Here is a 115,343-nt window from a genome sequence, read left to right on the forward strand (position 1 = left end):
GAGCACGCCGTCGTCGGCGGCCGTGCGCTCGGCGCGCACGCGCACCCTGCCGTCGGGCGGGGAGTGGCGGGACGCGTTGTCCAGGAGGTTCGCGATGACCTGGCGGATGCGGGCGGCGTCGGCCGCGGCGGTGAGGTCGGCGGGGTCGACCTCGACGACCCAGCGCAGCTCGCGACCGCGGGCCCGGGCGCCCAGGTCCGCGGCGTCGACCGCCTCGTGGAGGAACGGGGTGAGGGCGACCTGCTCGACGTCGATGTCGATCACGCCGGCGTCGATCCGCGAGAGGTCCAGGAGGTCGTCGACGAGGTCGGAGAGGCGCTCGGTCTCCCCGAGCGCGACCTCGAGCGCGGCCGGATCGGGGTCGGTGACGCCGTCCACGATGTTCTCGAGCTGGGCGCGCAGCCCCGCCACGGGAGTGCGGAGCTCGTGCGAGACGTTCGCCACGAGGTCGCGCCGGACCTTGTCGGTGACCTGCAGCTCGGTGGCCATGCGGGTGAAGGCCTCGGCGAGCTGGCCCACCTCGTCGCGGCTCGAGGCCTCGATGCGCTGGGAGTAGTCCCCACGGGCCATGGCGCGCGCGGCGCGGGTCATCTGGCGCAGCGGGGAGGTCATGCCGCGCGCGAGGACCTGGGTGACCGCGAGCGCCGCGAGCACCACGAGCGGCAGGGTGAGCAGGGGATGCAGGTTCGCGGCGAGGCTCAGCCAGGTGAGCACCACCGCCACGGTGACGCTCACGGCGACCAGCACGCCGAGCTTGACCTTGAACGAGCGCAGCTGGTCCAGCGGCCGCACCTCGAGGTTCTCGAGCGACTCCTGGACCGCCGCGCGGCTCGGGCGCCTCAGGAGGACCGCCCCGACTCGTGGACCCCGTGCCCGTCGGACCCGAGCCCGTCGGGCTCCGGCTCGTCCTCGTCATCGGGCAGCTCGAGCGCGTAGCCGACGCCGTGGACGGTGCGCACGAGGTCCGCGCCGAGCTTGCGGCGCAGCGCCTTGACATGGGAGTCGACCGTGCGGGTGCCCGTCGCATCCACCCAGTCCCAGACGTCCGCGAGCAGCTGCTCGCGCGTGAGCACGGTGCCGGGCGCGTTCGCCAGGCACAGCAGCAGGTCGAACTCGGTGGGGGTGAGGTGTGCGGGCGCGCCGGCGCGGGTGACGCGGTGCGCGGCCCGGTCGATGACCAGGTCGCCCAGCTGCAGCACGGCGGGCGCGTCGCCGACGCCCCCGGTCCCGACCTCGGGGGCCGCCGTGGCCCGGCGCACCCGTCGCAGCAGCGCCTTCAGGCGCGCGACGAGCTCGCGCATCGAGAACGGCTTGGTCATGTAGTCGTCGGCCCCGACGCCGAGGCCCACGAGCATGTCGGTCTCGTCGTCGCGCGCGGTGAGCATGAGCACCGGGACCGGGTCCTCCGCCTGGATCCGACGGCACACCTCGAGGCCGTCGAAGCCCGGGAGCATCACGTCCAGGACCACGACGTCGGGCGTGGCCTCGCGCACGGCGGCGACGCCCGAGGGGCCGTCGAGCGCGGTCGAGACCTCCCAGCCCTCGGCGGTCAGGCGGTCGGCGATCGCGCGGGTGATGGTGGGCTCGTCCTCGACGACGACCACGCGGGTCGGGCGGCTCGCGCTCTCGGTCTCGGCAGGCTTCGACATGGCGTCACTGTAACCGCGCGGCCCTGCACACGACCCCGTCGGACCCTGGACGCTCCCTGCGCCCGCGCGCACGCGCTCCTATACACTCGGTGCCACTATGAGCGATTCGCCCGTGCCGAGTACCGGTGCGCGCACCCGGACGGACACTGTGCCGCGGATGCGCGCCCTCCCCGCCCGTGGGGAGATCACCCGATGACCTGGATCCTGCTCGCAGCAGGGATCGTCCTCACGCTGGGCACGGCGGTGTTCGTCGCCTCCGAGTTCTCGCTCGTGGCCCTCGACCGCCACACGGTCGAGAAGGCCCGCGACGGCGGGGACAAGCGCGCCGGCGGCGTGCTCCACGCCCTCACGCACCTCTCCACGAACCTCTCCGGCGCCCAGCTGGGCATCACCATCACCACCCTGCTGTTCGGCTTCGCCGTCCAGGACCCGCTGGCCGGGCTGCTCACCCCCCTCGCCCGGGCCGCGGGCCTCGGCGAGGACGTCGCGGTCCCCGTCTCGGTGGTCGTCGCGATGGTCATCGCCTACGCCTTCTCGATGATCTTCGGGGAGCTCGTGCCCAAGAACCTCGCGATCGCCACGCCGATGGGCACCGCGCGCATCGTCGCCCCGATCCAGCACGGCTTCACGATGGTCTTCAAGCCGCTGATCGCCGTGTTCAACGCGACCGCGAACGCCGTGCTGCGCCTGGTGAACATCGAGCCCCAGGAGGAGCTCTCGGCCGCCCGCTCTCCCGCGGAGCTCGAGTCCCTCGTGCGCCACTCGGCGCGCGCCGGCACCCTCGACGAGGGCACCGCGGTGCTGCTCTCCCGCACCCTCCAGCTCGGCGACCGCGAGGCGGGCGACGTGCTCACCCACCGCGGCGCCATGGTGAGCGTCGCGGCGGACACCAGCGCCCAGGAGGTGCTCGAGCTCTCCCGCACCACGGGCCACTCGCGCTTCCCCGTCACCGATGGCGGCGAGGACGACATCGTGGGCGTCGTCCAGGTGCGCCAGGCCGTCGCGGTCCCGCGACCCGAGCGCTCGCGCACCCCCGCGAGCGAGCTCATGGCCGAGATCCCGCGGGTGCCGGAGACGGTGCCGCTGGACGACCTGCTGATCGACCTGAGGGACGTCGGCGCGCAGCTGGCCGTCGTCGTCGACGAGTACGGAGGCACCTCCGGCATCGTCACCCTCGAGGACGTCATCGAGGAGATCGTCGGCGAGGTGAGCGACGAGCACGACGACGACGAGCCCGAGCGGTTCCTGCCCGACGGCGAGGACGGCTGGAGCGTCAGCGGCCTCATGCGGCCCGACGAGATCCGCCGCGAGCTCGGCGTGCGCGTGCCCGAGTCCGCCGACTACGACACCCTGGGCGGCCTCGTCATGGACAACCTCCACCGGGTCCCCGCGGCGGGTGACGTCGTGGACGTCGCCGGCCTGCGCCTCGAGGTTCTCGAGATGGACGGACGGCGCGTGGACCAGGTGCGGCTGCGCGCCACCGACCCCGCGGCGCTCGTGCGCCGCGAGGAGGAGAACGAGGACGAGAGCGCCGACGAGCGGAAGGCGGACCACCGATGAGCGACACCGCCGCCCTGGTCCTGGGCCTGGCCATGCTGCTCGGCAACGCCTTCTTCGTGGGTGCCGAGTTCGCCGTGATGAGCGCGCGCCGTAGCCAGCTCGAGCCCCTCGTCGAGGCCGGTCGCCCGGGCGCGAAGACCGCGCTCTGGGCCGTCGAGCACGTCTCCGTGATGCTCGCCGCCGCCCAGTTCGGCGTGACCGTCTGCTCGGTCACCCTGGGCGCCGTCGCCGAGCCCGCGATCGCGCACTTCCTCGAGCCGCTGCTCGAGCACCTCTCGGTGCCCGCCGTGCTCACCCACCCGATCGCCTTCGTGGTGGCCCTGCTGATCGCCTCGTACCTGCACGTGGTCTTCGGCGAGATGGTCCCCAAGAACATCTCGATCGCGGTGCCCGTGGGCGCGGTGCTGGTGCTCGCCACCCCGCTCGCGCTCGTGGCGCGCGTGTTCACGCCGGTGATCTGGGTGCTCAACCACACCGCGAACATGATCCTGCGCCTCCTGGGCGTCCAGCCCAAGGACGAGGTCGAGTCGCGCTTCACCGCCGAGGAGATCTCCGCGATCGTGGACGAGTCCCGCCGCGAGGGCCTCCTCGAGGACGAGCAGGGACTCCTGCAGGGCGCCATCCAGTTCTCCGACCGCACCGCCGGGGACGTCATGGTCCCCATGGCCGACGTCGTCACCGTCACCTACGACGTCACGCCGGGCCAGATCGAGCAGATCGTCGCGACCACGGGATTCAGCCGCATCGGGGTGCGCAACGACGCGGGCGATCTGGTGGGCTACGTCCACCTCAAGGACGTGCTGCTGCCGGCGGACGCCCCCGAGGAGGACTACGACCGGCCGATCCACCCCGGGATCGTGCGCGCCGTGGTCTCCGTGGCCGACGACGACGAGATCGAGGAGGCCCTGCGCGCCATGCAGTACAACGGCGCGCACCTGGCCCGCGTCGACGCCCCGACCTCGCGCAGCGTGGGCGCCGTGTTCCTCGAGGACGTCCTGGAGGAGCTTGTGGGAGAGGTCAAGGACGTCATGCAGCGCAGCCGGGCCTGACGTCCGGCCTGACCGCCCGACCTGACGCCCGGTCCGGCGCCCGTGCGCCGAGGTGACCGACACGACACGCGGCCTGCGAGGCGGGTCAAGGGTCTTTACCCGCCCGTGGGGCGGGGCAAAGGTTCGGTAATGAGGTCGCTTCCCGTGACGTCGGACCTCTCTGACCTGGGTACCTTGGAGCGCGTTGTTCGGCGACGCGTCCTTCCCCGTCCGGCGTCGCACCCCGGGCACTCACCAGGACTCTGCGTCTCCGACCCCCCTCCAGGAGCTCCATCGTGGCGAATCATCGCGCCCTCGGCCGGGCACACGTCCGGACGCTGCGCACAGGCAGCGCCTCCCATCGTGACTCGGCAGTGCAGGCCGGTGTGCTGAAGGTCGGCGTGCTCGGCGCGCTCGCGACCGCCACCATCGCCTTCCCCCTCGCGTCCGCGAGCGCGGGCGGCCAGTCCGCTCCGCTGCCCACCATCAACGGCGGCCAGTCCGCCGCGCAGGCGAAGGCCGCGAGCACCCAGCTCGCCCCGGTCTCCATCGCCACGGCCACCGCGGGCTCCGACGCGAAGGGCGCCGACGGCGCGTCGAGCGCGTCGTCCTCCCAGGAGACCACCGGTGACCTCTCCGTGGAGACCTCGCCCAATGCGGAGGCCATCGAGGCCCTCGGCGGCGAGTCCGACGAGGGCTTCATCCACCCGGTCAACGCCCGGATCACCTCCCCGTACGGCGAGCGCGTCCACCCGGTGCTGCACACGCGGATCATGCACGACGGCGTCGACTTCGGCGCGGCCTGCGGCACCGACGTGCGCGCCGCCGCCGCCGGAACCGTGGTCGCCGTCGAGCACAACTCGGCCTCCGGCAACCGCGTGAAGATCGACCACGGCGACGGCGTCATCACCGGCTACTACCACCTCTCCTCGTTCAAGACGAGCGTGGGCGCGAAGGTCGAGCAGGGCGACGTCATCGGGGAGGTCGGCTCGACCGGCCGCTCCACCGGCTGCCACCTGCACTTCGCGAAGATGGACGAGTCCGGCACCTACTCGAACCCGATGTCGCTGTTCAAGTGACCTCGATGCGCGCGGCAGCCCCCGCGACCTCCGACGGGAGGGTCCTGTGAGCACCGTCCCCGTCGTCCTGGGCGTCGAGTCCTCGTGCGACGAGACCGGCTTCGGGATCGTCAGCGACGGGGTCCTGCTCGGCCAGGGCCTCGCCTCGAGCGCCTCCCAGCACGCCGAGTTCGGGGGAGTGGTCCCCGAGATCGCGGCCCGCGCCCATCTCGAGGCGGCCGTCCCCACCCTGCGCATCGCCCTGCACGACGCGGGCGTCGAGCTGCGCGACATCACGCACGTCGCCGCGACCTCCGGTCCCGGTCTTGCGACCGCGGTGCACGTGGGACTGGCCGCCGCGAAGTCCGTCGCCTGGTCCCTCGGGGTCCCGCTGTACGGGGTGCACCACCTCGCCGGACATGCCGCGGCCGACACCCTCGAGCACGGCCCGCTGCCCGCGCAGTCGATCATCCTCATCGTCTCCGGCGGGCACACCTCGATCCTCCACGTGAAGGACCTGGTCGCCGACCCCATCGAGCACCTCGGCGACACCCTCGACGACGCCGCCGGCGAGGCCTTCGACAAGGTCTCGCGCCTGCTCGGCCTCGGCTACCCGGGCGGCCCCGCGATCTCGAAGGCGGCCGTCGGCGGGGACCCGGAGGCCTTCTCCTTCCCCCGCGCCATGCTGCGCCCGGGCGATCAGCCGTACGACTTCTCCTTCTCCGGGCTGAAGACGGCCGTGGCGCGCACCGTCGAGTCCCTCGAGCGAGTGGGCGAGCCGGTGCCTGTCGCGGACATCGCCGCCTCCTTCGAGCAGGCCGTCGTGGACGTCCTGGTCACCAAGGCGCTGCGCGCCGTCGAGGAGAAGGGACTCGACACCCTGGTCATCGTCGGGGGAGTCGCCGCCAACCAGCGGCTGCGCGCCGTCGCCCAGGAGCGCTGCGACGCCGCGGGCGTCGAGCTGCGCATCCCGCCGATCCGACTGTGCACCGACAACGGCGCGATGATCGCAGCGGTCGGCGACCTGCTGGTGCGCGGCGGCGCCTCGCCCAGCGGCCTGCAGATCGCCGCCGATCCCTCGGCCGTGCTCCACGGCGCGCAGCTGCCGCTGCCCGCGGGCTTCGCCATCTGAGCGGCCGGCGCCCTCCGGCGCCGCTGAGACCTGTGCCTCACTCGCGCCGCGCGCCCCGGCTCGGGGCGCGGACGACGGGGTCCTCGCGCTAGACTGTCACGGTCCGCCCGCGTAGCTCAGTGGATAGAGCGTCTGCCTCCGGAGCAGAAGGTCGTAGGTTCGAATCCTGTCGCGGGCACCGACGGAATCCCCGGTCGGAGACCTCTCGAGGTCACCTACCGGGGATTCCTGCATGCGAGGGAGTCGCGGCCCCGGGCTCACGCCTCGCCGGCGCGCAGCTCCAGCAGGCGTTCGAGGAGCTCGGCGACCGCGTCGGTGCCCTCGATGCGGAAGGCGGCGGCCGTGTCGCCGTCGCCCACCTTCACGCCCAGATCGCCGTCCTCGAGGATCGCGAAGACGTTCTCGTCGGTCACGTCGTCCCCGAGGTAGAGGATCGCGTCGGCCGCGGCGGCCCGGCCGAGCGCGCGCACGGCGGTGCCCTTGTGGGAGTCGACCACGGAGAACTCGACGACCTCCTTGCCCGGCGTGACGGTGACGTCGGGCAGCCCGCGCGCGAACTCGAGCGCGGCCTCGGTGGCGTTGCCCGCACCGCGGCCCTTCGCATTGCGTGTGTGCAGCACGGCGGAGGCGGGCTTGACCTCGACCTCCGCCCCGGGGTGCTGGTCGGCGATGTGCTGGAGGCGGCGCGCGATGGAGTCGCGCAGGTTCTGCCGGGTCTCGTCCATGGTCATCGTTCCCGCGTCCATGACGTCGGCGTGGAGGTCCGAGGGCAGGGCCCCGACCTCGGCGCCGTGCGAGCCGACGAGCGCGACGGAGCTGGGCATGCCCGCGTGGTGCTGGAGGTCCTCGAGCGCCCGCCCGGAGACGAGCGCGACGTTCACCCCGGACAGCTCGGTGAGCCCGCGGAGCGCGCCGATCGAGCGCGGGTTCGCCTGCACCGCGTCGCGGTCGGCGACGATCGGTGCGAGCACGCCGTCGAAGTCCGAGGCGACGAGGATGCGCGGGGTGTCGGCGAACGCCTCGAGCGCCGCGTCGAGCTGCGCGGCATCCGGGGACTCGGTCCCGGACAGCCGAATGATCGGGGCCGACGGGGGAGCGGGCTCGCCGACGGCCTCGAGCTCGTCGAGGAAGTGCTTCGCCCAGGACTGCACGTCGTGGTCGAGCACCTGCCGGCGCAGCGAGGTCATCATCTCCTCCTGCTCCTCCTCCGGCATGCTGAGCGCACGCAGCGCCGCGGACTTCAGCTCGTCGATGTCGTGCGGGTTCACCAGCAGGGCGGCGCGCAGCTCGTCGGCCGCGCCGGCGAACTCGGAGAGCACCAGCACGCCGCGCAGGTCGGGGCGCGAGGCGACGTACTCCTTGGCCACGAGGTTCATGCCGTCGCGCAGGGCGGTCACCAGCACCACGTCGGCCGCCATGTACAGCGCCGTCATGTCCCGGCGGTTGAAGGAGCGGTGCAGGTAGGAGATGGCCGGGCGGCCGATGGGGGCGTGGTCGCCGTTGATGCGGCCGACGGTCAGCTCGACCTCGTCGCGCAGCTGCCGGTAGGCGTCGACCCTCTCGCGCGAGGGCGTCGCGACCTGCACGAGGACGGTCTCGCGCGGGTCGATCGAGCCGTCGTTCAGCAGCTCGCCCCAGGCCTTGAGACGGTGGCGGATGCCCTTGGTGTAGTCGAGACGGTCCACGCCCAGCACGACCTTCTCGGGATCCCCGAGGTCGTGGCGCAGCTGGCGGGCGCGCTCCTGGATCTCGGGGTCGTCGGTCAGCGCGGTGACGGCTTGGGTGTCGAGAGAGATCGGGAAGGTCCCGGCGATCACGTCGCGCGGCTCGACCGCGCCGATCCCGGGCACCGTGACGGTGCGCTGGTCGACCTGGTAGCCCAGCAGGTGGCGCACCGAGGCGAGGAAGTTCAGGGTGTCGCTCTCGCGCTGGAAGCCCACGAGGTCCGCGCCCAGCAGTCCGCGCAGCACCTGGTTGCGCTTGGGCAGCTGGCTGAACAGCTCGACGGGCGGGAAGGGGATGTGGTTGAAGAAGCCGATGCGGACGTCGGGCCGCTCGGAGCGGATCATCTCGGGCACGAGCTGGAGCTGGTAGTCGTGCACCCAGATCGTGCCGCCGGGCGCGGTGACGGCGGCCGCGGCCTTCGCGAAGCGGCGGTTCGCGCTCACATAGGTGTCCCACCAGGTGCGGTGGTAGGCAGGGTCGACGATCACGTCGTGGTAGAGCGGCCAGAGCGTCCCGTTGGAGAAGCCCTCGTAGTACTTCTCGATGTCCGTCGCATCCAGGCTCACCGGGTACAGGTCCATGCCGTCGGCGCGGAACGGCTCGGGCGCCTCGCCCGGGGAGCCGGCCCAGCCCACCCAGGCGGCCGAGTCGACGTTCCGCATCACGCTCTCCATCGCGGTCACCAGACCGCCGGGGCTCGTCACCCATTCCGTGGCGCCGTCGGGAAGGGTCTTCGCGTCGACCGGGAGACGGTTGGCGACGACCACCAGATCGTGCAGTTCTTGCGATGCCACAGGGGCCTCCTGACGTGTGGGACGACACCGCCAGGCTATCAAGTGAGAGGGGTCACGAAGACCGCGCGACCTCGCGTCCGAAGCCTCGCCGAGGGCCCTGGCCGTGAGTGCGCCGGGTCGTCGCCGCCTCGGTCGCCACCAGGGGAGATGCCGGAGACGGCGCGAGCACGGGCGCGCGCCTCCTCACTGCGTGGACACGGCCAGCGAGCGCCCGTCCGCGCCGCATAGTGTTCGTCCTCGGGACCGCGTCCGCTCCGCGCGGACGCGCGGCCCCGGGAGCCCGGCCGGAGCCGCCGATCGCCATGTGCGGCGGGTCGTCGCATGCATCCGGCCGCCCTGCACGTCCGATCCCGAAGACCGATTCCGAAGACCGAGCCCGACGCTCGACGCCCGACGCCCGACGCCCGACGCCCGACCCAGGAGGCCACGCGCAATGCGAGCCCATGAAGCAGGAGCCCTGCACGGCAACGATGCCGCGCCCACCTGGCTGCCCTATCCCACCGATGTCAACACCCTGATCCCGGGCCTCTGGTCGAGCACCTGCGGGCGCGACGCGGACGGAGCCCTCGAGGTCGGCGGCGTGAGCGTCACGACGCTCGCCGAGGAGGTGGGCACCCCCGCCTTCGTGCTGGACGAGGACGACTTCCGTGATCGAGCCCGCGCCTTCCGCGACGCCTTCACCTCGGCCTTCGCTCCCCACGCCGGGGCCGACGTCTACTACGCCGGCAAGGCGTTCCTGTGCGGGGCCGTCGCCCGCTGGGTCGACGAGGACGGCCTGGGACTGGACGTCTGCACCGGCGGGGAGCTGGCCGTCGCGCTGCGCGCCGGATTCCCGACCGAGCGCATGGCCCTGCACGGCAACAACAAGTCCGATCGCGAGATCGCCCGGGCGCTCGAAGCGGGCGTGGGCCGCATCGTCATCGACTCCCTCGCCGAGGTCCGGCAGGCCGCGCGCGTGGCGTCCGAGCTGGGCGTGAGCGCGCACGTCATGCTGCGCGTGACCACCGGCGTCGAGGCGCACACCCATGAGTTCATCGCGACCGCCCACGAGGACCAGAAGTTCGGCCTCTCGATCACCTCCGGCGACGCCATGACGGCCGTGCGGGAGGTGCTCGCGAGCCCCGAGCTGGATCTCGTGGGCCTGCACTCCCACATCGGCTCCCAGATCTTCGACGTCGGCGGCTTCGAGGTCGCCGCCCGCCGCGTCCTCGACCTCGTCGCCCAGGTCCGCGAGGAGCTCGGGCACACCATCGAGCACCTCGACCTCGGCGGCGGCTTCGGCGTCATGTACAACACGCAGCACACGCCCTCGACGCCCGAGGACCTCGCGAGCGGCATCGCCGGGATCATCGAGAAGGAGTGCCACGAGCTCGAGCTCGAGGTCCCGCACGTGGCGTTCGAGCCCGGACGCGCGATCGCCGGGCCCTCGACCCAGACCCTGTACACGGTGGGCACCGTGAAGGACGTGCGCCTGGGCGGCCCGCACCACCGCGTGTACGTCTCGGTCGACGGCGGCATGAGCGACAACGTCCGCACGGCCCTGTACGACGCCGACTACTCGTGCCTGCTCGCCGGACGCGTCTCCGACGCCCAGCCCGAGGTGGTGCGCGTGGTCGGCAAGCACTGCGAGAGCGGCGACATCGTGGTCAAGGACGAGTACCTGCCCGCCGACGTGCAGCGCGGGGACCTCGTCTCGGTGCCCGTGACCGGCGCCTACTGCTACTCGCTGGCCTCGAACTACAACCACGTGCCGCGGCCCCCGGTGGTCGCGGTCAAGGACGGCCGATGGCGCACCCTCGTGCGACGCGAGAGCGAGGAGGACCTGCTCGCCCTCGACGTCGGCTGAGGGAGGCGGCGCCACCACGGCCGCCCCGCGCTCGACGCATACGGACACATGGCGACGCGTTCGCGACTCGGAGTTGGATACAGTTTCCTGAGCCCGCGGGCCCTCAAGGCCGCTGGCCACGCTGGAATCGCCCGTCGTCGCCCGGATTCTGCGGAAGGACCACTGATGACTGATCCCCTGCCCGACCACGCCCCGCTGCGGGTCGCCGTGCTCGGCGCCGGCACCGTCGGAGCCGACGTGCTGCGCGTCATCGGCACCAGCGGAGACGAGCTCGCGCACCGCATCGGCGCGCCGCTCGAGGTCACGGGAATCGCCGTGACGGACCTCGGCAAGGACCGCGGGGAGCACGTGGACCGCGCGCTGCTCACCGATGATCCGGCATCCGCGATCGCCGGCGCGGACATCGTCGTCGAGCTGATGGGCGGCATCGAGCCCGCCCGCACCCTGCTGCTCGAGGCCATGGCGCACGGCGCGAGCGTCGTGACCGCGAACAAGGCCCTGCTCGCGCAGGACGGCGTCGCCCTCTACGAGGCGGCCGACGCGAACGGCGTCGACCTGCACTTCGAGGCGGCCGTCGCCGGCGCGATCCCGCTGGTGCGGCCGATCCGCGAATCGCTCGCGGGCGACCGGATCGAGAAGGTGCTCGGCATCGTCAACGGCACCACGAACTACGTCCTCGACGCGATGGCCCGCACCGGCGCCTCCTTCGACGACGCCCTGGCCAACGCCCAGGAGCTCGGCTACGCCGAGGCGGACCCGACGGCCGACGTCGAGGGCCACGACGCCGCCGCGAAGGCCTCGATCCTCGCCTCCCTCGCCTTCCACACCCGCGTGGGCATGCAGGACGTGCACTGCGAGGGCATCACGTCGGTGACCGCCGCCGACATCGCCGCCGCCTCCCGCATGGGGCGCACGATCAAGCTGCTCTCGATCGTCGAGCGGGTCGAGGAGGAGGGCGAGGAGCGCGTCTCCGCGCGGGTCTACCCGGCGATGCTCCCCGACAGCCACCCGCTCGCCTCGGTGTCCGAGGCGTACAACGCGGTGTTCGTCGAGGCCGAGGCCGCCGGCTCCCTCATGTTCTACGGGCAGGGCGCGGGCGGCGCGCCCACGGCCTCCGCGGTCCTGGGCGACCTCGTGACCGTCGCCCGCCAGCGCGTGCACGGCGGCGTCGGCCCGCGCGAGTCGCGCTACGCGGACCTCGGGATCATCCCGGTCGACGCGCTGCGCAACGCCTTCTACGTCTCCCTCACCGTGCAGGACAAGCCCGGCGTGCTCGCCGAGGTCGCCGGCACCCTGTCCTCCCACGGCATCTCGATCTCGACGATCCATCAGGAGACGGAGCCGGCCGAGGAGGGCGAGCACGAGCGCGCGCGCATCGGCATCGCCACCTACCGGGCGCTCGAGTCCGCGATGGACTCCGCCCTGGACGACCTGGACAGCTCCGGCGCCGTCCTCACGATCGATTCCGTGATCCGCCTCGAAGGAGAATGACCCGATGGCACACCAGTGGCGCGGCGTGCTCGCCGAGTACCGCGAGCACCTCCCGTTCTCCGACGAGGACACCCTGCTGACCCTCGGCGAGGGCGGCACGCCCCTCGTCCACTCGCCGACCCTCTCCCGCACGGTCGGGGCCGACGTCCACGTCAAGGTCGAGGGCATGAACCCCACGGGCTCCTTCAAGGACCGCGGCATGGTCTCCGCCATGTCCCGCGCCGTGTCCGATGGGGCGAAGTCCGTGGTCTGCGCCTCGACGGGCAACACCAGCGCCTCGGCCGCCGCCTACGCGACGCGCGCCGGGATCACCTGCGCCGTGCTGCTGCCGCAGGGCAAGATCGCCGCCGGCAAGCTCGCCCAGGCCGTCGTCCACGGGGCGAAGCTCATCCAGGTCGAGGGCAACTTCGACGACTGCCTCGAGATCGCCCGCAAGCTCGACGCCGCCCACCCCGTGGAGCTCGTGAACTCCGTGAACCCCTTCCGGCTCCAGGGCCAGAAGACCGGCGCCTTCGAGGTCTGCGACGCGCTCGGCAAGGCGCCGGACATCCACATCCTTCCCGTGGGCAACGCGGGGAACATCTCCGCCTACTGGATGGGGTACACCGAGTACCGCGACAAGGGCATCACCGGCTCCGCCCCCGCCATGTGGGGCTTCCAGGCCGAGGGCGCCGCGCCCTTCAAGGCCGGCCGCCCCATCACCGATCCCGAGACGGTCGCCACCGCGATCCGCATCGGCGCCCCCGCCTCCTGGAGCCTCGCCGTCGCGGCGCGCGACGACTCGGGCGGGCTCATCGACGCCGTCTCCGACGACCAGATCCTCGATGCGCAGGCGCTGCTCGCGGGCGAGGTCGGCATCTTCGTCGAGCCCGCCTCGGCCGCGGGCGTCGCCGGGCTCCTCCAGCAGGCCGAGAAGGGGCTCGTGCCCCGCGGTGCGACCATCGCGATCACCGTCACCGGCAACGGGCTCAAGGACATCGACACCGCGCTGACCCGCCAGGACCTGACCCCGACCGTCATCCCGGTCGACGTCGAGGCCGCGGCCGACGCGATGGGGCTGTGAGCCGCCCGGCATGAGGATCACCACCGAGCGCGTCGGCGTGCGCGTGCCCGCCACCAGCGCGAACCTGGGGCCGGGCTTCGACGCGCTGGGCCTCGCCCTGCACCTCGTCGACGACCTCGAGCTCGAGGCCACCACCGGCCGGGTCGAGGTCACCGTCGAGGGGGAGGGCGCGGGCGACGTCCCGGCGGGGGAGGACCACCTCGTGGTGCGTGCCCTGCGACGGGGCCTCGACCACGCGGGCGCCCCCCAGGCCGGGGTGCGCCTGCACTGCCGCAACCGGATCCCGCACGGTCGCGGCCTGGGCTCGAGCGCGGCGGCGACCGTCGCCGGCCTCATGCTCGCGCGCCTCCTGGTCTCCGAGCCGGAGGCCCTGGACGACCAGGTGCTCCTGGACCTGGCGACCGAGATGGAGGGCCACCCGGACAACGCCGCCCCGGCTCTGCTGGGCGGCGTCGTCCTCTCCTGGACGGACCGCGTCGGCGCCCGCGCGGAGCGCCTCGATCTCGCGGCGCCCGGCGACCGGGCGCAGCGCGGGAACGGGGCCGGACAGAGCGGGAGCGGGACCGCGCAGGAGCCCGCGATCCGCCCCGTCGTGCTGCTGCCGACGGCCCGGCTCGCCACGAGCGCGGCCCGCTCGCTGCTGCCCGAGACGGTGCCCCACGCCGACGCAGCGTTCAACGCGGCACGGGCCGCTCTGCTCGTGCACGCGCTCACGAGCGACCCCTCGCTGCTGCTGCCCGCGACCGAGGACCGCCTGCACCAGGAGTACCGCGCCCCGGGCATGCCGCAGAGCGTCGAGCTCGTGCGCGTGCTGCGCAGCGAGGGATACCCCGCCGTGATCTCCGGCGCGGGCCCGTCCGTGCTGGTCATCGACGGCGCGGGACCCGAGCTCGCGCCGCTCGTGCGACGCGTGGTCGACGACCCCCGGGCATGGCGCATCGCCCGTGTCGGACTCTCATCGACCGGTGCGGAGCCTGTGGTACCTTGAACCCGCGTCCGACGACGTGATCGGCCCGGCCCAGTGCCGGCGATCACGGCCCGGAGACTTCCGCACAGTGGGTGCAGAGAGGTCCCGGGTGAGGACGTACCCCAGAGAATCCCCGGCGACGCCGCGTTCGCGTGCTTCCGTGCGCTGTGCGCCACGGCCGCCCTCGGGGAGAGGACTGCCGCGAACCCCGCCGTCCACCGGCCCGGTCGCCGCGCAGCTCATGCACTCATCACGGACGCGCGCCGCGCGATCCACAGGAAGGAACCTGGGTGAACGACACCACCGCACCGCAGGGCGACAGCACGTCGCTCGCGGCGAAGAAGCTTCCCGAGCTGCAGCAGATCGCTGCCGGGCTCGGCATCAAGGGGGCGCGTCGCCTCCGCAAGGGCGATCTCATCGACGCGATCAACGGGGGCGGCTCCTCCGCCCCGAAGACCACGGCCCCGAAGAGCACCGCTCCGACCGAAAGCGCGCCGGAGGCCACCGCGTCGACGTCCGCGGCAGCGGGCGAGACCGCCCCGCAGAAGGCGGCGACGACGAGCGGAGCCTCCGAGGGCTCGGCGTCGTCGGCCGACGTCCTGGACCTGGGCCTGGATCTGTCCACGCAGGACGAGCGCGGCACGGGTGGGCGCCAGGAGCGCCGCGGCCGCGAGGACCGTCAGGGTCGCAACGAGCGCAACGAGCGCAACGAGCGCAACGAGCGCGCGGAGCGGAGCGATCGCTCCGAGCGCCAGGAGCGCGGCGACCAGGGCGAGGGCCGCCAGCGCGGCGACCGACAGGATCGCGGCGACCGTCAGGACCGCGGCGACCGACAGGATCGCCAGGACCGCGGCGACCGTGCGGGCCGCGAGAACCGCAAGGACCGGGACAACCGCAAGGACAGCAACGACCGCAACGACCACGGCGATCAGGGCGGACGCGGGTCGCGTCCCCGTCTCGAGGACATCGAGCTGCCTGATCGCACGGGTGAGGACTCCGACATGAGCCGCAACGACCAGGGCGGCCGGGGCGGCCGCGGAGACTCCGAGGACGGTCGCAACCGCCGCTCCCGCAACCGCTCGCGCGATCGCAAGCGCCGCGGCCGCAACGGCGGCGACAACCCGCAGCAGGACGGCGGCGGCAGCGAGGACGAGCAGCAGGTCCGCGAGGGCGAGGAGCTCGTGAGCGTCGCCGGCATCCTCGACGTGCGCGACAACAACGCCTACGTGCGCACCACCGGCTACCTGCCCGGCGCGAGCGACGTCTACGTCTCCATGAACATGGTCCGCAAGAGCGGACTGCGCAAGGGCGACGCGATCACGGGCCTCGTGCGGGCGCCCAAGGACGGCGAGGAGCAGCGCCAGGAGCAGCCGCAGCAGGGCGGCGGGCGCAACCGCCGCAACCGCGGCGGCAACCAGCAGGGCAAGTACGCCCCGCTGCTGCAGGTCGACACCGTCAACGGGCTCACCCCCGATCGCGCCCGTCAGCGCGTGGACTTCGGCAAGCTCACCCCGCTCTACCCGGACGAGCGCCTGCGCCTGGAGACCGCCCCCAACGCCGTCGCGCCGCGCATCATCGACCTCGTCTCGCCGATCGGCAAGGGCCAGCGCGGCCTCATCGTCGCGCCCCCGAAGGCCGGCAAGACGATCATCATGCAGCAGATCGCGAACGCGATCACCACGAACAACCCCGAGGCCCACCTCATGGTCGTGCTCGTCGACGAGCGACCCGAGGAGGTCACCGACATGCAGCGCACGGTGAAGGGCGAGGTCATCGCCTCGACCTTCGACCGGCCCGCCTCGGACCACACGATCGTGGCCGAGCTCGCGATCGAACGCGCCAAGCGCCTCGTGGAGATGGGCAAGGACGTGGTGGTGCTGCTGGATTCGCTCACCCGTCTCTCGCGCGCCTACAACCTGGCCGCCCCGGCCTCGGGTCGCATCCTCTCCGGCGGTGTCGACGCCTCGGCGCTCTACCCGCCCAAGCGCTTCTTCGGCGCCGCACGCAACATCGAGAACGGCGGCTCGCTCACGATCCTCGCCTCGGCCCTGGTGGAGACCGGTTCCAAGATGGACGAGGTCATCTTCGAGGAGTTCAAGGGCACCGGCAACATGGAGCTGCGCCTCTCGCGGAACCTCGCGGACAAGCGCATCTTCCCGGCGGTGGACGTCAACGCCTCGAGCACCCGCCGCGAGGAGGAGCTCATGGGCAAGGAGGAGCTGGCCATCATGTGGAAGCTCCGCCGCGTCCTCGGCGCCCTCGATCAGCAGCAGGCGCTCGAGCTGCTCCTGGAGCGCGTGAAGAAGACCCAGTCGAACACCGAGTTCCTGATGACGGTCTCCAAGAACACCCCCAGCGTGGGCGGCCGCTCCGGCGACTGACCTCTCGCGGGAGTGGGCTGTCGGGACCGGTCTCCTGATTCCGACGACGGCGGGGCGGGCACTTCGGTGCCCGCCCCGCCGTCGTCATCCCCGCTCCGTCATCCCTTGATCGCGCCCGCCGCGATGTTCGCGATGAAGTGGCGCGAGCCGATGATGAACACGCCGATCAGAGGCAGCACGCTGACCAGCGCGCCCGCCATGACCATCCCGTAGTCGGTGAGGTAGAGCGAGTTCAGGTTCTGCAGGGCGGTCTGCAGGGTCTGGCGCTTCGGGTCGACCAGCACGATCAGCGGCCACACGTAGTCGTTCCATGCGGTGATGAACGTGAAGATGCCCAGGAACGCGAGGCCGCCGCGCATCATCGGCACGCCGATCCTGCGATAGATGGTGAAGAAGCCTGCGCCGTCGATCCGGGCGGACTCCACGAGCTCGTCGGGGATCGATGAGCTCGCCATCTGCCGCAGCAGGAAGATGCCGAAGGCGTTCGCGGCGCCCGGGACGATGAGCGCCTGCAGCGTCCCCACCCAGCCGATCTTCGACATGAGGATGAAGCTCGGCACCAGCGAGAGGCTCCCGGGGATCAGGAACGTCGCGATCATCAGGACGAACAGCGCGTTCTTGCCCGGGAAGTCGTACTTCGCGAAGGCGAAGGCGGCGAGGGAGTCGAAGAACATCACCAGCACGGCGCACAGGGCGGACACGATGATGGTGTTCACGAGGGCGGAGAGGATGTCCACGCTCGAGAAGAGATTCCTGAGGTTCTCCGCGAGGCTCGTGCCGAAGGTGAGGCGCGGCGGGTACCCGAAGATCTGCGCGGTCGTCGACGTCGACATCACCGCGAGCCAGTAGAACGGGAAGACCGACAGCACGACGCCGACGAGGATCAGCAGGTGCGTGATCACCTTCTCGAGGCGGTCGCGCGCGATCGCGGCGCGGTCGCCCGCTGTGCGCAGCCCCGGCCGGGTGCTCCCGCGCGGGGCTGCGCCGCCTCCGGGGGCCGGCGGTCCTGAGGTGCGGGTGGGGTCGGCGGTGGTCATGAGCGTGCCTTCCTGCCGGTCCGACGGGGCGTGTCCCTGCGCTCGCTGAGCAGACGCCAGTTGATGATCGCGAACACGGAGGCGAGGACGAACAGGGCCCAGGCGATCGCCGAGCCGTACCCGAAGTCGAACTGCGTGAACGCCTGGTTGTACTGGTAGAGCACGATCGTCATGCCGGCCTCGCCGTTGCCGCCGGCGTCGCCGAGCAGCACCTGCGGCTCGGTGAACAGGCTCAGCCCGCCGACGGTCGAGGTGATGACGGTGAACAGGATGATCGGACGCAGCATCGGGATCGTCACGCGGGTGAAGATCTGCCATGTGGAGGCGCCGTCGGTCTTCGCGGCGTCGTACAGGTCCGTCGGGATCGACTGGAGCCCGGCGAGGTAGATGATCGCGTTGTAGCCGGTGAACCGCCAGATCACCATCACGGCGATGGTGACCTTGATGCCCAGGCTGCTCGAGAGCCAGGGGACGGAGTCGAGGTGCAATGCGGTCAGCGCCGAGTTCACGAGGCCGAAGGAGTCGGAGAAGACCGAGCCGAAGACGATCGCCATCGCGACCATGCTGGTGACGTTCGGCAGGAAGAAGGCCACCCGGTAGAACCCGCGGAAGCGGATGTTCTGGTGCAGCAGGAACGCGATGACGAGCGCCAGGAAGAGCATCGGGATCGTGGAGAGGAACCAGATGATGAACGTGTTCCCGACGGCGTTCCAGAAGCGGGAGTCCTGCACGAGGTAGATGTATTGGGAGAGCCCGGCGAAGCGGATCTCGCCCATGCCGTCCCAGTCGGTGAAGGAGAGCACGATCGAGAACACGATCGGGAACAGTCCGAACACCAGGAAGAGCACGTAGAACGGGGCGATCGCGACGTACTGCGGCCAGTGGGAGAGCACTCCTCTCCAGCCGAGGGCCCGGGTGCGCGGGACGGCCGCGGTGGAGGGCCTGGCCGCGTCGACGGGCGGGGGAGTGGTCATGACGCTCATCGCTGGACTCCTCGTTTGCGCAGGGCCTTCTCGGCGGCGGCGATCGCATCGGCCCATGCGCGGTCCGGGTCCTTGCCGGCGGTCTCGACGTTGGTGATCTCGAGGGTGAAGCTGCCGGAGACGACGCTCTCCCACGTGCTGATGAACGATTCCGGCACCTGCTCGGCGGCGTGCGAGAAGAAGGCGAGCGGATCCTGGTCCCCGAAGAAGTCGCCGGCGTACTTCATGGTGCCGCTCTCGTAGGAGGCTGGTGCTGAGGGGAAGAGCTGGACGTCGTTGTAGGCCTCTGCCTGATGGTCCGGGGTGTTGATCCAGCGGATGAAGGCGAAGGCGGCTTCCGGGTCCTTGCAGGTGTGGGGGATGGCGGCGAAGGAGCCTCCTGAGTTCCCCGGGCGCACGGGCTGGTCGGCCAGGCGCCAGAGGCCCGCGGAGTCGGGCGCGGACTCCTGGATGATCTGGGACCACCACGAGGCGTTCACGTGGCCGGCGGTCTTCCCGCTGGACCACGCGGCGTTCTGGTCCGTGCCGCGGGCGTCCGGGATCCCCGCCGTGATGTGCGCCTCGATCGCGGCGACGGCCGTGTCCCAGGCCTCGCGCACCGCCGAGCCCTCGGCCGTGTACAGGGGCGTGTCCTCGGCGTCGAGGTAGCGCTCGGGACTCGCGTTGAGGAACTGCTCGTAGATGGACTGCGCGGTGTTGACGAGCGCGGAGCCGGTCGCTTTCCGCAGTTCGGCCCCGAGTGCGATCCACTCCTTCCACGTCGAGACCGCTGCGGACACCTCGTCCGGTTCCGTCGGCAGCCCCGCCTTCTCGAACACGTCCTGGCGGTAGTAGAAGCCGGTGGGGCCGATGTCGAGAGGGAAGAAGCAGAAGCGCTCCTCGGGCGTGATCCCGAGCTTCCACTTCCACTCGTAGTAGTCGTCCGCGTGCTGGGCGGCCCCCAGGTCGTTCATGTCCAGGAACTGGTGCTCGTTGCGGAAGTAGAGGGCGTTGTTCGAGTTGATGTACGTGATGTCCGGGATGTAGGCGCCGCCCGCGAGGCTCGTGCGCAGCTTGGTGTCGAAGGTGGTGCCGATGACGTCGGCGCGCACGTGCCGATCGGTGCCGGGGACGTTCTTCGCGGCCTGCTCGAGGAGTTTCGGGCTGGCGGACCGGTTCCAGTACCACATGACCAGCTCGTCGGGGTCGTCGGAGATCGTGGGGGAGGAGCCGCAGGCGGCCAGTCCTCCCGCGGCCAGCCCCGCCAGGCCGAGGCCTCGCAGGACGTGTCGTCGCGTGGGTGGGTGCATGGGCTCTCCTCGTCATCGAGCAGGCGATCGGGGCCGTGAACGTTCACAGCTGGCCAGGACTATGGCATCCGCCCCCGAGGGTGTCAAGGGTCACAAGCATCCGTGGACCTCGCGGCGCCGACCGGACACGGGGCGGCTCTTCTCTGCATCGCTGCGCGGCCGGCCCGGAGCCCTTCAAGGGGTCTTCGCACCCGGGTGGAGATCCGCGAGGCATGGCGCCGCGCTCGACGGACGTGTAGCGTGATCCCTGTCGTGAACGTTCACGCATCACCGACGGGTCGCGGCGGTCCCGGTGCGGCCCTCGTCCGGCATCCGCCCGCAGCATCCGCCTTCCGCAGCTCCCCACCCTTCGACAGCGAGGTCGCATCCATGAGCACCGACAGCAGCGCACCCAAGCACGACGCCAGCAGCACGGAGCGCCCGGCGCCTGCCGCGCCCGGCGACACCGCCCGCCTGCGCTGGGCCGTGCTCGGGCCCGGCTCGATCGCCCGTCGCTTCGCGGGCCAGCTGCCGCACAGCGAGTTCGGCGTGCTCGTGGGCGCGGGCAGCCGCGACCCGGAGCGGGCCCGCGAGTTCGCGCGCGAGTTCGGCTTCGCCGAGGACCCGGGCGCCGTGATCGGCACCTACGAGGAGGTGCTGGCCTCCGACGCGGTCGACGCCGTGTACGTCTCCACGGTGCACACCGAGCACGCGCGCCTGAGCATCGCCGCCCTCGAGGCCGGCAAGCATGTGCTGTGCGAGAAGCCGCTGGCGGCGAACCACGGCACCGCGATGGCCGTCGCGGACGTCGCGCGTCGCACCGGGCGCGTCCTGCTCGAGGCCTTCATGTACCGCTTCCATCCGCAGACCCTCCAGGTGCTGGACCTCGTGCGCGAGGGCGCGATCGGCGAGCTCGCGCACGTCGACGCCTCGTTCTCCTTCGACACCGGGGCGCGCGAGGGTCGTCTGTTCGATCCGCAGATCGCCGGCGGCGGGATCCTCGACGTCGGCTGCTACCCGCTGTCCTTCGCGCGCCTGGTCGCCGGGGCCGCCGCCGGGCGCACCGCCGTCGAGCCCGCCTCGCTCTCCGCCGCAGGCACCGTCGGCCCGACGGGCGTCGACGAGTGGGCGAGCGCGGAGCTCACCTTCCCCGGCGGCGCCACCGCGAGCCTGCGCACCGGTGTGCGCCTGGCGGACCCGCAGTCCGCGACCATCACCGGCAGCCGGGGCGTGATCCGTCTCGAGGATCCGTGGACGCTCGGGGAGGACACCGTGATCCACCTCGACGTGGTGGGGGAGGAGCCGCGCGAGATCCGTGTGGAGCACGCCCACCCCTACGCACTGGAAGCGGATGCTCTCGCCAGCGCCGTCTCCGCGGGACGGTCCGAGGTGCCCGAGCTCGACCTCGAGGTGAGCCTCGGCCAGGCCCGCGCGCTCGACGACTGGCGCGAGCAGATCGGCCTGCGCTATCCGTTCGAGCGCGAGGACTCCGCGATCCCCACCGTCTCCGGCGCCCCGCTGCGCGTGCGGGAGGACGGCGAGCACCCCGCCATGCCCTACGGCGAGATCCCGGGGGTCGGCAAGAGGATCTCTCGCCTGGTCATGGGCTGCGACAACCAGCCGAACCTCGCCCATGCCTCCGCCCTGTTCGACGCCTTCGTCGAGGCCGGCGGCACCACCTTCGACTCCGCATACATCTACGGCGGCGGTCACCACGAGCTGCAGCTCGGCCAGTGGATCACGAATCGCGGCATCCGCGAGGACGTCGTGGTGATCACCAAGGGTGCGCACACCCCGCACTGCGACCCCGCGTCCCTGAGCCGCCAGCTGCTGGAGTCGCTCGAGCGCCAGCAGACCGACTACGCGGATCTCTACATGATGCACAGGGACAACCTCGACATCCCCGTCGGCGAGTTCGTCGACGTGCTCAACGAGCACCTCGAGGCAGGTCGGATCCGTGCGTTCGGCGGGTCGAACTGGACGCCCGCGCGCGTCGACGAGGCGAACGCGTACGCCGCGGCCCACGGCAAGCAGGGCTTCAGCCTGCTGAGCAACCACTTCGGCCTCGCCGAGGCGCTCGACGTCCCCTGGGCCGGCTGCGTGCACGCGACCGACCCGGACTCGAAGGCCTGGCTCGAGGAGCGGAAGATCCCGCTCTTCCCCTGGTCCTCGCAGGCGCGGGGCTTCTTCACCGGCCGCGCCGCGCCCGAGGACCGCTCGGACGCCGAGCTCGTGCGCTGCTACTACTCCGACGGCAACTTCGAGCGCCTCGAGCGCGCCCGCACCCTCGCCCGCGAGTTCGGCGTGCCGCCCACCGCGATCGCGCTCGCCTACGTGCTCGCCCAGCCGTTCCCCACGTTCCCGCTGTTCGGCCCCCGCTCCATCGCGGAGATGCGATCCTCTATGGAAGGCCTCTCGGTGCAGCTGACCCCCGAGCAGGTCGCGTGGCTGGATCTTCGGGAGGACGTTGCGTGAGCAGAAGCCGTGAGAGCGCCGGTGCGCGGACGGACCGGACGACGGGCGCCCGGCGCGCCACCATCGTCGACGTCGCCACGCGCGCCGGCGTCTCGCGGCAGACGGTCACCCGGGCCATGAACGACATGCCCGGCATCAGCCCCGACACCCGCGAGCGCGTGCTCGCAGCGGCCGAGGAGCTGAACTACCGGCCCTCGCGCTTCGGGCGCGGTCTCGTCTCCCAGGGGCCGCCCACCCTGGGCCTGCTGGTCAACGAGCTCACCAACACGTTCTTCCCGGAGATCGCCGCCACCGTGATCCGCGAGAGCGCACGGCGCGGCTGGAACGTCGTCGTCGCCGAGACCGAGAACGGAGCGGAGGCCGAGGCGATCGCGACCGAGCTCGTGCGCCGGGCCGACGCCCTGCTGGGCTACAGCCTCCCGGCCGACGCCGACGAGATCGTCCCCGCGCGCATGCCGCTCGTGCGCCTCGACCTCCAGGAGGCCGACGGTGCGGGCGTGCGCTTCGCGGAGGAGGACGCGATGTCCGAGCTCGCCGCACACCTGAAGAGGTCCGGCGCCGCGCGCGTCGCCGTGCTCGACAGCGCCCAGGACGGGGAGAGCCGCCGCGCGCACCAGATGCGGGAGGCCGTCGGCCGGCAGATCGATGCGGTGGACCTCGTCCCGGCGTCGGCGGACGGCATCCCGGCGCAGGTCGAGGCCGCTCTCGATGCCGGCGCGGACACCCTCATGGCCTGGAACGACGTGCACGCCCTGCAGGTGCTCAAGGCACTGCGCACCCGAGGCCTGAACGTGCCCGAGGACGTGCGCGTCACGGGCGTCGACGGGCTCGCGCTGGGGGAGCTGGTCTCTCCCGAGCTCACGACCATCGGCGTCGACCTCGAGGCCGTGGCCCGCGAAGCGGTCGACCTCGTGGACGGGCTGTTCACCGGACGGCTGAGCGCGGCAGACGGCGGGGCCGCGCGCACCGTGCCCTACCGGCTCGTGGTCCGCGAGTCCGCCTGAGAGCGGGACGGGCCGGGCGCCCCGTGGGGAGTTCGTCACCCCCGCGCGCCGAGGGGTGTGCCCGCTCGCGCGCACGTGGCACAATCGGGCGTCGGTTCTGGTTCACGGCGCCCGTCGGGCACCGACCCAGCGACCTCACGAAGGAGAGATCATGAAGGCGAACATCCACCCGGATTATCACGTGACCCAGGTGACCTGCACCTGCGGCAACACGTTCACCACCCGCAGCACCAAGGGCGACGGCGAGATCCGCGCCGAGGTCTGCTCCGCCTGCCACCCGTTCTACACGGGCAAGCAGAAGATCCTGGACACCGGCGGTCGCGTGGCCCGCTTCGAGGCCCGCTACGGCAAGAAGTCCAAGTAACAGCGCTTCCGACACCGGCGGTTCCCCCTGGGGAGCCGCCGGTGTCGTGTCATCCGGCCTCCCGGCCCGGCGATGACAAGATCCTGCCGGTGTACTGATCCGAGGAGAGGCCGTGGCGCATCCCGCTGATGACCTCGACGGCCTCCCGCTCGAGCGGCTGAGCGCCCTCGAGGCCGAGCACGCCGAGCTGCAGCGGCGCATGGCGGACCCCGCCCTGCACGCCGACGCCTCCCGCGCCCGCCGCGTGGGGCGCCGCTACGCCGAGGTCGACCAGATCGTCACTGCGCTGCGCGACCTGCGCGGCGCGGCCGAGGACCGCGACGCCGCGCGCGAGCTCGCCGCAGAGGACCCCGAGTTCGCGGCCGAGGCCGAGCGGGACGCCGAGCGCGTCGCGACCTTCCGCGAGCACCTGCGAGAGCTTCTCGCCCCGCGCGACGAGGACGACTCCCGGGACGTGCTCATGGAGATCAAAGCGGGCGCCGGCGGCGAGGAATCCGCCCTGTTCGCCGCGGAGATGCTGCGCATGTACCGGCAGTACGCGCTCTCCCGGGGCTGGACGCTCGAGGTCATCGACTCCACCGACTCCGACCTGGGCGGCATCAAGGACGCGACCCTCTCGATCCGGGCGGGCTCGTCCGCCGTCGGCGGCGGGGTCGGGACCGGTGGCGCGACAGGCGGTGCCGGCGGGGGAGCGGCCGTCGGCGTCTGGGCGCACCTCAAGCACGAGGGCGGCGTCCACCGGGTCCAGCGCGTGCCGGTCACCGAGTCCGCCGGTCGCATCCACACCTCCGCCGTCGGCGTCCTGGTGATGCCCGAGGCCGACGAGACCGACGAGGCGGAGCTGCTCGCCGAGCAGATGGCCTCGGCGAACCTGCGCATCGACGTCTTCCGCTCCTCCGGGCCGGGCGGGCAGAGCGTGAACACGACGGACTCCGCCGTGCGCATCACCCACCTGCCCACCGGCATCGTCGTCTCCTGCCAGAACGAGAAGAGCCAGCTGCAGAACCGCGAGCAGGCGATGCGGATCCTGCGCTCGCGCCTGCTCGAGGCGCGCCGCGCCGCGCAGGATGCCGAGGCCTCCGCGAGCCGCCGCTCCCAGGTGCGCACCGTCGACCGCTCCGAGCGGATCCGCACGTACAACTTCCCCGAGTCGCGGGTGACCGACCACCGCACCGGCTTCAAGGCCGGCAACCTCGAGGCCGTCCTCGCGGGCGACCTCGACGCCCTCATCGACTCCTCCCGCCGCGCCGAGGCCGAGCAGCGCCTGCGCGACGCCGCCGAGGGGGAGCTGTGAGCGACGACGTGCGGATGCGCCTGCGCAGCGCGCTGTCGCGCACGACCGCCCGTCTGGGCGAGGCCGGCATCGTGTCCTCGAGCGCCGAGTCCCGCACGCTCATCGAGGCCGCTGCGCGCGCCGACGGGCCGCTGGTCATGCTCGATGCGCTCCCGGAGGACTTCGACGCGCGCCTCGAGGAGCTCGTGGCCCGCCGCGAGCGCAGAGAGCCCCTGCAGCTGATCCTCGGCCGCGCCCCGTTCCGCCGCCTCCAGCTCGCCACCGCTCCCGGCGTGTTCATCCCGCGCCCGGAGACCGAGCTCGCGATCGATCTGCTCCTCGAGCACGCGCGGTCGCACGACGTGCGCACGGTCGTGGACCTCTGCACCGGGAGCGGCGCCCTCGCCGCCGCCGTCCTCGACGAGATGCCCGCAGCGCGCGTCCTCGCCCTCGAGATCGACCCCGCCGCCCGGGACCTGGCCGAGCAGAACCTCGCGGCCGTGGACCCGGAGCGGGGAGCAGTCCGCGCGGGCGACGTGGAGGACGCGCGTCTGCTCGCGGACCCCGAGGCCGCCCTCGGCGCCCTCGCCGGCGGCGTCGACGCGGTGCTCGCGAACCCGCCCTACATCCCCGCCGATGCGATCCCCCGTGATCAGGAGGTGCGCGAGCACGATCCGGCCCGCGCGCTGTTCGGCGGGGGAGAGGACGGACTCGACGTGCCCCGCTCCGTGGTCGCGCTCGCCGCGCGCCTGCTGCGCCCCGGCGGTCTGCTCGTGATGGAGCACGCCGACGTGCAGGGCTCCTCGACGCGAGCCCTCGCCCATGGCACGGGCTCGTTCACCGACATCCGCACGGTCCGCGACCTCACCGACCGCGACCGCTTCCTGGTCGCCCTCCGCGCCGACCCGTCCACCCCCAGCACGAGATGAGAGACTGAGCGCCGTGAGCGTGTACGACACCACGAACGAAGCCACCCGCGACGAGGGCCTCCAGGCCGCCCAGGACGCCCTCTCCGACGGCGGCCTGATCGTGCTCCCCACCGACACCGTCTACGGCATCGGCGCGGACGCCTTCACCCCGGACGCCGTGCAGGCGCTCCTGGACGCCAAGGACCGCGGGCGCGACGCCCCGCCGCCGGTGCTCGTCGGTGACCCCGCCGTGCTGCTGGGACTCGCGGTCGACGTCCCCGAGTACGCCGAGCGCCTCACCGAGGCCTTTTGGCCCGGCGCGCTCACCCTGATCCTCACCGCGCAGCCCTCGCTGAACTGGGACCTCGGGGAGACCCGGGGCACCGTCGCCCTGCGCATGCCCGACGACGAGGTCACCCTCGAGCTGCTGCGCCGCACCGGCCCCCTCGCCGTCTCGAGCGCGAACCGCCACGGCAAGCCCGCGGCGCTCAGCATCATGGACGCCGCCACCCAGCTCGGCGACCGCGTCGACGTCTACCTCGACGGGGGCCCCGCGCGCCTGGGCACCGCCTCCACGATCATCGACACCACGGTCGAACCCGCCGAGATCGTCCGCGAGGGCGCGCTCACCCGCGAGCAGATCATCGAGGCCGTCGGCGACATCTTCACCGCGCCCGAGCCCGAGGAGCCCGAGGCCGGATCCGCAGCCGAGACGGAGGCCGATGGCGGCGAGGTCGACTCCGACGCCGACGAGACCGCGACCGACGCCAACGAGGCGACGGCGGAGGATGCACCGGCCGAGGGGGCGACGGACGCGGAGACCGCGGCCGACGAGTCCGCCGCGACGGCGGGCGAGGAGAACGTCGAGGACATCGGCGCCGACGCCTTCGCCGCCGCCGGCTCCACCCCGCTGGTCGCGCCCGGCGAGTCCGGGACGGCCGCCGCGGACGTCGACGTCGACGTCGACGTCGTGGACGCTTCCGCCGCCGATCCCGACTCCTCCGCAGAGCCCGATGCCTCCGCCGACGGACCCGGGGAGACCGGGAGCGGGAGCCGCCCCGCGTGAGGATCTACCTGTTCGTCCTGCTCCTCGCGGCGGCGGTGACCTTCCTGGTCACACCCGCGGTGCGCCTCATGGCGCGCAGGATCGGGGCGATGACGGCGGTCCGCTCGCGCGACGTCCACACGGTCGTGACCCCGCGTCTCGGGGGACTGGGGATCCTGGTGGGGGTCGCCGCGGCGATGCTCATCGCCAGCCGCATCCCGTTCCTCCACGGCCTGTTCCACGAGAGCAGCCAGCCCTGGGCGATCCTCGCCGCCGCCGGGATCGTCGCCCTCCTGGGCGCCGCCGACGACAAATGGGACCTCGACTGGGTCACCAAGCTCGCGGGCCAGGTGCTCGCCGCCGTCCTGCTGGCCGCCGAGGGCGTGCGCCTGGTGTCCCTGCCCATCGGCGGCGTCACCCTGCTGTCCTCGCGCAGCGCCATCATCCTCACGGTGCTCGTCGTGGTGGTCTCGATGAACGCCGTGAACTTCGTGGACGGTCTGGACGGCCTGGCCGCAGGAGTCATGGCTATCGGCGGCACGGCGTTCTTTGCCTACGCCTACATGCTCACCCGCAGCGCCTCGACCACGGACTACTCCTCGCTCGCGGCCCTGATCACGGCCGCGATGGTGGGCGCCTGTCTGGGGTTCCTGCCGCACAACCTGCCGCGCGCGAAGATCTTCATGGGCGATTCGGGCTCGATGCTCCTGGGACTGCTCCTCGCCGCGAGCACCATCACGGTGACCGGCCAGATCGACACCGCGCAGCTGTCCGACGCGAAGGTGATCGGTCAGTTCCTGCCGATCCTGCTGCCCATCGGCGTCATGTTCATCCCGTTCCTCGACTTCGTGCTCGCCGTCGTCCGCCGCATCGGCTCGGGCCACTCGCCCTTCCACGCCGACAAGCTCCACCTGCACCATCGCCTCCTCGCGATCGGCCACTCGCAGCTCGGCGCGGTCCTGATCATGTACATGTGGGCGATCGTGATCTCGGTGGGGATGCTGCTTCCGGCCCTCGTGGACATGCGCACCGTCGTGATCTTCTGGGGGATCGGGCTGCTCGTCGCCTTCGTGGTGACGATCGATCCGGTCGCCCGACTGCGCCGCCGCTCCGCCCGGCGCCGCCCCGCCCACGAGCGCGAGGCCGGCTGACCCCGTCGGCCGCAGCCCCAGACCAGCCCCGACCCGACCCGACCCGACCCGAGACCCCCGAGGAATCCGAGACGCCGATGCCCGCCGCCGACCGACCCGATCCCGCCGCTGCGAGCGACGAGGGGATCGCGCGCGCCCGCCGCCACAACGACCGTCTGCTGATGCGGGCCCTGCTGCTCGCGATCCTCGCGGGGATCGTCGTCGACGCGGTCGTCATCCTCCTCGCCGCGCTGCTCGGCGGCGCGGGCGCGGTGCCCGGCGCACTGGTCGGGAGTGGCCTCGCTCTCGTGGTGACCCTGCCCACAGTGGTGAGCGCCCGGATCGCCCGTCCGCTGCCCGGCACCTCGTACGCCATGGTGCTCATGGGAAGCTGGCTCGTGAAGATGTTCGTGCTGGTCATCGCGCTCCTGCTGCTCGGCGACGCGAGCTGGCTCTCGCGGCCCTGGCTCGGCGTCGCCCTGCTCGCGGGGGCGGTCGTGGCGGCTGTCACCGAGGCGGTCGGGATGGTGCGCTCACGTGCGCGTCTGGAGGTCGCGGAACCCCCTCGGGAGCAATGACGCTCTGATATGCTTGGGGAGTCTTCGCGTGGCCTGGAACGGCCCCCGTGACACTCCACCACACCGCCCCTCCGGGGTGAGCCGTGGGTTCGGCGGGTCCCGGATCGTTCCGACGCCGCCTCCCCGACCTCGGCTCGTCCGCGGCCCGGCGGCACCGTCTCGCGGCATCCCCGACCCCGGTGGGGGATCAGAGGACATGCACGACCATCCAGACTGCTGACGCCAGCGACGGCCGAGGCCCCAGGGCCTCGTCACCCGTACGCCGGAATCGGCGGGGCGGATGCCGACACGACGACCACGGGAGATCGCGCTGAACACCGCCGACGCCACTCCGAACCTCCTCGCCGAGGGCTTCGAGTTCCACACGCCGAGCATCTCCGAGTTCTTCCCGGACGCCATCCTCTTCGGCGGCACGTGGTTCGAGTTCAACCGCGTCCAGCTCGTGCGGCTCATCATCCTCGTCGTCGTGCTCACGGTGATGGCGGTCATCGCCTCCCGCGCCAAGCTCGTGCCCGGTCGCGCGCAGAGCATCGTCGAGATGATCATCGAGTTCGTCGACCACTCGATCATCGAGAACACCCTGGGCATGCGCGAGGGCAAGAAGTACGCCCCCATGCTCGTGACGATGTTCTTCTTCATCCTCACTATGAACCTCGCGGGCGTGATCCCCGGGCTGAACCTCGCCGGCACCTCGGTGATCGGCCTGCCGCTGCTCGCGGCGCTGTGGACGTTCATCGTCTACATCTCCTTCGGCATCAAGAAGCACGGCCTGGGCGGCTACCTCAAGCACGAGACGATGCCCCCCGGCGTGCCGAAGCCGATCTACATCCTGCTGATCCCGATCGAGTTCCTCCAGCTCGCCGTGATCCGCTGGGCCTCGCTGACGATCCGACTGCTCGCCAACATGGTCGCCGGGCACATCATGCTCGTGGTCTTCATCGGGCTGACCCAGGGCCTGCTGTTCTCGGGCTCCGCGCTCATCGCCGTCGCGCCCTTCTCCGGGGCCCTCGCGATCGGCATCTACGGCTTCGAGATCTTCGTGGCCGCCCTGCAGGCCTTCATCTTCACCATCCTGACCGCCGTGTACATCAACATGGCGACGTCGGACGAGCACTGACCCGCTCCGTCGTCACCTCCCCAGAACGCGCCGTCCACCCGGTCGGCACAACGAAAGGAAACCCTGTGGACGCCACCACTCTCGCAGAGCTCTCCGGCAACGTCGCCTCGATCGGCTACGGCCTCGCGGCGATCGGCCCCGGCATCGGCATCGGCATCATCGTGGGCAAGACCGCCGAGGCGACCGCCCGCCAGCCTGAGCTGCGCGGCGCCCTGCAGTCGACCATGTTCATCGGTATCGCCTTCACCGAGATCCTGACGCTGCTGGCGATCGTCACCGGCTTCCTCTTCAACAGCTGAGGACCCCCACCATGATTCTTGCCGAAGGCACCTCGGAAGAGGTCGAGGGCTGGAAGATCCTGGTGCCCGAGCCCCAGGAGATCGTCTGGTCGCTGATCTTCCTGGTCATCTTCGCCGTCGTCTTCATCAAGTTCATCCTGCCGCGGCTGAACGCCGTGCTCGATGAGCGCAGCGAGAAGATCGAAGGCGGTCTGAAGAAGGCCGAGGAGGTCCAGCAGCAGGCGGACCAGCTGAAGGACGAGCAGGAGCAGGAGCTCGCGGCGGCGCGCCAGGAGGCCGCCTCCATCCGCGAGAAGGCCCGTGCGGACGGCGCCGCGATCGTCGAGGAGGCCAAGGCGCGCGCCGAGGCCGAGAACGACCGCATCCTCACCGCCGGCCGTCAGCAGCTCTCGGCCGAGCGCACCACCGCCGCGGCCCAGCTCAAGGGAGAGGTCGGCACGCTCGCGAGCGACCTCGCCTCCAAGATCGTCGGGGAGTCCCTCACCGACGACGAGCGCTCCCGCCGCGTGATCGACCGGTTCCTGGACGACCTCGAGTCGTCCCAGACCGCGACCCGATAAGGACACCAGATGCGAGGAACCTCCTCCACCTCCCTGCGTGAGGTGACCCAGCGGTCCCAGGACCTCCTGCGCGGCGACGACACGTCGCTGGCGCAGGTCGCCGAGGACCTCTTCGGGGCCGCCGACGCGATCGACTCCAGCAACCAGCTGGTGCGGATGCTGAGCGACGGCGGGCGACCCGCCGAGGTCAAGCAGGCCGTGGCGCGCTCGCTCTTCGAGGGGCGCGTCAGCCCCGGAGCGCTCTCCGTGATCCTCGAGATCGTCGGTCGCCGCTGGTCAGAGCAGGAGGACGTCCTGGACGCCCTCGAGCAGCTCGGCGTCGAGGCCCTCCTCGAGCAGGCGGCCCGCGAGAGCATGCTCGAGCAGGTCGAGGAGGAGCTCTTCCAGATCTCCCGCGTGATCGACGAGAGCGGCGAGCTCACGGGCGCCCTGGACGACGCCCGCGAGCACCCGGAGCAGCGGGCGGGGATCGTCTCGCGGCTGCTCGAGGGCCGCGTGCACCCGCTGACCCTCGCGCTCGCCCGCCGTGCGGTGGGCCGGCGCACGGACGTCAAGCCCGCTCGCCGCCTCCTGGGCTTCGCCGAGTTCGCCTCGGCGCGCCGCCGCCGTCTGCTGGCGATCGTGCGCAGCGCGCGACAGCTCACCCCCGAGCAGCAGTCGCGCCTGTCCTCGATCCTGACCCGGATCTACGGCCGCGAGGTCCAGACCAACTTCGAGCTGGACGAGGACGTCGTCGGCGGCCTGCGCGTCCAGGTCGGGGACGACCTCTACGACGCGACAGTCCTCGCGCGCCTGGCCCAGGCGCGCACCCGCCTGGTGGCCTGACGGCCGCGCGGCGAGATCCACCGGAGATCCCCCGGGACCTCCCATCTGACGACCACAGCTGGTACGACCACCGCCCCGCCCGCGGGGCAGAGAAGGAAGCGAAGCACCGCGATGGCTGAGCTCACGATCCGCCCGGAGGACATCCGGAACGCCCTGGACACCGCAGTGTCCACCTACCAGGCCGGCACGCCCGAGCGTGAGGAGATCGGCCGCGTCACCGAGTCGGCCGACGGCATCGCCCGCGTCGAGGGACTCCCCGGCGTCATGGCCAACGAGCTGGTCCGCTTCGAGGACGGCACGCTCGGCCTGGCGCTGAACCTCGAGCTGCGCGAGGTCGGCGTCGTCGTCCTCGGCGAGTTCTCCGGCATCGAGGAGGGCCAGGAGGTGCGCCGCACCGGCGAGGTGCTCTCCGTGCCCGTCGGCGACGACTTCCTCGGCCGCGTGGTCGACCCCACCGGCGCCCCCATCGACGGCCTCGGCGAGATCGCCAGCACCGAGCGCCGCGCGCTCGAGCTGCAGGCCCCCACGGTCATGCAGCGCAAGAGCGTCAAGGAGCCGATGCAGACCGGCATCAAGGCCATCGACTCGATGACCCCGATCGGTCGCGGCCAGCGCCAGCTCATCATCGGCGACCGCCAGACCGGCAAGACCACCATCGCCCTGGACACGATCCTGAACCAGAAGGCGAACTGGGAGTCCGGCGACCCGAGCCAGCAGGTGCGCTGCATCTACGTGGCCGTGGGCCAGAAGGGCTCGACCATCGCGTCGGTCCGCGCGACCCTTGAGGAGGCCGGCGCCCTCGAGTACACGACGATCGTGGCGGCCCCCGCCTCGGATCCCGCGGGCTTCAAGTACATCGCCCCCTACGCGGGCTCGGCCATCGGCCAGCACTGGATGTACGAGGGCAAGCACGTCCTCATCGTCTTCGACGACCTGACCAAGCAGGCCGAGGCCTACCGCGCCGTGTCGCTGCTGCTGCGCCGCCCGCCGGGCCGCGAGGCCTACCCCGGCGACGTGTTCTACCTGCACTCCCGCCTCCTCGAGCGCTGCGCGAAGCTCAGCGACGAGATGGGCGGCGGCTCGATGACCGGCCTGCCGATCATCGAGACCAAGGCCAACGACGTCTCGGCGTACATCCCGACCAACGTCATCTCGATCACCGACGGCCAGGTCTTCCTGCAGTCCGACCTGTTCAACGCCGATCAGCGCCCCGCTGTCGACGTCGGCATCTCGGTGTCCCGCGTCGGCGGCTCCGCCCAGATCAAGGCGATGAAGGGCGTCTCCGGCACGCTGAAGATCTCGCTCGCGCAGTACCGCGACCTCGAGTCCTTCGCCATGTTCGCCTCGGACCTCGACGCGGCCTCCAAGCAGCAGCTGAACCGCGGCGCGCGCCTCATGGAGCTGCTCAAGCAGCCCCAGTCCTCGCCCTTCCCGGTCGAGGAGGAGGTCATCTCGATCTGGGGCGGCACCACCGGCAAGTTCGACGACATCGAGGTCGAGGACGTCCGCGAGTTCGAGTCCCTGCTGCTCGAGCACCTGCGCCACAACGGCACGGTGCTCGAGGACATCCGCACCTCGAAGAAGTTCTCCGAGGAGACCGAGCAGCAGGCCACCGAGCTGCTCGAGCAGGTCAAGCGCGACTTCCTGGCCGGCAAGGGCCAGGGCGAGGCCCGCACCGACGTGCACGAGAGCGCGGAGGACGAGGACATCGACCAGGAGCGCATCGTCCGCGGATGATCCGGTGCGCCGCCCGACCGGGGCAGGGGTGACCCTGCAGGGAGGGCGGCGCCGGGACCAGCCGGAGCATCCCGCGAAGGAGAGACATGGGAGCACAGCAGAGGGAGTACAAGAAGCGGATCACCTCCGCTCAGGGCATGAAGAAGATCTTCAAGGCCAAGGAGATGGTCGCGGCCTCGCGCATCGCCAAGGCCCACGCCCGGGTGCTCGCGACCACGCCGTACGCCGAGGCGATCACTCGGGCGATCGGCGCCGTCGCGACCCATTCGACCGACGTCGAGCATCCGTTCCTCGACCAGGAGCGCAGCGAGACCGGCCGCGCCGGCATCCTGCTCATCACGGCCGACCGCGGGATGACGGGCTCGTACTCGCACAACGCGATCCGCGCCGCGGAGGAGCTCGCCAACCACCTGATCGACGAGGGCAAGACGCCCGTGCTGTACATCGTCGGGCGCAAGGGCGAGACCTACTACACGTTCCGCAACCGGCCGCCGGTCACGGCCTGGACCCCGTTCCAGGAGAACGAGATCCCGGCGCTCGGCCACGAGATCGCGCAGCGGCTCACCGGCGACCTTCTCAGCGAGGATCCGGAGGTGCACCTCGACGAGGCGTACCTCGTGGGCACCCGCTTCCTCAGCCGCTTCCGGCAGGTGGCCCGGGCGACCCGCCTGGTCCCGCTCGAGGTCGTGGACGCCGAGGCGGGCGCGGAGGCGCCCTCGTACCCGCTGTACGAGTTCGCGCCCGACGCCGAGACGGTCATGGACGAGCTGATCCCGCGCTACCTCGAGTCGCGCATCGTTAACCTGCTCATGCAGTCGATGGCCTCCGAGCACGCGGCGACGCAGCGCGCGATGAAGACGGCCACGGACAACGCCGAACAGCAGATCCGCAAGTTCACCCGGCTGGCCAACTCGGCGCGCCAGGCGGAGATCACCCAGGAGATCTCGGAGATCGTCGGCGGCGCCGACGCGCTCTCGGGATCCGGTCGCACCGAACGCTGAGCCGCCGCGAGCGCTCCGCGCGCCGGCCTGACCCATTGGAGAGAAACGTATGAGCACCCCAGTCACCACCGACGCCCCGGCTGCCTCCGCGCAGCAGGGCACCGGCCGCATCGCCCGTGTCACGGGCGCGGTCGTCGACATCGAGTTCCCCCCGGGCAACATCCCCGATCTCTACAACGCTCTGACCACGGAGATCAGCGCCGAGGGCGCGGGCCTCGAGCCCTCCGTCCTCACGCTCGAGACGGCCCAGCACCTCGGCGACGGCATGGTCCGCGCGATCGCGCTCAAGCCGACGGACGGTCTCGTGCGCGGCCAGTCCGTGACCGACACCGGCGCCCCGATCTCCGTGCCGGTCGGCGACGTCACCCTCGGCACCGTCTTCGACGTGGTCGGCAACCCGCTGAACATCGAGGAGGGCCAGACCTTCGAGGTCTCCGAGCGCTGGCCCATCCACCGCACGGCCCCCAGCTTCGACCAGCTCGAGTCCAAGACCGAGATGTTCGAGACCGGCATCAAGTCGATCGACCTCCTCACCCCGTACGTGCAGGGCGGCAAGATCGGCCTGTTCGGCGGCGCGGGCGTCGGCAAGACCGTCCTCATCCAGGAGATGATCTACCGCGTGGCCAACAACCACGACGGCGTCTCCGTGTTCGCCGGCGTGGGCGAGCGCACCCGTGAGGGCTGGGACCTCATCGAGGAGATGACCGAGTCCGGCGTCATCGAGAAGACCGCCCTGGTCTTCGGCCAGATGGACGAGCCGCCGGGCACGCGTCTGCGCGTGGCCCTCTCGGCGCTGACCATGGCGGAGTACTTCCGCGATGTGCAGAGCCAGGACGTGCTGCTGTTCATCGACAACATCTTCCGCTTCACGCAGGCGGGCTCCGAGGTCTCCACGCTGCTGGGCCGCATGCCCTCGGCCGTGGGGTACCAGCCGAACCTGGCCGACGAGATGGGGCAGCTCCAGGAGCGCATCACCTCGACCCGCGGCCACTCGATCACCTCGATGCAGGCGATCTACGTCCCGGCCGACGACTACACCGACCCGGCCCCGGCGACGACCTTCGCCCACCTGGACGCGACCACCGAGCTCTCCCGCGAGATCGCCTCGCGCGGTCTGTACCCGGCGATCGACCCGCTGACCTCGACCTCGCGCATCCTCGACCCGCGCTACGTGGGCCAGGAGCACTACGACGTCGCCAACCGCGTGAAGCAGATCCTCCAGCGCAACAAGGAGCTGCAGGACATCATCGCGATGCTCGGCGTCGACGAGCTGTCCGAGGAGGACAAGGTCATCGTCGGCCGCGCCCGCCGCATCCAGCAGTTCCTCTCGCAGAACACGCACCTGGCCAAGCAGTTCACCGGTGTGGACGGCTCGGACGTGCCGCTCAAGGACACCATCGAGTCCTTCAAGGGCATCTGCGACGGCGAGTTCGACCACATCCCCGAGCAGGCGTTCTTCAACGTCGGCGGGATCGACATGGTCATGGAGAACTGGCACCGGATCCAGAAGGAGCTCGGAGAGTGAGCACCCTCGAGGTCACCTTCGTCTCCGCGGACCGGACGGTCTGGAGCGGCTCCGCCGCCCAGGTCGTGGTCCCCGCCGCCGACGGCTCGATGGGCATCCTGCCGCGCATGCAGCCCACGCTCGCGATCCTCGAGCGCGGCGCGGTGCGGATCATCGGCGAGGACGGTGAGGTCACCGAGCGAGCGGTCGACGGGGGCTTCGTCTCCATGGATCGCGACGTGGTGACGATCGCCGTCGATCATGCCGATCGCGCCACGGCCGCCCGCTGAGGCGAACGCGCACCGATGATGCACGTCAACGTCCCGATCACCCTCGTGGTGATCGGGACGTTGGTCGTTCTGCTGGCGCTCGCTGTGCTGGTCCGCTCCGTGGTGATCGCGCGCCGCGGCGGCGCGCTCGACTGCTTCCTGTGGCGACCCCGGGCCCGAGGAGGACGCGGCGCCTGGCGCGGCGGGCGCCTGCGCTTCACCTCCCAGGGTCTGCTCTGGCACCGCACCGATGCTCTGCTCCCCGGCGGTGAGGTGCTGCTGCGCCGCAGCGAGATCCTCGACGTCCAGCGGCAGAACGTCGTCGGTCGTGGGGGAGCGGGCGACGGTGCGGAGGGCGTCGTCGGGGCGAGTGACGCCGGCGCGGTGACTGACGCCGGCGGGACGAGCGGCCCCGGAGGGACGCGCATCGTCCTGGACACCGAGATCGAGTTCGTCCGCCGGGAGGGCGAGCCGCTGTGGCTCATGTTGCCCTTCACGACCTCCTCGGCCGTCATCGCCTGGTACGAGGCGGCGCCGACGGGCGCGGTGCGCGGGGACGCCGACTGAGCAGTGCGCGAGGTGCCCGCCGGGTGCTGCGAGCTCAGTCCGCCTGGGCGGTGCCGACGAGCTCGCCCCGACGGATGACCTGCACGGGACGCAGGTCGGAGTCGACCAGCAGCACGTCGGCCGCGAGTCCCTCGCGCAGCGCACCGATCTCGTCCTCGCGTCCGAGGACGCGCGCCGGGACCGCGGTGGCCGCGCGCACGGCGACGGCCAGATCCACGCCGGCCTCGCGCACGGCGAAGCGCACGACGTCGATGAGATGCGCGGTCCCTCCCGCGATCGAGCCGCCGTCGGCGAGGGTCGCGACGCCGTCCTGCACGTCCACGTCCAGCGCACCGAGCCGGTAGCTGCCATCCGCCATGCCCGCGGCGGCCATGGCATCGGTGATGAGCACGACGCAGCCGTCGGCCGCGAGGGAGAAGACGTGGGCGACGGTCTCCGCCGCGAGGTGGACCCCGTCGGCGATGACCTCGACGACGATGTCCCCGCGGCCGGCCGCGTCGAGCGCGGAGAGTGCCGGGCCCGGATCGCGGTGGTGGATGGGCCGCATGCCGTTGAACAGGTGCGTCGCGGTGGGCAGCGCGGAGCGGCCGTGATGACGGCGCAGGGCATCGCGGGAGGCGATGATCGCCGCGTCCATCTGGGCGCTGTCGCAGTCGGTGTGGCCGAGCGAGGGGACGGCACCGCCGGCGGCGAGGGCGTCGATGACCGCGGTGGCCGACGCCGTCTCCGGGGCCATGGTCATCGTCGCGACCGCGCCGCGGCCCGCCGCGCACAGCTCGCCGACGAGAGCGGCGTCGCCGCCGGTGATGTGGGCGGGGTTCTGGGCGCCCTTGCGCGCCTCGGAGATGAAGGGGCCCTCGAGATGGATCGCCTCGACCTCGCCGTCCTCGACGAGCCCGGCGAGCATGCCCACGCGCCGGCCGAGCTCGTCGGCCGAGGCGGTCACGAGCGAGGCGACGAGGGACGTGGTGCCGTGGCGACGGTGCTCGCGCACGGCGACCATCGCCTCCTGGGCGTCGGCGCAGTCGGGGAAGGAGGCGCCGCCGCCGCCGTGGCAGTGCAGGTCCACGAGACCGGGGAGGATCAGCCCCGGATGCTCGAGAGTCCGCTCGGCCCGGTGCGCCGGCGCCTGCTCCTCGGGCCCCGCCCACAGGATGCGGTCGCCCACGAGGAGCAGCAGCGCACTCGGGAGCACGCCCCGATCGAGCACGGCCGTGCCGCGGACGGCGAGATCGGCATGCAGGGTCTCTGCGTGCTGCGGATCGACGGGGACGTCGGTGGAGGGCATCGATGCTCCTGGTGCGTGCGGTGACGGGATGCGTGCGGGAACGGAGTCAGAAGAGGCGGCTCTCGGCGTCGTCGATGCCGCGCAGGGCGTCGTAGTCCAGCGTCACGCAGTCGATGCCGCGGTCGTGGGCGAGCACCTTGGCCTGGGGCTTGATGGCCTGGGCGGCGAACATGCCGCGCACCGGCGCGAGCAGCGGGTCGCGGTTGAGCAGATCGAGATAGCGGGTGAGCTGCTCGACGCCGTCGATCTCGCCGCGCCGCTTGATCTCGATGGCGACGGTGGCGCCGTCGGCGTCGCGGGCCAGGATGTCGACCGGTCCGATGGCCGTCGGGTACTCGCGGCGCACGAGCGACCAGTCCGTCCCGAGGGTCTCGATGTTCTGGGCGAGCAGCGCCTGCAGATGCGCCTCGACGCCGTCCTTCTGCAGGCCCGGGTCGATGCCGAGCTCGACGCTCGTGTCCTCGAGGATCTCGTGCAGGCGCACGCGCAGGCGGTCACCTGTCTTCGCATGGACCACGTCCCACTGCTGCACCCAGTCCTCCTCGGGGAGGGGAGCGTGGTCGCCGGTCGGGTCGTCGGACGTGTCCTCGACGTCGGCCCGGTCCACGACCTTCAGCTGGCAGGGCGGGCTCATCCAGTTCAGCGGCTTGTAGCTGCCGCCGTCGGAATGGACGAGCACGCTGCCGTCGGCCTTGACGATGAGCAGACGGGTGGCCAGGGGCAGATGGGCGGTGAGCCGACCGGTGTAGTCGACCGAGCACTGAGCAACGACGAGACGCACCCGGCCAGGGTACGGCAGGACGGCCGACCCCTGGGCCGCACGCCGCCGTGTGCCCGCCCGCGCACGGGCGAGGCGAGGCATGCGCCACGCGTGCGGCCTCTCACGCTCGCGCGCGAAGGGGATGTGCTCGTCGTTCGATTCTCGTATCGTGGCAGGGATTCGGTGCGAACGAGGAGATCGTCATCATCTACAAGATCATTGCAGCCGTCCTGGTGGTGCTGGGACTGGTGGGGCTCCTCATCGGGCGCCTGGGGGAGACCACGTGGGCTCCCGAGACCGAGCGCACCGCGACCGTGGACCTGTCCGACCCCGGCCCGGCCGTCGTCATCGACCCGGGCGTGCTGTACGTGGGCGGCACCCAGGGGGACGTGAAGATCACCGCGGACTCCGACGTCTCCGTGATCACGGCCTCCAACGACGACATCGACGCGTACCTCGACGGCGTGAAGCACACGCAGGTCACGGGACTGAGCGACTGGAGCACGCTGAAGACCGAGACGGTCGACGGCGACGACGACTCGATCTCCGATCCCACGTCCTCGGACCTGTGGCGCAGCGTCAAGACCTCGAAGAACCCGACGACGATCGACATCGCCGACTTCTACGCCGAGGAGACCTCGACGGATCCGCAGCCCTACCGCGCGATCCTGCTCGTCACCGACGGCAGCAAGCCCGGCGCCGACAGCATCTCGATCACCTGGCCCGTCGACGAGAAGAACGAGTGGGTCCCCTTCGCATACGCGGCGGGCGCGACCCTCATCATCGTGGGCCTCGTGATGCTCGTGGTCTCCTTCGGCTCCTCGCGCCGCGAGCGCGAGCGGGTGGGTGCCGGGGATGACTCCGAGGAGCTCGGGGCGGACGACGCTCCCGCATCGGATCTCGACCCCGCATCGGCATCCGCGTCCGCACTTGCTTCGTCCTCTGCGGGCGCGGCGCATCTCGCCGGCGACGCCGAGGAGACCCCCGAGGACGACGGCCCCCCCGCGGTCGACGAGACTCTCGCAGCCGACTGGGCACCCGTAGCCGACGAGGCCCCGACGCACGAGCACGAGAGCGTCGACGCCTGGCAGGTCGGCGAGGAGCAGGCGCAGGCCGCGCCGTCGGCCGAGCCTTCGACGGACGCGCTCGATCGGGTCGACGAGGAGCCCGGCACCGCCGATGCGGGCCCGGCCGAGCAGGAGCCCGTCGGCCCGGAAGCACCCGCGGCCGACGAGTCCGCGACCACCGAGCTCGAACCCGCCGAGCCTGCGACCACCGAGCTCGAACCCGCCGAGCCCTCGACCGACGAGCCCCCGACGGAGCAGCTGTCCGCGCAGGGCGAGCAGCGCCCCGTGACCGCGCCGATCCCCGTCGGCGGCGCCGACGGAACGGGCGCCGGCCATGACGACGCCGAGGGATCCGAGGACCCCACGGAGGTCATCGACCGGATCGAGGAGCCGATCGCGGGACCGGGCGAGGACGCGTCGGCCGCTCTGCCGCGGCGCTCGCACCGCCACCGCGCCGCGACCCCGGAGCCGGAGCACGGCGGGGGATCCCAGGAGGACGCACAGCACACGGGCCCCGAGCACGGGTCCGACACCGAGGAGGAGCAGCGATGAGCGCGTGGAACAGGCGCGGGTTCCTGGGCGGCATCGGCGTGCTCGCCGTCGGCGGTCTGCTGGCGGCCTGCGGATCCGATGACTCGACCCCGCCCGCGGTGCCCACGGGCCCCGAGGCCGAGGGGCCGACCCCCGCGGTGACCAGTGATCAGATGGCCGCCTACCTCAAGGCGGTCCACTCCGCAGTGGAGAAGGCGGACGACGACCTCGACGCGAAGGCCCTCGCGCCCCGCGTGATCGGTTCGGCCGCCTCCTTCCGCAAGGACACCTACTCGATCCTCACCAAGAACAAGGACTGGATCGCGAAGAACGCCGAGGACTTCCGCACCAGCGCCCTCGACAGGCCCGGCGAGAAGGCCGTCGTCCCGATCACCTCGACCACCTCGGACTTCCCGCGCACCGCGATCGCGCTCGTCGAGGCCGACGGTGACGACGACGCCGCCCCGTACTTCATGATCCTGCAGCAGAAGGACGCGCACTCCCCGTACGCGACCTGGGGCTGGGCGCAGCAGGCCGTCGGCGTGGACATGCCGACCGTTCCCTCGGCGAAGGTGGGCAGCGAGGCGGTCGACGGCAAGGCCGACGACCTGCTGATGACCCCTGCCGACGCCATGACCCTCTACTCCGAGGTGCTCGCCTGGGGCGGCGGCAAGGACTCCAAGAAGCAGCTCGCGAGCGATCCCTTCACCACCCGGACCCACAAGGACATCCAGGAGGAGCGCAAGCAGCTCAACAAGGGCGTCGAGAAGGACGAGGTGGGCACGATCCGCGAGATCTACACGCCCGTGAAGGACGAGATCGCCGGCCTGCGCACGGAGGACGGCGGCGCGATCGTGCTGGGCACCATGACCTCGAAGCGCACCCTGAAGGTCACCGATGGCTCGAAGGTCAGCTACGGCGAGGACAACATCTTCACCACGATCATCGGCAGCCGCACCTTCACCAAGGAGTACGTGCGCGAGTACGGCACGACCGTCGCCCTCTACATCCCGCCGAAGGGCTCCGACGCGAAGGTCCAGCCCATCGGGGCGACGCGCGCCGTGATCGGCGCCAGCGGCGAGTGACCGGCCGGGCCGACCGGCCCGGGCGACCCCGCCCCTGAGATTCCCAGCAGTCCCGCAACGCGAAGGAGCATCCCATGACCGATCCCTACGGCGTCATCGACCTCGCATCGCTCAAGAAGCCCGAGGGCTCCGAGAACGCGGGGCCCGTCGGCGAGCACGAGGTGTCCGTCGACGAGGCGAACCTCGAGCAGATGATCCAGGACTCCGCGCGGGTCGCGACGCTCCTGCTCGTCACGAGCTCGCGCGTCCCGGGCATCGACGAGCTGCTGGGCGCGCTGCGCTCCGGCGTCGACGCGAAGGGCGGCGCGCTGCGTCTCGCCGTCGTCGACGCGGACACCCAGCCCCGCGTGGCGGGCGCCCTGCGCGTGCAGCAGCTGCCCACCCTCATGCTGCTCCTGCAGGGGCAGCTCCAGCCGATCGCCGAGTCCATGGTCCCCGCCGACCAGATCCCCGGGCTGCTCGACCAGATCGTGCAGGTCGCCCAGCAGACCGGTCTCGACGTCAGCGGTGCGGCCGACGGGCAGGGGGCCGACGGCTCCGGCGCGGAGGACGCGGACGGCGCGGCCCCCGCACAGCCCGAGCTGCCGCCCCTCCTGCAGACCGCCTACGACGCGATCGAGGCGGGCGACCTCCCCGGCGCGCAGACCGCCTTCGAGGAGCACCTGAACCAGAACCCGGCCGACGCCGAGGCCAAGGCCGGCCTGGCGACCGTGCATCTCATGGACCGCACCCGGGACGCCCAGCTCGACGCCGCCCGCAAGGCCGCGGCCGACGCGCCGCAGGACCTCGACGCGCAGCTGCTCGTCGCCGACCTCGACATGCTCGGCGGCCACGTCGACGATGCCTTCGGCCGACTGCTCGACCTGCTGCGCGGCGCCGACCAGGACACCAAGGACCGCGTGCGCGCGCGCCTGCTCGACCTCTTCGAGGTCGCCGGACCCGAGGATCCGCGCGTCGCCCCCGCCCGCAAGCGTCTGGCGAACCTGCTCTTCTGACCTGCGCCGGCCGGGCCGGGCGGGTCACCCCGCGCCGCGCCCGGCGCAGGTCGCGCCCGGTCAGCCGCGGCCGTCGGGGCGGAGCACCAGGGCCCCGAGCGGCGGCACCGAGAGGCGCACGGAGTGGGAGCGCCCGCCGGCGGGGACCTGCTCGACGTCCACGCGGCCCAGGTTCCCGACCCCGCTGCCGCCGTAGACCGGCGCGTCGGAGTTCAGGACCTCGCTCCACGAGCCGCCCGAGGGCATGGGGATGCGGTGCTCGTGCCAGGGCTCGGGCGAGAAGTTCAGGACCACCACGAGCTCGCGGCCGGCGCGGTCGCGGCGCAGGAACGCGATGGTGTCGTGCGAGGCGTCGTCGGCCAGCAGCCATTCGAAGCCGTCGGGGTCCTGGTCGAGCTCGGAGAGCGCCGGGTGCTCGCGCAGCAGGGCGTTGAGGTCCCTGACGAAGCGCTGGATGCCCTGGTGCATGTCGAACTCGAGCAGCCACCAGTCGAGGCCCGTCGACTCGTTCCACTCCGAGGACTGCCCGAACTCGCTGCCCATGAACAGCAGCTGCTTGCCCGGATGGGTCCACTGCAGGGCGAGGTAGGCGCGCAGTGTCGCGGCCTGCTGCCAGTCGTCGCCCGGCGCCTTGCGCAGCAGGGGCTTCTTGCCGTGGACGACCTCGTCGTGGGAGATCGGCAGCACGAAGTTCTCCGAGTACTGGTAGACCATCGAGAACGTCAGCTCGCCGTGGTGGTACTGGCGGTTGATCGGGTCCTCGCCGATGTACTCGAGGGTGTCGTGCATCCACCCCATGTTCCATTTGAAGCCGAAGCCCAGGCCGCCCGCGTCCGTGGGACGGGTGACGCCGGGGAAGGACGTGGACTCCTCGGCGATCATGACGACGCCGGGCGCGCGCTTGTAGGCGGTGGCGTTCGCCTCCTGGAGGAAGGCGATGGACTCGAGGTCCTCCCGGCCGCCCTCGCGATTGGGCACCCATTCGCCGTCGTCCCGGGAGTAGTCGAGGTAGAGCATCGAGGCGACGGCGTCCACGCGCAGGCCGTCGACGTGGAACTCCTCGAGCCAGTAGCAGGCGTTGGCGACCAGGAAGTTGCGCACCTCGCTGCGGCCGGTGTCGAAGATCAGCGTGCCCCAGTCGGGGTGCTCGCCGCGGCGCGGGTCCGCGTGCTCGTACAGCGGGGTGCCGTCGAAGCGCGCGAGCGCCCACTCGTCCTTGGGGAAGTGGGCGGGCACCCAGTCCATGATCACGCCGATGCCGGCGGCGTGCAGGGCGTCGATCAGCGCACGCAGGTCGTCGGGCGTTCCCCAGCGCGAGGTCGGCGCGTAGTAGCCGGTGACCTGGTAGCCCCAGGAGCCGCCGAAGGGATGCTCTGCCACGGGCATGAACTCGACGTGCGTGAATCCCATGGCCTGCACGTACTCGACGAGCTCGGTGGCGAGCTCGCGGTAGCCGAGCCCCGGCTTCCAGCTGCCCAGGTGGACCTCGTAGACCGACATCGGGCCGGCGAGCGCGTCGTGCTGGGCGCGCGCGGCGAGCCAGGCGTCGTCGGACCACTCGTAATCGCTCGTGGTGACGATCGAGCCGGTCGCCGGCGGGACCTCGGCGCGCCGCGCCATCGGGTCGGCCTTGTCGCGCCACTGCGAGGTCGCATCCAGGATGCGGAATTTGTACACCGCCCCGTCGCCGACCCCGGGCACGAAGATCTCCCACACCCCTGCGGATCCCAGGGAGCGCAGGGCGTGCCCGCGGCCGTCCCAGCCGTTGAAGTCGCCGACGACCTGGACGGCCCGGGCGTTCGGCGCCCAGACGGCGAAGGAGGTGCCCGGCACGCCGTCGACCTCGCGCACGTGCGCGCCGAGCACCTGCCACAGCTCCTCGTGGCGCCCCTCGCGGATGAGGTGGAGGTCGAGCTCGCCGAGCGTGGGGAGGAAGCGGTAGGGCTCCTCGAGCTCGACGCTCCCGCCCTCGGGCGCCCACTGCACGCGGATGCGGTACGCATCCAGGTGCGCGCGGGGGACCGCGACCACCCAGATGCCGTCGTACTCGTGGCGCATGGGATGCACGGTGCCGTCGGGCAGGACGAGGGAGACCTCGTGCGCGAGGGGCTTGAGCGTGCGCACGGTGACGCCGCCGTCGTAGGAGTGCACGCCCAGCACCGAGTGCGGGTCGTGGTAGCTGCCGGTCGCCGCCGACCCCAGCTCGTGGGTGCCCACGGGCATCACGCGCGGGGCCGGGGTGCCGCCGGTGGACGCGGTGGGGGCCGACGACGCGGGAGCAGATGCGGCCGGGGTCGCCGGGGGCAGGGACGACGGGGTCCGGGACGACCGTCCGCTCGGGTCCGCGCCGGATCCGGTGCTCGTGATGTTCTCGTCCATGGTGCTCACTCCTCGCTGCGGACCACGCGCAGCACGTGCGCGGGGCGGTCGGTGGGCGAGAGGATCACGAAGGGGCTCTCGTCCCATGTGAAGCGCTCGCCGGTCAGCAGGTCCTCGACCTCGAAGCTCCCCTCGACGTCGAGGGCCCCGGTGTCCAGGTGGATGGTGGAGCCCGTGCCCTGGTCGTACCGGGTCAGGGACACCACGATGACGGTGTCGGCGCGGCCGGAGTCGGTCTGCGAGCCCGGCAGGTGCTTGGAGAAGACGACCACCTGGGGGTCGTCGGCCTCGTGGAAGACGATCTCGGTGAGGGTCTGCAGCGCGGGGTGCTCGCGCCGAATGAGGTTGAGCTGCGTGAGCAGCGGCTCGAGGCTCTGGCCGCGCTGCAGCGCGCCCGCGAAGTCGCGGGGCCGGTACTCGTACTTCTCGTTGTCGATCTGCTCCTCGGCGCCGGGGCGCGGCACGTCCTCGACGAGCTCGTACCCCGAATAGACGCCCCAGGTGGGCACGAGGGTCGCGGCGAGGATCGCGCGCAGCCGGAACGCGGGGCGGCCGCCCTGGGACATGAAGGGCGTGAGGATGTCGTGGGTCGTCGGCCAGAAGCTCGGCGTCATGTATGGCGCCGAGTCCACGAGCTCGAGCAGGTACTCCTCGAGCTCCTCCGGGGTGTGGCGCCACGTGAAGTACGTGTAGGACTGGTGGAATCCGACCTTGCCGAGCGCGTGCATCATCGTGGGCCGGGTGAATGCCTCGGCGAGGAAGATGACCTCGGGATGCTTCTCGTCGAACTCGGCGAGCAGCTCCTGCCAGAAGCGCACGGGCTTGGTGTGCGGGTTGTCGATGCGGAACAGCGTGACCCCGCGCTCGACCCAGCCCTCGAGGACGTCGCGGATCGCCGCGTAGAGCCCCTCGTAGTCGGTGTCGAAGCTCAGCGGGTAGATGTCCTGGTACTTCTTGGGCGGGTTCTCCGCATAGGCGATGGTGCCGTCGGGCCGCACCACGAACCACTCGGGATGCTCCCGCACCCACGGGTGGTCGGGGGAGCACTGCAGCGCCACGTCGAGGGCGACCTCGAGACCGAGCTCGTGGGCGCGGCCCACGAACGCCTCGAAGTCCTCCATGGTGCCCAGGTCGGGGTGGATCGCGTCGTGCCCGCCCTCGGCCCCGCCGATCGCGTAGGGCGAACCGGGGTCGCCGGGCCGGGTCTCGAGCGTGTTGTTGCGGCCCTTGCGGAAGGTCTCGCCGATCGGGTGGATCGGGGTCAGGTAGGCGACGTCGAAGCCCATCGCGGCCACCCGGTCCAGCTCCCCGGCCGCGCTGCGCAGGGTGCCGCTCCTCCAGCCGCCCTCCTCGGCGCTGAAGCGCGCGCCGATAGAGCGGGGGAAGAACTCGTACCAGGAGCCGAACAGCGCGAGGCGCCGGTGGACGATGAGCTCGTGCGGCCCGTCGGGCGTGACGCCCTCGCGCAGCGGCCGCGCGGCGAGGATCGCCCGCAGGTCGGCGGCGAGCGCCGGGGTGACCCGGGCCGACGGGGAGAGGGAATGGTTGCGCAGGGCGTCGATCGCGGCGCGGACGACGGGCCCGTCGGAGGCGGGGCGCTCGTCGTCCTCGATCTCGGCGAGCACGCGGCCCAGCACCTCGGCGCCCTCGGCGATGACGAGGTCGACGTCGATCTCGGCGGGGATCTTCACCTCGGCGACGTGCGCCCACGTCGCGTAGACGTCGCCGAAGGCCTCGATCGTGAACTGCCAGTGCCCGGTCGCGCGGGGGCGGATCCGGGTCTCCCAGAGGTCGAGCCCGGGGTTCGTGCTCGCGAGGGACTGCCGGGTCTCGTTCCCCTCGGGGTCGCGGAGGACCACCTGCACGCCCATCGCGTCGTGCCCCTCGCGGAAGGCGTTCGCGGTGATGCGGACGCTCTCGCCCTCGGCGCACGAGGCGGGGAAGCGGCCCGCGTCCACCACGGGCCCAGCGGCCATCACCGGGATCCGGCCGATGCCCGCGTCGAGGCCCGTCGGCTGCGAGGCGGCGGAGGACGGGGGGAGGGAAGCCATGGACGCTCCTGATCGCTCGGTCGTGCACGGGGTCTCGCGAGGTGACGACGGTCTCACAGGGCCGCCGGTGGACTCACGATAGCCGCTCGTCGGGATGCCCGTCTCCCGCGATCGCGAGGACGAGGACGGAGGCCCCGCGCACGTGCGTGCGGCCCTCGCGCACCCGTCCCTTCTCACCGCCTGCGAGCAGCGCGGCGGGGTCCTCGACCGCGCTGTCGAACAGCACGCGGACATCGCCGTCCAGCCACGGCTCACGGGGCAGGGCGACCTCGAGATCGGCCTCGTCGGCGGAGAGGATCACGAGCAGATGATCGGCGCGAGCGGTCCCGTCGGCCCGATGGGCCCCGTCGCCCGCGTCGATCCCGCCGGTCCCGCCCGCGTCGTCCGTCCCGCCCGGGAGCAGCATCTGCAGCACGTGCCGGCCGGGATCCTGCCAGGGCTCGTGGTCCATGCCCTCGCCGTGCTCGTCGTACCAGCCGGCCTGCCCGGGTCCCGGACGGCGGGGGTCGAGCGGGCGCAGGTAGCGGGCCGCGCGCAGCTGCGGGAAGCGGGCGCGGATCGCGAGGAGAGCGCGGACCGCCTCGATCCGCCCCGGGCGCTGCGCGACCAGGGACCAGTCGACCCAGGAGATCTCGTTGTCCTGGCAGTAGGCGTTGTTGTTGCCGCGCTGGGTGCGTCCGAACTCGTCGCCCGCGGTGAGCATGGGCGTGCCCGCGGCCAGCAGCAGGCTCGCGAGCAGCGCGCGCGCACTGCGCTCGCGACGCGCCTCGAGGGCCGCGGCGCCGGGGTCGTCGGCGGGCGGCGGTCCCTCGTGGCCGTGGTTCCACGAGCGGTTGTCGGCGGTGCCGTCGCGTCCGGCCTCGCCGTTGGCCTCGTTGTGCCTCTCGTCGTAGCTCACGAGGTCCTGGAGGGTGAAGCCGTCGTGCGCGGTCACGAAGTTGACCGAGGCCCAGGGAGCGCGCAGGCTGCGGCCCGCGGGCAGATCGGCGGGGTCCCGGGCGGCCATCACGTCGCGGGAGCCGGCCAGGCGGCTGGCGAGATCGCGCACGCCGCTGCCCCCGGCCTCGCCCTCGCGCTCGCGCGCCGCCCTGTCCGTGAGCCAGAAGGACCGCAGGTCGTCGCGGAAGGCGTCGTTCCATTCGGCGAAGGGGGCGGGGAAGGCGCCTGTCTGCCATCCGCCTCCTCCCACGTCCCAGGGCTCGGCGATGAGCTTGGTGCCGCGCAGCACGGGATCCAGGGTGATCGCCCGCAGCAGGGCGTGGTCGGGTCGGAAACCGGAGGAGTCGCGCCCCAGCGTCGCCGCGAGGTCGAAGCGGAAGCCGTCGACCCCCATGTCGAGGACCCAGTGCCGGAGGGACTCGAGCACGAGGTCCACGACGGCGGGGGAGCGCGGGTCGAGGGTCGCCCCGGTGCCGGTGACGTCCACGAAGTCGCCGCCGTCCATCCAGTAGTGCTCGCTCGCATCGAGCCCGCGCAGGCTCAGGGAGGGCCCGCCGAAGCCGCCCTCGGCGGTGTGGTTGAAGACGACGTCGAGGATGACCTCGAGGCCCGCGGCGTGGAGGGCGCGGACCATCGCGCGCACCTCCTCGAGCACGGCGAGCGGCCCCTGGTGACGGGCGGCGGCGCTCGCGTACGCGGGATTCGGCGCGAGATAGGAGAGCGTCGAGTAGCCCCAGTAGTTCGTGAGGCCGCGCCGCGTCAGGTGCGGCTCGTCCATGGCCGCGTGGATCGGCAGCAGCTCCACCGCGGTGACGCCCAGCCCGCTGAGGTACGAGGTGACGGCGGGATGCGCGAGACCCGCGTAGGTGCCGCGCAGCTCGGGCGGGACGTCGGGGTGCAGCTGGGTGAACCCTTTGACGTGCAGCTCGCAGACCACAGTGTCCGACCAGGGGGTGCGGGGCGGCGCGGCTGAGGGGTCGGAACCCGCCGACGGGGCGGAACCTGCCCACGGGTCGGAACCGGCCGATGGGCGGGGGCCGTCGGCGGCCCTCTGCTCCGGGCTGCCCGCGACGACGGACCACACGCCCACGTCGGCGTCGTCGCTCTCGCTGCGGCGCAGGGGCGAGATCGGGTCGAGCATCGCGTCGACCTCGTGGGGGAACATCCCGGAGGCGAGCGGGGAGGCGTGCGAGACGGCGCGGGCGCGCGGATCCAGGAGCAGCTTCGCGGGATTGAACCAGGCGCCGCGCTCGGGATCCCACGGTCCGTGCGCGCGCAGGCCGTAGAGGGTGCCGGGCACCATGGCCTCGACCTCGTCCCAGTGCAGTCCGCCGTCGACGTGGCGCAGCGTCGTGCGCTCCTCGCGGAAGCGTCCGCCGCCGAGGTCTCGGCGCACGCACAGCTCGACCCTCTCGGCGCGCGGCGCGACCACGGCGAAGGTCCCGTGCCCTCCGGCATCGACCTGGAGGCCGGGCCGCGTGGGCGGGGACGGGGCGCGGCGCGGCGCGCGATCGGCGCCGGGACCGCCGGGACCGGTGAGCGGGGGATGGGGCATCGTCGCATTCTTCCACCGAGGGCACACCGCCCCGAGCACGACACGAGCGGCCTGCGCACCCGTCCGGGGCGCCCCGCGAACAGGACCGGGGCGCGGGGCCCGGAGAGGTTAGGATCGTCGGGGCGCCGGGCACGGCCCGTCGTCCCCAGGCAGCACCAGCAGCGCGTCGGCCGCACCGGGCGTGCCGGCTGCCGCACGATCCGCACGCAGCACCACGCGACGGGAGCACCCCCGCAGATGACCCAGCAGCCTCAGGAATCCCCCGGGCGTCCCGCCCCCGGCCGCTCAGGCGCCGCCTTCGCCCCTGCGCAGCCCGCGATCCCTCCGGCGAGCATGGAGCGTGCGGGGAGCATCGTCCGCAGCATCACCCAGGTCTTCCAGTCCCGCGTGGTGGGCCAGGAGAACCTGCGCCGCACCCTGCTGGCGGCGCTCGCCGCGGGCGGCCACGTGCTGCTCGAGTCCGTGCCGGGCCTCGCGAAGACGACCGCGGCCTCCGCGCTCGCCTCCGGCATCTCGGGCTCCTTCTCCCGCATCCAGTGCACGCCGGACCTGATGCCCAACGACATCATCGGCACCCAGATCTTCAACTACGGATCGGGCACCTTCACCACCCAGCTGGGCCCGGTCCACGCGAACGTGGTCCTGCTGGACGAGATCAACCGCTCGAGCGCCAAGACCCAGTCGGCGATGCTCGAGGCGATGCAGGAGCGGCAGACCTCCATCGGCGGCGAGGTCTATCCGCTGCCCGAGCCGTTCATGGTGCTCGCGACCCAGAACCCAATCGAGGAGGAGGGCACCTACGTCCTCCCCGAGGCGCAGATGGACCGCTTCCTCATGAAGGAGGTCCTCACCTACCCGCGCCCCGCCGAGGAGCACGAGATCCTCGACCGCTCCACGAGCGGCACCCTCACCGCGCCCCGCCAGGCGGCGCAGACCGTCGGCCTCGAGGACATCCGATTCCTCCAGGAGATGGTCGACCGGGTGTACGTCGACCAGAGCGTCAAGCGCTACATCATCGACCTCGTCTTCACGACCCGCGGCTCCGGCCCGCGCCCGGTCGCGAACCTCACCCAGAGCGTGCGGGTGGGGGCGAGCCCCCGCGGCTCCCTCGCGCTGATGCGCGTCGCCCAGGCGAACGCCCTCCTCCACGGGCGCGATTACGTCACCCCGGACGACGTGCGCGCCATGCGCTACGCGGTGCTGCGGCACCGCCTCGTGCTCACCTTCGACGCCCTCGCGGGCGGCGTGACCCCCGAGCAGATCATCGACGCGGTCTTCCACGCCGTGCCGATGCCCTGAGCGGGATCCGCTGATGGCGACCTCCCTGCTCACCCGCGTCAAGGCGCGCGTGGACCTGCACACCGGACGCCGCGCCCGCGGCATCGTCCAGGGGCGCGGCCGCTCGGTGTTCAAGGGCAGCGGCGAGGACTTCGACGACCTGAAGTACTACCAGCCGGGCGACCGCATCTCCGACATCGACTGGAAGGCGACGGCGCGCTCGGGAGAGCCGCTGATCCGCCAGTTCAACGAGGAGCGGGTGCGGCACCTCTCGATCGTCGCCGACACCTCCTCGGCGATGGCGACTCTCGCGGCCGACGGCACCTCCAAGCGCGACGCCATGGTCACCGCCGCGGGCCTCGTGTGCTTCCTCGCCCAGAACAACGGCGACCTCGTGGGCCTCGTCGGCGGCTCCGAGTCCCGGCCGGTGCAGCTGCCCTCGCGCTCGAGCGACGGGCACCTCGAGCTGCTCCTGCGCACCGTCCAGCAGTCCACGACCGCCGGATCCCGCCCGTCGGACGTCTCCTGGCTGCTTGAGCGGGCCTTCCGCGTCACCCGCCGCTCGACCCTGATGACGATCATCACCGACGAGGCGCACCCCGGCCCCGAGGACCACTCCCTGCTGCGGCGCCTGTCCACCCGGCACGACGTCATGGTCATCCGCATCGGCGACGCCGACCCGCTGCAGGCGGGCGACCTCGACCACGAGGTTGTCGACGTCGAATCGCCGCGGGAGATCTCCGAGCTCGCCCGCGTCTCCACGAAGGTGGCCCGGGACGTCGAGAACTACCGCCGCGCCCGCCGCGAGGCGACCACCGAGATGCTCGACAGCCTGCACCTCACCCACCTGCTCACGGCCGGCGACAGCACCGTCGTGGACGACATGATCGCCATGCTGCGGGAGAGGGAGTACCGCCATGCCCGCGCATGACCTCACGGTGCTCGCCGATCCCACGCCGAGCCCGTCGCCCGCGACGATCATCGATCCGCCCCAGTACTCGATCGCCTGGCTGATCCTCGCCGTGCTGTGCGTGATCGTCATCGTCGCGATCATCGTGGGCGTGCTGCGGATCTCCCGCGCCGTCGTCTCCCGCCGCGCCTACCGCCGGCGGCCCGACGAGCCCGAATCGCTCAAGGCCGAGTTCCTGCGCTCCGTCAACGACATCGCGGCGCGCCACGAGGATGGCGCGATCGACGAGCGCACCGGCCACCTCGAGCTCACCGCCGTGATGCGCCGCTTCGTGCGCCGCACCACCGGGCACGACGTCACCAGCCAGGACGTCGCCACCCTCATCGCCGACCCCCGGACACGGGACGTCGGCGAGCTCATCGCCCGCCTCTACGAGCCGGACTTCGCGCCGGCGAGCGACGTCGACCTCGAGGGGTCCGTGCACCGCGCCCGGGAGGTGATCCGCCGATGGTCATGACGCTGTGGTGGGTGGCCTGCCTGCTCCTGGTCGCCGGGATCGTGGTCTGGGCGATCACCTTCTGGAACCGCCGCTCGATGCACCGGGCGCCCGTGCTCGTCGCGAACTCCTCGTTCCTCGAGCGGATCCCGAGCTTCGTGCGCAGCCAGCGCCTCGCGCGCGTGCTGCGCGTGGTGCAGGTGGGCGTCGCCGTGCTGGGTCTGCTCGCCGCCGCCCTGCTCTCCGGCCGGATCGCCACCGAGCGCGTGCAGACCCCCGAGTTCGCCGATCGCGACATCGTGCTGTGCCTGGACGTCTCCGGCTCGATGTACGAGTACGACACGGAGATCCTGCAGACCTTCGCCTCGATGGTCGACGACTTCCACGGCGAGCGCATCGCGCTGTCGATCTTCAACTCGACGTCCCGCACCGTCTTCCCGCTCACCGACGACTACGACCTCGTCGAGCGCGAGCTCAGCGAGGGGGCCGAGGCGATCGACTTCGACGAGTTCGGCTACCGCCTGGGCAGCCGCGACTACCCGCAGGACAAGGTCGAGAAGTACGCGGACTTCGTCGAGGGCACGCGCGGCCTGGACGACCAGGCCTCGATCGTGCCCGACGGCCTCGCCTCCTGCGGTCAGCTGTTCGACCATGCCGAGACGGACCGCAGCCGCTCGATCATCTTCGCGACCGACAACGAGGTCAACGGCGACCCGATCTACTCCCTCGACGAGGCCGCCAAGACCATCGAGGACCGCGACATCGATCTGTACACGTTCTACCCGGGCGCCTACGAGTGCTCCGAGGAGTGCTTCGACGAGCTCCAGAAGGTCACCGAGGACCACGGCGGCACGCTCTACCAGTCCTCGGACCCGAATGCGATCCCCTCGATCATCCGGGAGATCCAGCAGACCCAGGCCCAGAAGATGGGAGCCGAGCCCACCCTCATCCGCACCGATCATCCGCTGTTCGCCTTCGTGCTCACGCTCATCGCCCTCGCCGGGGTGCTGATCGTGGGCTGGCGCAACCGCTGAGAGACGGAGGAGAGCATGCATCTGGAGCATCTGATCCCGCTGTGGGCCACGATCCCCGTCTTCGTCCCGCTGCTCGCGCTCGCGGTCGTGATGATGGTGCGCCGCCCGCGACAGCGCTGGGCGTGGCTGCGGCGCGCGCTGATGGTCGCACTGCTCGCGGTGGTCGCCCTGCGCCCCGCGACCTATACGGAGGCCGAGCAGACCCAGCGCATGAACGCGAACGTGTTCTTCGTCGTGGACCGCACCGGCTCCATGAACGCCGAGGACTACGCGGAGGGCCAGCCCCGTCTCGACGGCGTCAAGCACGACATGGAGCAGATCATGTCCGAGACCCAGGGGTCCCGCTACTCGATCATCTCCTTCGACTCGACCGCCGCCTCCCAGCTGCCGCTGACCACCGATGCGGGCGCCGCGAAGGCCTGGATCAACACGCTCGCCACCGAGTCCACCGCCCAGTCCAAGGGCTCGAACGTGGACCGCCCGCTCGCGACCCTCACGAAGGCCCTCTCCGACGCGCAGACCGACGACCCGGACTCGTACTCCCTCGTCTACTTCCTCAGCGACGGCGAGAACACCGATGACCGCGACGCGGAGCCCTTCGACCAGCTGAAGCCGATGATCGACGGCGGCGCGGTGCTCGGCTACGGCACCAGCGAGGGCGGGCCGATGAAGGCCTCGGGCGCCGGCACGCACGGCGAGTACATCACCGACTCCTCGGGCGCGAAGGGCATCTCCCGCATCGACGAGGACCAGCTGAAGACCATCGCGCAGCAGATGGGCGTCCCGTACCTGCACCGCACCGATCCCGAGGCCCCGATCGAGGGCACGATGGAGGGCATCACCCTCAAGCCCATCCCCATCGAGTCCCGCCGTGACGTGGCGAGCTTCCGCGACTGGTACTGGGTGGCGGCGATACCGCTGGCGGCCCTGTTCATCTGGGAGCTGGGGGAGATGACGTATCGTCTGCCGCGTCGGCGCGATCGCAGTGAGCTGCTCGCCGCGACCGGTGCGGGATCCGCCGGTCCGGGCGATCCCCCGGGAGAAGGAGGCAGGTCATGAGCTCGACCCTCACCCCTCCTCCGCCCGCGCCGCCTGGCCCCTCCGGTCCTTCGGGCCCCTCGGGCCCGTCGGCCGCGAGCCCGTCCCCGCAGGACGGGGCGGCCGATGACGGCGCGCGGCCGCTCGCCGAGGCCGAGCCCCGTCGGCCCCAGGACTTCGGGCTCGACGTGCGGCTGCTGCGCCGGATCCGGCTCATCGCCTTCGCGATCCTCGGCATCCCGCTGCTGATCCTCGCCCTGCTTGCAGTCCGTTTCGTCTCCATGCCCCTCACCCAGGCATGGCACGACGGCGCCTACGGCGACGGGTCCTACGCCCGGGCGAGCGAGCGGCTGTGGCCCGTGCAGAAGGCCAACTGGTTCGAGCCCTACCTCCCGCACCTCACCAAGGGCACGGACCTGCTCCAGCAGGACAAGAACGCCGAGGCCGAGACGGAGCTGCGCCTCGCGCTGAAGGACTGGCAGGCGGGCAAGGACCTCAACCAGCCGCCCCACGCCCAGTGCAAGATCCTCAACAACCTCGCGATCTCCATCGAGCGCCAGGCGAACGAGATCGACGACGCCGGCGACCGCGCCGACCGCCTGTACGAGGCCGAGCAGCTGCTCGCCCCCTGCGCCGGCGGCGGAGGAGGCGGCGACGGCGAGGGCCAGGGCGGCGGAGGCCAGGGCGAGGACCAGCAGGGCGAGGGCGAGGGCTCGGGCAACGAGGACAAGGGCACCACCGGCGACAACGGCAAGCGCATCGAGGAGGAGCGCCGCTCGTCCGACAAGGAGGCGGGCAACGACCCGGACGCCCGCGACAAGGGCCAGGAGGGTGACGACCAGGGCCAGGGCGAGGACCAGGGCGATCAGGACGGCGAGGGCAGTGCGCCCAAGGACCCGGGTGACCCCAAGAAGGAGGACCCGAAGGGCGACGGGCCCGACGAGGAGGCACCCACGCAGGGCGACGCGGAGGACCAGAAGAAGGCCGAGGACCTCGAGAAGCGCAACGGAGACGCGAACTCGGGCGACGGCGAGGACTCGGACGACGGAGCGAGCAGTGACCCCAGCCAGCCCTGGTGAGCACGGCGCCCCGCCGCGCGTCTACATCGACCACGCGGCCACGGCGCCCCTCCGGCCCGAGGCCCGCGACGCCTTCCTCGCCGCCTCCGCCCTGCCGGGGAACCCGACCTCGCGCCACGGCTCCGGACGCCACGCCCGCGGCGTCCTCGACGACGCCCTCGACTCCCTCGCGACCTCGCTCGATGTCCCGGTGTCCTGGCTGACCCTGACCTCCGGCGGGACCGAGGCCGACAACCTCGCCGTGCGCGGCGCGGCCCTCGCCGCCCAGGCGGCCGACCCGTCCCGCCGGGCCGTCGCGGTCTGCGCGACCGACCATCCGGCGGTGCTCGAGACCGCCCGCTCCCTGGCCCCCGGCATCGAGTCCCGTGAGATCCCCGTGGACCGCGAGGGTCTGCTGGACCTCGAGGCGCTGCGGGAAGCCCTCGCCCCGGGCGACGTGAGCGTGGTGAGCGTCGCCCTCGTGAACAACGAGACCGGCGTGGTCCAGGATCTCGCGGCGGTCACCGAGATCGCCCACGCCGCCGGTGCCCTCGTCCACACCGACGCCGTGCAGGCCACGAGCCATGTCGAGCTGCCCGTGCGCATGGTGGACATGCTGAGCCTGACCGGCCACAAGATCGGCGCCCCCGTGGGCGTGGGCCTGCTGGTGGTGCGCCCCGACATCCCCTTCGTCGCGGGCCTCACCGGCGGCGGGCAGCAGCGCGGCGTGCGCCCGGGCACGCTCGACGCCCCGCACACCGCATCGCTCGCCGCCGCCCTCGCACGCACCCTCGCGGACCGGGAGGCGGAGTCGGCGCGACTGGGGGAGATGGCGCAGCGCCTGCGCGCGGGCATCCGGGAGATCGCTCCGGACGCCGTGCTCACCGCCGAGGCCGCCCCGCGCAGCCCGCAGGTGGTGCACGTGCTGCTGCCCGGCTGCGACCAGGACGCCCTGCTGCTCATGCTCGACCAGCAGGGGATCGACGCCTCGGCGGGCTCCGCGTGCTCGGCGGGCGTCACCCAGGCCAGCCACGTGCTGACCGCGATGGGCATCGAGCCCGGTCTCGCGCGCGGCGCCCTGCGGCTCTCGCTGGGCTGGTCGAGCCGCGAGGACGACGTGGACCGCGTGCTCGCCGCCCTGCCCGAGGCCATCGAGCGGGCTCGGGCCGTCGGCGCGCTCGTGCGGTGAGCCGGTCGCGACGAGGAAGCCGGTGAGCAAGCGCTCGTCGGGCGGGCCCCTGTCCGCATCCGGCGCTTCGTAGACTGGTGCGGCCGCGCGTCCCGGATCCGCGCGGCATCCGAGCAGGAGGCGAGGTCCCCATGAAGGTGCTGGCAGCGATGAGCGGCGGCGTCGATTCCGCCGTCGCGGCCGCGCGCGCCCACGAGGCGGGCCACGACGTGGTCGGCGTCCACATGGCGCTGTCCAAGAACCGGGCCGAGACCCGCACCGGATCGCGCGGATGCTGCACCGTGGAGGACGCGGCCGACGCCCGCCGCGCCGCCGAGCGCATCGGCATCCCCTTCTACGTCTGGGACCTCTCCGACGACTTCCACGACCTGGTCGTCTCGGACTTCCTGGCCGAGTACGCGGCCGGTCGCACCCCGAACCCGTGCGTGCGCTGCAACGAGCACATCAAGTTCGCGACCCTCATGGAGCGCGCCCGCGCCCTCGGCTTCGACGCCGTGTGCACCGGCCACTACGCGGACGTGCGCGCCGAGGGCCCGGACGGCGCCCCCTCGCTGCACCGCGCCCGCAACCTCCCCAAGGACCAGTCCTACGTGCTCGCCGTGATGGGCCCCGAGGCCGTCTCCCGCGCCGTGTTCCCCCTCGGAGCGTTCGAGGACAAGGAGGCCGTCCGCGCCGAGGCCCGCGAGCGCCGACTGGGCGTCTCCACGAAGCCCGACAGCTACGACATCTGCTTCATCGCCGACGGCGACACCCGCGGATTCCTCGAGCGCAGCCTGGGCGAGGCCCCGGGCGAGGTGGTCGACGCCGACGGCACCGTGCTGGGCACCCACCGCGGCACCTTCGGCTTCACCGTGGGCCAGCGCAAGGGCCTGGGCCTGGACCGCCCCGCGGCCGACGGCGCCCCGCGCTACGTCCTCGACGTGAAGCCCGAGACCCGGCAGGTCGTCGTCGGCGCGGCCGAGCTGCTCTCGACCACCCTGCTCGAGGCCTCCGCGCCGATCCCCTTCGAGCCGCTCGCGCCCGGCCGCGAGGTGAGCGCCCAGATCCGCGCCCACGGCGAGGCCCTGCCCGGCATCATCGAGCGGGCCGACGACGTGCTCAGCGTGCGCCTCAGCTCCCCGGTGCGCGGCGTCGCCCCCGGGCAGACCCTCGTGCTGTACGACGGGGACCGCGTGATCGCCTCGGCGACCCTCGAGCGCCGCGCCGCATGACGGTGGGCGGAATGAGTGAGGGCCGCATGACGGAGGGCCGCATGACGGAACAGCGCGCGGCGGGCGACGGCACCACGGGCGACGATCCGCTTGTGAGGATCACGGGCGACGGGACGTGGCAGGTGCCGACCGGGCAGGAGACGACCGGGCAGATGCTGACCGGGCACGTGCCGATCGGGGCGACCGGCGGCCGGGACGCCCGCACGACCGGCGGCGCCTCTGATCTCACGGACGCCGACGCGGACCGTCTGCTCGCCCTCACCCGCCTGCGTGGCCTGCTCGGCGACGACCTCGAGCAGCAGATCGCCACGCGCCTGTTCCTGCCCGCGGCGCTCGGCACCGAGGGCGCCGACCAGCTGCTCCCGCAGTCGCTCACCCTGCTCGCCGGCACCACGGGCGACCTCGCGAGTTACGGATGGCGGATCGGACCGGGCAGCTCGCGCACGTGGCGCCGCGCCCAGGAGCTGCGCGAGCGCCTCCTCGAGGCCGCCCGCATCGCCCTGCACGGGTACGAGGGCGACCTCGTCGCCACCACGCTCGGCCCGCTCACCCTCGCCGCCGCGACCTTCCTCGGCTCCGGCGAGCGCACCCTCGCCGACCGCGGTGCCCTGCGCGACCTCCCGCACCTGCTCGCCGAGGGCATCGCCGAGCACCTCGACGCGGTGCGCAGCCACGTGCCCGGCGCCCGGCCGCGCCTGCTGATCCGCGACGGCGCCGCCCTCGCGCTGGCACACGGCGCGATCCCCACGCCCTCGGAGTACCGCCGCTACCCGGCGCTGCCCGTTCCCGACATCGGCGAGGTCTGGCGCACCCTGCTCGAGGACCTCCGGTCCGGAGCGGGCCTCGACGTCCAGGACGTGACCCTCGCGCCGAGCAGCGACACGGCGCTGCTGCGCGCCGCCCGCACCGCCGGCGCCACCCGGCTCGCGCTCTCCCCGGCGGGCTTCTGCGCCTGGGAGCTGCTCGCCGAGCTGCGCGAGGCCGGGGTCGGCATCGAGCTCGTCGTGGACCCTGCCGGCCCGCAGCGCCTCGAGGCGCAGCTCGGGTCCGTCGCCCGCAGCTGGCGGGAGCTCGGCTTCCGTCCGCGCGACCTCGCCGGCTTCACGTGGCTCGCCCATCGACCGGATCGGGCCGTCGGCCCCGCCCTTCCCGGCGGCGGCACAGACCCGTCGGCCGAGCCCTCCCGCGCGTCCCTCCTGGACGAGAGCGATCTGCAGACCCTGCTGCGCGCGGCGCCGGCCTGGGCCGAGCGCGTCGAGGGCTGAGCGCATCGAGAACCGAGCGTGAAGGACGCGCCACCGGCCGCCCCGAGGAGCGCGACTCAGACGTGGAGCTTCTTCGCGAGCTCGTCCCGGACGTCCGCCGCGCGCTCGAGCTGCAGCAGCGCGAGTGAGAGCAGCGCGAGCACCACGCAGATCGCCGACGGCACGGGCGTGGTCACCCAGCCCAGCAGCAGGAAGAGGATCGGCACGATCCCCAGCAGCACGGTGAGCGCGCTGTAGAGGGCGTGCTCGCCGACCTCGAGGCGCATGACGTGCTCGAGGATCACCAGCGCGATGATCGCGCAGCCGCACATGATGGGCACCGCGAAGGTCAGGGACCAGCGATGCCAGCCGGTCAGATAGTCCCAGTACGTGCACACGAGCGCAGCCAGGACCAGCAGCGTCAGGGTGGACCGGGCGAGGTCGCGTCGGCCGCGCAGCGCCATCAGCGCGACCAGCCACATGGTGCACACGCCCAGCCACACCGAGCGGACCGCCCCGAACTCGGCCGGTCGATGCCCCAGCCACAGCTGGACGACGAACGAGATCGCGACCAGCACGAGCGAGATCACCGTGAGGATCCGCAGCAGGCGACGGCGGGAGAAGCGCAGGGGCACACTCGGCAGCGGATCGGGGGAGGGATGGCCCACCAGGTGCGATCCGCACAGCGGGCAGCGCGACCAGTTGCCCTCGATCCGCACCGCGCACTCGGTGCACCGCCTCATGGCGCGACCTCCGCGAGCTCGGCCTCGGTGACCCGGGCGGCCGTCACGGACACGTCGATCCCGCGCGCGCTCAGCGAGCGGGCGAAGGCGCGCACGTGCCCGGTCTGCATGAACGGCGAGGTGAAGGTGACGGTCATCTGCTCGCCGTGGGAGATCGCGCAGAACTGCGGGCGCGCGGCCGAGACCTGGAAGAGCACCCGGCCCACGTGCGAGGCCGCCGGCTCCGGCAGGCGAAGCCGCCCCAGGTTCGAGACCGCGAGGCTCAGGTGCCGGTTCGAGGCGGCGTTCAGCCAGCCCAGGATGAGGTCCTTGAGGGGACGCGGCACGATCCGCAGCAGCGGGGAGCGCTCCACGCGGATGAACCGCGCGACCTTCGGCGCGAGCGCCGCGGCCGATGCCTGCGGGCGGAACTCGGCCTCCAGGGCGCGGGCGACCGCCTCGGGGGAGTCGGGGCCGTCTGGGCCGACTGAGCCATCACGGCCGTCGCTGCCGTCGGGGGAGAAGGTGTGCTCGACGCGGATGGTCGCGAAGAAGTTGCGGGCGCTCGTGGAGGGGAAGAACTGCCGCAGGTTCACGGGCACCGAGGCGCTCAGCGTGCGGGCCCTGCCCAGGCCGCCCGAGGACTCGCGCACCGCGTCCATGAACAGCGCCGTGAGATACATGGTCGGGCTCGCTCCGGCGGCCTTCGAGAGGGCGAGCAGCTGGGCGGTCGGCATCGTCAGCTCGACGGCGCGGGTGCGGTCGTCCGGCGTGCGGGTGCCGCGGACGCGGTGGATGCGGGTGCGTCGCGCAGGCCCGGCGGGGACGGCGTCGGACGGGGCGGGGGAGGCGCTCGTCGGGATGCCGCCGGTGGAGCCTGCCGCGCGCACGGTCTTCTCGGCGAGGGTCAGCGCGGCGGGAGCGGCGGCCTCGGCGAACGCCTCCTCGAAGGCGGTGGGGCGGCGGCGTCGGAAGTAGTGGGCGAAGCTGTCGGTCTCCAGCGCGTGGGAGGACGGGGAGTCTCCCGCCGCGGCCGCAGCCGGCGCGCGCGGCGTCTCCGCGCCGTCCGTCGTCCCCGGCGCGCCCGCTGCGCCCGCCGCATCCGCGGGGTAGCGCCTCCGCGCGTACTCGACGAGCAGGTCGGTGAGGAACCACATCGCCCCGGTCCCGTCGGAGAGTGCGTGGAAGACCTCCAGGGAGATCCGCCGGCGATGGTGGATCACCCGGAACAGCAGGGTGCGCCTGCCGTCCTGGTAGATCGGCGCGCAGCTGGGGCGACGCTCGGGCTCGACCACGGGGCGCAGGTCGCTGTCTTGCAGGTAGTACCAGAACACGCCGCGGCGCAGCACCGCGCGGTAGAGGGGATAGAGCTCGAAGACCGCGTCGAGGGCCTCCTGGAGCACGCCCGGATCCACCTCGGCATCCATCTCGGCGCTCAGCCGGAACACCTTGGTGTCCGACTCGGTGCGCGCGGCGAGGAAGATGTTCGAGGCGTTGTCGAGCCGCACCCAGGTCCGGCGGCTCATGTGGGCGAGGTCCGCTCGAGGAACGCGTCGATGTGCTGGTAGGCCTCGCGCAGCGGGCGCGCGAAGCGGGGCAGGGTGATGAAGCCGTGCAGGGCGCCGTCGACCCTGTGCACCTCCGCGTCGTTCCCCGCGTCTGCGAGGGCGGCGCCATAGGCCTCGCCCTCGTCGCACAGCAGATCCAGTTCGGCCGTGATCAGCAGCGTCTCGGGCTGGGCGCTCAGATCCGTCGCCATCAGCGGCGCCACCAGCGGGTCCTGCCGGCGCCCCCGGTCCGGGACGTAGAGCTCCATGTAGTCCTGGACCTCGGTGTCGGTGAGGCGGTAGTCGCTGCCGTGCCGACGCACCGAGGCGAACGGCGAGGTCTCGGGGTCGTGGTCCCAGTGCGTCACCGGGTACAGCAGGATCTGGCGCGAGGGTACGGGCCCGCCCTCGTCCCTCAGCATCAGCGAGAGCACGGCGGCGAGGTTCCCGCCCGCCGAGTCGCCCACCAGCACGATGCGCCGCGGGTCGCTGATGCCCGCGCGCTGCGGATCCTCGAGCAGCAGCCGCGCGACGCGCGCACAGTCCTCGAGCCCCGCCGGGAAGGGATGCTCCGGCGCGAGGCGGTAGTCGACCGAGGCGACGACGCAGCCGGTGAGGTCCGCCATCGTCGCGCACGCCGGGGTGTAGCTCTCGATGTCGCCCGTGACCCAGCCGCCGCCGTGGAAGAACAGCAGCACGTCCTCGCGCCGACGCTCCTTGGGCGAGAACACGCGCACGGGGATCTGGTGCCCGCCGTCGGCGGACATGATCTGCCGATCCAGCGAGCGGAACCGGGGGATCGGCCGCGCGGCCAGCTGTCGCTGCAGCCGGCGCACCTTCGCATAGTCCTGGCGCATGTCGATGCGCGGCGCGGCGAACAGACGCAGCACTGCCCGCAGCAGCGGGTTCACGGGCGCGTGCCCTCGCGGCGAGTCGGATCCTTCATGGAGTCAGGGTATGCGGGATGGCTGGGCGGGATCACCAGGCAGGACGACCGAGCGGGAGGGCCGGACCGTCCGGGGCAGCCGGCTCAGGCGGCCAGGAGCGCCCCGCCGAGACCGACGGCCGCGACCACGAGCGTGACCAGCGCGGCCTGCACCACAGGACGTCCGCCGACCTGCCTCAGCAGACGCACGCGCACCCCGGTCCCGAGCGCGAACATCGCCGCTGCCAGGCACAGCGCCTGCACGGGCTTCGAGACGTCGACGACCGCCTCGGGCAGCAGACCGGTCGAACGGATGCACACCGCGACGATGAACGCGAGCACGAAGAACGGGACCAGGGGCGGGCGCTTGGCGGCGGGCGCGGGGGCGCCGGCGGGGGAGTCGACGGACGTCCGGTCGGTCTCCGCCGCTCGACGCTCCACGGCGGTGAGGATCGCGATCACCGGAGCGAGCATCAGCACCCGGCCCAGCTTCACGAGCACGGCGATGCCGAGCGCCCCGCCGCCCAGGATGCTGCCGGCGGCGACGACCTGCGCGACCTCGTGGATCGACGCCCCGGCCCAGGTCCCGGATGCGTCCGTGCCCAGGCCCAGGGCGCGGGCCACGAGCGGCAGCAGCGGGATCATCAGCGTCCCGAACACGACGACGAGTGCGACGGCCGTCGCGATCTGCGTCTCCAGGCGCTCGGTCGCCTCCTCGGCGCTCTCGCCCTCGCGACGCCGCGGCGTGATCGCCCCGCCGGCCGCCGCCACGGCGGCGGCGCCGCAGATCGAGAACCCGCAGGCGATGAGCAGCGCCTGCGTGGGCGGGAGGTGCAGAGCCCGGCCGATGAGCAGACCGCTCGCCATCCCGATGCCGACGATCGCCACGATCACCACGATGGTCAGCGGTCCGAGGGCGATCACGTCGCCGATCGCGAGCTGCAGACCGAGCAGCACGATCCCGATCCTCAGCACGGGCTTCGCGGCCAGGTCCAGTCCGGGCTTCAGCGCCGGCGGCAGCAGTCCCAGGTTCGCCGCGAGCGCGCCGACGAGAATCGCCGCGAGCGCCGGGGATGCCACGGGGACGAGCATGCCCAGGCCGTAGGCGAGCCCGGCGACGGCGAACGACAGCAGCAGCCCGGGCAGGACGCGGAGCAGCGGGGAACCCGGGGCGGGGTCGGACGGTGTCGTCGGACCGGTCGACGGTGTGGGCGTCGTCGCCGTCGAGGTCGAGGTGCGCGAGGAAGTGTCTGAGAGGGGTTCGGGCATGGGATCCAGCCTCACGGCTGAGGGCGGCCCCCGGTAGTGGTCGATCTGATCGGGCGCATATCATCGGGGATATGCCGTTGCATGATGCGTCGAGGCCCGACCTGGCCTCCCTCGAGCTGCTGGTCGCCGTGGTCGACCTGGGCAGCGTCTCCGCCGCAGCCTCGGCCCTGGGTCTCGCCCAGCCCAATGCCTCGCGACAGCTCTCCCGTCTCGAGCGACGCCTGGGAGCTCGCCTCGTGGATCGGGGTGCGCGGGGCTCCGAGCCGACGGCCGCGGGCCGGGTCGCGGTGGAGCACGCCCGGCGCGTGCTCGACGCGGCCGACGGGCTCGTCGAGCAGGTGCGCTCGGCCGCGGGCGCCGGACGAATCCGCATCCTGGCCTCGCAGACGATCGCCGAGCACCTGATGCCCACGTTCCTCGCCGCCCTCGCCGCGGACCAGCCGGGTGTGCCGGTCTCCTTCGAGGTCGAGAACACGGCCGGGGTGATCGCCGCGCTCCGCCGCGGGCGCGGGGATCTCGGGTTCGTGGAGGGCCTCGAGGTGCCGCACGAGCTCACCACGCTCGAGGTCGCGCGGGACCGGCTGGTCGCTGTGGTCGCTCCGAGGCATCCGTGGGCGCTGGATCGGGACGTGCGCGAGCACGGGATCGACGCGGACCTGCTCGCGCGCACACCGCTGGTGGTGCGCGAGGAGGGTTCGGGGACGCGAGACGTGCTCACCCGGGCGCTCGCGCCGCGCGAGGTCGCGGCGCCCGCGCTCGAGCTGCACTCGAACGCCGCGGTGCGCACGGCCGTGGCGGGCGGTGCGGGCTGCGCCCTGCTGAGCCGGCTCGTGGTCGCGGGGGATCTGCGCGAGGGGCGTCTTGTGGAGGTGCCGGTGCGGGGCGTCGCGTTGGAGCGCTCGCTGCGAGCCGTGTGGTCGGGCGTGAGGCCGGGACGGCTCGAGGGCGCGCTCCAGGCACTGATAGCCGACGGGGCTGAGCGCGAGTGACGCGCGTCGAGCGTGGATGGCATGGGACGTGCGTGCAACTCGTGAACCGAGCGTGTGAGGTGCAGGCCGAGGACACACGTACCTCGGGCACGACTCGTACCCGGCGCGCATGCCCTCGCCGACGAAACAGCGGGTGCAGCGCGACCGGGTGCGGTCGGTGAGATGCCGGTGGTGCGGTGACCGGATGATGGGATGCAGCCGGTCGGATGAGGGGCTGTGCCTCAGGTGCCGTCGGATCAGAACGGTGGAGGCGGCGAGGGGGCCCGTGGTGCCGCGGGCGGTGAGCCCGCTGGTGGCGGTGAGCCGGACCCGGTGGACGGGTCCGCACCTGGCGGGTGATCGGTGAGCGACGGGAGCCCGTCGCGTGCCCGCCGATGCTTGGCGCGGGCGTCGCGGAGCTGGCCCCAGGCCTCTTCGAGATCGGCGACGGTCTCGGCCGTCGCCATGTCCGCGTTGTCCTCGAGGAAGACGCGGAACCTGTCCGCCACGTCCCAGAGCGTGCCCCGTCGGCCGCTGGGGGAGTCCTCGGGCTCGATGCGCACGGGGTCGATGAGTCCCTCGGTCTTCATCGCGTGGTGCTGCCAGCACAGCATGTGCAGGTTGTCGACCGCGGTCGCGCCGCCGCTCGCGGGATCCTCGTGGTCGTACTCGACGATGTGGTCGGCCTCGGTGGCCGTGGTCGCCGGGCGCGTGCACCCGGGCAGGCCGCACGTGGTCATGCGATCGCACAGGTGCTCGAGCATGGCCTGCGTGGGGCGGTAGCGGTCTGCGGGCAGCGGGAGGAACTCGCTGCTGCTGGGATCGGTGAGGATCCGCACCCAGTCCTCCTGGCCGGCGGCGATGTCACGGGCCATGTCCGCCGGGATGGGGATGCGCCCGTCGAGCATGCCGGGGGCGTCGTCCTGGCCGAGCATCGTCATCATCGGCACCAGCACGCCGAGCCGGAAGCGCTCCGCAGGCACATGCACACCCTGGGTGTCGGGCGTGGTGAGGGTGGTGAGGAGATAGCGGATATGACCGAGCGAGAGGGGCATGCCGGTGGCGAGGACCTCGCCCTCGGGATCCCACGGGATCGGGGATCCGTCCTCGAGGGCGTGGCGCTGGGCCTGCTGGACCGCGCGGGCGCTCGCGTCCAGGCGGCGAGCGAAGGAGACGACTTCGTGCGCCGGCCCCTGCACTTCGATGCGGGCGATCCCTGGGATGTCGTCCGGGAGGAGTTCGACGCGCCGACGGTCCTCGGGTGCGAGATGCGGTGGCAGCTCGCGGCGGGAGAGCAGCCGTGCGATCACCGAGCTCAGGCTGCGCGTGAACTGCTCGGGCGCGATGCCGACGTCCCAGAAGCGCACGGTGAGGTCGACGACCGCCATCTCGTCGTCCGTGAGGCCGCTGGTGCGGGAGAGGAGCTCGGTGAACCAGGACGCCGGGAAGGCGCCCGTCTCGAGGAGGACGTGCACGTGGGGGAGGAGATCAACGGCGCGGTGGGCGTCGCGGATGCGGCGCTGTGCCACATCGATGGTGCAGCGCAGAGCGGTCGCGACCGCGAGGTCGGCGACACGGACCCTGTCGCGATCCGCGTCCGGGAGATGACGGGCCTCCCACTTCGGTGCGAGGAGGAGCAGGGAGCGCGCCAGCTCTCGTGCTTCGTGGACCCCCTGGTCCCACGTCGTGTGCACCAGTTCGTCGACCTCGAGGGTGGGGCTGACCTGCACGTGGCGGGAGGCGTTCTCCCGGTTCACCGGGGTCCTGGTCCGCGCAGGCAGCAGGGGCTCGAGCACGACGACGTCGCCCTCGGGGACGGGCTCGAAGAAACCATAGCCACCCAGAACGCCCTGGTGGATGCCGGGGTCCATCATCGTCATCGTGCTCACCTCCTCGTGATCGCGAGCGTTGCAGCGGGGTGCCCGAGAGAGCTCGGGTCGGAATTGTGTTCGATATGTCCAGTTTAGGCGACGCCTCCTTCGAAAACCAGTACGAATCCGGCGCTGTGGAGAACTCTTCGGTGCGGATGCAGCGCAGTGCGGGAGGTGCTCGGTCCGTCCGTCGCCCAGGCTCGACGCGCCGGGGCCGCGTGCATGCGCGGCCCGGTTAGGCTCCGATCCTGTGCGCACCGCCTTCCTCTCCGTCACCTTCGCAGTCGCAGCCCTGATGTTCGGAGCGGCAACCGTGGTCGCCGTAGCGATCTACTCCGGGAACGGCGCGGCTGATCCAGTGGAAGTCCATGCCACCGCGACGCAGGTGACCCATTTCAGGAGAGGAACGGTCGTCGTCTTCCGCACGGACCAGGGGGTCGAGGACACGGTCTCCGGAGGATCCGCGGACGTCGGCGAACACATCAAGATCTACCGCTATGGGTCAGGGGAGTACGGATGGAAGCCCCACCCGTCGTCGGCGCCCCTGTGGTCCGCGTGCGGGGCGGCCGCGCTGTGCGTGTCGATGGTGCTCATCGGCACGGACCAGGTGCGCAGGAGCATGCGCGCGTCGCGGATGAAGCCGCGGGGCCGACGTCCCGCACCATGAGGACCCGTCGTCCATGCCTTCCGAGCCCCGCCCCGCGCTCGGTCTCGACAAGGCCTCGCTGGAAGGCCGTGTCGAAGTCTCCACCACCGACCGTCGGGTCGACGACGCGGAACCCGCAGCGGGCGTAGAAGGGCGCGTTCCAGGGCACCTCGGCATAGGTGCGCAGGGTGATCCGCATGTGGCCCCGCCCCGCGGCCCATGTGTACGACGCCTCCACGAGCGCCCGGCCGATGCCGCGGCGGCCGAAGGCGGGCAGCACCGCCAGCTGCTCGAGATGCGCCTCCGCCCTGTCCCCGCGAGCGGTGGCACCGTCGATCTCGAGCACGTGGGCGAAGCCCGCGACCCGCTCGTCGGCCGCTGCTCCCACCACGGCGACCAGCACGATCCCCGGCTCCGCCGCCCGCGCCTCCCCGCTCTCGGCGGAGTCCGGGCCGAAAGGCTCCGGACCGAAGAGACCGGCGAACATGGCATCGCCCTCGGCCCCGATCGCCTCGAGGGTCGCGAGGTCCTCCCGCCTCGCCTCGCGGATCCGCACCGTCTCGTCCATGCCCGCACGATAGGCAACGAGCTCAGAGGACAGCACGACATTTCCGGTGCCGTCCACCTGCCCTCTGCACCCGCCCCTCCACCCGCGCCCTCGTCCCGCCGCCCCGCCATCCGTGCCCCGCCCGGCCGCCGCCCCGTCGGACCCATGGGGGAGAATGGACGGGTGAGTGGACACGACACCCCCGCACCCCGGAACCCAGGCACGGACTCCTCGACCGAGGGAGCTTCGGATCCGCGCAGCGCGCAGGAGCGCATCGCGGAGCTGACCGCGCAGATCGAGCAGGCGATCGAGGACTACTACGTCCACGACGCGCCCACGATGGCCGATGCGCAGTACGACGAGCTCGAGCGAGAGCTCAAGGAGCTCGAGGCGAAGAACCCGCAGCTGGCGAAGGCGGACTCGCCCACCCAGACCGTGCACGGCGACGTCGCGGCGGGCTTCGCGCCCGTCGAGCACCTCGAGCGGATGCTGAGCCTGGACAACGCGTTCAGCCTCGAGGAGGTCGACGCCTGGGCGGTCCGTGCCGGCGAGGGTCTGGGGTCCGGCGCCGACGTCCAGTACCTGTGCGAGCTGAAGATCGACGGGCTCGCGATCGACCTGATCTACGAGGACGGCGTGCTGACCCGCGGCGTCACCCGCGGCGACGGCCGCGTCGGGGAGGACGTGACGGCGAACGTGCGCACGATCGACAACGTGCCCGATCGTCTGGAGACCGACGATCCGCCCGCGGTGCTCGAGGTCAGGGGAGAGGTCTTCTATCCGACGGCCGCGTTCGAGGAGCTCAACGAGCAGCGGCGCGAGGCGGGGCTGCCGGAGTTCGCGAACCCGAGGAACACGGCGGCGGGCTCGCTGCGCCAGAAGGATCCGAGCGTGACGGCCTCGCGCGATCTCGCCGTCTACGTCCACGGGATCGGCGTGCACGAGGGCGTCGCCCTCGCCTCGCAGTCCGAGGTGTACGAGCAGCTGAAGGCGTGGGGCCTGCCGACCTCCCCGCACTGGCGGGTGCTGGACGCGCTCGCCGACGTCCACGAGTTCATCGAGTACCACGGCGAGCACCGCCACGACGTCGAGCACGAGATCGACGGGATCGTGCTGAAGATCGACTCCTTCGCGCAGCAGCGCCGGCTGGGGTCGACCTCGCGCGCGCCGCGATGGGCCATCGCCTTCAAGTACCCGCCGGAGGAGGTCACCACGAAGCTCCTGGACATCCAGGTCAACGTGGGGCGGACCGGGCGCGTGACGCCCTTCGGCGTCATGGAGCCGGTGAAGGTCGCCGGGTCGACCGTGCAGATGGCGACGCTGCACAACCAGTTCGAGGTCGAGCGCAAGGGCGTGCTCATCGGCGACACCGTGGTGCTGCGCAAGGCCGGGGACGTGATCCCCGAGATCCTGGGGCCGGTCGAGGCGCTGCGCGACGGCAGCGAGCGCGCATTCGAGATGCCGAAGGAGTGTCCCGCCTGCGGCACGCCCATCGGCCCGATGAAGGAGGGCGACAAGGACTGGCGCTGCCCGAACACGAAGTCGTGCCCCAGCCAGGTCACGGGCCGCATCGAGCACGCCGCGTCGCGCGGCGCGTTCGACATCGAGTCCCTCGGGGAGGAGAGCGCGATCGCGCTCACGGACCCGGACAAGCGGCGGGCCGAGGCGCTCGCCGCCCTGCGCGGCGGCCACGTGGTCTACCTGCCGATCCGCTCGGCAGAGGACGCCGAGCTCGAGAACTTCGTCGTGCTCAAGAACGGGCAGGAGGTCCAGGGGGCCGACGGCGTGCCGCTGCTGCGGATCACGCGTGAGGACGACCCTCTGCTGCCGGCGCTGCAGACGCCCGTGGTGACGACGGGGGCGAACCTCTTCGACCTCACCGCCGAGGATCTGCGCGAGGTGTTCGTGTGGCAGCCCGAGCGGCGCGATGGGGAGGTGACGGGGGACTGGCGCGTGCAGCCGACGTTCTGGTCGCGGCCCACGTTCCGCCACTACAAGCGCGAGAACGCGTGGAAGCAGCAGAAGCCCTCGACCGTCCTGAAGAACACGGAGCTGCTGGCCGACGAGCTCGAGAAGGCCAGGTCCCAGCCGCTGTGGCGGGTGCTCGTCGCCCTCTCCATCCGGCACGTGGGACCGACGGCCGCGCGTTCCCTGGCGACCGCCTACGGGTCCATGGACGCGATCCGCGAGGCCGACCTGGCGCAGCTCACCGAGACCGACGGCGTGGGCGGCATCATCGCCGAGAGCGTCCACGAGTGGTTCGACGTGGACTGGCACCGCGAGCTCGTCGAGGCCTGGGCGGCCTCCGGTGTGCGCATGGCCGACGACGTCGAGGAGGGCTTCGTGAAGACCCTCGAGGGGCTGACGGTCGTGGTCACCGGCGGCCTCGAGGACTTCACGCGGGACGGCGCCAAGGAGGCGATCATCTCCCGCGGCGGCAAGGCCTCCGGTTCGGTCTCCAAGAAGACGGACTTCGTGGTGGTGGGCGAGAACGCCGGGTCCAAGGAGGACAAGGCCCGCGACCTCGGCCTCACCATCCTCGACGAGGCGGGGTTCAAGGACCTGCTGGAGAACGGTCCGGCGGACGACGGCTCGTCCGACGAGGAAGGGTTCGACGGCGCGGACACCGAGGACTCCTCCGATGCCTCCGCAGCAGACCAGAAGAAGTGACCCTGTGACCGCGCCCTCGCGCGCGGCGCGCCGCGTCCTGGCCGCGGGTCCCCGGCACTCCCTCGGGCTCCGGGCCGACGGGACCGTGGTCACCGCCGGTCGGGACCCGTCGGGCGCCGAGCGCGTGCAGGACTGGACGGGCATCGTCTCGGTCGCGGTGGGGAGCGTCCACGTCGCCGCGAACACCGGCCGCGCGCACTCCGTCGCGCTCCGGTCGGACGGCACCGTCGCGGCGGTCGGATGGAACGCCCATGGCCAGTGCGAGGTCTCGGAGTGGGGCGCCGTCTCGGCGATCGCCGCGGGCTGGCGCAGGACCGTGGGCGTGCGGGAGGACGGCACGGTGCTCGCCGTCGGACGCCGGGACGAAGGCGCGTGCGACGTGGACGCATGGCGCGGCATCGTCGATGCCGCCTGCGGGGACTGGCACACGGTGGGCCTCAGGGGCGACGGCACCGCGCGGGCGACGGGCAACGACACCCGGGGCCAGTGCGCCGTGGGCGGCTGGCACGACCTCGTCGCTGTCGACGCCGGCCACCTGCACACCGTGGGCCTGACCTCGACCGGCCACGTGCTCGTCGCCGGCGACACGGGCGATGGTCGGCACGCCGTCAGCGGGTGGACGGACATCGTCGCGATCTCCTCCGGCAGTCACCGCGTCCTCGGACTGCGGGCCGACGGTCAGGTGCTGGTCACCGGGGACGGAACGCCGGGCCGGGCGGAGATCGAGACATGGGACGACGTCATCGCCCTCGCCGCCGGCCCGCAGCACTCCCTGGCGCTGCGCGCGGACGGCAGCGTGCTCGCGGCGGGGGATGATGCGTGGGGACAGATGGATGTGGGCGAATGGGTGGTGACCACGGGCCACTGACCATCGTGAGGCGGAAGGACGTCGGGTCAGCGCGAAGCGAGGTCCTGCCGGATCAGGCTGAACAGGAGACTGTCGCGGCGATGCCCCTTGAACGGGATGTGCGAGCGCAGTCTGCCCTCGAAGCGGAAGCCACTGCGTTCAGCCACGCGCCGGGACGCGACGTTGTCCGGACCGCACGTGATCTCCAGCCGCTCGAGGCCGAGGTCGCCGAGCGCCCACGCGGCGACAAGACGAACCGCGCGCGTGGATGCTCCTCGTCCTCGCGCATCGGGGATGAGCCAATAGCCGATGCTGGCGACGGACCGGCTCTTGTCGATGCCGTTCACCGTGATCTCGCCGAGCACTGAGCTGTCCACCGCGGCGGTGATCGCGAAGGCGATGCCCACGCCCTCTTCACGCTGGACCTCGTAGCCACGGATACGATCCACGATCTCGCCGTGGAGCAGCGGGTGCCAGTCGGAGAAGCGGAGGAACTCCGGATCGGCGAAGGCCGCCGCGTGGGCAGCTGCGTCGTCAGCGCTCTCGGCGCGCAGCCGGACCACGCCGTCGGAGAGCACAGGGCGGGAGGTCGAGGTCATTCCCGCATCCCATCATGCGCAGGGGAGCCTCAGCCCAGGCCCCTCTGACCCGACCATCGCACCGCCGCTTCTCTAGCGCCGGCCTCGATGAGCGCCCGGATCTCCGGTGTCCCGGGCACGGGGAAGGACACGTAGCCCCCGCGACCTCCGTCGACGGGGCGCCCGTAGGCCTTGGCGGCGAGGGACGAGTCGGGGAGCAGGCGCACGGTGATGCTCGTGAGCCGGAACTCCTGGCCGCGACGGGTGTCCGTCCACTGCAGCGCTTCGGGGACCGCCACGTTGATCGCGAGCGCACTGACCTCGATGGAGCCGTTGTCGATCTCCTCGCCGCTGCCGGATCGGTGGTCGTCCATGGGCTGATGATCGTTCATGTCCGGGTTCCCCCTCGGCGTCAGGACAGTTCGGAGATCAGAAGGGCACTGGTGCCCGCGGACCGGGCCTCGAAGGTGTGCGGGAGGTCGCCCCGGTAGACGACGTAGTCGCCCGGGCCGAGCTCCTGGGCGTCGTCGACCGGACCCGCCAGCGCGCTGCCGGACATGAGCACCACGTGCTCGATGGTCCCCGCCTGGTGCGGATCGGACAGGCGCGGCTGCCCGGGCTCCGCGCGCACCACGTACAGGTCGCGTCGGGCGCCGGGCGGGCACGCCGAGAGCAGGGCGGCGCTGTAACTGGCGGCGCCGGCGACGACCTCCGGAGCATCGCCGGCGCGGATCACCGTCGGCCCCTCGTCCCCCTGATCCACGAGTGCGGCGAAGGGAACGTCGAGGGCCGTGGCGATGGCCCACAGGGTCTCCACGCTCGGGTTCCCGCTGCCGCTCTCGAGCTGAGAGAGTCCTGCCTTCGAGATGCCGGCCCGGCGGGCCAGCTCGGCGGCGCTCCATGTTCTCCGGGTGCGTTCGCGGCGCACGGATGCGCCGATCCGGTTCCGCAGCTGAGACTCGACCATGCGTTCACCATACTGACCCGTCGTCCATCTTGACGAACTCGACACGGGCGTTCATTGTGGTGAACATGAGTCCGGAGAATCGAACGGTGGCGGGCGCAGCAGCCCCCGAGATGATTGCGCATGCTGCGCGCTCCCGTCGTGCCGGGGAGATCGCATCGATCGCCGGCTCGGTGCTGCTCGTCGGGGTCTCGTACGGCGCTCTGGCCGACGGTGCGCACCTGCCGCTGTGGTTCGTGCTCCTGCTCGCGTGCACGGTGCTGGGCGCCTCGAGCGAGCTGGTCTTCGTGGGGGCGATCGCGGGCGGTGCGTCGCCCGTGCTCGCCGTGGTCGGGGCGCTGCTGCTGAATCTTCGCAATGCTCTCTACGGGGTCTCGGTCGCGCGGTTCCTGCCGCGCGGGGCGACGCGGCTGCTGGACGCCCACCTCGTCAACGACGAGACGGCGGCGTACGGGCTCGCGCAACCGGATGCAGGGACGGGTCGACGTGCCTTCCGTGTGCTGGGCGTAGCGATCGCTGTCGCGTGGCCCGCCGGCGCGGCGCTCGGGGTGCTGCTGGGCCGCAGCGTCCCCGACCCCTCGTCGCTCGGTCTGGATGCGGTGTTCCCCGCCATCCTGCTGGCGATGCTGATCGGGGTGGTCCGGGACCTGCGGACGGGCGGTCTCGCATTGGGCGGCGCAGCGGCCGCCGTGGCGGTGACGCCCGTGGTCGCGGCGGGCATCGCGCCGCTCGTGGCGCTGTCCGTGCTCGTGCCCGGGATGCTCCGCGGAGCGCTGAGGAGGCGGCGATGAGCACTCCGATCCTCGCTGCGGCCGCGGTGCTCGCGATCGCGACCTACGCCATCCGCTACGCCGGCCTGCGCGCTTCCGAGGCGCTGCAGAGCACGGACGGACTCGCGCGTCAGATGGATCGCGGCGTGATCATCCTGCTCGCGGCCGTCTCCGCGACGTTAGCCCTGTTCGACGGGCACGATCTCGCGGACCCCGCGCGGGTGGCGGGTGTCGTGCTGGGCGGGACGGCCGCTCTCCTGCGCCTGCCCCTCGTGGTGGTCGTTCTGGTCGCCGGCGTCAGCGCCGCCCTGCTCAGGCTGATCTGAGCGAGCGTCACGCGCGGTCCGGGCTCCCTGTACCCCGGGGCGGGTGTCACGCCTCCTGTGCGAGCGCGAGCGGCAGCACTGGCCCGGAGCCCGCGCGGCGCAGCAGCCGAGCGGCGATCGTCATCGTCCAGCGGGTGTCGATCACGTCGTCCACGAGCAGGATCGGGGCGCCGGCCAGTGCGTCAATCTGCTGCTGCAGCTCGGGGGTGATCACGAAGCGGTCCCAGAGGGCGGCGACGCGGAAGGCGCTGTTGCGGGCACCGCTGAGGGGCGCGGCGTCGGCGGCGAGACCGAGGGGGCCGAGGTCCTGCAGTCTGCCGATGGAGGCGATGCCCGAGGCGAGCGACCCCACGAGTTCCGGGCGAGTCGTGGAGGGGATGGCCACGACGCCCACGGGGCGCTGCTGCCAGTCCCACTCCTTGAGCACCTCGATGATCCGCGAGCCGATGTTCCGGGGGACGGGGGAGTCGATGCGCCCGCCGTCCTCGTCGGTGCGCAGGAGGCTGCGCAGCGGGACCGCCCAGCCTAGGTCGGACATGCGGGCGATCACGCGGCCCTCCTCGCAGCGCTCGCCCTCCGCGATCTTCCCCTTGGGGGCGGCGCCCTGGAGCCCGCGCATGTGCAGCTGGTCGAGGCCCTGGGGCCACTGCTTGCGTGGCTCGACGGGCACGCCGACGCGGTCCAGGAGGGCGGAGACCTGGGCGTCGGCCGCCCCCGCCGGGGCGTCGGCCGACGGGTACCAGGATCCCGCGCACACGTCACAGCGGCCGCAGGGGACCGCCGTGGTGTCGTCGAGCTGGCGGGCGAGGAACACCATGCGGCACTGCGCGGGATCCGAGGCGACGACGTCGGGGCCCGTCCCCTCGGAGCCCAGCCGCTCGTAGGCGAGCATCGCCTGCTGCTCCTCGCGGCGGGTGCGGGCCACGTTCTCGTAGCGCTCGGCGTCGTACTCCCAGGGGTGGCCCGTCGCGATCCAACCCCCCTTGACCGCCTCGACGGCGCCGTCGACCGCGAGCACCTTCAGGAGCAGTTCGAGGGCGGCGCGGCGCACGTCGACGCGCGCCTCGATCGCCGCGGTGCTGAGCGGGGAGCCGGCCTCGGCGAGAGCGGTGAGGACCTGGGAGGCGGAGTCCTGCGAGGGCATGGAGGCGGTCGCGAAGTACTCCCAGATCGCGCGGTCCTCACGGCCGGGGAGCAGCAGGACGTCCGCGCTGTCCGTGGCGCGGCCCGCGCGTCCCACCTGCTGGTAGTAGGCGACGGGGGAACTCGGGGCGCCCAGGTGGATGACGAAGCCGAGGTCCGGCTTGTCGAAGCCCATGCCCAGGGCGCTGGTCGCGGCGAGCGCCTTGATCCGGTTGTCCTTGAGGTCCGCCTCGAGCTGCGCCCGGTCCTCGGCGTCCGTGCGCCCCGTGTAGGCGCGCACGGGCCTCTCGGGGGTGTTCAGCAGGGCGGCGAGGTCCTCGGCCGCGGAGACCGTGAGCGTGTAGATGATGCCGGAGCCCTCGAAGGCGTTGAGGTGTCGCACCAGGTAGTCCAGGCGAGCGCGGTCGTCGGGCAGGGAGAGGCAGCCCAGGCGCAGCGAGTCGCGGGTGAGGGGGCCGCGCAGAGTGAGCACTCCGGGATCCTCGCCCGTCGGTGCCGTGTCTGCTGTGTCTCTCGTCGGCGCTCCCTGCGCCACGACCCCCAGCTGCTCCTCGACATCGGCGACCACGCGGGAGTTCGCCGTCGCGGTCGTGGCGAGCACGGGCACCTGCTGGCCGAGCTGGGCGACGAGATCGCGCAGCCGCCGGTAGTCGGGACGGAAATCGTGGCCCCAGTCGGAGATGCAGTGCGCCTCGTCGATCACCAGCAGGCCGCAGCGGTCGATCAGGCGGGGGAGCTGCTCGTCGCGGAAGCGGGGGTTGACCAGACGCTCGGGGGAGACCAGGAGCACGTCGATCTCGTCGGCCGCGAGGGACTGCTCGATCTGGGTCCAGGCCGTCGGGTTCGCCGAGCTGATCGCCTCGGCGCGCACTCCGGCTCGGGCGGCAGCTGCGACCTGGTCGCGCATGAGGGCGATGAGCGGGGAGACGATGAGCGCCGGGCCCGCACCGCGCCGGCGCTGCAGCAGGGCGGCAAGGAAGTAGACGGCGGACTTGCCCCAGCCGGTGCGCTGGACCACGAGCGCTCGGCGATGCTCGTCCACGAGCGCGGCGATCGCGTCGAACTGGCCGGGATGGAAGGCGGCGTCGGCCCTGCCGGTGAGGTCGCGCAGGGCCTCGAGGGCCTCGGCGTGCAGCTGCGGATGGGTCTCGGCGGCACTCGCGGTCATGGGCGTCAGTGTGTCATCGGGCCATGACATCCCGGTGGGAGATCATCGGTGATGTGCACGAAGGGGCGTTGGGGAGGATCGGTGGCCCATGCGGCGCCCGCCCCGCGTCTCGCGCTCGGCGGGGCGGCCCTTCGGATCACTCGCCCCGGTGCATGCGGTCCGACGTGCTCTCGCCCTCACGCAGCGGGTCCTCCTTGGTGGCGAGGGCCTTGCGCATGCGCGCCTCGAGGATCTGGGCCTCGCGGATCGCCGGGTTGTCGGACAGCTCCTCGCCGTCCTCCGGATCATGGGAGTGGTAGTCGATATGGGGGTCCACGGACATGCGATCACCTTCGGCGCTGAAGAGGTATCGGACAGCGGGGGGAGATGCCCGATCCTACGCACACGCCCCTGCGGGCGTCCGGGATCGGGCTCTTGGGCACGTCGGCAGGCGCACCCTCGATACGATCGATCGATGGCCAGGAAGAGTGCGAAGAACCGGTCCGCGAAGGGCTCCGGCACGGCAGGTGCGGGTCCGAAGCCCCTGGGGCCGTCGGCCCTCGTGGAGACCCTGGTGGGCGGCTGGCGCCCGCTGTCGAGGCTGGACGTGGACGGCTTCGCCATCCTGCGCTCGCGCGGCGTCACCCGTCGCGCGAACAGCATCGTCCCCGTCGACCCGCCCACGGATCCGGGGGCGCTCGCGGAGGCCCTCGATCGCGTGCTCGGCCTCGCCAGTGCCTCCGACGATCCCGTGCTCGTCCGGCTCTATTCCGACAGCGGCCACGCCGCCGTCGACCAGGCGCTCGCCGATCGCGGATTCTCCGTCGAGGCGCCCTGCGAGGTGCTCGAGCTGCCGCTCGGTGCGAAGACCCCAGCGCCCGACCCGCGCGCGACGATCAGCACGGGCCTGCTGCCCGACGACTGGTTCGCCGCCTCCTGGCGACTCTCCCCGCGCAGCGGGGAGGGTGCGCGCGAGACGATGCACGACATCCTCGCCGGGACCCCCGCCGTGCACGTCGGGATCCCGGCCGACGGTCTCGCGGACGGGGAGGGACTCGCGGAGCCCACAGCGGTCGGCAGGGCGGCTCTCGTCGACCACGGCCGCACCCGGTCCGCCGTGCTCAACCAGATCGCGACCGATCCCGCGCACCGCCGCGAGGGCCTGGGGACGGCCGTGGTGCGCACGCTGCTCGCGGCCTCGCAGGTGCAGGGCGCAGAGCGCGCGCTCCTCGAGGTCGAGTCCGACAATCCCGCGGCGCTCGCCCTCTACCGGAAGCTCGGGTTCCGGCGCCTGGGCGGCTACCACTACCGGGTCCGGGGCTGAGCGCCGGCGCCGCAAGCGCGCCGCCGGTTCCAGCCGGTCCACCCATCCCGCGATCGCCTCTAGGATGGATGGCATGCCAGCGATCGGACGAGAAGACGTCGCACGCCTCGCCGACCTCGCACGGATCCAGCTCACTGATGACGAGATCACCCGCTATGCGGGCGAGTTCGACGCCATCATGGACGCTGTCGCATCCGTCTCCGAGGTCGCCACGGAGGACGTGCCCGCGACCAGCCACCCCATCCCCATGACGAACGTGTTCCGCGAGGACGTCGTCACCGCGACCCTCACGCAGGAGGAGGCGCTCTCCGGCGCCCCAGAGGCGGAGGACGGTCGGTTCGAGGTCCCGCAGATCCTGGGGGAGGAGTGAACATGACGAGCACCCAGAACCGCCCGGGCGCCGATCCCACGCGTCTCTCCGCCGCGGCACAGGCCCAGGGCCTCGCATCCGGCGACTTCTCCTCCGAGGAGCTCACCCGCGCCCACCTCGACCGCATCGCGGCCGTGGACGGCGACCTCAACGCCTTCCTCCACGTGAGCGAGGACGCGGCCCTCGACGTCGCGCGCGACGTCGATGAGCGCCGCGCCGCCGGCGAGCAGCTGCACGTGCTCGCCGGCGTGCCGGTCGCCGTGAAGGACGTGGTGGTCACCAAGGGCACGCCCACCACGGCCGCCTCGAAGATCCTCGAGGGCTGGGTGCCCCCGTACGACGCGACGCTCGTGGAGAAGCTGCGCGCGGCGCGACTGCCGATCCTGGGCAAGACCAACATGGACGAGTTCGCCATGGGGTCCTCCACCGAGAACAGCGCCTTCGGGCCGACGCGCAACCCCTGGGACCGCGACCGGATCCCGGGCGGCTCGGGCGGCGGCAGCGCCGCGGCCGTCGGCGCCTACGAGGCGCCGCTCGCGATCGGCACCGACACCGGCGGCTCGATCCGCCAGCCGGCCTCGGTCACCGGGACCGTCGGCGTGAAGCCGACCTACGGCTCCGTCTCCCGCTACGGGCTGATCGCGATGGCGAGCTCGCTCGACCAGGCGGGTCCCGTGACCCGCACCGTCGAGGACGCCGCGCTGCTGCACGAGCTGATCGCGGGGCACGACGCGCGCGACTCGACCTCGCTGCCGGAGGCCGTCCCGGCCTTCGGCGAGGCCGCCCGCCGCAAGGACGTCAAGGGTCTGCGCGTGGGCGTCGTCGAGGAGCTCGAGGGCGACGGCTTCGCCCCCGAGGTGCGCGCCCGCTTCGAGGAGTCCCTCGCGGCCCTCGAACGGGCCGGCGCGGAGATCGTCCGCGTCTCCTGCCCGAACTTCGAGTACGCGCTCGGCGCGTACTACCTGATCATGCCCTCGGAGGCGTCCTCGAACCTCGCGAAGTTCGACGGCATGCGCTACGGGCTGCGCGTAGTGCCCGAGGATCATCCGACGGCCGAGTCGGTCATGAAGGCCAGCCGCGGCGCCGGCTTCGGCGACGAGGTCAAGCGCCGCATCCTGCTGGGCACCTACGCGCTCTCCGCGGGCTACTACGACGCCTACTACGGGAGCGCCCAGAAGGTCCGCACGCTCGTGCAGAACGACTTCGCAGGCGCCTTCGAGCAGGTCGACGTGCTGGCCTCGCCGACGTCGCCCACCGTTGCCTTCCGCCTCGGCGAGAAGACCGACGACCCGCTGGCGATGTACATGAACGACATCGCCACGATCCCCGCGAACCTCGCGGGCGTGCCCGGGCTGTCCCTGCCCAGCGGGCTCGCGGAGGACGGACTGCCCGCGGGCATCCAGTTCCTCGCCCCCGCGCGGGCCGACGAGCGGCTGTACCGCGTGGGCGGTGCGCTCGAGGCGCTGCTCGAGGACTCCTGGGGCGGCCCGCTCCTGGACCGCGCCCCCGCGCTGACCGGTGCGCCGACCGGCGCTCGGACCGGAGAGGTGAAGTGATGACGACCATCGATACCGACCTCGTCGACTTCGAGGACGCGACCGACCGCTACGACCCGGTGCTGGGCATCGAGGTGCACGTGGAGCTGGGCACGGCGACCAAGATGTTCGACGGTGCGCCGAACATCTTCGCCGCCGACCCGAACACGGCGATCACCCCGGTGAGCCTGGGCCTGCCCGGCACTCTGCCCGTGGTCAATGAGAAGGCCGTCGAGTACGCGATCACCATCGGCCTCGCGCTGAACTGCGAGATCGCCGAGTCCTGCCGCTTCGCGCGCAAGCAGTACTTCTATCCCGACCTCACGAAGAACTTCCAGACCTCCCAGTACGACGAGCCGATCGCGCACGACGGCTGGGTGGACGTGGAGCTCGAGGACGGCGAGATCGTGCGCGTGGAGATCGAGCGCGCCCACATGGAGGAGGACGCCGGCAAGTCCACGCACGTGGGCGGCAGCGGCCGCATCCAGGGCGCGACGCATTCCCTCGTGGACTACAACCGCGCGGGCGTGCCGCTCGTGGAGATCGTGACCCGTCCGATCCCGAACGTGGGCAAGCGGGCCCCCGAGGTCGCCGCCGCCTACGTGCGGACCCTGCGGGACATCTTCCGCGCCCTCGACGTGTCCGAGGCGCGCATGGAGCGCGGCAACGTCCGGGCCGACGTGAACGTCTCCCTGCGCCCGTCGGCCGATGCGCCGCTGGGCACCCGGACCGAGACGAAGAACGTGAACTCGTTCCGCTCGATCGACCGCACGGTGCGCTACGAGATCTCCCGCCAGGCGGGGATCCTCGACGCCGGCGAGTCGGTGGTCCAGGAGACCCGTCACTTCCACGAGGAGGATGGCCACACGAGCGCCGGGCGCGTGAAGTCCGACGCCGAGGACTACCGCTACTTCCCCGAGCCAGACCTGGTGCCCGTCGCGCCGAGCCGCGAGTGGGTCGAGGAGTTGCGGTCGAACCTCCCCGAGCTGCCGGCGGCGCGCCGACGCCGCCTGCGCGAGGAGTGGGGCTTCAGCGATCTCGAGATGCGCGACGTCATCAACGCCGGTGCTCTCGAGGCCATCGAGGCGACCGTGGTCGCGGGCGCGAGCGCGCAGTCCGCCCGCAAGTGGTGGATGGGCGAACTGGCCCGCACCGCCGGCGAGCAGGGTGTGGAGCTCGAGGACCTGGCAGCCACCCCGGCGCAGGTCGCCGAGCTCCAGAAGCTCATCGACGACAAGAAGATCAACGACAAGATCGCCCGTCAGGTGCTCGGCAAGGTGCTCGCGGGCGAGGGCGATCCCGGTGCGATCGTCGAGAAGGAGGGCCTCGCGGTCGTCTCCGACGACTCGGTGCTCACCGGTGCCGTGGACCAGGCGATCGCCGACAACCCCGACGTGGTCGCCAAGATCCAGGGCGGCAAGGTCCAGGCGATCGGCGCGCTGATCGGCCCCATCATGAAGGCCACGCGCGGTCAGGCCGATGCCGGCCGCGTGCGCGAGATCATCATGGAGAAGCTGGGCGTCCAGGGCTGACGCCCCGAACGCAGCTCTGTGCCGGAGCGCCGCACCCCACGTGAGGTGCGGCGCTCCTGTTCTCACGGGCCCCTTGGAGCGCACCACGGGACGGTCGATGTCAAGGTCGAGGCGTAGAATTACCCATTCTTGGTATCGTGACGCCATGGCTCAGAACACGTCGATCAGCCTTGATGACCACTACTCCGGCTTCCTTGCAGAGCAGGTCGCCTCGGGTCGCTATCGATCGTCCAGCGAGGTGATCCGTGCCGGGCTGCGCCTCCTCGAGGATCGGGAGACGCAACTGGCAGCACTGCGCGAGGCCCTCGTCGTCGGCGAGGAGAGCGGTGAGGCCCAGCCGTTCGACTTCGACGCCTTCATCGCGTCGAAGCAGGCATGAAACGCTTCCGCCTCACTCCGGCAGCGCAGAGGGATCTCTCCGAGATCTGGGACTTCACGGAAGACCGCTGGAGCGCCTCGCAGGCGGAGTCCTACCTGCGCGACATCCAGAACGCCATCGAGCGCCTCGCCGCAGACCCGGATCGGGGTCGCCCCGTCGACGACATCCGCCAGGGCTACCGTCGATACGGGATCGGCAGCCACCTCGTCTTCTACGTCCAGCGCGGAGATCGCATCGACGTGATCCGTATCCTCCACCAGCGGATGGATCCGGGGCGGCATCTGTGAGCGCGGGCCTGTGGCACTCGGAGAACGCGCACGGATCCGGTGTCGACCAGATCGCCATTCTCGTGAGGTCTACTCTCGCGGCATGGACTACAACGACGTACCAATCGAGGACTGTCTGCGCGGCGGCGAGGGGGAGATGCTCCTCTTTGCCCTGGATCGCGTGCACCGCCAGTTCGCCTGGAAATCCGGCGGTCTCACGCAGGAGCAGCTGGGCACGCGGCACCCGCCCTCGGGGGTGACGATCGCCGGCACGATCGTCCACCTCGCGAAGGTCGAGGAGATGTGGACCGCCTCGGCCGCCGGACGCGCCCCCGGCCCGCCCACCACCGGCCCCGAGCCGTGGACGGCCTACGACGCGGAATGGACCACGGCCGCCGACAGCCCGCCCGAGGAGCTCTACGCCCACTGGTACGAGACGATCGGACGCTGCCGCCGGGAGTGGAGCGACCTGGTCCGGGACGGCGGCCTCGACAAGCTCGTCCAGGACGACCCGGAGTACCAGGTCAGTCGTCGGCGACGGCTCGTGGACATCCTCGAGGAGAACCTCCTGCACACTGGGCAGACGTCCATCGTCCGCGAAGCGATCGACGGGCTGGTCGGCAACGACCCGCCGTGAGCGGTCGCGGCCCGTCGTGATCGGTCGTTCCGAACGGAATGCAATCGACGCATCGACACGCTCTCGAGGCGGTCGACGTCGATCAGGGATCGCGAAGCGGCCCTTTCCCGGCGGGGGAAAGGTCCGCTTGCGCGCCAAGGGTTCACGCTCCTGCTTGCGTGGCGTCGTCAGCCCTTCGCGATGCTCCACGTCCCGTCGGCCTGGACCTGGAGGACCATGGTTCCGTCAGGCAGCAGGGTGGTGCCCTCGTAGGAGCCGATCTCGTTGACGATGAGGTCGGGGTAGTCCTCTCCCCAGGCCCAGACCACGAAGTTCGACTCCCCGGAGTGGGTGAGATCGACGCTGGTGAGGCCGTCGGCGACACCGTCGACGATCACGATGGAGTTGCCCTTCGCCTCGAAGGCGTCCGTGCCGTCCCATCGGGGCGCCTCGGCCAGCTGGTGGAAGGTGATCATCCAGTCGCCATCTGCTTCCACCCGCAGTGCGGCCGGCGATCCGGAGAAGTTGATCGGCACGTCACCTGAGTACGAGCCGATGGTGTTGACCGCGAGGTCGATGTCCTGTCCGCCCTCGTCGACGATCCAGAGCGCGAAGTTGCTCGACCCCTTGTGGGTGACGGTCGCGTAGTAGACGTTCTCGCCCGGGTCGTCGAGCGTGATCACGTCGGACCCGGAACCGGAGTAGGAGGGCGCCTTCACGGGCTCGGCCTCTTCGGTCGCCTTCTCGGTCGTCTCCTCGTTCGTCTCCTCGGCGTCGTCGGCATCGGCCGCGGCTGCCTCGTCATCCTCGGTGGCGGCGTCCTCCGCATCGGCATCGGTGGCGTCGGCGCCCTCATCATCGGAGGCCGTCTCCTGGTCCGCGGCGGCTGCGCCCTCGTCGGTCTCCGTAGCGGAGACGGAGGTTTTCTGCTCGACCGGCATGGCGTCCTCGCCGCCGCTGCTGGCGAGAACCGCACCGCAGCCGCCGATCAGGACGAGCAGTCCCAGGACCAGGGCGATGGCGCAGCCGAAAAGCCACTTCTTGTGGCTCTTCTTCGGCGGGACGGGAGGCGTTGCGGACGGGTCGCCGGCAGCTCCGGCAGGCGGTTCGCCCGATGGGACGACGGGAGGGTTGCTGTTCCCGCCATTCGGCGGAGTGGGGGAGAAGGGCGTCTGGGACATGGTCGTGACTTTCTGTGCGTGGTGGGAAACACCGGAGGTGGGATGGGTCGGACGGTGGACTTCACGGCGGCGGGAGCTTGCAGATGTGGGGAGGGTCGAGGCGCTGTCTGGTCGAGTCGGTCAGCGGTTGTTGGAGCTGAACGCGTAGAGCCCCCCGCCCACGAGGACCACGAGCACGACGCCCCAGGACAGAGGGACCACGGCCAGGCGCTCGTTCACGGAGTCGGCGAGCGCGGCGATCACAACCGACCCGGTGCCCAGTCCGCCCGCCGCGACGGTGGGGAAGGCGCGGTGGTACGACTCCGTCTGGTGGGCGATGAGCAGGGCGATACCGGCGGGCACGAGGATGAACGCCGCCCACAGGCCGACGTTCAGCCAGGTCTGGTCGGGTGCGACGGCGCGGAGGATCCGGAACTCCGGGATCACCGCGATCGCGGCCGCGATGACGGAGCCGATGAAGATGCTCGAGACGGCTGTCGCTGCGATGGAGGTGAACAGCGCGAGCAGGATGATCACCGCGAGGATGACCCAGCCGATCGCCAGGGGGTCGACGAGCTCGGGCGGGGTGAACAGGTCCTTCATGAAGGTCTCCGATCGTTCGTGCCGACGGCGGGTGAGCGCCATCGGATCGCTCTTCGTGGACTCGTCATCGAGCCTGCGGGAGACCTAGGCAAATGACTACTCGCGGTAGCGATAAGGGGGCTTATCGGCGTACTAGCGCCAAGAGACAGTCACCTCGGGATAGAGTCGTCGTTGCTTCACCCACCACCCGTCCCAAGCTGCCCAGGAGGTGCCCGTGCCCACGCTGACCATGCAGCAGATCGCGGATGCCGCCCAGGTGCGGCGCCCGGTGGTCACCACGTGGCGCCGGCGCTACGCGGACACCGACCATCCCTTCCCCGCGGCGCTCGATGACGGCACCGGCCGCTTCGATGCCGACGCGATCGCCACCTGGCTGCGTGCCACGGGCGCGGGCAACAACCCCGAGGCGGCCGACGAGCTCGCCGCGCATTCCTCCCAGACCCTGGGGCTGTCCGACGATGTCGAGGCATCCTCTGCCCTCCTGCTGCTGCACTCCCTGATCGGGGAGCCGCTTACGGGCGCTGACCCGATGGAGATCGGTCTTCGGATCGCCGAGTCCGGGGCAGGGTCCCTGCTCGATCTGGACGAGACCCTCGACCTGCTCGAGGACGCAGAACGGGTCCGCACGGTCGACTCTGTGGCCGAGGCCGCCTTCTCCGCGATGCCCGTACTGGACCGCATGGTGGCGGGGTTCGAATCTCCCGGCGGCCCGTGGGCAGCGCAGTCGCTCACCCATGCCGGAGCCGACCTGATCGCCGCCGTGATCGACGAACTGCGCACGATCGCCCCGCGCACCCTGGTGCCCTTCGGCACGGGTGGGCACGTGCTCGCGAACCTCGCCCTGCGCGGGCTCGACGAGGGAGAGAACCCGAGCTTCGCCATCGACCCTTCGACCCAGCGCACGCCGGCGGACCGGGCGGCCTGGCGGCGGCTGCTCGCCCACGGGATCGACTGCGAGCACCTGGAGAGTCCGAGCGGCGAGTCCTCTGATAGAACTGCTGACACCGGGGACCTGGATCCCGGCGAACATGCTCTGGTGCTGGCCCAATGGCAGCAGGTCGAGGATCCCGCAGCGTTCTTCGACGCCGTGGACCGCATGGTCCTGGGCCTCGGGCCGACGAACATCGCGCTGGTCCTCGGGCCCGCTTCGCTTCTCGTCGAGGACGGACTGCCGGTCTCTCTCGCCGAGCATCGGGCACGCATCCTCGATGCCCCTGGCCCCGATGCGCCGCGCCTGCGGTACCTCGCTCGGCTCCCGAAGGGTCTGAGCCGCTTCGGCGGTAGGCGCCGGCTCGCCCTCTGGGTGCTCGGCCGGGCGCAGAGCCTCCGCGGCACTGACTGGACCGTCTTCGGGAACCACGGAAGCACTCCGCTGACCGCAGCGACGAGCCGAGCGATCGCCTCCGACGTCGCCGTCGCCCTCACAGGCGGATCGGCCCTGCACGAGCATCCCTTCCTCTCCAGCGCCCGGCGGGCGAGCGGCCCATACCTCGCGGGAACGTCCCTGCTGATCGATACCGCGACAGGGTCTGCACCGGATCCCGGAGCGCTGCTCGCGACCGTGTGGGATCTCAGCCGCGGCGCACTGGATGGCGCCGTCAGCGTCGCAATCCGCGAGGAGCCGGCTCCCGGCGACCGTCCGCGACGTGCTCCAGGCGCAGCGGATACCGCCGATCCCATCGACTGGCGCACCGCGACCCGCTCCCTCGCCCGCGATCTCGCGGGAGTGCGGATCGACGAAGAGCTGATCGGCGGACCAGGGCACGGGAGTGTGGTGCTCATCGGCCCGGAGGAAGTGCGCGAGCCGGGCCGCATCGGCCGCCGAGCCGTTGACCGCCTCGATCTCGAGCGGACCTGTCCGCGTGCCCGCTTCACCGAGCCGGGCGACGTCGTGTTCGTCTCCAGCGGGGGCGCGGCAGCGTTGGTCGATGACGAGGGCGGTCACCTGGTCCGTGCCCCTGCACGTGTGCTGCGCTGCCGCCGCGCCGACGGTGTGCGGGCACGGGTGCTGCATCCGCGGATCGCCGCGCGGGACATCGCCCGCGCCGTCGGCACCGATCGACGCGCCTGGCACCTGCACACGCTGCCCGCTGATCAGCTCGATGGAACGCACGCCGCGGCCCGCGCGGTGTCGGCCCGGCGTGACAGTCTGCTCGCGGCCCTGCGCGACCTCGATGACCTCGAGGACACCCTGTACGAGGGCGTCGTGACCGATGCCCTGACCCTCACAACAGCGGAGCCTGCTTCCGCAGAACCTGCCCCCACGAAGGAGATCTGATGCCGACGAAGAAGGCGGCGCCCGTGGCGCCATCCACGCCCAAGGAGCTCAAGGACACGCTGTGGAAGGCGGCGGACAAGCTCCGCGGCTCCATGGATGCCAGCCAGTACAAGGACGTGGTGCTGGGGCTCGTGTTCCTCAAGTACGTGGCCGACGCGTTCGAGGAGCGGCGCGAGGGGATCCGCGCGGAGCTCTCGACGGAGGGCGAGGGCGAGGAGGCGATCGCTGATGCGCTCGAGGACATCGACGAGTACGCCGGCCACAACGTGTTCTGGGTGGCGCCGGAGGCCCGCTGGTCCTTCATTGCCGAGCACGCCAAGGGCATCCCGGCCTCCTCGACGCAGGACGCGCGCAGCGTGGGAGATCTGATCGACCGCGCGATGGAGCAGCTTGCGCAGGACAACGGCTCGCTCGAGGGCACCCTGCCCACGATGTACGGGCGCTCGAACGTGGATCAGCGCCGCCTGGGCGAGCTCGTGGACCTGCTGAACTCCGCGCGTTTCTCCGGTGAGGGGGCGACGAAGGCAAGGGACCTGCTGGGGGAGGTCTACGAGTACTTCCTGGACAAGTTCGCCAAGGCCGAGGGCAAGCGCGGCGGCGAGTTCTACACGCCCCCGGTGCTGGTGCGCACCCTGGTGGAGATCCTCGAGCCGCACAGGGGCCGGGTGTACGACCCGTGCTGCGGCTCAGGCGGCATGTTCGTGCAGGCCGAGAAGTTCCTCGAGGCCCAGCACGAGGACCCCACACACCTGTCGATCTATGGGCAGGAGCTCAACGAGCGCACGTGGCGGATGGCGAAGATGAACCTCGCGATCCACGGCATCGATTCCAGCGGCCTGGGGAAGCGCTGGGGCGACACCTTCGCCCGTGACATCCACCCGGGTCTGGTGGCGGACTTCGTGCTGGCCAACCCGCCTTTCAACATCAAGGACTGGTCGCGCTCGGAGGACGATCCCCGCTGGACCTACGGCGTCCCGCCTGTGCGCAACGCGAACTACGCGTGGATGCAGCACATCATCTCCAAGCTCGGCTCCCAGGGCGAGGCCGCCGTGGTGATGGCCAACGGCACGATGGCCAGTAACACCGGGGGAGAGGGCGAGATCCGCAAGAACATGCTGCAGGCCGGGCTGGTCTCTTGCGTGATCGCGATGCCGCCGAACCTGTTCCGCTCGGTCGCGATCCCGGTGTGCGTCTGGTTCTTCGCGAAGGACAAGAGAGCAGGCGCCCGCGGCACGGTGGATCGCTCCCGCGAGGTGCTGTTCATCGACGCCCGCGAGATGGGGCACATGGTGGATCGCGTGGAGCGGACCTTCAGTGACGAGGACATCCACACCATCGCCAACACCTTCCGCACCTGGCGCGGCAGGGAATCCGCCGACGGCGAGTACGCCGATGTGCCCGGCTTCTGCAAGAGCGCCACGATCCAGGAGATCGCCGATGCCGGCTGGGCGGTCACGCCCGGCAGGTTCGTGGGCGCCCCGGAACCCGAAGAGGACGACGAGCCGATCGACGAGAAGATCGCCCGGCTCACCCAGGAGCTGACCGCTGCGCTCGATGAGTCGGCGCGGTTGGATGGCGTGGTGCGTGAGCAGCTGGGGAGGTTGGCGTGAGGCGCATTCGGCTCGGTGACCTCTGTTCGAAGATTGGTTCGGGTGCAACACCGCGGGGTGGCAAGAGTGTGTATGTAGAGAATGGTCCGGACTTCGTTCGCTCCCAGAACGTACTGGATCTTTCGATCGAGACTGACGGGATGGCGCACCTTGATGAAGAGTCGGCGCGTCAACTTGACGGCGTTTCTGTGGCGAGCGGAGACGTACTGTTGAATATCACGGGCGAGTCTGTTGGACGCGTAAGCGTTTGGCGTCGCAACGTTGAGGCCCGCGTTAGTCAACATGTTGCAATTCTTCGACCAGATACAAAAGTCACTGTACCTGAATATCTCCAATACGCGCTGTATGACCCCGCAGTAAAGTCTCGACTCCACGTGTTGTCCTCTGCTGGCGCGTCGCGTCGAGCGCTCACGAAGTCCATGCTTGAGCAGTTTGAGATCGCGATTCCCGGTGCTTCTGAGCAGCAAGCAATTGTCGATGTTCTAGGCGCTCTCGGCGACAAGATCGCCGTGAACCGAGAGGTGGTGGACGCTTCCGATTCCCTCCGGAGGGAGCTCTGGTGCGCCACCGCAGAAGGGGCTCCGTCGGTTGCTCTCTCCTCATTGGCTCAGTTCGTGAACGGCGGCGCGTACACGAAAGATGCTTCGGGTACGGGTCGTGTGGTCATCCGTATTGCCGAATTGAATAGCGGTATCGGAGCCTCGACCATCTACAATGAGCTCGACGTCCCGGAGACGCAAATTGCTCGCCCGGGAGATCTCCTCATGGCCTGGTCGGGATCGCTCACCGCGGCGCGGTGGTATCGCGACGATGCGATCGTCAACCAGCACATTTTCAAGGTGATTCCGAAGGCCGGAAACTCGTTGTGGTCCGTTGCCTGCGCACTCGAGACAAAACTAGAGGCGTTCCGGGCGATTGCGCAAGGGAAGGCGACGACCATGGGTCATATCAAGCGTGGAGACCTGGATGCCCCAGTTGCTTGGCCGCAGTTCGACCCCACTGCTGACAAGTTGGGCAGCGCCCTTTGGGAACGTGCGCTGTCCGCCGAGCAGGAGAACCTCCGACTCGCGGCCACACGAGACGAACTGCTGCCCCTGCTCATGTCTGGGAAGATCACCGTCAAGGACGCTGAGAAGACTGTTGAGGAAGTGGTCTGATGCCCGCGCTGATCAGTGAAGCGGACTGGGAGCAGCTCGCCCTGGACGAGCTCGGCGAGCTCGGTTGGAAGCACAGCCACGGCGTCGACGTCGCCCCCGGCTCGGGGGAGCGCACTGCGTGGAGCGACATCGTGCTGCGTGGGAGTCTCGACCAGGCGCTGAGGAACCTGAACCCGGGGGTCCCCGCCGAATACCTCGACCAAGCCGCGAGCGAGGCCCTCGCGCCGCAGTCGCAGGATGCCATCACCGAGAACCGGCGGCTGCACGACGTGCTCGTGAACGGGTACCGCGGCATCACCTATGTGGATCACGAGGGCCGGGAACAGAACCCCGTGATCCGGTTCCTCTCGGCCGACGTGGAACGGAACTCCTACCGGGCCGTCAACCAGGTGACGATCCGTCGGGGGCAGATCGAGCGACGCTTCGACATCGTCTGCTACGTCAACGGTCTGCCGCTGGTCATCATCGAGCTCAAACAGGCGGGCTCCGCACACGCCACCTCCGAGCTCGCCTTCGACCAGCTGCGCACGTATGTGGAGGAGCTGCCCACAGCGTTCGGATTGTGCGCGTTCGTGGTGGTCTCCGACGGGGTGACCGCCCGCTACGGCACCCCGTTCACCCCGTGGAACCACTTCGCGCCCTGGAACGTCGATGACTCCGGCAGGCCCGTCGGGCCTGACGCCCTGGACGCGGACGGCGAGTCCACGACCGAGCTGGAAGGCACAATCCGCGGCCTGTTCAACGACGAGCGCTTCGGGCAGATCCTGCGCGAGTACATCGCCTTCGACGAGGACGCCACGGGCCTCACCAAGCGCATCGCCAAGCCCCACCAGTACTTCGCCGTCTCCAAGGCCGTGGGCCGCACCATCGACGCCGTCGAATCCGACGGCCGGATCGGCGTGGTCTGGCACACCCAGGGCTCCGGCAAGTCCATGGAGATGGAGCTCTACACGGCGCGGATCATGCGCCATCCGCGGCTCGCGAACCCCACGATCGTGGTGATCACCGACCGCACCGAGCTGGACACCCAGCTGTTCGACTCCTTCCAACGATCCCAGCTGCTGCCCGAGGCGCCCCAGCAGATCACCAGCCGGGAGCAGCTGCGCGACCAGCTCAGCTCCCGCCGTGGCGGCGGCATCTACTTCACGACCCTGCAGAAGTTCGGCCTCACCGCCGCCGAACGGGACGCCGGCCAGCGCCACCCCGAGCTCTCGTCACGGCGCAACATCATCGTCATCGCCGATGAGGCCCACCGCTCCCACTACGACGACCTCGACGGCTACGCCCGCCACCTGCACGACGCCCTGCCGCACGCCTCCCACATCGCCTTCACCGGCACCCCGATCCGAGAGGCAGAGCGCGACACCCGCCGCGTCTTCGGCGACGACATCGACGTCTACGACCTGCGTCGCGCCGTGGACGACGGCGCGACCGTGCCGGTCTACTTCGAGCCGCGGCTGATCGCGCTCGCCCGCCTCGACACCGTGCCCGACGAGCAGATCGACGAGACCGCCGACGAGCTCACCCAGGGCCTCGACGAGGCCGACAGGCAGCGCCTGCAGCAGAACGTCGCCGTTCTCGAAGCGCTCTACGGATCACCCGAACGGCTGCGCACCCTCGCCGAGGACTTCGTCGCCCATTGGGAGCGCCGCCGGGAGGCGATGCGGCCGATGATCGAGGTGCCCGGCAAGGCCATGATCGTCACCGCGACCCGCTCGATCGCCTCACGGCTGTACGCCGAGATCATCGCGCTGCGCCCCGACTGGCACGACGATGCCGACGACAAGGGCCGCATCAAGGTCGTCTACAGCGCAGACCCGTCGGACGGCCCCGAGATCCGAGCGCACATGCGCCGACCCAGCGCGCAGAAGGCCGTCAAGAACCGGATGAAGGACCCGGACGACGAGCTCGAGATCGTGATCGTCAAGGACATGATGCTCACCGGGTTCGACGCCCCCGCCCTGCACACGCTGTACCTGGACCGGGGGATAAAGGGCGCCCTGCTCATGCAGACCCTCGCCCGCGTCAACCGCACCTACCGCGGCAAGGACGCGGGACTGTTGGTCGCCTACGCACCGCTGATCGACAACCTCCACGCAGCCCTCGCCGAGTTCACGCAGGCTCCCGACGCCTCGGATCCCGACGTCGGCCGGCACAACGTCGACGAAGCAGCCGCGATCTTCCTTGACCTGCTCGGATCGATCCGCCCGCTGATCACGGTGGACTGGAAGCAGATCATGCGGGAGGACCCGAAGCGAGGACTGGTCAAGGCCGTCACTGCGGCGACCAATGCCCTGCGGTCCCCGCGGACCGAGGGGAACACCGACCCCGAGGATCCCTCGGTGCGTCCGCTGGCCGATGCGTTCCGCCGCGATGCGGGACGGCTGCAGCGGGCATGGGCCCTGTCGCAGGGCCATGAGGATGTGCAGGCGCATCTGCCTGAGGTGCGCTTCTACCAGGAGGTGCGCACCTGGATGGCCAAGCTCGACGCGCGCGACCGCATCGCACGCGGTGAGCCCGTACCCGACGAGATCCGCCGACTGCTCGGCGACCTCGTGGTCAGCTCCGCCGAGAGCTCGGGCGTCGTGGACATCTACGAGGAAGCAGGGATCGGGCTGCAGCGGCTCGACGCGCTCACCCCGCAGTGGATCGAGCAGGCGAAGAAACCCAGCGCCTCGCAGATCGCCATCGAGGAGCTGCGCAACAGCATCCTCGAGGAGACGGCCAAGGTCACGCACGGCAACGAGGTGCGGGCACGGCTGTTCTCCGAGCGGATCAACGAGCTCATGCTGAAGTACACGAACAAGCAGCTCACGGCCGCAGAGATCATCGACGAACTGGTCGAGATGGCCAAGGACGTGCAGAAGGAGGCCCGGCGCGGCGAGAAGTTCAGCCCGCCGCTCGGCTACGACGAGCTCACGTTCTTCGACGTCGTCGCCGAGAACCCCTCGGCCGTCGATCTGATGGGGGACGACGTCCTGGCTCAGATCGCCCGTGACCTGGTGGCCACCATGCGGCGGGACATCCGCACCGATTGGACCGTGCGCGACGACGTGAAGGCGAAGCTGCGTGCCTCCATCCGCCGCCTCCTGCGCAAGTACAAGTACCCGCCGGACCGGCAGCCGGCCGCGATCGCCAAGGTCATGGAGACGATGGAGAACATGGCGCCCCGATATGCGCAGGACAACCTCGGGGAGGTGTCGGAATGAACGGCAAGCAGATCCGCCTCTTCCTGACCGATGGCAGACCCGGCGGTCTGATGACCGCCGAGATCATGAACTGGACCGGGCACGTCCTCAAGGGAAAGAGGATCGACCTGGGAGAGATCCGCACGCGCACCGAGGCCACCCGCACAGGGATCTACATCCTCTTCGGTGCTGGTCCCGACGGCGACCCGCTGGCCTACATCGGACAGAGCGACGACGTGGCGAAGCGCCTGGCGAACCACGACGCGAAGAAGGACTTCTGGAGCGAAGTCGTCATCGTGACGTCCAAGGACGCCAACCTGACCAGTGCGCACGTGCGCTATCTGGAAGCCCGACTGGTCCGTCTCGCGCAGGAGAAAGCGCGCGTGCCCCTGGCGAATGTGCAGGAGCCCACCGGTGGTGCCGACCTACCCGAGGCCGACGCCTCCGATATGGATTACTTCATCGAACAGCTCAGCATCATCATGCCCGTCCTCGGATACGACATCTTCCGCGGACGCAGCCACGCCCCGTCACAGGGGCCCGCCTTCCATGCAGCCGATGAACAGCCCGAGCTGGACCTGGCTTCCGCCGCCGCGGACAGCCCCGAGTTCCGACTCCAGATCAAGGACATCGATGCGCGGGCGCAGATGATCGACGGGGAGTTCACGGTGCTGCAGGGATCGACCGTGAGCGCCCGGATGCGCAAGGGCCGATCGTCGCACTCCGAATCCACGGCTCGACAGTTCCAGAACCGCGCAGTCCAGCACGCGGAGATGCTGAAGTTCGTCACTGTTCCCGAGCCCGATGCGGCCGTGGGCACGCTCGATCGCGACATGGTCTTCAGCTCTCCGTCAGCCGCGGGTGCAGTCGTCCAAGGGCACGCATCCTGCAACGGCCGGCGCTCATGGATCGCGAGTGACGGCCGCAGCTACGGGGCGTGGGAGGACCAGCGCGCCCAGGTCTGAGCTCGCCGTCGGATCTGTCGGGAAAGTTCGTCCGCCACTCGACCGGGCACCGCGAATATCCGCTCTGCCTGCGCTTTCGTCTCGCCAGGCGAGCGATCCCCGGGAACTGTCGGCTATCTCATCCGGGCCGGGAGCCTGCTTGCGCAGCGTCGCTCGAGCGCGCTTAGGGTAGGCAACCCTCACCGGCAGTGGGGCGGCCTTTCGCCCCATCGGCAGGAAGGTTCCGACCCCCATGTCCCAGCTGCTCCCGCAGACCTCTGCGCACGAGCTCCCGGCATCCGCCGGCACCGGCGCACTCGCCGCCGAGTCCTCCGCGGCGACCGCCTCCGCGACCACCACCACGGCCTCCGCACTACTCACCGGCTCCTCGGCCGACGCCTACGCCGAGCTCCTCCACGAGGTCGTCGACACCCTCGCGGAGCGCTTCCGCACCGTCGACGCCCCCTCCATCGGCCCCGACCGGCACGCTCTCGAGCGTCTCGTCGAGGACGTGGACCTCGACGGCTCGGGCATCGGGGACCGCGCGGCCCTCGCCGAGGCCGACGCGCTCTATGCGAGGAACGCCGTCTGGTTCCACCACCCCTCCTACCTCGCCCACCTGAACTGCCCCGTGGTCCTCCCCGCGGTCGCGGCCGAGGCGATGCTCGCCGCGGTGAACACGTCCGTGGACACCTTCGACCAGTCGCTCGTCGCGACCCACATGGAGCAGCGCCTCGTGCGGTGGGCCGCGGGCCTCGTCGGATTCGAGAGCGGCGACGGCGTCTTCACCTCGGGCGGGACGCAGTCCAACCTGCAGGCGCTGTTCCTGGCCCGGGAGCGGGCCCTGCGTGCGGACCCGCGAGAGCGGACCGACGCGCTGCCGCGCCTGCGCGTGCTCACCACGGCCGCGAGCCACTTCTCGGTCGCGCGGTCCGCGCACCTGCTGGGGCTCGCGGCCGACGCCGTCATCGCCGTCGACTCCGATGCCGACGGGCGCATGGATCCCGCCGACCTGCGGGAGCGCCTCGCCGCGCTCGAGGCGGCGGGGGAGCACCCGATGGCCGTCGCCGTCACCGCCGGTACCACCGACCGCGGGATCATCGACCCGCTGCCGGCCATCGCCGAGGCGTGCGAGGAGGCCGGGGTCTGGCTGCACGTGGACGCCGCCTACGGGGGCGGGCTGCTCGTCTCCGAGCGTCGCCGCCACCTGCTCACGGGCATCGAGCGCGCGGACTCCGTGACGATCGACTTCCACAAGACCTTCTTCCAGCCCGTCTCCTCGAGCGCGATCCTCGTGCGCGACCCCACTGACCTGCGCGCCGCGGCCTGGCACGCGGACTACCTCAACCCCGCGGCGGAGGCGGCGTCGGCAGAGGCGGAGCCCAACCAGGTCGACAAGTCGCTGCAGACCACGCGCCGCTTCGACGCGCTCAAGCTCTGGACCACCCTGCGCTCGCTCGGGCCCACGCGCCTCGGCGAGATGGTCGACGCCGTCTGCGACCTCGCCCTCGAGGTGCGCGCGCTGCTGCTCGCCGACCGCGACTTCACCGTGCTGGGCACGAGCGACCTCAGCACCGTGCTGTTCCGGTTCCAGCCCGAGGGCGTGGACGACCGGACGGCCGACGGGCACGTCGCCCTCATCCGTCGGATCCTCTTCCAGTCCGGCCGCGCGATGGTCGCTCGCACCACGATCGACGGGACCCCGTGGCTCAAGCTCACCCTGCTGAACCCCGAGGCGACCGTCACGGACGTCGCCGCCGTGCTCGACCTCGTGCGCGCGACGGGCCGGGGCCTGCTCGCCGGCAGCCGTCTCGCGGCCGAGGGGAGCGAGCGATGAGCACGACCGCCCCCGCGACCAGCCACGCGGACGACGCCCGCATCCACGACCTCGTGGGCATCGGCATCGGGCCCTTCGGACTCGGTTTGGCCGCGCTCAGCGAGCCGCTCGAGGACGTCGACGGGATCTTCCTCGACCAGGCTCCCGGCTTCTCCTGGCACCCCGGGATGATGCTCGACGGCGCCACCATCCAGGTGCCGTTCCTCGCTGATCTGGTGACGATGGCCGACCCCACCTCGCGCTTCTCTTTCCTGCAGTTCCTCAAGTCCACCGGCAGGCTCTACCCCTTCTACATCCGCGAGTCCTTCTACCCGCTGCGCTCCGAGTACGACCGCTACTGCCGCTGGGTCGCCGAGCAGCTGGACACGCTGTGCTGGAGCCGCCGCGTCCGCGCGGTCGAGGAGGAGGGCGAGCACCTCCTCGTGGTGGCCGACGTGCTCGACGCGGAGGGCGCGGTCGTGGGCACCGAGGAACATCGCGGCCGGCATGTGGTGCTCGGCGTCGGCACCCGGCCCGTGCTCCCGCCGGCCCTCGCCGAGCTCGCCGAGGCGGCGAACACGTCAGCGGCGGATCGTCCGACGGGAGACCCGTCGGACCCGTCGGACCTCGCGTCCCCGCCCGTGATCCACAGCTCGCGGTACCTGCCCGCGCGCGAACAGCTGCTGGACGCGGGCTCCGTGACGATCGTGGGCAGCGGCCAGAGCGCCGCGGAGATCTACCGCGATCTGCTCGAGGACGCGGCCGCTCGCGGCACTCGCGTGGACTGGGTGACCCGCTCGCCGCGGTTCTTCCCGATGGAGTACACGAAGCTCACCCTCGAGATGACGTCCCCGGAGTACACGGACCTGTTCCGCTCCCTGTCCGAGGACCGGCGAGAGAGCCTGGGCCGCGAGCAGAGGACCCTGTACAAGGGCATCAGCGGCGACCTGATCGACGACATCCACGAGCTGCTCTACCGGCTCAGCCAGGGCGGCGCCGAGGTCCCCACCACTCTGCTCACCGACACGGCCGTGACCGCCGCGCGCCACGATGCGGAAACCGGCGAGCACGTGCTCACCCTCGAGCACGGCGAGCTGGGCACCCGGCGTGAGCACCGCACCCGCGCCGTGGTCGCCGCCACCGGGTACCGCTCGAGCGCACCCGCGCTCCTCGCACCCCTCGGAGAGAGGGTTCGTCGCGACTCCCGCGGCCGGCTCGACGTCTCCCGCGACTACACGATCGACGACCAGCAGCGGATCCACGTGCTGAACGCCGAGGAGCACACCCACGGCGTCACCGCCCCCGACCTCGGCTTCGGCGCCTGGCGCGCCTCCGTGGTGCTCGATGCGATCACCGGCCGCGAGCCCTACCCGATCGAGCGCCGCATCGCCTTCCAGACCTTCGGACTCCCCGCCGACGACGCCTGACCCACCAGGAGACCACCGTGCAGATCACCTTCCGACCCGTCGACCCCGCGCGCGACGCGCCCCTCGTCCACACCTGGCTCACCGATCCCCGCGCCCGCTACTGGGAGATGACGGAGCACACCGGCGAGCAGACCCTCGACTACCTCCGAGCGATCGCCGACGATCCCCGCCAGGACGGCTGGATCGGCTCCCTCCACAGCGCGGACCAGCCCGGGACCAGCGCCGACGTCGTCTACGTCGAGACCTACGACTCCGCGATCCTCATCCCGTCGCACGTGCTGCGGACCCGACCGGGCGACCTCGGCATGCACGTGCTCGTCGGGCCGCCGGCGGGGGAGCGGCGCCACGGCTTCACGGCGGAGATCATGGCCGCCGTCATGCGCTTCTGCTTCACGGAGCGCCGGGCCGAGCGCGTCGTCGTCGAGCCGGACGTGCGCAACGACCGCATCCTCGCCAAGAACGCCGCCGCGGGCTTCCGCGTGCTGCACGAGCTCGACCTCACGGTCGACGGCCACACCAAGCGCGCCGCCCTCAGCGTCTGCACCCGGGACGATTTCGCGGCCTCCCCTCTCGGCGGCGGCTGCGGCGAGCACCCCGAGGATCCCCACGCCCACTTGCGGCCCGATATCGCCGACGCCGTGCACCGGCACCTGCTCGCCAAGGCGATCTCCGAGTTCTCGCACGAGCGCATCCTGGCGCCGTCCGATCTCGAGGATGGCTGGTGGGAGCTGGCCGAGCCCTCGGAGGCGGGGGCGAGCTACCGCTTCCGCGCCCGCGTGCTGCCGCTCGAGCACTGGCTGGTCGACGAGGAGTCGATCGTGCGGATCGAGGCCCCGCAGAACCCGATGTCGTCCGACGGCACGTCGACGGGCAGCACGCCGGCCGAGGGCGGCGCTCGCCCGGCCCACGGCCGTCTCGACGTGCTCGAGTTCGTCGCAGCCTTCCAGAGCGTGCTCGGGATCCCCGACGACCTGCTCTCGACCTATCTCGAGGAGCTCGCCTCGACCTTCGCCGCGGCATGCGCCAAGCTCCAGGACGCCCGCGAGGGCCGTCGGCCCACCGCCCGGCAGCTGCTGGACGCCGATCTGCAGCAGATCGAGTCCGCCATGACCGAGGGGCACCCGGGCTTCCTCGCGGGCAGCGGCCGCATCGGCTACGCGCTCAGCGACTACCGCGCCTATGCGCCCGAGCAGGGCCGGCGCACGCGCCTGCAGTGGATCGCGGTGCGCCGGGAGCTCAGCCATCTCAGCCTCGGCGAGGGCTGCGACCTCGAGGACCACCTGGCCGGGGCGCTCAGCGCCGAGGAGCGCGCCGCCTTCGCCGACCGGCTCCGGGAGCGCGGGCTCGACCCGTCGGACTACCACCTCATGCCGCTGCATCCCTGGCAGGCCGACCACCGCCTGCCGCTCACCTTCGCCGCGGACGTGGCCCGCCAGGACCTCGTGCCCCTCGGCGCGGGCGGCGACGAGTTCCAGGCGCAGCAGTCCCTGCGCACCTTCTTCGACCTCAGCCGGTCCGGCGCCCCGTACGTGAAGACGGCGCTCGCGATCCAGAACATGGGATTCCTGCGCGGGCTCTCCCCGCACTACATGCGCGACACGCCCGCCATCAACGACTGGGTGCACGGCGTCGTCACGGGCGACCCCGAGTTCGCGGCGCAGGGCTTCTCCGTGCTGCGCGAGCGCGCGGCGCTCGGGTACACGGGCGACGTCTACCACCGCACCCCCGCGACCAACCCGCACCGCAAGATGCTCGCGGCCCTGTGGCGCGAGAGCCCCCTGCCGCTGCTCGGCGAGGGCGAGCGGGCCATGACCATGGCGGCGCTGCTGCACCGCGACCGCGAGGGCACTGCCCTGGCGACGCAGATGATCCGCGCCTCCGGCCTGAGTCCCGAGGAATGGCTCGACGACTACCTCTCCGCCTACCTGCAGCCGCTGGTCCACGCCCTGCTCGGCCACGACCTCGTGTTCATGCCGCACGGCGAGAACCTCATCCTGCGCGTGCGCGAGCAGCGCGTGGTGGGCGCGTTCATGAAGGACATCGGCGAGGAGACGGCCGTGCTGGGCCACCGCGAGCTGCCCGAGCGGATCGCGCGGATCCGCGCGGTGGTCCCGGGCGATGAGAAGGCGCTGTCCGTCTTCACGGACGTCTTCGACGGCGTGCTGCGCCACCTCTCCGGGATCCTCGAGGCCGACGGGGTCCTGCCGGCCGAGGTGTTCTGGCAGCGGGTCGCCGGGGCCCTGGACGCCTATGAGGCGCGCCACCCCGAGCTCGCGCGCGGGCTCGCGGGCGACGTGGATCTGCGCACAGCGGAGTTCGCGCACTCGTGCCTGAACCGGCTGCAGCTGCGCAACACGCTGCAGATGGTCGACATCGGCAACCAGGCCGAATCCCTGCTCTACGCCGGGACGATGCCCAATCCCGTGGCGCGCACCGCCGACGTCCCGGAGGCCGAACCGGCTCTGCCCGTCGCCTGATCCGCCGCTAGCATGCGATCACGCGCCGCATCACGGTGCGGCGCGTGATCGACGGGAAGGACGGAGGGGCATGGGACGGTTCAGCCTCGGTGCTGCACTGCTCGGGGCGAGGCGCGCGAGAACTGCGCCGTCCGGACCTTCCGCGTCCCGGCCTTCCACCATCGGCGTCGCGAGCGTGCTCGACCTGTGGTGCACCGAAGGGGGAGCCGGCGGCACCGCACCGGCCGATGCCTCCGGTGCTGATCCCTCCCGTGAGCACCTGGTGCGCCTGCGCATCGAGGGCGACGGCCGCGAGCCCTCGGTGCTCGCGCTGCGCGTGCGCCTGACCCCGGCGGAGCTCTCCGCGCTCGTGCCCGGCGTCCCGTTCCCGGTGCGCTTCGGCCCCGGCGGCGGGGACTTCCCGGAGCTCGTGGACGCGGCGGACCCGCTGGTGCGCGAGTTGCTGCTGCGCCGACGGATCGCACTGGGCCTGATCCCGCCGGAGGTTGCGGCGGCGCGACTGCACGGCGTGCTCGCCCCCGCCCGCGTGATCCGCTCGCAGCCGACGGGCACGAGCCTGGACGACCAGGTCGAGATCGCCGTGAGCGTGCGCGTGCAGCCTAGCGGTGTCCGCACCCCGTGGGACGCGGACACCCGTGCGTTCCTGCATCCCGGCAGCCTGCGCCACCTGGTGCCGGGCCGCCGGATCGCCGTGCGCTACCTGCCCGGCGACCCCTTCGTCGTCGCGATCACCCTCGAGGACCCCCGCGCGGAGAGCCCCAGCGCGGAGAACCCCCGCGCGGGCGGGCGCTGAGCAGCGGATCCGCCTGCGGGCCGCGTCGGCCCCTCACTCCTCGCCGACGAGGCGGCGCACGCCCGCGGGGGTGTCTCCCTCCGGCAGCGGCAGGTAGGAGACGATGTGCAGGTCGGGCGCGTCCTGCGGGACGATGTTGACCTGCTCGAAGACCAGGCGTCCGCCGACCGGGTGCTCGAAGATGCGCACGCGCGAGCTGAAGCGCTCGACCTCGTGGGCGTCCCACGCGCGGGAGAAGTCGTGGGAGAGCGCGCGCAGGTGCTTGACCAGGCGCACATGCTGCGGCCCGCCGGCGCGTCCGCCCGCCTCGGCCCGGTACTCGGCGAGGAACTGCCTGCTGGTGAGCTCCCATTCGGGCAGCATCGCCCGCACGCGCTCGTCGGTGAAGATGAACTGCAGGAGGTTCCGCTGGGCGGGATCGGCATCGAGCACGCCCGGGAACAGTCCCTCGTAGCTGCGGTTCCAGGCGGCCACGTCCCAGTGCGCGGTGAGCGCGAAAGAAGGTGCCGGGTCCAGGGCGTCCAGCAGGTGCTGGACGTGCGAGGGGACCGGCTCGGGCTCGGCGAGCTCGGGGCGGGGGCGTGGGGTGAAGCCCGCGAGGCCCAGCACGTAGTCGTGCTCGACCTCGCTGAGGTGCAGGTTCACCGCGACCGCGTCGATCACCTGCCGGGAGGGGTTGATGTCGCGCCCCTGCTCGAGCCACGTGTACCAGGTGACGGAGACGCCCGAGAGGAAGGCGATCTCCTCGCGCCGCAGACCCGTGGTGCGCCCGCGGCCCACCGGGCCCAGGTCGTAGTCCGAGCGCTCGACCTCGTTGCGCCGTCGGCGCAGGAGGGCGCCGAGCTCCTTGCGTGCTGGTTCGTCCACGCGCCGAAAACTATCAGTTCCACCACTAGTAGTGCTGGCGTCTTGGTGGGTTCCGCACCACCGTGGCCTAATGGTCATATGCCCCAACTGCGCTCTCGAACCTCGACCCACGGCCGCAACATGGCCGGTGCCCGCGCCCTGTGGCGCGCGACCGGCATGGAGAAGTCCGACTTCGGCAAACCGATCATCGCGATCGCGAACTCGTACACCCAGTTCGTGCCCGGCCACGTGCACCTCAAGAACATGGGCGACCTCGTCGCCGGCGCCATCAAGGAGGCCGGCGGAGTCGCCAAGGAGTTCAACACGATCGCCGTGGACGACGGCATCGCCATGGGCCACGGCGGCATGCTCTACTCGCTGCCCAGCCGCGACGTGATCGCCGACAGCGTCGAGTACATGGTCAACGCCCACTGCGCGGACGCGATCGTGTGCATCTCGAACTGCGACAAGATCACCCCCGGCATGCTCATGGCCGCCATGCGCCTGAACATCCCGGTCGTGTTCGTCTCCGGCGGGCCGATGGAGTCCGGCAAGCCCGTCGAGGGCGTCGTCGACCACCGCCTGGACCTCGTGGACGCGATCTCGATCTCGGCCGACGAGAGCGTCACCGACGTCCAGCTCGCCGAGATCGAGGAGAACGCCTGCCCCACGTGCGGATCGTGCTCGGGAATGTTCACCGCGAACTCGATGAACTGCCTCACCGAGGCGCTCGGCCTCTCGCTGCCGGGCAACGGCACCACGCTCGCGACCCACGCGCTGCGCAAGGAGCTGTTCCTGCGCGCCGGCCGCACCGTCGTGGACCTGTGCCGCCGCTACTACGGCGACGACGACGAGTCGGTGCTCCCGCGCAACATCGCCACCAAGGCCGCGTTCACGAACGCGATGAGTCTGGACGTCGCGATGGGCGGGTCGACGAACACCGTGCTGCACATCCTGGCCGCCGCGATCGAGGGCGGGATCGACTTCGGCCTCGAGGACATCGACCGCCTCTCGCGGTCCGTGCCGTGCGTCTCCAAGGTCGCCCCGAACAGCCAGAAGTACCACATCGAGGACGTCCACCGCGCCGGCGGCATCCCCGCCATCCTGGGCGAGCTCAGCCGCGCCGGCCTGCTGGATCACTCGGTCCACTCCGTGCACTCGCCGGACCTGCAGTCGTGGCTCGCCGAGTGGGACGTGCGCAGCGGCGAGACCAGCGAGGAGGCCAAGACCTTCTTCCGCGCGGCCCCCGGCGGGGTGCGGACCACGCAGGCGTTCTCCCAGGCGAACCTCTGGGACGACCTCGACCTCGACGCCGAGGGCGGCGCCATCCGCGCGGTCCCGCACGCCTACACCAAGGACGGCGGGCTCTGCGTGCTCAAGGGCAACCTCGCCACCGAGGGCGCCGTCATCAAGACGGCCGGCATCACCGAGGACCTCTTCCACTTCGAGGGCAGCGCCGTGGTGTGCGACTCGCAGGAGGAGGCAGTTCAGAAGATCCTCGACAAGACGGTCAAGGAGGGCGACATCGTCGTCATCCGCTACGAGGGCCCGCAGGGCGGACCGGGCATGCAGGAGATGCTCTACCCGACCTCGTTCCTCAAGGGACGTGGGCTCGGCAAGGCCTGCGCCCTGATCACCGACGGGCGCTTCTCCGGCGGCACCAGCGGCGTCTCCATCGGCCACATCTCCCCGGAGGCGGCCGAGGGCGGACTCATCGGCCTGGTCGAGGATGGCGACAAGGTCATCATCGACGTCGACAAGCGCCTGCTCCAGCTCGACGTGCCGGAGGACGAGCTCACCCGCCGCCGTGCGGCCAAGGGCGATCTGCCCTGGCGTCCCGAGAGCCGCGAGCGCCAGGTCACCCAGGCGCTCAAGGTCTACGCGCACCTGGTGCGCTCGGCGACCTACGGCGCGACCCGGAGGCCGTTGGACTGAGCGTGCGGCCGCCGCAACCCGGTCAGCGGCGGGGCCGGCGCAGGGCGGCCGCGACGCCGGCGACCACCAGCAGGCACCCCAGCGCCACCACCGCCCCGATCAGCAGCACCGTCGGATCGACCGAGACGGCGGGGATGGCTCGGATGCCGACGATGAACGCGATGACCAGCAGCAGCGCTCCCCAGAAGATCGTCCCGAACACAGGGCCGCGCCGTTCCTGCCTGTTCAGCCCGTCGGCGTCGTGGTCATCGTCCGACTGCTCCGGGATGTGGTCGGCGCTCGTGTCGGGCCCTCGTGCGGGGTCGAAAGGCTGGTGCTCGGTCACGGGGTCTCCTGGATGTCGATGTCGGCGGTGCCGAACAGCACGCGCACGTGCACGGTCGTGATGTCCTGCTCGTCGGCGGTGCGCGCCGCCGGGTTCTCGAGCTCGGTCGAGGCGAGCAAGGTCCCGTCGGGTTGTGAGTCGCGAGCGTCGGGGGTGCGGACCCCCGCGACCAGGCCGTCGACCTCCACGCGCACGGGGACGTCCTCGGGCAGGAGCACCTGGGTGGTCCCCGCTCCCAGCCACATCTCCACGTCGCCTCCGCGATCAGCGGGCGACAGGTCGCGCAGGTCCAGGCCGGGGCTCCCGGCGATCATCGCGAAGCGCTCGGTCGTGCCGGTGCTCTGCCCGTCCACCCTCCACTGGGTGTCGCCGAAGGGGCTGATCTGCGTGCCGGCGGGGACGACCCCGAAGACGACCAGGGCGATCACGGCGATGAAGGAGAACAGACCCAGGCCGCCGCTCTCCCGTCCGCGGATCCCCGCCACCACGGTGGCGATCGCGAGGATCGCAAGGGCACCAGCGAGACCCACGATGAGCGGAGCGTCGGACCACCCCAGAACCTGGGCGGAGAGGGCGACGAGCGCACCGATCACCAGGGCCGCGCCGAGTCCGATCGCGACGAACCCGGCGGAGGGCTGGCGTCTGCGCCACCTCGCCGCGCGCTCGGCGAGCCTCTCCTCACGACGGTGTCGCAGATCCTCCTCGTGGGCGCGCCGATCGGCCGTCCGCTCCTGGAAGGAGGAGCCGTGGTGCCCGGCGCCCCTCGCGGTGCCGGCGGACCCGCTGCGCGTCCCGCGTGTCCCGTGCGGACGGTCGGGGCCCTGGCCGGCGTGGTCGCCGGTGCGGCGTGCGATGAGCACGACGAGCCAGAACAGGATGCCGACGAGCACGAGGGCCCAGGCGGTGCGCATGGTTGTCTCGAGCCAGCCCGGCATGCTCCACCAGTCCGGCGCGCCCCGCCACCACAGCCCCTGACCGTAGGGGGTGAGGCCCAGGACGAACAGCACCCCGATCGCGATCTGCGCGGGGGCGAAGATCCCGGCGAAGAGATCCTCGAGCACGATCTCGTCCCGGCTGTCGGGGAGCAGCGCCCAGCCGATCGCGTAGGCGATGAGCACGGGTCCGCCGAGGAGCGCGACGACGATCGCGATCCCGCGCACCAGCAGGGGGTCCAGGCCCGTGCGCTCGGAGACGGCGCCGCACACGCCGGCGATCCAGCGCTCGTCGCTGCGCACCAGTCCGATGCCGCGCATCCAGGCGAAGAAGCCGAAGCGGGGACCCGGCGCCTCGCCCTCGGTGGGTGCCGCGCCGTCGGTGGGTGCCGCGCCGTCTGGCTGGGGCGCGCTCTCGCCGTGCGGTGCGTCCGGGGAGGGGCCGGGGGAGTCGGGGCCGTGGGGAGGGTTCGTCATGGCTCCAGCATTCCCGGGCGGAGGGCGCCGCACCATCGGGGAGCACCCCGAGAACCCCCTGGGATGTCGGGGCAGAACCCTGGGATCGGCCCCGGGGCGGTGCCGGGAGGGACCCGCGCCTGCTTGGATGAGGGCGTGAGGACGACCAGGATCATCCGGCCCCGGCAGCATGCCGTGGCAGGAGTGTGCGCGGGTCTCGCCGAGCACACGGGCCTGCCCCTGGCCGCTGTCCGCGCCGGAGCCTGCGTGCTCACCGCGACGGGCGGCGCCGGGGCCCTGCTGTACGTGTGGCTGTGGGCGACGACGCCCCTCGCCCGGACGGACGCCCCGGCGCTGCGCGCTCCTCTCACCCGGGCGGCGTCACCCGCGACGGATGCGAGCGCGGCGGGCGCCGAGGACGAACAGGCGCGCGATCAGGCCCGGGACGGCTCGTCGAGCCGGTCCGCGCTGGGGCGGGCACCCGTCACCGAGATCCTCCTCGGACTCGCCCTGCTGCTCGCGGGCGGCGCCATGGTCGCATCGCGCATGGGAGCGCAGATCCCACTGGCGTTCTTCGTGCCCGCCGTGTTCGTGCTCATCGGCGCCGGACTCGCCTGGCGGCAGCTCCACGAGCTCCGCATCGGACGCGCGAGCGGCCCGTCGGCGCAGATCGCACGGGTCGCCGGGGCTCTCGCCCTCGTGGTGCTCGGGATCCTGCTGTTCTTCGTCTCCGACGCCGAGCCGAACGTCTGGACCGTGTTCGTGGCGGCGACCTCCGTGCTGCTGGGCGTCGGCGTGGTCCTCGCGCCCTGGGCCGTGCGCCTGGTGCGCGACCTCGCCGAGGAGCGCGCCGCACGCGCCCGGGAGGTGGAGCGGGCGGAGTTCGCCGCCCATCTCCATGACTCGGTGCTGCAGACGCTGGCCCTGATCCAGCAGAAGGCGGAGCCCGGATCCGAGGCCTCGCGGCTGGCGCGCGGACAGGAGCGCGAACTGCGCAGCTGGCTGTTCGCCGAGACCACCGGCAACGGGGCCGACGGGCCGCTCGACCTCGCCTCCGAGCTCCGGCGCGCGGCCATGCAGTGCGAGCAGGAGCACGCGGTGAGGATCGACGTGGTCTCCACCGGTCGCGCCGTGCCGGAGGCGCCGGAAGGACTGCTCGCCGCGGCCCGGGAGGCGATGTTGAACGCCGCCCGGCACGCCGGGGGCACGATCAGCGTGTTCTCCGAGGCGTCGGACGGGATGCTCGAGGTGACCGTCTCCGATCGCGGCCCCGGCTTCGATCTCGCATCCATCGGCCCGGAGCGGCTGGGGGTGCGGGAGTCGATCATCGGCCGCATGCGGCGCCTGGGAGGCAGCGCGCGGATCCAGCCCGGGCCCGGCGGCACCGGGACGCGCGTCGTGCTGCGCCTCCCACGGGCCCGGGACGCGGGCGAGAACGAGCGAGCACCCGCCCCCTCCGCAGAGTCGACCCCCGCCCCGCCGCACCAGGAGCACCGATGAGCACCACGTCCAGCACCCCCGCGGCCGAGCGCCTGACCACTCTCATCGTCGACGACCATTCGATCTTCCGCTCCGGGCTGCGGGCGGAGCTGTCCGCGGACATCGACGTGCTGGGCGAGGCCGGAACGGTCGAGGAGGCGGTCGAGGCGATCCGGGAGCTCCGTCCGGTGACCGTGCTGCTGGACGTCCATCTCCCCGGTGGGCGCGGAGGCGGCGGCGCGGAGGTGATCGCCCGCACCACGGGCGTCGAGCGGTCGGCGCCCGGTGCGTCCCCCGCTCCCGGTGCGTCCGTCGCGCACGGGGTGACTGCGGTGCCCGGGGCGGACACGACGACGGCGGGACGCCCGCCGGTGTTCCTCGCCCTCAGCGTCTCCGACGCGGCCGACGACGTGGTGCGCGTGATCCGCGCCGGAGCCCGCGGGTACCTCACCAAGAGCACCTCGGGCGCCGACGTCTCCGCGGCCCTGCACCGGGTGGTGGCCGGCGACGCGGTGTTCTCGCCGCTGCTCGCGGGCTTCGTGCTCGACGCCTTCGGGGCCGCCGGGGGAGAGGAGGCCGCGAGCGACGAGGAGCTGGACCGTCTCACCCGTCGAGAGCAGGAGGTGATGCGTCTGATCGCCCAGGGGTACGCCTACAAGGAGGTCGCCTCCGAGCTGTTCATCTCCATCAAGACCGTGGAGACGCACGTGTCGAGCGTGCTGCGCAAGCTGCAGCTGTCCTCGCGGCACGAGCTCACGGCGTGGGCGCTCTCGCGGCGACTGCTCTGAGCGCCCGTCCCACAGGGTGGACGGTTTGCCGCGCGGGTGTGGGGCGCACTACAGTCGCCAGCATGCAGACGATCATTCTCGTACTTCCAGAGCGCGGCTGACGCCACCGTTCGACGACGAGACGTCCCGCGCGCCCCTCGAGAGCCCCAGGCCGAGGGGCTTTTTGATGCCCACGCGGGGCCCAGTCCCCGCCATGGGTGGAGCGGGGGACATCGGCCGAGGATCTGCACAGCCCCATCCGCGAAGACCGAAGGAGTTCCGATGACAGGCACGAGAGTCACCGGCGCCGCATCACTGATCATGTCGCTCGAGCACGCGGGGGCCGACGTCGTCTTCGGCCTTCCCGGCGGGGCCATCCTGCCCACTTACGACCCGCTCATGGATGCGGAGACCCTGCAGCACGTCCTGGTGCGCCACGAGCAGGGCGCGGGGCACGCGGCCAGCGGCTACGCGCACGCGACCGGGAAGGTCGGCGTGTGCATGGCGACCTCCGGTCCCGGCGCCACGAACCTCATCACGGCGATCGCCGACGCTCAGATGGACTCGATCCCGATGGTCGCGATCACCGGTCAGGTCGGCTCGATGTTCATCGGCACCGACGCCTTCCAGGAGGCGGACATCGTCGGCATGACGATGCCCGTCACCAAGCACAACTTCCTGGTCAAGGACCCCGCGGAGATCCCCCGCGTCATCAAGCAGGCCTTCCACATCGCCTCGACGGGCCGGCCCGGCGTCGTGCTCGTGGACGTCACCAAGGACGCCCAGCAGGGCATCACCGACTTCGTGTGGCCCGAGGACGAGGAGCTGCCCGGGTACCGCCCCCACACCGAGCCCTCCACGCGCTCGGTGCGCGAGGCGGCCGAGCTCATCATGGCCAGCGAGCGCCCCGCGTTCCTCGTGGGCGGCGGCGTGATCCGCGCCGGCGCGAGCGATGCCGTGCGCGAGCTCGTGGACGTCACCGACGGCCCGATCACCACCACCCTCATGGGTCGCGGCGCGCTGCCGGACTCCCATCCCCATCACCTGGGGATGCCCGGCATGCACGGCAGCGTCGCGGCGGTCTCCGCCCTGCAGCGCGCCGATCTCATCATCGCCATCGGCGCCCGCTTCGACGATCGCGTCACCGGGCGGCTGGACTCCTTCGCCCCGCGCGCCAAGGTCGTGCACATCGACATCGACCCCGCGGAGATCGACAAGAACCGCCACGCCGACGTCTCGATCATCGCGGACGCGGGCGCCGCGGCCACAGCGCTGACGGGAGAGCTGCGCGAGCGCATCGAGCGCGAGGGCCACCCGGACCTGGACGCCTGGTGGCGCGTGCTCGACAACCTGCGCGAGACCTACCCGCTGGGCTGGACCGCGACCGACGACGGCTACACCGCGCCGCAGAAGGTGATCTCCCGGATCGGGGAGATCTCCGGGCCGGAGTCGATCTTCGTCTCCGGTGTGGGGCAGCACCAGATGTGGTCCAGCCAGTTCATCCACTACGAGCGCCCGAACTCCTGGATCAACTCCGGCGGCCTGGGCACCATGGGCTACTCGGTGCCCGCGGCGATGGGCGCGAAGGTCGGCGCGCCCGATCGCGTCGTGTGGGCGATCGACGGTGACGGCTGCTTCCAGATGACCAACCAGGAGCTCGCGACCTGCGTCATCAACGACATCCCGATCAAGGTCGCGATCATCAACAACAGCTCCCTGGGCATGGTGCGCCAGTGGCAGAACCTGTTCTACGACCGCCGCTACTCCCACACGGACCTGAACACGGGGCACGGCACGCGCCGCGTCCCGGACTTCGTGAAGCTCGCCGAGGCGTACGGGGCCGCGGGCCTGCGCTGCGAGCGGGACGAGGACATCGACGCGACCATCCAGCAGGCCATGGAGATCAACGACCGCCCCGTCGTCATCGACTTCACGGTCAGCGCGGACGCCATGGTGTGGCCGATGGTGCCCTCCGGCGTCTCCAACGACGAGATCCAGATCGCCCAGGGCATGAGCCCCGAGTGGGAGAGGGACATCTGAGCCATGGACACCACCACGAACGACCCCCGTCCCGACAGCACGCAGGGCAGCTCCCGCGCGGACGCCGCGGCGCTGCACGACACCCAGACCCTCTCGGTGCTGGTCGAGAACAAGCCGGGCGTGCTCACCCGCGTCTCGGCGCTGTTCGCGCGCCGCGGGTTCAACATCTCCTCCCTCGCCGTCGGCCCGACGGAGCACCCGGAGATCTCCCGGATCACCGTGGTCGTCGACGTCGCCGAGCAGCCGCTCGAGCAGATCGTGCGCCAGCTCGACAAGCTCGTGAACGTGCTGCGCATCGTGCACCTCGAGCCGCGCCGCACCGTGCAGCGCGAGCTGGTGCTCGTGAAGGTCGGGGCCGACAACGCGACCCGCACCTCGGTCCTCGAGATCGTGCAGATGTTCCGCGCGAAGGTCGTCAACGCCGGCGCGGAGGCCGTGACCATCGAGGCCACCGGCACCGAGGACAAGCTCGTCGCGCTGCTGGACATGCTCGAGCCCTTCGGGATCCGCGAGATCGTGAAGTCCGGCGCCGTCGCGATCAGCCGCGGGCCCGAGTCGCTCGTCGAGGAGTTCCTGCCCGACTGATCGTCCGGCCGGTCTCAGAATCCGAAGCCCACTTCTCAACACGTAAGACACGCCAGGCTGTCCCCGGACTACGATGAGAGCGTCGCCCGAACAGCCGACACACCAACGAAGGAGCACATTGTGGCCGAGATCTTCTACGACGACGACGCAGACCTGTCCATCATCCAGGGCAAGAAGGTCGCGATCGTCGGCTTCGGCTCCCAGGGGCACGCGCACGCCCTGAACCTCCGCGACAGCGGCGTCGAGGTCGTCATCGCCCTGCGTGACGGCTCGAGCTCGACCGAGAAGGCCCAGGAGCTCGGCTTCGAGGTCAAGAACGTGGCCGACGCGACCGCGTGGGCCGACGTCATCATGGTCCTCGCGCCCGACCAGACCCAGCGCTCCATCTACGCCGAGTCGATCGAGCCGAACCTGTCGGCGGGCAAGGCGCTCGCCTTCGCGCACGGCTTCAACATCCGCTACGACCTCATCAAGCCCCCGACCGATGTGGACGTCATCCTCATCGCCCCCAAGGCTCCCGGCCACACCGTGCGCCGCGAGTTCGAGGGCGGCCGCGGCATCCCGGACATCGTCGGCGTCGAGCAGGATGCGACCGGCCAGGCCTGGGACCTCGCGCTCAGCTACGCCAAGGGCATCGGCGGCACCCGCGCGGGCGTCATCAAGACCTCCTTCACCGAGGAGACCGAGACCGACCTGTTCGGCGAGCAGTCCGTCCTCTGCGGCGGCGTGAGCCACCTGGTCCAGGCGGGCTTCGAGACGCTCACCGAGGCCGGCTACCAGCCGGAGATCGCCTACTTCGAGGTGCTCCACGAGCTCAAGCTGATTGTCGACCTCATGAACGAGGGCGGCATCACCAAGCAGCGCTGGTCCTGCTCGGACACCGCCGAGTACGGCGACTACGTCTCCGGCCCCCGCGTGGTCACCTCCGAGACCAAGCAGGCCATGAAGGACGTCCTCTCCGACATCCAGGACGGCGCCTTCGCCAAGCGCTTCATCGACGACCAGGACAAGGGCGCGCCCGAGTTCAAGCAGCTGCGCGAGAAGGAGGCCGCCCACCCGATCGAGAAGGTCGGCAAGGAGCTGCGCGGCATGTTCTCCTGGAACAACGACCAGCTGGACTCCGACTACGTCGAGGGCAGCGCGGCGCGCTGATCCCCGCTGATCGGCTGATCCACGACGGCGGGCTCTCCCTGAGGGGAGGGCCCGCCGTTCGCGTGCCCGCCGGCCCCGTCTCACCCGATGAACCTCCCGCCCGCATGGCGGACAGCGGTCTAGGCTGTCCCTGTACCCGTCGCTCTCGAGGATGCGTGCGACGACCGCCATCCGCACCGGAGGAGATTCCGTGACGCGTCCCGTCGTGCTCATCGCAGAGGAGCTGTCGCCCGCGACCCTCGAGGTCCTGGGGTCCGACGTCGAGATCCAGACCGTGGACGGCACCGACCGTCCCTCGCTGCTGTCGGCCGTCAAGGACGCCGACGCGATCCTGGTGCGCTCGGCCACCCAGGTGGACGCCGAGGTGTTCGCCGCCGCCGACCATCTCAAGGTCGTCGCCCGTGCGGGCGTGGGGCTGGACAACGTGGACGTGCCCGCCGCGACCGCCGCCGGCGTCATGGTGATCAACGCCCCCACCTCGAACATCGTCTCCGCCGCCGAGCTCGCGATCACCCTGATCCTCGCCTCGCTGCGCAACCTCGGCCGTGCCGACGCCTCCGTGAAGGCCGGCAAGTGGGAGCGCAAGCAGCTCACCGGCGTCGAGCTCCTCGAGAAGACCGTCGGCATCGTCGGCTTCGGGCGCATCGGCCAGCTCGTCGCCGAGCGCCTGCGCCCCTTCGGCGTGAACCTGCTCGCCTACGACCCGTACATCAACCACGCGCGCGCGGCCGACCTCGGCGCCCGCGTCGTCGAGCTCGACGAGCTCATGCGCACGGCGGACGTCGTCACCGTGCACATGCCGCGCACCCCGGAGACCGTCGGCCTCATCGGCGCCGAGCAGTTCGCGATCGCCAAGCCGAACCTCCACGTCGTCAACGCCGCCCGCGGCGGCCTCATCGACGAGGAGGCGCTCTTCGACGCCCTGAGCACCGGCAGGATCGCCGGCGCCGGCCTCGACGTCTACTCGAGCGAGCCCCCGGCCTCGTCCGAGACCGCCGCGAAGCTGCTCGGCCTCCCGAACATCACCCTCACCCCGCACCTGGGAGCCTCCACCGCCGAGGCCCAGGAGAAGGCCGGCGTCGCCGTCGCCCGCTCCGTGCGCCTGGCGCTGGCCGGCGAGCTCGTGCCCGACGCCGTGAACGTCGCCGGCGGCGCGATCGACGACCTCGTGCGGCCCGGCATCGCCCTCGCCGACCGCCTGGGCCAGCTGTTCACCGCGATCGCCGCCGAGGGGCCCGAGCTGCTCGAGGTCGTGGTGCGCGGGGAGATCGCCACCCGCGACGTCACCGCACTCAAGCTCTCCGCCCTGCGCGGCGTGTTCCGCCAGGTCGTCACCGAGCAGGTCAGCTACGTCAACGCGCCGGTCCTCGCCGAGGAGCGCGGCATCCGCGTGGACCTCGTGACCAGCGAGGACTCCGAGCGCTTCCGCAACGTGGTGCAGATCCGCGGCACCCTGCGCGACGGCCGCGTGGTCTCCGTCTCCGGCACCCTCTCGGGCACCGAGCAGTCGCAGAAGCTCACCGAGGTCGACGGGCTCGAGCTCGACGTCCAGCTCAGCGACCACCTCCTGCTCATCACCTATCAGGACCGCCCGGGGCTCGTGGGCGCCTACGGCGCGCTCCTCGGCGACGCCGACGTGAACATCGCCGGCATGCAGGTCTCCCGCCGCGGCGAGGAGCGCGGGGGAGAGGTCCTCGTGGTCCTCAACCTCGACCAGAGCGTCGACCAGGACCTCGCCGACCGCATCGGCGAGGCCGTCGGCGCGAGCGCCTCGCTCGCGGTCGACATCACCTACTGAACCCACCCGGCGAGGCGTCGCGCGCCGACGCCCCGCCGGCACCACCGCAGATCCGACGAAGGAGAACGCAGGAGCCATGAGCAGCACGAAGAGCATCCGACTCGCCGTCATCGAGGGCGACGGGATCGGCCACGAGGTCGTCCCCGAGGGTCTCAAGGTGCTGCGCGCCGCCCTCGCGCCCGAGGGCGTCGAGGTCGAGACCACCGACTTCGACCTCGGCGCGGGCCGCTGGCACCGCACCGGTGAGACCCTCACCGACGAGGACATGGAGCAGCTCGCCCAGCACGACGCGATCCTGCTGGGAGCCGTCGGCGATCCCGACATCCCCTCCGGGATCCTCGAGCGCGGGATGCTGCTGAAGCTCCGCTTCGGCTTCGACCACTTCGCGAACCTGCGCCCCACGCGCCTCGCCCCCGGCGTCACCTCGCCGCTCGCCGACCCCGGCGACGTCGACTTCGTCGTGGTGCGCGAGGGCACCGAGGGCCCCTACGTGGGCAACGGCGGCACCATGCGCGAGGGCACGGACCTCGAGGTCGCCACCGAGGTCTCGCTGAACACCGCCGTGGGCGTCGAGCGCGTGGTCCGCTTCGCCTTCGACCAGGCCGAGGCGCGCCGCCAGAAGCTCACCCTCGTCCACAAGCACAACGTGCTCGTGAACGCCGGGCACCTGTGGCGCCGGATCGTCGAGAAGGTCGGCGCCGAGCACCCCGATGTCGCCGTCGACTACCTGCACGTGGACGCCGCGACCATCTTCCTGGTCACCGACCCCGCGCGCTTCGACGTGATCGTCACCGACAACCTCTTCGGCGACATCCTCACCGACCTCGCCGGCGCGATCAGCGGCGGCATCGGGCTCGCCGCGAGCGGCAACATCAACCCCACGGGCGCCTTCCCCTCGATGTTCGAGCCCGTGCACGGCTCCGCGCCGGACATCGCCGGCCAGCAGAAGGCCGACCCCACGGCGACGGTGCTCTCCGTCGCCCTCCTGCTCGAGCAGCAGGGATTCGCCGACGCCGCCGCCCTCGTGCGCGCAGCCGTCGACGAGGACCTCTCCCGCCGCGCCGAGCTCGGCGCGCGCACGACCACGCAGATCGGCGACGCCCTGGTCGCAGGCGTATCCGGCGACGCGGCCGTACGCGAGGGCTGACGAGGGCACCCGCCCCCGTCGGCCCGCCCCGCCGGGCGCATCGGCACCACGGGCCCGTCGGCAGCATCGGTGTCGTCGGCCAGCCGGCCGTCGACCCGTCGCCCGCCGGCCGCATCCCTGTCGCCGGCGCATCGCCCGCACCCGCGCCGCATCGCCCCCGCCCCGCCGTATCCTGCACACGTCGCCCCGAAGGAGTCCTTCCATGTCCCATCTCGAGTTCCCGCTCACCGAGACCACCCGCAGCCAGTCCGCCGAGGACCGCGCGACGGTCCTCGCCAAGCCCGGCTTCGGCGAGCACTTCACCGACTTCATGACCCACGCGCGCTGGACGGCCGAGGACGGCTGGACCGGCGGCGAGGTCGTGCCCTTCGGCCCGCTCACGCTGAGCCCGGCCGCGGCCGTCTTCCACTACGCCCAGGAGATCTTCGAGGGCCTCAAGGCGTTTCGTCACGCCGACGGCTCCGTGTGGACCTTCCGTCCCGAGAAGAACGCCGAGCGCATGCAGCGCTCCGCCCGCCGCCTCGCCCTGCCCGAGCTGCCCACCGAGGACTTCCTCGCGTCGCTCACGGCCCAGGTCTCGGCCGACGAGCCATGGGTGCCCGCCGCCGGCGGCGAGGACTCGCTGTACATCCGGCCGTTCATGTTCGCCTCCGAGGCGTTCCTGGGCGTGCGCGCCGCCCAGCAGGTCGACTACTACGTGATCACCTCGCCGGCCGGCGCCTACTTCCCGCGCGGCGTGCAGCCGCTCGTGGTCTGGGTCTCCGACAACTACGCCCGCGCCGGCGCCGGCGGCACCGGCGCGGCCAAGTGCGGCGGCAACTACGCCTCCTCGCTTCTGGGCAAGAACGAGGCCGCCGAGCACGGCGCCGACGAGGTCCTGTTCCTGGACTCCGAGACCCACACGACCATCGACGAGCTCTCCGGCATGAACGTCATGGCGATCACGAACGACGGGCGCATCCTCACCCCCGAGCTCACCGGCTCCATCCTCGAGGGCGTCACCCGCGACTCGATCCTGCAGCTGGCCCGCGACCGCGGCCTCGAGCCCGGCGAGCAGAAGATGAGCATGGACTGGGTGACGGAGAAGATCACCAGCGGCGAGATCGTCGAGATGTTCGCGTGCGGCACTGCAGCGGTCATCAACCCGATCGGCGAGTTCCGCTCGCAGAAGGGTTCGTGGACCGTCGGCGACGGCGGCTCCGGCGAGATCACGCTGGCCCTGCGCGAGGAGCTCACCGGCATCCAGACGGGCACCGTCGAGGACCGCCACGGCTGGCTCTACCGCCTCGCCTGAGGCGCGTGCGGAGCGGAGGCAGAGGGACGAGATGAAGGTCCTGGTCACCGGCGGCACCGGGTTCATCGGCGCCGCGGTGGTGCGCGAGCTGCGGGAGGCCGGGCACCATGTGCTCGGCCTCGCCCGCTCGCAGCGCTCGGCCGACGCCCTCGAGGCCGCCGGCGCGGAGCCGGTGCGAGGGTCCCTCGAGGATCCCGACGCGCTGCGCTCGAGGCGATCGCGGACGCGTTCTCGGGCAGTGCGCGCCCTCTGGTCGCGGCGGGCGGCTTCGCCCCCGTGCGGCCCGTCGGCCCGCTGATCACGGAGGAGGACCGCGCCTCGGACCGGGCGGGCCTGCTGGGGCGCAACGTCGAGCGGACGCTCATGCGCCTCGCCGCGGAGGGTGCGCACACGTCGGTGGTGCGCCTGCCGTGCGTGCACGGGGAGGGGGACCGCTTCACGCTGCCCCGCCTCATCGCCCTCGCCCGTCGGCACGAGCGCTCGGCCTTCGCAGGGGACGGGTCGAATCGGATCCCCGCCGTGCACCACGCCGATGCCGCGCGCGTCTTCGTCGGCGCCGTCGAGCGGGCCGTCCCCGGAGCGCGCTACGACGCGGTCGCCGAGGAGGGCGTGCCCTTCCGGGCGATCGCCGAGGCCATCGGCGCCGGGCTCGGCGTGCCGACCGAGAGCACGCGAGGCCTCGCCACCCTGCGCGCCTTCGGGACGTTCACCCCGTACGCGACCTCGGACCGCCCCGCGTCGAGCGCTCTCACCCGGGAGCAGCTGGGCTGGGAGCCGACGGGACCGGGCGTGCTCGAGGACTTGCAGCGGGCGGAGTACTTCGAGGGCTGACTGGTCCCTCACCGGCTCGCCATGGTCACATCGTCTGCTCGGGGGACGGGCCCGGGAGCCGGCCCGGCGGGATATCGGCCGAGCGTCCCGGCCGAGCATCCGACGACGAGCCGGGCGGGACGTCGGGCGACGTATCCGGTGGGATGTCCGGGGGAGGCATCGGGCGGGTCCACTCCTCGCGGGCCTCGGCCGCGCGATCGGCGAGGGTCTCGCCGGCGCCCGCGTAGAGGTGGACCACGGTGGACAGGCCCGCCCGCTCGAACTCGTCGACGTCCTCCGCGTACTTCGCGATCGCGGCGATCACGCGGCCCGGGCGCTCGCCGCCCACCAGGCGCAGCTCGTCGAGCGCCCCGAGGTTCGCGGTCTGCGTGGGCATCGCGAGGACCACCACGACCACGCCGGCGTCCTCGCGCACGCGCAACCAGAAGTCGCGGTCGGTCGCATCGCCCTCGACGACCCGGAAGCCCTGGGACCGCAGGGTGCTCACGAGCGCCGCGTCGTGCTCGACGCCCAGCACCCGGTAGCCGTGCACGTCGCGCAGCTGCAGGTAGGCCATCCGGCCCACGCGGCCCATGCCGAGCACCACGGCCTCGGC

98 protein-coding genes and 1 tRNA gene (2 of these 99 cut by a window edge) are annotated in these 115,343 nt (G+C 71.6%); 71 read left to right on the plus strand and 28 right to left on the minus strand.

All coding sequences use genetic code 11. From position 1 onward, the window contains the following. Positions 1-792: the 5' portion of a HAMP domain-containing sensor histidine kinase gene (locus Bra3105_RS00525; RefSeq protein ID WP_200501006.1), read on the minus strand. 237 nt of this gene lie to the left of the window's left edge; 792 of the gene's 1,029 nt are visible here — the first part of the coding sequence; its start codon is at positions 790-792; its stop codon lies beyond the left edge, outside the window. A gap of 47 nt (positions 793-839) precedes the next feature. Then, a complete protein-coding gene (locus Bra3105_RS00530) occupies positions 840-1,649 on the minus strand; it encodes a response regulator transcription factor (RefSeq protein WP_228358166.1) in 810 nt (269 codons plus the stop codon). 192 nt (positions 1,650-1,841) lie between these two features. Here Bra3105_RS00530 and Bra3105_RS00535 point away from each other — a divergent pair, with 192 nt between their 5' ends. From Bra3105_RS00535 to Bra3105_RS00555, 5 genes are all read left to right on the plus strand, one after another. After that, positions 1,842-3,209 (plus strand): hemolysin family protein, encoded by a 1,368-nt coding sequence (locus Bra3105_RS00535; RefSeq protein ID WP_228358167.1) that lies wholly within the window; start codon positions 1,842-1,844, stop codon positions 3,207-3,209. Further along, on the plus strand, positions 3,206-4,258 hold the full coding sequence (locus Bra3105_RS00540) for a hemolysin family protein (RefSeq protein ID WP_228358168.1): 1,053 nt from the start codon (positions 3,206-3,208) through the stop codon (positions 4,256-4,258). The genes Bra3105_RS00535 and Bra3105_RS00540 overlap by 4 nt, the downstream gene beginning before the upstream one ends. A 275-nt stretch (positions 4,259-4,533) precedes the next feature. Continuing rightward, positions 4,534-5,316: a M23 family metallopeptidase gene (locus tag Bra3105_RS00545; RefSeq protein ID WP_228358169.1), complete on the plus strand. Its 783-nt coding sequence runs from the start codon at positions 4,534-4,536 to the stop codon at positions 5,314-5,316. A gap of 46 nt (positions 5,317-5,362) precedes the next feature. Then, positions 5,363-6,427, plus strand: a complete 1,065-nt coding sequence (gene tsaD / locus Bra3105_RS00550) for a tRNA (adenosine(37)-N6)-threonylcarbamoyltransferase complex transferase subunit TsaD (protein WP_228358170.1) — start codon at positions 5,363-5,365, stop codon at positions 6,425-6,427. 105 nt (positions 6,428-6,532) lie between these two features. Continuing rightward, positions 6,533-6,605 (plus strand) — tRNA-Arg (locus tag Bra3105_RS00555). 79 nt (positions 6,606-6,684) lie between these two features. Here Bra3105_RS00555 and Bra3105_RS00560 read toward each other — a convergent pair. Next, on the minus strand, positions 6,685-8,946 hold the full coding sequence (locus tag Bra3105_RS00560) for a bifunctional alpha,alpha-trehalose-phosphate synthase (UDP-forming)/trehalose-phosphatase (protein WP_228358171.1): 2,262 nt from the start codon (positions 8,944-8,946) through the stop codon (positions 6,685-6,687). A 433-nt stretch (positions 8,947-9,379) separates the two neighbouring features. Between Bra3105_RS00560 and lysA the strand changes: the two genes are divergently transcribed. The 5 genes from lysA to rho all read left to right on the plus strand — a co-directional run bounded on the left by lysA (position 9,380) and on the right by rho (position 16,694). Beyond that, positions 9,380-10,792 carry a diaminopimelate decarboxylase gene (gene lysA, locus Bra3105_RS00565; RefSeq protein ID WP_228358172.1) on the plus strand — a complete coding sequence of 471 codons (1,413 nt, stop codon included), beginning with the start codon at positions 9,380-9,382 and terminating at the stop codon, positions 10,790-10,792. 165 nt (positions 10,793-10,957) lie between these two features. Continuing rightward, entirely contained in the window at positions 10,958-12,283 is a 1,326-nt protein-coding gene (locus Bra3105_RS00570; protein WP_228358173.1) for a homoserine dehydrogenase, read from the plus strand. Between the two features lie 4 nt (positions 12,284-12,287). Then, entirely contained in the window at positions 12,288-13,346 is a 1,059-nt protein-coding gene (thrC, locus tag Bra3105_RS00575; RefSeq protein WP_228358174.1) for a threonine synthase, read from the plus strand. 10 nt (positions 13,347-13,356) lie between these two features. Next, positions 13,357-14,334, plus strand: a complete 978-nt coding sequence (gene thrB / locus Bra3105_RS00580) for a homoserine kinase (protein ID WP_228358175.1) — start codon at positions 13,357-13,359, stop codon at positions 14,332-14,334. A 269-nt stretch (positions 14,335-14,603) separates the two neighbouring features. Next, entirely contained in the window at positions 14,604-16,694 is a 2,091-nt protein-coding gene (gene rho, locus Bra3105_RS00585) for a transcription termination factor Rho (RefSeq protein WP_228358176.1), read from the plus strand. A 98-nt stretch (positions 16,695-16,792) separates the two neighbouring features. On the opposite strand, the gene Bra3105_RS00590 is transcribed toward rho, so the two are convergent. From Bra3105_RS00590 to Bra3105_RS00600, 3 genes are read right to left on the minus strand one after another with little or no spacing between them, the layout of a single operon-like run. Further along, a complete protein-coding gene (locus Bra3105_RS00590) occupies positions 16,793-17,731 on the minus strand; it encodes a carbohydrate ABC transporter permease (RefSeq protein ID WP_228358177.1) in 939 nt (312 codons plus the stop codon). After that, a complete protein-coding gene (locus Bra3105_RS00595; RefSeq protein WP_228358178.1) occupies positions 17,728-18,714 on the minus strand; it encodes a carbohydrate ABC transporter permease in 987 nt (328 codons plus the stop codon). Before Bra3105_RS00595 ends, Bra3105_RS00590 begins: the two co-directional genes overlap by 4 nt. Next, positions 18,711-20,003, minus strand: coding sequence for an ABC transporter substrate-binding protein (locus Bra3105_RS00600; protein ID WP_228358179.1), 1,293 nt, complete (start codon positions 20,001-20,003; stop codon positions 18,711-18,713). Before Bra3105_RS00600 ends, Bra3105_RS00595 begins: the two co-directional genes overlap by 4 nt. A gap of 369 nt (positions 20,004-20,372) precedes the next feature. Here Bra3105_RS00600 and Bra3105_RS00605 point away from each other — a divergent pair, with 369 nt between their 5' ends. The 17 genes from Bra3105_RS00605 to Bra3105_RS00685 all read left to right on the plus strand — a co-directional run bounded on the left by Bra3105_RS00605 (position 20,373) and on the right by Bra3105_RS00685 (position 36,638). After that, positions 20,373-22,457, plus strand: a complete 2,085-nt coding sequence (locus tag Bra3105_RS00605; RefSeq protein WP_228358180.1) for an aldo/keto reductase — start codon at positions 20,373-20,375, stop codon at positions 22,455-22,457. Continuing rightward, a complete protein-coding gene (locus tag Bra3105_RS00610; RefSeq protein WP_228358181.1) occupies positions 22,454-23,461 on the plus strand; it encodes a LacI family DNA-binding transcriptional regulator in 1,008 nt (335 codons plus the stop codon). The genes Bra3105_RS00605 and Bra3105_RS00610 overlap by 4 nt, the downstream gene beginning before the upstream one ends. 151 nt (positions 23,462-23,612) lie before the next feature. Beyond that, entirely contained in the window at positions 23,613-23,825 is a 213-nt protein-coding gene (gene rpmE / locus Bra3105_RS00615; RefSeq protein WP_200500990.1) for a 50S ribosomal protein L31, read from the plus strand. Between the two features lie 199 nt (positions 23,826-24,024). Further along, positions 24,025-25,119: a PCRF domain-containing protein gene (locus tag Bra3105_RS00620; protein WP_407650906.1), complete on the plus strand. Its 1,095-nt coding sequence runs from the start codon at positions 24,025-24,027 to the stop codon at positions 25,117-25,119. Continuing rightward, entirely contained in the window at positions 25,116-26,027 is a 912-nt protein-coding gene (prmC, locus tag Bra3105_RS00625; RefSeq protein ID WP_228358183.1) for a peptide chain release factor N(5)-glutamine methyltransferase, read from the plus strand. The genes Bra3105_RS00620 and prmC overlap by 4 nt, the downstream gene beginning before the upstream one ends. 13 nt (positions 26,028-26,040) lie before the next feature. Next, a complete protein-coding gene (locus Bra3105_RS00630; RefSeq protein WP_228358184.1) occupies positions 26,041-27,072 on the plus strand; it encodes an L-threonylcarbamoyladenylate synthase in 1,032 nt (343 codons plus the stop codon). After that, positions 27,069-28,202, plus strand: a complete 1,134-nt coding sequence (locus Bra3105_RS00635) for an MraY family glycosyltransferase (RefSeq protein ID WP_200500987.1) — start codon at positions 27,069-27,071, stop codon at positions 28,200-28,202. Before Bra3105_RS00630 ends, Bra3105_RS00635 begins: the two co-directional genes overlap by 4 nt. Positions 28,203-28,279: 77 nt before the next feature. Continuing rightward, complete coding sequence (locus Bra3105_RS00640; RefSeq protein ID WP_200500986.1) at positions 28,280-28,759, plus strand: Cg1360 family ATP-synthase-associated protein; 480 nt, start codon at positions 28,280-28,282, stop codon at positions 28,757-28,759. 280 nt (positions 28,760-29,039) lie between these two features. Next, positions 29,040-29,876: a F0F1 ATP synthase subunit A gene (gene atpB / locus Bra3105_RS00645; RefSeq protein ID WP_152352682.1), complete on the plus strand. Its 837-nt coding sequence runs from the start codon at positions 29,040-29,042 to the stop codon at positions 29,874-29,876. 65 nt (positions 29,877-29,941) lie between these two features. Next, entirely contained in the window at positions 29,942-30,175 is a 234-nt protein-coding gene (atpE, locus tag Bra3105_RS00650) for an ATP synthase F0 subunit C (RefSeq protein ID WP_152352683.1), read from the plus strand. Positions 30,176-30,186: 11 nt separating this feature from the next. Then, positions 30,187-30,735: a F0F1 ATP synthase subunit B gene (locus tag Bra3105_RS00655; RefSeq protein WP_228358185.1), complete on the plus strand. Its 549-nt coding sequence runs from the start codon at positions 30,187-30,189 to the stop codon at positions 30,733-30,735. Between the two features lie 9 nt (positions 30,736-30,744). After that, positions 30,745-31,560 (plus strand): F0F1 ATP synthase subunit delta, encoded by an 816-nt coding sequence (locus tag Bra3105_RS00660; protein WP_228358186.1) that lies wholly within the window; start codon positions 30,745-30,747, stop codon positions 31,558-31,560. A gap of 111 nt (positions 31,561-31,671) precedes the next feature. Continuing rightward, positions 31,672-33,297 (plus strand): F0F1 ATP synthase subunit alpha, encoded by a 1,626-nt coding sequence (gene atpA, locus Bra3105_RS00665; protein ID WP_228358187.1) that lies wholly within the window; start codon positions 31,672-31,674, stop codon positions 33,295-33,297. 86 nt (positions 33,298-33,383) lie between these two features. Further along, positions 33,384-34,298: a F0F1 ATP synthase subunit gamma gene (locus Bra3105_RS00670; RefSeq protein ID WP_228358188.1), complete on the plus strand. Its 915-nt coding sequence runs from the start codon at positions 33,384-33,386 to the stop codon at positions 34,296-34,298. A 49-nt stretch (positions 34,299-34,347) separates the two neighbouring features. Then, positions 34,348-35,823, plus strand: a complete 1,476-nt coding sequence (gene atpD / locus Bra3105_RS00675) for a F0F1 ATP synthase subunit beta (protein ID WP_200500980.1) — start codon at positions 34,348-34,350, stop codon at positions 35,821-35,823. Then, positions 35,820-36,092, plus strand: a complete 273-nt coding sequence (locus Bra3105_RS00680; protein ID WP_200500979.1) for a F0F1 ATP synthase subunit epsilon — start codon at positions 35,820-35,822, stop codon at positions 36,090-36,092. The genes atpD and Bra3105_RS00680 overlap by 4 nt, the downstream gene beginning before the upstream one ends. 15 nt (positions 36,093-36,107) lie before the next feature. Further along, positions 36,108-36,638, plus strand: coding sequence for a DUF2550 family protein (locus Bra3105_RS00685; RefSeq protein ID WP_228358189.1), 531 nt, complete (start codon positions 36,108-36,110; stop codon positions 36,636-36,638). Between the two features lie 34 nt (positions 36,639-36,672). Here the strand turns inward: Bra3105_RS00685 and Bra3105_RS00690 are convergent, their stop codons facing one another. Together Bra3105_RS00690 and nucS are read right to left on the minus strand one after the other, a co-directional pair. Next, a complete protein-coding gene (locus tag Bra3105_RS00690; protein ID WP_228358190.1) occupies positions 36,673-37,926 on the minus strand; it encodes an N-acetylglucosamine-6-phosphate deacetylase in 1,254 nt (417 codons plus the stop codon). Between the two features lie 46 nt (positions 37,927-37,972). Beyond that, complete coding sequence (nucS, locus tag Bra3105_RS00695; protein ID WP_228358191.1) at positions 37,973-38,707, minus strand: endonuclease NucS; 735 nt, start codon at positions 38,705-38,707, stop codon at positions 37,973-37,975. A gap of 212 nt (positions 38,708-38,919) precedes the next feature. On the opposite strand from nucS, the gene Bra3105_RS00700 reads away from it, so the two are divergent. From Bra3105_RS00700 to Bra3105_RS00710, 3 genes are all read left to right on the plus strand, one after another. Then, entirely contained in the window at positions 38,920-40,305 is a 1,386-nt protein-coding gene (locus tag Bra3105_RS00700; RefSeq protein ID WP_228358192.1) for a hypothetical protein, read from the plus strand. Then, a complete protein-coding gene (locus Bra3105_RS00705) occupies positions 40,302-41,369 on the plus strand; it encodes a DUF8094 domain-containing protein (protein WP_228358193.1) in 1,068 nt (355 codons plus the stop codon). Before Bra3105_RS00700 ends, Bra3105_RS00705 begins: the two co-directional genes overlap by 4 nt. 74 nt (positions 41,370-41,443) lie before the next feature. Continuing rightward, positions 41,444-42,364, plus strand: a complete 921-nt coding sequence (locus tag Bra3105_RS00710; protein ID WP_228358194.1) for a co-chaperone YbbN — start codon at positions 41,444-41,446, stop codon at positions 42,362-42,364. A 60-nt stretch (positions 42,365-42,424) separates the two neighbouring features. Here the strand turns inward: Bra3105_RS00710 and glgB are convergent, their stop codons facing one another. The 3 genes from glgB to glgX all read right to left on the minus strand — a co-directional run bounded on the left by glgB (position 42,425) and on the right by glgX (position 49,288). Further along, complete coding sequence (gene glgB / locus Bra3105_RS00715; protein WP_407650907.1) at positions 42,425-44,587, minus strand: 1,4-alpha-glucan branching protein GlgB; 2,163 nt, start codon at positions 44,585-44,587, stop codon at positions 42,425-42,427. Positions 44,588-44,748: 161 nt separating this feature from the next. Continuing rightward, complete coding sequence (locus Bra3105_RS00720) at positions 44,749-46,794, minus strand: alpha-1,4-glucan--maltose-1-phosphate maltosyltransferase (protein WP_228358196.1); 2,046 nt, start codon at positions 46,792-46,794, stop codon at positions 44,749-44,751. A 73-nt stretch (positions 46,795-46,867) separates the two neighbouring features. Continuing rightward, complete coding sequence (gene glgX, locus Bra3105_RS00725) at positions 46,868-49,288, minus strand: glycogen debranching protein GlgX (protein WP_228358197.1); 2,421 nt, start codon at positions 49,286-49,288, stop codon at positions 46,868-46,870. Between the two features lie 237 nt (positions 49,289-49,525). Between glgX and Bra3105_RS00730 the strand changes: the two genes are divergently transcribed. The 9 genes from Bra3105_RS00730 (at position 49,526) to Bra3105_RS00770 (ending at position 58,767) form a co-directional block, all read left to right on the plus strand. Then, a complete protein-coding gene (locus Bra3105_RS00730; RefSeq protein WP_228358198.1) occupies positions 49,526-50,587 on the plus strand; it encodes an AAA family ATPase in 1,062 nt (353 codons plus the stop codon). Between the two features lie 13 nt (positions 50,588-50,600). Further along, positions 50,601-51,497 carry a DUF58 domain-containing protein gene (locus Bra3105_RS00735; RefSeq protein ID WP_228358199.1) on the plus strand — a complete coding sequence of 299 codons (897 nt, stop codon included), beginning with the start codon at positions 50,601-50,603 and terminating at the stop codon, positions 51,495-51,497. Further along, positions 51,484-51,993, plus strand: a complete 510-nt coding sequence (locus Bra3105_RS00740) for a hypothetical protein (protein ID WP_200500967.1) — start codon at positions 51,484-51,486, stop codon at positions 51,991-51,993. Before Bra3105_RS00735 ends, Bra3105_RS00740 begins: the two co-directional genes overlap by 14 nt. Continuing rightward, on the plus strand, positions 51,984-53,006 hold the full coding sequence (locus tag Bra3105_RS00745) for a vWA domain-containing protein (RefSeq protein WP_200500966.1): 1,023 nt from the start codon (positions 51,984-51,986) through the stop codon (positions 53,004-53,006). Before Bra3105_RS00740 ends, Bra3105_RS00745 begins: the two co-directional genes overlap by 10 nt. A gap of 15 nt (positions 53,007-53,021) precedes the next feature. After that, positions 53,022-54,065, plus strand: a complete 1,044-nt coding sequence (locus Bra3105_RS00750; protein WP_228358200.1) for a vWA domain-containing protein — start codon at positions 53,022-53,024, stop codon at positions 54,063-54,065. Continuing rightward, the gene (locus tag Bra3105_RS00755; protein ID WP_228358201.1) at positions 54,062-55,123 is read left to right on the plus strand and encodes a hypothetical protein; all 1,062 of its coding nucleotides are present in this window, start codon (positions 54,062-54,064) and stop codon (positions 55,121-55,123) included. The genes Bra3105_RS00750 and Bra3105_RS00755 overlap by 4 nt, the downstream gene beginning before the upstream one ends. Continuing rightward, positions 55,101-56,291 (plus strand): cysteine desulfurase family protein, encoded by a 1,191-nt coding sequence (locus Bra3105_RS00760; protein ID WP_228358202.1) that lies wholly within the window; start codon positions 55,101-55,103, stop codon positions 56,289-56,291. Before Bra3105_RS00755 ends, Bra3105_RS00760 begins: the two co-directional genes overlap by 23 nt. Positions 56,292-56,422: 131 nt before the next feature. Beyond that, complete coding sequence (gene mnmA, locus Bra3105_RS00765; protein WP_228358203.1) at positions 56,423-57,502, plus strand: tRNA 2-thiouridine(34) synthase MnmA; 1,080 nt, start codon at positions 56,423-56,425, stop codon at positions 57,500-57,502. Between the two features lie 41 nt (positions 57,503-57,543). Then, the gene (locus Bra3105_RS00770; protein WP_228358204.1) at positions 57,544-58,767 is read left to right on the plus strand and encodes a hypothetical protein; all 1,224 of its coding nucleotides are present in this window, start codon (positions 57,544-57,546) and stop codon (positions 58,765-58,767) included. A 56-nt stretch (positions 58,768-58,823) separates the two neighbouring features. Here Bra3105_RS00770 and Bra3105_RS00775 read toward each other — a convergent pair whose 3' ends face one another. The 4 genes from Bra3105_RS00775 to Bra3105_RS00790 all read right to left on the minus strand — a co-directional run bounded on the left by Bra3105_RS00775 (position 58,824) and on the right by Bra3105_RS00790 (position 63,209). Then, positions 58,824-59,489 (minus strand): DUF6320 domain-containing protein, encoded by a 666-nt coding sequence (locus tag Bra3105_RS00775; RefSeq protein WP_228358205.1) that lies wholly within the window; start codon positions 59,487-59,489, stop codon positions 58,824-58,826. After that, a complete protein-coding gene (locus tag Bra3105_RS00780) occupies positions 59,486-60,994 on the minus strand; it encodes an alcohol acetyltransferase (RefSeq protein WP_228358206.1) in 1,509 nt (502 codons plus the stop codon). The genes Bra3105_RS00775 and Bra3105_RS00780 overlap by 4 nt, the downstream gene beginning before the upstream one ends. After that, positions 60,991-61,926 carry an alpha/beta hydrolase gene (locus tag Bra3105_RS00785; protein ID WP_228358207.1) on the minus strand — a complete coding sequence of 312 codons (936 nt, stop codon included), beginning with the start codon at positions 61,924-61,926 and terminating at the stop codon, positions 60,991-60,993. The genes Bra3105_RS00780 and Bra3105_RS00785 overlap by 4 nt, the downstream gene beginning before the upstream one ends. Positions 61,927-62,045: 119 nt before the next feature. Next, positions 62,046-63,209, minus strand: a complete 1,164-nt coding sequence (locus Bra3105_RS00790) for a YeiH family protein (RefSeq protein WP_228358208.1) — start codon at positions 63,207-63,209, stop codon at positions 62,046-62,048. Positions 63,210-63,280: 71 nt separating this feature from the next. Between Bra3105_RS00790 and Bra3105_RS00795 the strand changes: the two genes are divergently transcribed. Then, positions 63,281-64,198, plus strand: a complete 918-nt coding sequence (locus Bra3105_RS00795) for a LysR family transcriptional regulator (protein WP_228358209.1) — start codon at positions 63,281-63,283, stop codon at positions 64,196-64,198. Positions 64,199-64,434: 236 nt separating this feature from the next. Here Bra3105_RS00795 and Bra3105_RS00800 read toward each other — a convergent pair whose 3' ends face one another. Together Bra3105_RS00800 and Bra3105_RS00805 are read right to left on the minus strand one after the other, a co-directional pair. Beyond that, positions 64,435-66,057, minus strand: a complete 1,623-nt coding sequence (locus Bra3105_RS00800; protein WP_228359570.1) for an HNH endonuclease signature motif containing protein — start codon at positions 66,055-66,057, stop codon at positions 64,435-64,437. A 581-nt stretch (positions 66,058-66,638) separates the two neighbouring features. Further along, positions 66,639-67,262, minus strand: coding sequence for a GNAT family N-acetyltransferase (locus Bra3105_RS00805; RefSeq protein ID WP_228358210.1), 624 nt, complete (start codon positions 67,260-67,262; stop codon positions 66,639-66,641). Positions 67,263-67,406: 144 nt separating this feature from the next. Between Bra3105_RS00805 and ligA the strand changes: the two genes are divergently transcribed. Together ligA and Bra3105_RS00815 are read left to right on the plus strand one after the other, a co-directional pair. Further along, positions 67,407-69,911 carry an NAD-dependent DNA ligase LigA gene (gene ligA / locus Bra3105_RS00810; protein ID WP_228358211.1) on the plus strand — a complete coding sequence of 835 codons (2,505 nt, stop codon included), beginning with the start codon at positions 67,407-67,409 and terminating at the stop codon, positions 69,909-69,911. Between the two features lie 4 nt (positions 69,912-69,915). Then, positions 69,916-70,779: an RCC1 domain-containing protein gene (locus Bra3105_RS00815; protein ID WP_228358212.1), complete on the plus strand. Its 864-nt coding sequence runs from the start codon at positions 69,916-69,918 to the stop codon at positions 70,777-70,779. Between the two features lie 26 nt (positions 70,780-70,805). Here Bra3105_RS00815 and Bra3105_RS00820 read toward each other — a convergent pair whose 3' ends face one another. Genes Bra3105_RS00820 through Bra3105_RS00830 form a run of 3 tightly spaced genes read right to left on the minus strand, consistent with a single transcriptional unit; the run spans position 70,806 to position 72,303 of the window. Then, positions 70,806-71,336: a GNAT family N-acetyltransferase gene (locus tag Bra3105_RS00820; protein ID WP_228358213.1), complete on the minus strand. Its 531-nt coding sequence runs from the start codon at positions 71,334-71,336 to the stop codon at positions 70,806-70,808. A gap of 50 nt (positions 71,337-71,386) precedes the next feature. Next, positions 71,387-71,710: a hypothetical protein gene (locus tag Bra3105_RS00825; protein WP_228358214.1), complete on the minus strand. Its 324-nt coding sequence runs from the start codon at positions 71,708-71,710 to the stop codon at positions 71,387-71,389. Between the two features lie 38 nt (positions 71,711-71,748). After that, the gene (locus tag Bra3105_RS00830) at positions 71,749-72,303 is read right to left on the minus strand and encodes a helix-turn-helix domain-containing protein (RefSeq protein WP_228358215.1); all 555 of its coding nucleotides are present in this window, start codon (positions 72,301-72,303) and stop codon (positions 71,749-71,751) included. An 86-nt stretch (positions 72,304-72,389) separates the two neighbouring features. Between Bra3105_RS00830 and Bra3105_RS00835 the strand changes: the two genes are divergently transcribed. Together Bra3105_RS00835 and Bra3105_RS00840 are read left to right on the plus strand one after the other, a co-directional pair. Continuing rightward, entirely contained in the window at positions 72,390-73,091 is a 702-nt protein-coding gene (locus Bra3105_RS00835; RefSeq protein WP_228358216.1) for an AzlC family ABC transporter permease, read from the plus strand. After that, on the plus strand, positions 73,088-73,396 hold the full coding sequence (locus tag Bra3105_RS00840; RefSeq protein WP_228358217.1) for an AzlD domain-containing protein: 309 nt from the start codon (positions 73,088-73,090) through the stop codon (positions 73,394-73,396). The genes Bra3105_RS00835 and Bra3105_RS00840 overlap by 4 nt, the downstream gene beginning before the upstream one ends. Positions 73,397-73,442: 46 nt before the next feature. On the opposite strand, the gene Bra3105_RS00845 is transcribed toward Bra3105_RS00840, so the two are convergent. Both Bra3105_RS00845 and Bra3105_RS00850 read right to left on the minus strand, forming a co-directional pair. Then, positions 73,443-75,707, minus strand: coding sequence for a RecQ family ATP-dependent DNA helicase (locus Bra3105_RS00845; RefSeq protein ID WP_228358218.1), 2,265 nt, complete (start codon positions 75,705-75,707; stop codon positions 73,443-73,445). Positions 75,708-75,843: 136 nt separating this feature from the next. Continuing rightward, entirely contained in the window at positions 75,844-76,029 is a 186-nt protein-coding gene (locus Bra3105_RS00850; RefSeq protein WP_228358219.1) for a hypothetical protein, read from the minus strand. A gap of 132 nt (positions 76,030-76,161) precedes the next feature. Between Bra3105_RS00850 and Bra3105_RS00855 the strand changes: the two genes are divergently transcribed. From Bra3105_RS00855 to Bra3105_RS00885, 7 genes are all read left to right on the plus strand, one after another. Continuing rightward, the gene (locus Bra3105_RS00855) at positions 76,162-77,010 is read left to right on the plus strand and encodes a GNAT family N-acetyltransferase (protein WP_228358220.1); all 849 of its coding nucleotides are present in this window, start codon (positions 76,162-76,164) and stop codon (positions 77,008-77,010) included. A 73-nt stretch (positions 77,011-77,083) separates the two neighbouring features. Next, positions 77,084-77,380 (plus strand): Asp-tRNA(Asn)/Glu-tRNA(Gln) amidotransferase subunit GatC, encoded by a 297-nt coding sequence (gene gatC / locus Bra3105_RS00860; RefSeq protein WP_152352722.1) that lies wholly within the window; start codon positions 77,084-77,086, stop codon positions 77,378-77,380. A gap of 2 nt (positions 77,381-77,382) precedes the next feature. After that, positions 77,383-78,936: an Asp-tRNA(Asn)/Glu-tRNA(Gln) amidotransferase subunit GatA gene (gatA, locus tag Bra3105_RS00865; RefSeq protein ID WP_228358221.1), complete on the plus strand. Its 1,554-nt coding sequence runs from the start codon at positions 77,383-77,385 to the stop codon at positions 78,934-78,936. Continuing rightward, on the plus strand, positions 78,936-80,447 hold the full coding sequence (gene gatB, locus Bra3105_RS00870) for an Asp-tRNA(Asn)/Glu-tRNA(Gln) amidotransferase subunit GatB (protein ID WP_200500943.1): 1,512 nt from the start codon (positions 78,936-78,938) through the stop codon (positions 80,445-80,447). Before gatA ends, gatB begins: the two co-directional genes overlap by 1 nt. A 145-nt stretch (positions 80,448-80,592) precedes the next feature. After that, a complete protein-coding gene (locus Bra3105_RS00875) occupies positions 80,593-80,826 on the plus strand; it encodes a type II toxin-antitoxin system ParD family antitoxin (RefSeq protein WP_200500942.1) in 234 nt (77 codons plus the stop codon). Continuing rightward, a complete protein-coding gene (locus Bra3105_RS00880) occupies positions 80,823-81,113 on the plus strand; it encodes a type II toxin-antitoxin system RelE/ParE family toxin (protein ID WP_200500941.1) in 291 nt (96 codons plus the stop codon). The genes Bra3105_RS00875 and Bra3105_RS00880 overlap by 4 nt, the downstream gene beginning before the upstream one ends. 82 nt (positions 81,114-81,195) lie before the next feature. Next, positions 81,196-81,729, plus strand: a complete 534-nt coding sequence (locus tag Bra3105_RS00885) for a mycothiol transferase (RefSeq protein WP_228358222.1) — start codon at positions 81,196-81,198, stop codon at positions 81,727-81,729. A 167-nt stretch (positions 81,730-81,896) separates the two neighbouring features. Here Bra3105_RS00885 and Bra3105_RS00890 read toward each other — a convergent pair whose 3' ends face one another. Beyond that, entirely contained in the window at positions 81,897-82,889 is a 993-nt protein-coding gene (locus tag Bra3105_RS00890; protein ID WP_228358223.1) for a hypothetical protein, read from the minus strand. Between the two features lie 120 nt (positions 82,890-83,009). Then, positions 83,010-83,513, minus strand: a complete 504-nt coding sequence (locus Bra3105_RS00895) for a hypothetical protein (protein ID WP_228358224.1) — start codon at positions 83,511-83,513, stop codon at positions 83,010-83,012. 172 nt (positions 83,514-83,685) lie between these two features. Between Bra3105_RS00895 and Bra3105_RS00900 the strand changes: the two genes are divergently transcribed. The 9 genes from Bra3105_RS00900 to Bra3105_RS00940 all read left to right on the plus strand — a co-directional run bounded on the left by Bra3105_RS00900 (position 83,686) and on the right by Bra3105_RS00940 (position 99,161). Continuing rightward, positions 83,686-85,749 carry a hypothetical protein gene (locus Bra3105_RS00900; protein WP_228358225.1) on the plus strand — a complete coding sequence of 688 codons (2,064 nt, stop codon included), beginning with the start codon at positions 83,686-83,688 and terminating at the stop codon, positions 85,747-85,749. Then, entirely contained in the window at positions 85,749-87,359 is a 1,611-nt protein-coding gene (locus tag Bra3105_RS00905; protein WP_228358226.1) for a class I SAM-dependent DNA methyltransferase, read from the plus strand. Before Bra3105_RS00900 ends, Bra3105_RS00905 begins: the two co-directional genes overlap by 1 nt. Continuing rightward, positions 87,356-88,516 (plus strand): restriction endonuclease subunit S, encoded by a 1,161-nt coding sequence (locus Bra3105_RS00910; RefSeq protein ID WP_228358227.1) that lies wholly within the window; start codon positions 87,356-87,358, stop codon positions 88,514-88,516. The genes Bra3105_RS00905 and Bra3105_RS00910 overlap by 4 nt, the downstream gene beginning before the upstream one ends. After that, positions 88,516-91,725, plus strand: a complete 3,210-nt coding sequence (locus Bra3105_RS00915) for a type I restriction endonuclease subunit R (protein WP_228358228.1) — start codon at positions 88,516-88,518, stop codon at positions 91,723-91,725. The genes Bra3105_RS00910 and Bra3105_RS00915 overlap by 1 nt, the downstream gene beginning before the upstream one ends. Next, positions 91,722-92,669 carry a GIY-YIG nuclease family protein gene (locus Bra3105_RS00920; protein WP_228358229.1) on the plus strand — a complete coding sequence of 316 codons (948 nt, stop codon included), beginning with the start codon at positions 91,722-91,724 and terminating at the stop codon, positions 92,667-92,669. Before Bra3105_RS00915 ends, Bra3105_RS00920 begins: the two co-directional genes overlap by 4 nt. A 232-nt stretch (positions 92,670-92,901) precedes the next feature. Next, complete coding sequence (locus tag Bra3105_RS00925) at positions 92,902-94,485, plus strand: pyridoxal phosphate-dependent decarboxylase family protein (RefSeq protein ID WP_228358230.1); 1,584 nt, start codon at positions 92,902-92,904, stop codon at positions 94,483-94,485. Beyond that, on the plus strand, positions 94,482-95,891 hold the full coding sequence (locus Bra3105_RS00930) for a lysine N(6)-hydroxylase/L-ornithine N(5)-oxygenase family protein (RefSeq protein ID WP_228358231.1): 1,410 nt from the start codon (positions 94,482-94,484) through the stop codon (positions 95,889-95,891). Before Bra3105_RS00925 ends, Bra3105_RS00930 begins: the two co-directional genes overlap by 4 nt. A gap of 17 nt (positions 95,892-95,908) precedes the next feature. Next, entirely contained in the window at positions 95,909-98,368 is a 2,460-nt protein-coding gene (locus tag Bra3105_RS00935) for a GNAT family N-acetyltransferase (protein WP_228358232.1), read from the plus strand. A 70-nt stretch (positions 98,369-98,438) separates the two neighbouring features. After that, positions 98,439-99,161, plus strand: a complete 723-nt coding sequence (locus Bra3105_RS00940; protein ID WP_228358233.1) for a hypothetical protein — start codon at positions 98,439-98,441, stop codon at positions 99,159-99,161. A gap of 33 nt (positions 99,162-99,194) precedes the next feature. Here Bra3105_RS00940 and Bra3105_RS00945 read toward each other — a convergent pair whose 3' ends face one another. Further along, positions 99,195-100,028 (minus strand): helix-turn-helix transcriptional regulator, encoded by an 834-nt coding sequence (locus Bra3105_RS00945; protein WP_228358234.1) that lies wholly within the window; start codon positions 100,026-100,028, stop codon positions 99,195-99,197. A gap of 78 nt (positions 100,029-100,106) precedes the next feature. Here Bra3105_RS00945 and ilvD point away from each other — a divergent pair, with 78 nt between their 5' ends. Further along, complete coding sequence (ilvD, locus tag Bra3105_RS00950; protein ID WP_228358235.1) at positions 100,107-101,942, plus strand: dihydroxy-acid dehydratase; 1,836 nt, start codon at positions 100,107-100,109, stop codon at positions 101,940-101,942. Between the two features lie 22 nt (positions 101,943-101,964). Here the strand turns inward: ilvD and Bra3105_RS00955 are convergent, their stop codons facing one another. Together Bra3105_RS00955 and Bra3105_RS00960 are read right to left on the minus strand one after the other, a co-directional pair. Further along, positions 101,965-102,267, minus strand: a complete 303-nt coding sequence (locus Bra3105_RS00955; protein WP_228358236.1) for a hypothetical protein — start codon at positions 102,265-102,267, stop codon at positions 101,965-101,967. Further along, a complete protein-coding gene (locus tag Bra3105_RS00960; protein WP_228358237.1) occupies positions 102,264-103,676 on the minus strand; it encodes a PspC domain-containing protein in 1,413 nt (470 codons plus the stop codon). The genes Bra3105_RS00955 and Bra3105_RS00960 overlap by 4 nt, the downstream gene beginning before the upstream one ends. Before the next feature lie 135 nt (positions 103,677-103,811). On the opposite strand from Bra3105_RS00960, the gene Bra3105_RS00965 reads away from it, so the two are divergent. The 10 genes from Bra3105_RS00965 (at position 103,812) to Bra3105_RS01010 (ending at position 114,748) form a co-directional block, all read left to right on the plus strand. Continuing rightward, positions 103,812-105,155, plus strand: coding sequence for an ATP-binding protein (locus Bra3105_RS00965; RefSeq protein WP_228358238.1), 1,344 nt, complete (start codon positions 103,812-103,814; stop codon positions 105,153-105,155). Continuing rightward, positions 105,152-105,922 (plus strand): LuxR C-terminal-related transcriptional regulator, encoded by a 771-nt coding sequence (locus tag Bra3105_RS00970; RefSeq protein WP_228358239.1) that lies wholly within the window; start codon positions 105,152-105,154, stop codon positions 105,920-105,922. Before Bra3105_RS00965 ends, Bra3105_RS00970 begins: the two co-directional genes overlap by 4 nt. 261 nt (positions 105,923-106,183) lie before the next feature. After that, positions 106,184-107,941: an acetolactate synthase large subunit gene (locus Bra3105_RS00975; RefSeq protein WP_228358240.1), complete on the plus strand. Its 1,758-nt coding sequence runs from the start codon at positions 106,184-106,186 to the stop codon at positions 107,939-107,941. Positions 107,942-107,944: 3 nt separating this feature from the next. After that, complete coding sequence (gene ilvN / locus Bra3105_RS00980) at positions 107,945-108,526, plus strand: acetolactate synthase small subunit (RefSeq protein ID WP_228358241.1); 582 nt, start codon at positions 107,945-107,947, stop codon at positions 108,524-108,526. 120 nt (positions 108,527-108,646) lie between these two features. Further along, complete coding sequence (gene ilvC, locus Bra3105_RS00985) at positions 108,647-109,678, plus strand: ketol-acid reductoisomerase (RefSeq protein WP_228358242.1); 1,032 nt, start codon at positions 108,647-108,649, stop codon at positions 109,676-109,678. Positions 109,679-109,868: 190 nt separating this feature from the next. Further along, positions 109,869-111,476 (plus strand): phosphoglycerate dehydrogenase, encoded by a 1,608-nt coding sequence (gene serA, locus Bra3105_RS00990; protein ID WP_228358243.1) that lies wholly within the window; start codon positions 109,869-109,871, stop codon positions 111,474-111,476. Positions 111,477-111,552: 76 nt separating this feature from the next. After that, positions 111,553-112,623, plus strand: coding sequence for a 3-isopropylmalate dehydrogenase (locus Bra3105_RS00995; RefSeq protein ID WP_228358244.1), 1,071 nt, complete (start codon positions 111,553-111,555; stop codon positions 112,621-112,623). Between the two features lie 202 nt (positions 112,624-112,825). Then, a complete protein-coding gene (locus tag Bra3105_RS01000; RefSeq protein WP_228358245.1) occupies positions 112,826-113,917 on the plus strand; it encodes a branched-chain amino acid aminotransferase in 1,092 nt (363 codons plus the stop codon). Between the two features lie 31 nt (positions 113,918-113,948). Next, positions 113,949-114,215, plus strand: coding sequence for an NAD-dependent epimerase/dehydratase family protein (locus Bra3105_RS01005; RefSeq protein ID WP_228358246.1), 267 nt, complete (start codon positions 113,949-113,951; stop codon positions 114,213-114,215). After that, positions 114,194-114,748: a Rossmann-fold NAD(P)-binding domain-containing protein gene (locus Bra3105_RS01010; protein WP_228358247.1), complete on the plus strand. Its 555-nt coding sequence runs from the start codon at positions 114,194-114,196 to the stop codon at positions 114,746-114,748. Before Bra3105_RS01005 ends, Bra3105_RS01010 begins: the two co-directional genes overlap by 22 nt. A gap of 25 nt (positions 114,749-114,773) precedes the next feature. Here Bra3105_RS01010 and Bra3105_RS01015 read toward each other — a convergent pair whose 3' ends face one another. After that, on the minus strand, positions 114,774-115,343 hold the end of the coding sequence (locus tag Bra3105_RS01015; RefSeq protein ID WP_228358248.1) for a cation:proton antiporter family protein. It continues 1,158 nt past the right edge of the window; only the last 570 of its 1,728 coding nucleotides appear in the window; the start codon falls outside the window, past its right edge — the gene reads right to left on this strand; the stop codon is at positions 114,774-114,776.

The organism is Brachybacterium halotolerans subsp. kimchii, assembly GCF_020792675.1.
GTDB classification, from domain to species: domain Bacteria; phylum Actinomycetota; class Actinomycetes; order Actinomycetales; family Dermabacteraceae; genus Brachybacterium; species Brachybacterium halotolerans.

Coding starts and splice junctions, on each gene's coding strand:
- Bra3105_RS00530 (WP_228358166.1), bottom strand. CDS start 1,649: ATGTCGAAGCCTGCCGAGACCGAGAGCGCGAGCCGCCCGACCCGCGTG.
- Bra3105_RS00535 (WP_228358167.1), top strand. CDS start 1,842: ATGACCTGGATCCTGCTCGCAGCAGGGATCGTCCTCACGCTGGGCACG.
- Bra3105_RS00540 (WP_228358168.1), top strand. CDS start 3,206: ATGAGCGACACCGCCGCCCTGGTCCTGGGCCTGGCCATGCTGCTCGGC.
- lysA (WP_228358172.1), top strand. CDS start 9,380: ATGCGAGCCCATGAAGCAGGAGCCCTGCACGGCAACGATGCCGCGCCC.
- Bra3105_RS00570 (WP_228358173.1), top strand. CDS start 10,958: ATGACTGATCCCCTGCCCGACCACGCCCCGCTGCGGGTCGCCGTGCTC.
- thrC (WP_228358174.1), top strand. CDS start 12,288: ATGGCACACCAGTGGCGCGGCGTGCTCGCCGAGTACCGCGAGCACCTC.
- thrB (WP_228358175.1), top strand. CDS start 13,357: ATGAGGATCACCACCGAGCGCGTCGGCGTGCGCGTGCCCGCCACCAGC.
- Bra3105_RS00590 (WP_228358177.1), bottom strand. CDS start 17,731: ATGACCACCGCCGACCCCACCCGCACCTCAGGACCGCCGGCCCCCGGA.
- Bra3105_RS00595 (WP_228358178.1), bottom strand. CDS start 18,714: ATGAGCGTCATGACCACTCCCCCGCCCGTCGACGCGGCCAGGCCCTCC.
- Bra3105_RS00600 (WP_228358179.1), bottom strand. CDS start 20,003: ATGCACCCACCCACGCGACGACACGTCCTGCGAGGCCTCGGCCTGGCG.
- Bra3105_RS00605 (WP_228358180.1), top strand. CDS start 20,373: ATGAGCACCGACAGCAGCGCACCCAAGCACGACGCCAGCAGCACGGAG.
- rpmE (WP_200500990.1), top strand. CDS start 23,613: ATGAAGGCGAACATCCACCCGGATTATCACGTGACCCAGGTGACCTGC.
- Bra3105_RS00620 (WP_407650906.1), top strand. CDS start 24,025: ATGGCGGACCCCGCCCTGCACGCCGACGCCTCCCGCGCCCGCCGCGTG.
- Bra3105_RS00640 (WP_200500986.1), top strand. CDS start 28,280: ATGCCCGCCGCCGACCGACCCGATCCCGCCGCTGCGAGCGACGAGGGG.
- atpB (WP_152352682.1), top strand. CDS start 29,040: ATGCCGACACGACGACCACGGGAGATCGCGCTGAACACCGCCGACGCC.
- Bra3105_RS00655 (WP_228358185.1), top strand. CDS start 30,187: ATGATTCTTGCCGAAGGCACCTCGGAAGAGGTCGAGGGCTGGAAGATC.
- Bra3105_RS00660 (WP_228358186.1), top strand. CDS start 30,745: ATGCGAGGAACCTCCTCCACCTCCCTGCGTGAGGTGACCCAGCGGTCC.
- atpA (WP_228358187.1), top strand. CDS start 31,672: ATGGCTGAGCTCACGATCCGCCCGGAGGACATCCGGAACGCCCTGGAC.
- Bra3105_RS00670 (WP_228358188.1), top strand. CDS start 33,384: ATGGGAGCACAGCAGAGGGAGTACAAGAAGCGGATCACCTCCGCTCAG.
- atpD (WP_200500980.1), top strand. CDS start 34,348: ATGAGCACCCCAGTCACCACCGACGCCCCGGCTGCCTCCGCGCAGCAG.
- Bra3105_RS00685 (WP_228358189.1), top strand. CDS start 36,108: ATGATGCACGTCAACGTCCCGATCACCCTCGTGGTGATCGGGACGTTG.
- Bra3105_RS00690 (WP_228358190.1), bottom strand. CDS start 37,926: ATGCCCTCCACCGACGTCCCCGTCGATCCGCAGCACGCAGAGACCCTG.
- Bra3105_RS00705 (WP_228358193.1), top strand. CDS start 40,302: ATGAGCGCGTGGAACAGGCGCGGGTTCCTGGGCGGCATCGGCGTGCTC.
- Bra3105_RS00710 (WP_228358194.1), top strand. CDS start 41,444: ATGACCGATCCCTACGGCGTCATCGACCTCGCATCGCTCAAGAAGCCC.
- glgB (WP_407650907.1), bottom strand. CDS start 44,587: ATGCCCGTGGGCACCCACGAGCTGGGGTCGGCGGCGACCGGCAGCTAC.
- Bra3105_RS00720 (WP_228358196.1), bottom strand. CDS start 46,794: ATGGCTTCCCTCCCCCCGTCCTCCGCCGCCTCGCAGCCGACGGGCCTC.
- glgX (WP_228358197.1), bottom strand. CDS start 49,288: ATGCCCCATCCCCCGCTCACCGGTCCCGGCGGTCCCGGCGCCGATCGC.
- Bra3105_RS00730 (WP_228358198.1), top strand. CDS start 49,526: ATGACCCAGCAGCCTCAGGAATCCCCCGGGCGTCCCGCCCCCGGCCGC.
- Bra3105_RS00735 (WP_228358199.1), top strand. CDS start 50,601: ATGGCGACCTCCCTGCTCACCCGCGTCAAGGCGCGCGTGGACCTGCAC.
- Bra3105_RS00740 (WP_200500967.1), top strand. CDS start 51,484: ATGCCCGCGCATGACCTCACGGTGCTCGCCGATCCCACGCCGAGCCCG.
- Bra3105_RS00745 (WP_200500966.1), top strand. CDS start 51,984: ATGGTCATGACGCTGTGGTGGGTGGCCTGCCTGCTCCTGGTCGCCGGG.
- Bra3105_RS00750 (WP_228358200.1), top strand. CDS start 53,022: ATGCATCTGGAGCATCTGATCCCGCTGTGGGCCACGATCCCCGTCTTC.
- Bra3105_RS00755 (WP_228358201.1), top strand. CDS start 54,062: ATGAGCTCGACCCTCACCCCTCCTCCGCCCGCGCCGCCTGGCCCCTCC.
- mnmA (WP_228358203.1), top strand. CDS start 56,423: ATGAAGGTGCTGGCAGCGATGAGCGGCGGCGTCGATTCCGCCGTCGCG.
- Bra3105_RS00770 (WP_228358204.1), top strand. CDS start 57,544: ATGACGGAACAGCGCGCGGCGGGCGACGGCACCACGGGCGACGATCCG.
- Bra3105_RS00775 (WP_228358205.1), bottom strand. CDS start 59,489: ATGAGGCGGTGCACCGAGTGCGCGGTGCGGATCGAGGGCAACTGGTCG.
- Bra3105_RS00780 (WP_228358206.1), bottom strand. CDS start 60,994: ATGAGCCGCCGGACCTGGGTGCGGCTCGACAACGCCTCGAACATCTTC.
- Bra3105_RS00790 (WP_228358208.1), bottom strand. CDS start 63,209: ATGCCCGAACCCCTCTCAGACACTTCCTCGCGCACCTCGACCTCGACG.
- Bra3105_RS00795 (WP_228358209.1), top strand. CDS start 63,281: ATGCCGTTGCATGATGCGTCGAGGCCCGACCTGGCCTCCCTCGAGCTG.
- Bra3105_RS00800 (WP_228359570.1), bottom strand. CDS start 66,057: ATGACGATGATGGACCCCGGCATCCACCAGGGCGTTCTGGGTGGCTAT.
- Bra3105_RS00805 (WP_228358210.1), bottom strand. CDS start 67,262: ATGGACGAGACGGTGCGGATCCGCGAGGCGAGGCGGGAGGACCTCGCG.
- ligA (WP_228358211.1), top strand. CDS start 67,407: ATGGGGGAGAATGGACGGGTGAGTGGACACGACACCCCCGCACCCCGG.
- Bra3105_RS00825 (WP_228358214.1), bottom strand. CDS start 71,710: ATGGACGACCACCGATCCGGCAGCGGCGAGGAGATCGACAACGGCTCC.
- Bra3105_RS00830 (WP_228358215.1), bottom strand. CDS start 72,303: ATGGTCGAGTCTCAGCTGCGGAACCGGATCGGCGCATCCGTGCGCCGC.
- Bra3105_RS00840 (WP_228358217.1), top strand. CDS start 73,088: ATGAGCACTCCGATCCTCGCTGCGGCCGCGGTGCTCGCGATCGCGACC.
- Bra3105_RS00845 (WP_228358218.1), bottom strand. CDS start 75,707: ATGACCGCGAGTGCCGCCGAGACCCATCCGCAGCTGCACGCCGAGGCC.
- Bra3105_RS00850 (WP_228358219.1), bottom strand. CDS start 76,029: ATGTCCGTGGACCCCCATATCGACTACCACTCCCATGATCCGGAGGAC.
- Bra3105_RS00855 (WP_228358220.1), top strand. CDS start 76,162: ATGGCCAGGAAGAGTGCGAAGAACCGGTCCGCGAAGGGCTCCGGCACG.
- gatC (WP_152352722.1), top strand. CDS start 77,084: ATGCCAGCGATCGGACGAGAAGACGTCGCACGCCTCGCCGACCTCGCA.
- gatA (WP_228358221.1), top strand. CDS start 77,383: ATGACGAGCACCCAGAACCGCCCGGGCGCCGATCCCACGCGTCTCTCC.
- gatB (WP_200500943.1), top strand. CDS start 78,936: ATGACGACCATCGATACCGACCTCGTCGACTTCGAGGACGCGACCGAC.
- Bra3105_RS00875 (WP_200500942.1), top strand. CDS start 80,593: ATGGCTCAGAACACGTCGATCAGCCTTGATGACCACTACTCCGGCTTC.
- Bra3105_RS00880 (WP_200500941.1), top strand. CDS start 80,823: ATGAAACGCTTCCGCCTCACTCCGGCAGCGCAGAGGGATCTCTCCGAG.
- Bra3105_RS00885 (WP_228358222.1), top strand. CDS start 81,196: ATGGACTACAACGACGTACCAATCGAGGACTGTCTGCGCGGCGGCGAG.
- Bra3105_RS00890 (WP_228358223.1), bottom strand. CDS start 82,889: ATGTCCCAGACGCCCTTCTCCCCCACTCCGCCGAATGGCGGGAACAGC.
- Bra3105_RS00895 (WP_228358224.1), bottom strand. CDS start 83,513: ATGGCGCTCACCCGCCGTCGGCACGAACGATCGGAGACCTTCATGAAG.
- Bra3105_RS00905 (WP_228358226.1), top strand. CDS start 85,749: ATGCCGACGAAGAAGGCGGCGCCCGTGGCGCCATCCACGCCCAAGGAG.
- Bra3105_RS00915 (WP_228358228.1), top strand. CDS start 88,516: ATGCCCGCGCTGATCAGTGAAGCGGACTGGGAGCAGCTCGCCCTGGAC.
- Bra3105_RS00920 (WP_228358229.1), top strand. CDS start 91,722: ATGAACGGCAAGCAGATCCGCCTCTTCCTGACCGATGGCAGACCCGGC.
- Bra3105_RS00925 (WP_228358230.1), top strand. CDS start 92,902: ATGTCCCAGCTGCTCCCGCAGACCTCTGCGCACGAGCTCCCGGCATCC.
- Bra3105_RS00930 (WP_228358231.1), top strand. CDS start 94,482: ATGAGCACGACCGCCCCCGCGACCAGCCACGCGGACGACGCCCGCATC.
- Bra3105_RS00940 (WP_228358233.1), top strand. CDS start 98,439: ATGGGACGGTTCAGCCTCGGTGCTGCACTGCTCGGGGCGAGGCGCGCG.
- ilvD (WP_228358235.1), top strand. CDS start 100,107: ATGCCCCAACTGCGCTCTCGAACCTCGACCCACGGCCGCAACATGGCC.
- Bra3105_RS00960 (WP_228358237.1), bottom strand. CDS start 103,676: ATGACGAACCCTCCCCACGGCCCCGACTCCCCCGGCCCCTCCCCGGAC.
- Bra3105_RS00970 (WP_228358239.1), top strand. CDS start 105,152: ATGAGCACCACGTCCAGCACCCCCGCGGCCGAGCGCCTGACCACTCTC.
- Bra3105_RS00975 (WP_228358240.1), top strand. CDS start 106,184: ATGACAGGCACGAGAGTCACCGGCGCCGCATCACTGATCATGTCGCTC.
- ilvN (WP_228358241.1), top strand. CDS start 107,945: ATGGACACCACCACGAACGACCCCCGTCCCGACAGCACGCAGGGCAGC.
- Bra3105_RS00995 (WP_228358244.1), top strand. CDS start 111,553: ATGAGCAGCACGAAGAGCATCCGACTCGCCGTCATCGAGGGCGACGGG.
- Bra3105_RS01000 (WP_228358245.1), top strand. CDS start 112,826: ATGTCCCATCTCGAGTTCCCGCTCACCGAGACCACCCGCAGCCAGTCC.
- Bra3105_RS01005 (WP_228358246.1), top strand. CDS start 113,949: ATGAAGGTCCTGGTCACCGGCGGCACCGGGTTCATCGGCGCCGCGGTG.